Source organism: Psychrobacter sp. DWR1-2-3 (assembly GCF_049896465.1).
Classification (GTDB): Bacteria; Pseudomonadota; Gammaproteobacteria; order Pseudomonadales; family Moraxellaceae; genus Psychrobacter; species Psychrobacter maritimus.
Genome location: NZ_JAFCUJ010000005.1, coordinates 115,343 through 209,158, shown reverse-complemented (window position 1 = coordinate 209,158; position 93,816 = coordinate 115,343). Strand labels below are relative to the sequence as shown.

Below are 93,816 nucleotides of genomic sequence, written 5' to 3'. Positions count from 1 at the left end.
GAGGATTCAAAAGAGTTTAGGCTATAGATCGCCAAGACAGGTGTGGTTTGACTATTATCGTCAAGCTGCGTAATTAAAATCTCCCAAGTTTAACTGTACGGATTTGACGGCAGGGGTCAGTCAGGCATAACAACATCTTTCTCTGCTTGGCAAGCATTAGTTAAAAAAAGAAAGCTAAAACAAAAGAGAGTAGTAAAAGCTTGTTTAAACATAACCCAAAACCTGCCTTAGTCTTATCGATTAATAATGCAACATACCTACCCTTCTTCACCGTCAAACTGCCAAATAACCTCGCCCCAATTATTGTTAGGGTAATCAGGCATGATGTCGCCCTGTTTAAAGTAAGCTCTGCTATCTGCTTTAGCTAAGGTGAACCAGTAGCCTGATTTAGGGCAAGGCTGATTCGCTGGGCAACGCCCTTTGGCTTGACTAGTAATTTCAGGTTTAGCTGTGGGCTGGTTTTCGTAGTAGGGCGTCATATCTTCGCCAGCTTCCTGACGCTTGATAAACTCTTCGTAAGTTATTTTATAGGGATCAATAGATACAAACTTACTGGTATCAATACCTGTCTTCTCTAGTACAAGGGGTAGGGTGTAGTCGGGCTGATCTTGTTGAATGTTTAAGCCCATCTCTAATGCTTGGGTCTCTGATTGTAATCTTGCTAGCGGTAAATCCTTGTATTCTTCTGGATAGTATTGATCCCAACTATTTCTGTTTACGGAGTCTACCATCTGTTGCACTAACTCTTTTTCACTAAGAATATCTAAGTCCATCAAATAATATCGGTTGTTTGTGGCAGGGTCGGTTTGCCTGTTGTAACGTATATCCATAAAAACATCTGTACCATGGCGTAGTTGCCATGTATGTATATCATCTAGTTGCATCCATTCTTCAAAGGTGAGAGGGTAAGTAAAGTCTAAATTTAAATCGCTTGTATGATCCGCAATTGTAAAATCAAAGCTGTCTTGTTTAAAAAGACGTGGAGATCCAATACTATAATTAAAAACCCATCCTTTATTCTCAAGCTCATCAAATAAAGTCATAGTTTGATCGTAGGCTTTTTCGTCAGTAATATTATTACTTTCATCACGAAGAAAAAAAGATATGGAAAGAAACTCTAAAGAACGGTCATTATCTTTGAGGTTATCTAACCCCATAACCGTAACGACATTATTTAAAGTTATTTGCCCATTAGGATAAATAAAGGTGGTGGTTGCCATGTTAGAAGTAGGAAAGTTATAGCCTTGAAACGTAACTCCCATAGGCTGAGCATCGTTTTCTTGAAACGCTGTATATTCAGGATTGCTCTCATACAATGCTTTTGCAGTTGTATTTAAAACAATCTCTAACGGTTTATCAGGCATAGTGACCTCTGGTTCGGCTTGGCAAGAAGTAGCCGTTAAAATAATGGAGATATAAAAAATAAAATAAGTTAATTGTTTAAACATACTCATCTACTTATCTAATTAAAATTGACCCAACGGTCTGCCTTGTTGTACCAGCCTGCCATGGTTCGCAGCTGTGTCTCCATATAGGTAGTTTCAGTTTGCATCAAACCATGAAATTTTTTAGCAACCTGATTGATCCATGTCATACGACTGTCATAATCATAAACTACAGTACCCTCAGGCGCATGTGAGATATATCTTTCAGTGTTAGTAGAGCAATCACTAGTAAAAAACAAGGCAACATTAGGTGCAAGCCAACTAAACATTCCCATTGAATCGATTTCACGCCTGTTTCTCCAGCCTTCGTATATTAGAGGCTGTAAAATCTCACCTTGTTCATGTTCAGCTATAATTAATAAATTTTGGTATTGAGCTTTTAGTTTATTGTTTTTGAGACGAGCATTCTCGAACTTCTTAACTTCATCAAAGCCTTTTTTTATAAATTCGTTGCTTCTGAGATTATTAATTTTGGGTAAAGATTCTGCTGCCCAGTCTGCTTTATCAATAGCTGATTTTATTTCAGGAACGAGCGTACTTGTATTGCGCTTATCTATACAGTTGAAAAAAACTGTTGATCCAAATCTACTATAATAATGATGCCATCCTGCGATATCTTGGAACAGCCAAAAATTGCCTTGGCCAAACCAATCACTAGCAGTAACGACAATGCCATGCTTAGTTGATGTCAGTGTCCAATGCTCTAGCGTACAAGCTACAGTTTTGCTCGCAAAGGCCCCGAGCGCCATCCAATAAAAGCGACCTTTTTTACTTGAATTACCATTTTCTTCAGTTTCCAAATAAAACCTTGCATAAGTACCTGCTATTCGTCTTGCTCTTACACTATAACTATCTACAAAATTGTAAGAGTTTGCTGATACTTCCTCACTCAAGCGTTTTAGGCAGAACTGTTGAGAGACAGACCATAACTCTTCACAGGTACATGTCGTTGGCAAACAGCTATTTAAAGTTGTATTGGTTTTAGCCTTTGCTTTGGTTACCATAATTTTCCCTTATTTATTGTTTTTCTTATTAAACTTAGACCAAACTAGTTTTACCTTTAGTTCATCCTCTTTATCACCCGAGTCTACGCGAGGCGTCTTACCTTCAATATCTGATTTCGCTTTAATATTTATATTCTTGCCCGTTAATAAGTAGTCTAAATCAGGTAATGGATTACCCATGGGGTCAACCAACTGGACCTGCTCATCAAAGAATTCCTTTTCTAGCAGCTTATCAAAAGGTAGGCGCGATAAATAACTACTATCAACTCCGCCCCCAGCCTTACTATGCTTCCCAGCCTTCTCCGTAAACTGCTTTGCCGCTATCGTAATATTTGCGCCATCCAAAGTAATACTTGCACCACCAGCCGTCAGCGTAATCTTATTCGTTGCCACTATCTCAACCTCTTTGGTCGAGGAGGCGATATTCACCTCTTGTTTTGCCGTCGCTTCCAGTTTTCCTGTGTGCGCAGAAAGGGTGATATTTTCTTTCGCATTGGTCATGCTAAATTGACCATCGGCTACTATATTGAGTGACTCGCTGCTGACTTGGTTATGGCTATCGCCACTACTAGTTAGCATATCTTGCTGCGTGGTCATTATCATCTCGCCTATTGACCGGTGAATAAGTAGCTCATCACTGACATAGCCGGTATCAGCCGCACTATCAATCAGCGTGAATGGCGTTGTTTGATGGGTTTTGGTTTGCTGTTCCTCTGCAATAGTCTCAAGCTGGGTTTTAATCGACTTATGGTCATTCACTTGTCTGCCAAGTCCCGTTGCTAGCTGCGTTAAACGCTCCGCTAAGTGCTGACCGCCAAGACTAGTTTGGGTGAGGGTCGGGGTATGGTGTTGGTAATTATGTTGTCCTGTTTGCGCGTGGGTTTGTGGTTGCGTGGAGAGGACTAAGGCTCCACCTGATTTGATATTAACTTGGGCGTTAGTAGCCGCATTGATGCCTTGACGCTTGGCGGTGTCTGATGGATTGATAACCCCCATTTTTAGACTGGCAGATATCCCAGCACTGTCTACTTTTAGCTGAGAGTAAGCTTGCTCTGTACGATGGTCAGTCACCCATTCAGATAGGCCGTTACCCGTGTTGCGATAACCGCTTTCGACCGCTTGTTCATTGTCAGTGGCAAATAGACTTGGGCGCGTAGACGACAATAAGCTGCCAATATTAATTAAATGTTCACCATCACCGATAGACTGCATGAGGGTTTGGTCATCAGCCCTATGGGTGAAGTGACTGCCGTAATTAGCACCTGCTTGTGCCTCTAGTCGATTGATTGCTTGGGCGGGGCTATCTAATAAATAGCTTTTAGTCGGCGTCATATGATTACGGCTATCAATCTCATTTTGCATTTCAGTGATGCCCGTCATCGGTGGTAACGCGCGTCTACTATAGAGCTGACCGACCCACGGAGTATCAGCAGTGATTAATCTAAGTTGGGTTAGGTGAGTGCCAGCTTCTAAAGAAGAGGCGTGACGCTGATGATGGCGGCGGCTATTTGTTAATCCTGTCATATGTGCGAGGCTATTACGTGCTAAATGTACGATATGAGTGGTGCGGTAATGCTGATTCAGTGCGCTATGCTCGACTAATACAAAGGTGTCAGCGATATTTAAATCTGCAGCATGGGTGAGAGCATGATAGACGCTATACTGACTTCGATGGCTGTTTGCGATAATAGCCGACTCATCTATGGCCTCGGTATCCGTCACTGGAGCAAAGGCGGCAGGGCTGTCTAAAATCAGCGTATTGTCGTTGCCATTATTTTGCTTAAGATGGTTATCTTCAAAAAAGACGTCAGCCGTTTGAGTAGGGTGAGCAACCTTTGCGGCATTGAAGCATTGCATGATGACAGAATCAGGTTGTACCGTAACATGCTCACTGATTGCTAAGACAGGCGCATGAACACGATCATGTAGTACTTGCTGGTAACGCAGTGGGCCTATATTCTGACTGATGTTATCACTATCGCTTGTATACGCTGAAGTTATGATCAGCTTTGGTGGGCGGTGCTCAAAAGTTTGCTGATGACGCAGGTAAGCGGTTAAACCTTGACGCGAGAGCCGCTCACAAATATGTGTCCAATCACTTATTTGCCATTGGGTCATACGTGCAGGTGTCCAGCTTGCATCTTCATTACTAGTACTGTCATCGATGACTTCTATGTCTAGCGCCGCTGTGCGCTGTGCGACCATCGTTTGGACAGAAGTTTCAGTATCTATATGGCTGCTTAAATGTTGATGCAAACGATAAGTAATAGGCTGGGCGAGTAGGCGGTAATACCCATAGCTGCCATCATGATCCAATTGACAAATAGCGGTTAGATATAGATGGCGATAGCTGCTGCCATTCGGCGTATCAAAGCATAAGGTTAAAGGACTACCAATTAAAGCCGTGCAAGAAGAGAAGGGTAAATGATGACCTTCATGAATGTAGACCTGTAGTACATAAGTGTCGATACCATGCTGCTGATGCTGATAACCGCTATTAGGATTTAAGCGCTCAATGATAGCTGTCTCATACTCGGCATTGAGCAATTCATCTTGCCAAGTTTGATGAACAGTAATATCTTGTTTGGTACTGGCATAAGGAGCTTGGCTGCTGCTTTCACTGGCATAGAGCCTATCAAGATGCATGGGTAGCGCCGTATTGAGCAAACGTAGCATGGTTGTTGTCCCATTTTATTAAGCAATGTAAAGCAGTGCTATGAAGCGCATAAAGCGCATAAAGCGCCGGGTTTTATCATTCTGGATCAGTTATTACTGATAATGGTTACTAGTAAATAAAGGTTACTCAGCAAGGGTAAATTCGATACGCCGATTACGCGTGCGTCCTTCTTCATTATCATTGCTAGCAATAGGGTCTAGGTCTCCCTTGCCAGTCGTACTCAGGCGAGCAGCATCGATATTGCGACCGATGAGATACTGTTTAACCGCTTCTGCACGCTGATTCGATAGTGTTAAATTACCACCAGAATTACCGACATTGTCTGTATGTCCGGTGATAGTTACGGGTTTATCACCGACCCGCTGTAATACCCCTGCCATATCATCTAGGATACCAAGACCCATTGGGGTTAAGTTGGCACTTCCTGATTCAAACTCAACGATACGATTGCCTAGGGTCTCATCTATGAGCTGTTGTTCGCCTTGAGTGACAAACAGCTGATTTTCTAATTGATAAAGATCGGTCAAACGCGTATGAATACGGTTTTGGATAGCTTGTTTTTGTTCAAGGCTGCTGACCTTGCCATGTAGGCTAATAGTCGTACCATGAATGTCTATCCGACCTTGGCGTATATTGGCAATGTCGCTATCAATAATGGCAGTGGCTACTTGCTGCCAATTGGTCGGTATGTTGATATTTGAGCGCACCTCAATTTCATCTCTAACGGGTTTATCAGGGTACTGAGCCTTGAGCTTATCAAGAAGCTGCTGCTTATCTGAACTCGTGGCAACGACGCCTTTTATGACCACAGGCACATCTTGGTCGTTAGGTAGGGTATCTTGAGCAGCAAAGACCATCGCGCTCATAGATAAGGTAGTGATTGCTGCCAATAATAGGTTTTTTCTACTTCCTATTAGCCTAGAATTCTTGATTGAGAAACGAGTTAGCATGGCAGTACCCTTTTTTACTTCAATGTTTATCAGGTGTATAAATAGGAAAAATAGACAATAAGCTTTATTGTGCTAAAAATATTTGCTTAAATAATTGTCTGGTGTCATACAAATACAGATCGTCTTGCAATAATATTTTGTTGAATCGAGTCAAACCAATGTCCTCATCGATATAGCTTTGTGTCCAACCACTATCCCCAATCGAGACCCAGTCAGCAGGTAAGATGTTCTTATGCGTTAATAGTTGAGAAAGTAGCTGGCTATCTGGTTCGGTAAAGCTCAATAACAGCTGGTAATGCTCAGAGGTTCGATAAAGATAGGTATTAAGCTGTAATTGATGAGGCTGATAAAACCCATGAATCAGGTCATGCCAAAAGGTCGCCATATATATAGCAGGGGCTCTTTCAGCGGGCAGCGTCCAGCTTATAGATTTGTTTAGGCCATGAAAGCCTTTAGAATAAGTTGGTAAAAATAATAAACCAGTGGCAATGATTTGTTGTATTAAATGCGCTTTATCGATACCCATTAAGCCTGCGATATCTTGTAGGGTGGTCGTATTAATGAAGTTGTAATAGTGGGTACTGGCATTTTGATCGATAGCCAGTGAGCAATTATTTAAATCTTCTATTACTTTGGCAGTGTCAGTTTGAGACTTAGCGCTAATTAAGGCGTCATATACATCGTTCCATAAAGACAGAGATTTAATCGGCACATAATTCATCCAACTTTTAGGTTTATCGTGATACATCAGACCAAAGCCAATTAAGGGGTAGCGGCGTTGATTGCTATCGTGACTGGGTATCAATACACCTGTGACGATTTTATTAGCCGTAGTATCGATGTGACTGAAATATAGCGCTGTGTTTTCTTTTATAGCGCCATTTTTTAAAGGATTTGTTTCTAATGAATGCTCAGTTAATACATCTTTTGGCAATAAGGCTTTCGGTAATAAATATTCGGATGCCGTCAATGCTTGACTGACCCAAGTGTCTATATCATTGGTTTCGTTGATATGACTGCGCGCACGAATAAAGTCTCCACGTGCTGGTAGCTTGCCGAAATATACCAATGGTAATGATTCAGAAGTCATGGGTTTTGCTCCTGCGGCTCAGAGCTGGCATTAGCATCGCTAGCAGGAGTATTTAAATGAGACGCTTCATTGGCATCATCATTGCTTGTATTTGCAGAGGTAGCTACACCATTAGCCGCACGTTCATTAGCATTCGGATTTTGCGGTGTGGTGTTTGTGCGTGGCGAGCTACTCGAGGGTTGGTTTTGAGCGTTTGCATCACGCTCATTGGTATTACCACTATTGGATGCTGCCGTTGTAGGCTTTGCGGTACGTGTAACACCCAGACCAATCACTTCGTTAGGCAGTTTCATACCAGTAAAAGGATTGCTTGAGCGACCTTGACTGGCGGTGCTGCTATTGCCACTGATAATCCTAAAGCGTACGGAGATAGTGATACCATCACCTGACCATGCCATCTCAAAGATGTTGTCACCAAGCTCGGTGCGCCGCGCACTATTGATAAGACGCTCTACCCCAAAGCTGCCAGCCTCTTCAAAGACAGTATAGTCTTTGCCATCATAATCCTTGGCTCTAATACTGGCACCTGGCTGGCTACTAGGGTTTGGCCATACAAATGTCGTCCACGCTTGGGTGCCCATGCGATAACGCAGCTGCTGACCATCAACGACGATGGTATATTCTGTTAAGCCACTGACCGGCAATGGCATAATCTGAAAGGTGGTTTGATTCGAGGCCCCATTAGCACCTGCGGCGCCTGCCGTACCACTGCCATTACCACCAGTATAATTGACGAAGTAGCGACCAAAATCAGCCACAAACTTCGGACTGAGTCCCAAACCTGCGCCATTCCAAATTTTGCTAGAGATCTGATCACCGCGGCGAATGATAAAGGGCGACAAGGTTTCATTGACGAATTTTGCTACATAGCCATCCTCGCCAAAGAACTGCCCAATCTCAGCAGGCGTGGCTTCTAAATTGGCATTGGCAGTAAACGGATATTTATTGCCCAAATTGTCCAGAAAAGGCTTATATACCTGTGCTTGCCAAACTTTATTAATCTCATCTTTGGTAGGCTTTAAAAGCATATTAAATGAGCGCGTAAGGGACTCACTCAATAATGGGCGTACCAATTGCTTCATCTCAGAGTTGGCTTGACTGAGTATCTGTTCATCTAGTATCTGTAAAGACTTGGTAAGCTCTGAGCCTTCTGGGCTTAAAGTCTGTGAGGCAAACAACAATGCATCGGGACCAATATCATCACTACGAGCGATATTATTAAAGCGGGTTCTAATATGACCCAAGCTTGCCAAATAATTATCCAATAAAGACAGGTTTTGGTTGTCTTCTCTTGGCGTGACCAAATTGTGAATAGCGGAAAACTCTTGCGCAATCAAGCCTGAACTTGCGGGTATCACAGTAGCATTAGGGCTTGATTGGTTATTACCCATCATGGCTTCGGCCTGACGCAGCTCCGCTGGGCTTTGACGAAGAATAGTTTGCTTAAACCAAGTTACAAATGAGCGCCGAGATTGCGCGCCAACAGCTGAGGACGAGCTTGTAGATTTATTATCCCATTGGGTCTGGCGATCAACGGTTTCAAATAAAGTCTTTAAGGGAGATTCTGTAGCATTGGACAGCTGATTTAATAGTACCGCATGATCGTCAAAGCCTTTACTGTCACGGATATAGACTTGTGATAAAAACCGCTTCCATTCGCTGATATATTCTTGCTTATAGCGACTGACCAAATATTGGCGTATTTGTTCAGGACTACCGGTCAAGGTCAAGTCATTTTGGCTACTGGTTGCCAATACCCAATCGTCAGCTACCATTTTATTGGTCGCCGCTTTATCGATTTCATCACTGATAAAGGATTCCCATGCTTGCTTGGTAAAGGTGCCAGAAATCACATAGCTGCCTAATAATGCTTCGTTGCCTGTATTTTGAGTAATCTGTGCCACCGTCACTGCTGGAAAGCGTGCTGATGAGCGCATTTTTATCTCGGAATAAACACGCTCACGTGCAGGCTGGCCCTTACTGACTTTAGATAAATTCATACGGGTTTTATCAATCAATCCTAAGTCGTTTTGAATCAAAGGAAAGCTCGGGTCGTTAATATGAGCCAAGCTAAAACTGAGAATCCGCTCGGCTTGTCGAATCATTTTATCGCGTGGTATATCTGCGCGATTGGCTTCAAGCCAAGTACGCCAAAAGCGCGTCATCTGATCGCTCAAATGGCTGGTTTCTAAATGATCGTGATTGCTCAGCATCAAGTAGGCTTTGAGCGCATTGTAAGCATCTTCAACATCGGTAGGATCTGATTGGATATAGGTATCAGTATTGCCAGTTGCAGACTCACTTTCTTGCGCCTCTGGCTCTTTAACAGATAGTTGTGCCGTATTGGCATTGACCTCAGTGAGGAATTTTTCTATATTTTGTTTGGTAGGCGCTAAGACAATGATGCCAATACCGTTGTAGTATTCTGATAAAAGTTTTTCTTTGAGCTTGTCGCCTTGATATAAGCCAAAACTTAACGAGAGAGGGTGACCATTTTCGTACTCTTCAAGCTGCTCTATGCGACTTTGTAAAATACTGAGTGACTCCAGTTGTGACTGCAAATCACCGTTTGAATTTTTTTGGATTTGAGCAACTTGTTGTAAATCTGCTGCTACCCGTTCAGTCAGCTGTTTATTATTGGCATATGACCATGTCCATAGCCCAGCCGCCGCACAGAGCACCACGACCGATGCTAAGGTTGCAAGGGCGCGATGGCTACGTTTATCACGGTTCTTGTGCTGCTTAACCAAATGTTTGTCTTTTAAGATAACCTTAGAAAAAAGATCATTTAAAAAATAAGGCTTATCTGCGCTTGTTTGCTGAGAATTAAGGGGAACGGCCGGTGGCTGCAAATCAAAATTTTGTACCATTTGTAGCGTCATTTGACTGCTAACTTGGCCTTCTTGTAGCGCACTGGTGAAATAAAAACCACGCAATATCGGCTTAAATTGAAAAGGATTGTCTTCAAACAGAGCGTGCATGAGCGTTCTTATCATAGGACGCAATGACTGAAATTCCATCGGGAATGTCATCAAACTGGGTGAGACAGTACGCTGATGGCGTAACGACAGTTTGGTGGTGCTTAAGTCTTTTAGACCATTTACCAATACGCCAAAATGCTCTTCAAAAACATCTGTAATATTGATGTTATCGGGGTCTTCTGGATAAGGAATGGTCGCCCCCCATACTTGCCCGCGATCTTCTTGCTCATAATCATGAAAGAAATCACGAAATCCTGATACCAGATCCATCTTGGTAAATACCACATAAACAGGGGCATAAACTTCTAATTGTTCGGTCAAATCCTGCACACGACTTCGTAAGTTTTTAGCCAAATCCAGCGCATAGCTAGGCTCATTTTTAGTCAATTCTGCGATGCTAACGGCAATGATAATGCCATTAATAGGGGCCTTGGGGCGGTTCTTTTTCAGTAGGTTTAAGAATGACAGCCATTCTGAACGGTCGTCTTCATAAGCAGAATAACGCCCTGCGGTATCAAGTAGAATCCCTTCAGTAGAAAAAAACCAATCGCAATTACGCGTACCACCCACGCCTTTGACTGACAGCTTATTGGTTTGCTCCATAAATGGAAACTTTAACCCAGAGTGCAGCACTGCCGAGCTTTTACCAGCTGCTGGATTGCCGATGACCATATACCATGGCAGCTCATATAACGCTGCTTTACCGGTTTGATCACCGATTTTCGATTTACGAATGGTTTTAATGGCGTCTTGCATTTGCTGACGTAATGCTTGCACTTCTTGTGCATTTTCATCTTTAGCGATAGTGTCTTTATTATGCTCATCGCCATTGTCTTCTACTAAATTGGCCAGTTCTGCCGAGGCAAGTCTGCGTTTTTTCCAAAAATAGTAACCTAAGGTAGCAAGCAGAGCAGTAGTTACGGCAATACTAAGAATGACGATGAAGGTTTTAAGCGGCACATAATCGTAAAGTAAGACCAAAGCGACGATAACCCCTAAGATTAATAACACTCTCGGGTGGTAAATAAGATGGAAAAATCTTGCAAACATACTTGCTACCTAATGTAATCTTGAAATAATAGGGGATTATCGGGTCAGGGTAAACGGTGACTATGATGTCAGGCAACGAATAAAAATACGCCTAAGACGCTTCAGAAGAATTTTGTAGCCATAATATACAGTCATGCTTATGTTTGGTTATTAAGAACGATAAGCCGGACTCTTGTTCGTCTGAGTTAGCTTGGGAAACCAATAAAGATAAGCTTATGAATGTCTTTAACCATAGGTTTGATGGCATATAATGCCCTAAATGATGCTCGTTTACTAGTATGTCTTTCTCTACTAATGAGTCGATAAATGTCATAAATAAAGACAAGTCATAAGGCTGATTTAATGGATTAATGTCAGTTAAGATGTTTATATTGTTTTTAGAGGTTATGGCTTTGATGGTTGATGTATTAGCAATAGGCTCAAGATTTTGGCTTTCTATGGTTTTCATTTTACGTTTGTCAACGGGCGCTGTAGCCGACGTACCATTTAGTAATAAGTGCTTTATCTTTTGTAGATTTTTCGCGTAGTGCTGGCGAGTCTCGAGCTGTGAAGTATTAGACTGAGAAGAGTTGGAGTCAGTATTTACAGTATTATCTGTCTGACTAAGAGTATGGTTAGGAATCTTAGTCAATAAAAAATAGCTATCACTTTCTAAATTAAGAGCTTCATGAGCAGCTTTATTAGAAAAAAATAACAAGGTTCCCGCTTCGGTTGGTATCGTATTATCGAGCGCAGTTTCATATAGCGACGACTCCAACCATGCTTCATAAATTTGGCAGTCTACATTCATCAGTAAACAAGTTTTAGGGACAGCCGCTTTAGCGAGTGTAATAAGATGTTCATCGATAAAGTCGAGCGGCTGATAGGATTCATCGTCAGCAAAAATCATAGTGATCGCCAGTAACGATTCTGCTATACCATAATCGGCTAACTGCTGTTTGATAAAACGTAGCAGAAAATCAGTGTCAGCGAGGCTTGGTATACACAAATAAATAGACAGCTGAGATAGGGTTTGGGCAGGCAAGTCATTACGTGATTCTTCATCATTCGTTTCACTGCTGTTATTACTGTTATTAGCACCTGCGATATAATGCGGCTGCCAATCAGGATGAATAAGAATGGCTGAATTTGGCTCATCATCATCTTGTTCAAGATAAGCGAAATGTTGGGCGAGTAGCGAGAGGAAATCATTGCTCAGTAGCAGCTGCTCACTAACCAAGGCACACAAACGCAAGGTCAACTCATCTGAAGATTGCGGTCGCTCTTCCTCATCGTCGTAGGTATCTGATTCGTCATAACTGGCATAATTGTCGGCATCGGCATCGACTTCAAGCTCATGGCTGGCAAAATTACTGCTATCTTGATAATGATATAAAGGATATTGCTCAGTTATCACACTCTTTATAGGTTTGACTAGAATCGGTAAACCATCGAAGTCAGATAAGTCTTCACTTAAAACAGTAAGGTCGTCCTTATTGTCTATTATCTCAGACCAACTACTTCCCTCCGGCAGGCAAATACTAGCATTGATAAACAATTGATAGGATTCTATAGGCGCTGTCTCTACTTCTTTGTCAGTAATAAGCGGAATTTCAGTTTTTCTATTGTCCAAGTTTTTTCGATGTCGTCTGGTTATCAATATAAAACCAAACAAAGATAATGGAATAATGATAAACCAAAGCAATAGTCCAGGGGTAGTAAGCTGTAAGGTATTGTCTTTAAAATACATCCAAGTCATTAGTAAGTAAACAAGAAGCACAACACTATAAGTATATATTGCATAGCTTAATAGTTTTCTGGAATGCACTTGCGATACCTCTGGTCGAACAAATAGATGAGAGGCAGTTTATGATATTTCACTCACTATGGCTACTATATTTATCTACTTTGGTTTGTTTTTATTTTTGGCATATAGTTTCTAGTCAGTTTTTAAGCATATTATAAAATACTATAATTAAGTCTGGTTATTTTAGGAAAAACCATGTTTTTAGCTATATAATAGCGAGCAGTTTTGCTGGAAATAAGCAGTCAATAATGGATATTAGGTATGTTTTTCTGCTTATTGCGTGTTTTAAGAGTCTGATGTAGTGATGTATTTAATCTTATGATCTATCTGATAACCACGATATTTACGCTTATTTCTATTGTAGTGATAGTCATGCTATTTGATCGTCAGCTATATGGTCGTGTTTATCAAAAAGCTGATAACGCTTTTCAGTACTTATGGGTGCTAAAAACCAAATATTTTGTACTCAAGCCACAAATGATAACTAATATTAAACCTAAGATTGAGCGTAGATTTTTGAATATTAAATCATCGAACATAAAAGTCTCGAATGTCAGTACGGCGGTAATACCAACTTTATCCATCTTAGTCATCGTAGCAACGACAGTGCTTTGTTATTTCCTAGTGACGCATAATTCCCTTGAGGTTTATCGCACTCAAAGTGATGCACCAAACACCGCCAACGCACAAATCAATCAACTATTAATCGGGGAGCAGCTGCACCCACCGCCATCACCACCAGCAGAGCTGTTTGCTGAGCTCGAAGCGGAGATTGCCAGTTATCAAGCTACTCAAATGGAAGCAGGCTATTGGCCTGAAACGGCAAGTGATGCATCGTCAACGAGACCGCTTATGTTACCTGAGCCTGATCTATCGGATTTAAGTGTTCAAGATCATACTACTGGCTACTCAGGCGATATATTGGCCTCACATATCACAAACGGTCATATTAATATCAAGAATGCTGACCGTAATTGGAATAAAATGAATTCTGAATTCGTTCAGCGAATGTTGACTGTTTATAAGGTTATGAGTGAACAATATGGCTATGATATGGTGTTGTTAGAGGGGTATCGTAGTCCTGGTCGACAAGCAAAGTTATTGAAGCAAGGGTCGCACGTGACGAAGGCCGGCTCTTATAAGAGTTATCATCAGTTTGGTTTAGCAGGGGATAGTGCTTTTATTAGAAACGGTAAGATTGTCATTACCGAAAAAGATCCATGGGCGATGCAGGGCTATAAGTTATATGGTAAAGTGGCAAAATCGGCAGGGCTAGTATGGGGTGGTGACTGGCGCATGATGGATTTAGGGCATGTTGAGCTACGTAAACCTGGGGTGCTCGGTCGCCCTCAAATGGCTGAGATTTTAACCAGCCAATAATGGCTATCAATGATTATTATAATTTTATATATGGGCAATTGTATGGTAGATTTTTCATTGAAAGCAATATCTTTTTGTCTATTAAGTGTAGGGTTGGTTGGTTGCGGTAGTGATGGAATGAGTCAATTGAACCAAACATTACAACCTAATCAGCCAACTGCATTAGTAAACAATTATCAATCTGATAAGCAGCTTTATGAGGAAAGTATAAGTAAGAAAATTGTCGATGTTAATGCAAACATGAGCACTAATACTGATTTAGAAAAGCTTAAAGCTCAACTTGAGCAGCAGCAACAACAGCTCAGTGCGATGAATGCAGAACAGCAAGCGTTACAAACGCAGTTAAAACGTCAAACTATTAGCTTACAGATACTTCCGAGCGCCGATGCAAATGCGGGTCGTCAAAAGCAAGGCACCGCTAGTATTGCTCATATCGCCTTCTTAGAAGATGAGAGTCAGTTTTCAGAACTGCTAGAGATGGCGACTAAAGAGGTGAGTGTCATTCCCAGTCGTCAAACAGCGCTGAAGCTGAATGTTCCGCAGGAGGCGCGCTTTATTGCTATTAAAGTGGGGCTAAGATACACCAAGAAGCGCTCACAGCTATTGATTCCTATCAGTAGTATCGACTTTGAAAAGCCGTTAACCTTGAATGTAGGTGCATGTGATGTGAATATCAAAGAAGGCATCATCCCAGAATTGGCACCCATTTTTGCTATTAAACTTAAATATTATCAACAGCCACTGGTTGGTTGCGCGTAGGAGATGGTCTTGAGTAAAAACAGAGTATTATGGGGCGAAGGTTTATTTTTAAGACCTCAGCATTTTCAGATTCAAGACACTTATCATAACTCGCAGCGCGCGCTCAGTATGGTGCTCGTGCATCCTTACGCTTATGGTATCGCTGATGTGCAAATCGATAGCCAGCTTCTAGAAAGTAATATCTTAAGCTTTGAGAGCATCTATGCAGTCTTGCCCGATGGCACGATATATCAAGCACCGCGTACGGATGCGCTGCCTAAAGCGGTGAGGTTGGATAGCCAAGATAACGGCGATGAGGTGTATGTATTTTTAAGTCTAGAGATTGTTCAGGGTAGTGGCAGTAATATACAGACAGAGCATAGCGATAATCCCGCCCGTTATATAAGAGATAGTATCGAAGCCCATGATTTATATACTCAGGGTGCAGAAGCCGTTATTGATATTCTAAAGCTATCACCAAGCGTGCAATTGAGCCATACAGCGCAAGTACCGAGTCAAGATACGCTTTCTATCTTGATTGCTAAGCTGACGCGCAGTACGCAAGGTATCTATCAGTTAGATGAAGACTATATAGTGCCTAGCGTCCATATTATGAGCAATTCTGCGCTACTCAATCAGCTCTATCGCTTGATGACGATGATTAATACTAAGTCAAGCTCGCTCTATGATCACCATCGCCAGTCTAATAATGATTTGTTAGAATTTCGCTCATCGGATATCGCATCTTTTTGGTTATTACATACTTTAAATACGGCTTATTCACAATTGAGTCATTTATACAATAATGCGAAATTACACCCAGAACGGCTGTATGAAGCACTCCTAAATGTTGCCAGTCAATTGGCGACTTTCAGCTCATTATATAAGGTAGGCGACTTACCGCATTATCACCATAATAATATCAATGATTCGTTTACCAGTATCATTGGCATCATTCGTGAGCTCCTCAATACTGTTATTGCCAGTAATTTTATCTCCATTCCTTTACGTCAAATCAAACACTCATACTACATGGGCGACCTGAGCAGTGACAAAATCACGCGTAACTCGCAGCTATATTTATCTGTTAGCTCATCGCTACCAATGCATGAGTTGATAGATTTGGTGCCAAGACGCTTTAAAATTGCGACGCCAGATGCTGTGGAGAAACGAGTGCTATCTGCGCTACCGGGCTCGCCGATTTCACATGTCTCGCAAGTGCCAAGTGCTATTCCTGTCAGACCGGGCTTTAGTTATTTCACTATTGAGCCAGTAGGCGAGCTGTATGACGAGATGATTAGATCTGAATCCATCTGTATTTATGTACCAAATGGTTTTGATGATTTAAAAATTGAGTTGATGGCTATCGTACAGTAGTTTTTTTAGGTATTTTTAAATGGTTTTTTAAGTCGATTTCTTTAAATGATTTTTTTAAGCGGACTTTAAAAATAATATGTATTAGGAACAATCATGCTCGGGAATAATTCAATGGGTTCAGCACCTTCTTTGTTAGATTCAGGCGAAGTTGCCTCAAAAGTTCCAACCGCAGGACTTAATAGACGTATCAGCAGTCAGTCGCTGGTTGATACTATGTATGACGGTTTTTACTTGGTGTTTTTATTACGCAATCATTATTTCAGCACTGAACCTCGCCATTTTCGTCAAAAAATCTATGATTTTTTAGACAAGTTTGAGATGAACGCCCGTAAAAAAAGCTTTTTATCAGAAGACATCCATGAAGCAAAGTACGCGTATTGTGCGTTGATTGATGAAACCATCATGACGTCACAAGAGTCAGAATTTCAGACTCTAAAAGATGCATGGGAGCTAAATCCTCTGCAGTTAGATTTGTTTGGCTCACAAATCGCTGGTAATGAGTTTTTTGAGCGCTTAGATGGACTGCGCGAACAAGGAGAGCAGCGTTTAGCGGCATTAGAAGTTTATCACTATGCGATGTTGCTAGGATTTCAAGGAAAGTATCGCCTAGAGGCCCCTGAAAAGATTCGCTATCTTATCTCACGCTTGGGCGATGAAATCGAACATTTACGTGGTAATAAAAACGAATTTTCGCCGTTTTGGGCAATTCCTGATCAAATTAAGCATAAGCTCACCAGTGAAACGCCGCTTTGGGTGATTCTTGCAGTGATGGCAGTGTTATTAAGTGTGATATTTGCAACCATGTGGCACTTTACCAATAGCTTTGCAGATAACCAGTCGTCAGCATATAACCATGTTATTCAAGAAAATAAAGAGCAGGCCCATATCTCAATCTTCTTACCCTAAAGCTTGTCCTCATTTAGATGATTATTTAGATAACTATTGATTGATTTGAGGATGTGCCCTCATTATTAGCAATTGTTATCTTTAGATAATAAGTCACTTACAAAAACAACAGCCATAAAAAAACCCCCATCAAAGTGATGAGGGTCTTGGCAAATGCCATAATCGAATCAAAGATGACTCAAAAAATTTACTACTAAAATATGGCTCTCCAACCTGGGCTCGAACCAGGGACACACGGATTAACAGTCCGTTGCTCTACCAACTGAGCTATTGGAGAATAAGCGGTAAGTGTTTAATGGCTTACTGCGAGCTTAGAAAGTCTCTAACGAGTTCTTGCTAAGTGGGGCGTATTCTAGCAAAGATAAAAAATACGTCAAGCTTTTTTTGCATATTTAGCAAATATTGTTCTTTTACTTGCTAGATAAGCCCTTTTATAAGGGTTTTAGCTAAAAATTGTCAATTGAGATATCAATAAAATCTATATGCCTATAAATAAACTAACAAGCCAATACTGTGCTGAATCATTACCTTTTCATAAATAGTATCCTCTAATAGGCATTTATTTGCGATTTATCAGAGGCTGCTGTATAACGGACATTCAAAATAGATAGGTCTCTGATAACGGTAAGGAATATTATGTCGCAATACAATACCAGCTCCACGGCCAAAAGCGCCCCTTTAAACCATGAATTGTATATGTCGGTACTGATGACGCCAGATATGGCAAACTTTATAGGCAATGTGCATGGTGGTGATTTGCTCAAGATGCTCGATCAAGTCGCTTATGCTTGCGCCAGTCGCTATAGTGGTAGTTACGTTGTGACGCTATCGGTCGATCAAGTGATGTTCCGTGAGCCTATTTACGTCGGTGAGCTGGTTACCTTTGCGGCAAGTGTCAACTATGTCGGTAGAACCTCCATGGAAGTGGGTATTCGTGTGGAAGCAGAAGACGTGCGCGCCCGTACGATTCGCCATACCAATAGCTGCTATTTTACCATGGTGGCGATTGATGATAACGGTAAGCCAACGCCGGTCCCTGCGCTTGAGATTAAAAATGAGATGCAGCAATGTCGTTTTGATGCAGGCTTAGCGCGTAAAAACTTGCGTATGGAAGTCTCGCATCGTCCTAGCTGCGATATTAATAAGATGATTGGTGATAATTCAGATAGTAAGAGCTAAACTCTAATCACATGACGGACAAACCATGTCATCGAAAATGTATGATAGGCGGGTTTTCTTAGCATCGCTATATCGAGTAGGGTTCTCGTAAAATGGGAAACTCCCAAACCTTTAAAGCTATTAAGACCATCAATACTTAAACAAAGTCTCACGAAAACCTTACTGACCAAGGCTAGGTTTTTGGTTAAATTTAATGGTAAACAAAGCAGGTAAATAAACAGTTAAAACCATTCATATTTATGGTTCGACTGTTTTATTTGACTGCTTTAACCCATTAGATAGACCATTGACCGAGACTCACATGAGTTCAAAACCTACAAAGTCATCAGAATCCCATTCTACAGAGCAATCAATACCGCAAGCTGGTCGTGCGCGCGGTATTGATGGTGCGCTCCTTGAGGCTACAAGCACTTCCTCCTATTCTGCAACCAATGCTGATAAAAAAGAGGATGACAAAAAATCTTCCTCATTAATCACGGTACTGATTGCGGTTGGGGCAAATCTGATTATTGCGATTGCTAAAACTGTTGCCGCGTTTATGACTGGTTCAGCTTCTATGATAGCGGAGTCGGCGCATTCGTGGGCAGATGCAGGCAATGGCACGTTGCTGATTGTAGCCGAGAAAAAAGCGGTTAAGCCTGCTGATAGGAGTCATCCATTAGGCTATGGTAAAGAAGCGTATGTGTGGTCGATGATTGCTGCCTTTGGCGTTTTTATGGCAGGTTCTATTGTGTCCATTTATACCGGTATTACCGAATGGAACGCGCCCGAGACCGAAACCAACTATACCATCGGCTTTATTATCTTAGCAGTGGCTTTTGTGCTTGAAGGATTCTCGCTAACGCAAGCTTATTTGCAAAGTAAAAAGCATGGCGAGGCCATTAATGTTAGCGCCCTTGGTTATGTTGTTGATACCTCAAACCCAACGTTGCGCGGTGTCTTCTTTGAGGATTTAGCCGCGGTTATTGGCTTGGTGGTCGCGGCAGCGGCGATGGGGATGCATGCGTATACGGGACAGCCGTTTTGGGATGCGCTTGGGTCGATTGTGGTCGGTATCTTATTGGGTATGGTCGCCATCTTTTTAATCAATCGTAATCGCGACTTTTTGGTTGGTTATAAAGTCTCAGAAACAATGCATGACTACATATTAACTGAGCTATTAAATCATCCCGATATCGATAGCGTCTCTTATTTACACTTAGAATGGGTTGGACCCAAAAAAATATTTATGGTCGCCGCAGTAGACATCGCTGGTAACCAAAAAGAGCAACAAATCGCACAAAAATTTGAAGATATTGAAAATCAGTTCCGTGCCAAGCCGTTATTTCAAGAAGCTATCATAACGTTGTCAGTGCCGAATGCTGAGATTTTACGCTTACCAAATAGCTGATACTGTTTAAAGCGTTCATTTGCTCACTGAACATTAATAATTGAAAACTGATAGCCATAATATTTAAAAAATATAATACCGAAAACTATAATAATGAGAGCTTAATATGAAACGTTTTAATAACGCTACGATAAAAAAATCACGCCAGCGTACTACCATTATAAATCCGTTACTTAGCTTGGTTGTAGTAACGCTGATGTCAGCTCCTATCGTAAATGCCAATGCAGAATTGATTATCCATAGCGAGCCCAATACAGTTAATAAGGACGTCAATAAGATTGCCAATCAGCATAATAATAAACAAGCACCGACCGATGTATCTATCATTAAATTGATGCAAGTGATGCATATTGACGAGCAAATCCAATCTATCGTCAACGGCCAACAGGCGGCTATCGATGCCATCAATATGCAAACGCAAAATCAGGTCCAAAAGGGTAGCCAGCAGATAAATGATAAGTCGTTAAACAAGCGTCAACGTCAGCTACAAGAGCAAATCCAAAGTGTTTTAGGTCAATATGCGAAAATTATGAGTAATGGAATAGGCGATGCGACAGACGCGCAAACCTTGACCCAAGCTTATATCAGCGCAGCGAAGACTTACTATACGCAAGCGGAAGTTGATGCCCAAATTAAATTTTACGACACTGAAATGGGTCAAAGTATCCTTGCCAAGCAACCACAAATTACCGCTGCCTTTTTACAGCAATCATTGCCTGAAGATACCAGTGCAACCGAAGCACAACTAGGTGAGCTGTTGCCGCAAATGAAGCAAATAATTAAAGGTATTTTTTAAATCTGTTATTTTCAAATCTGAGTTAAACGTACCGCTTTTATATCAAATGACTGTATAAAACTAGCACACATAAAAAAGGTCACTCTCAAAGTGACCTTTTTATAACTTATTATAATATTTCATTTTTCTATAAAATGTTTATTTCTTTGGCGCGTTGGCACCGATAAACCAAGCATCTTTATCGACAATACGGCTAACTTCAGTCAATAAGTCGGCGGTATCTTCATCGCCCGCATCGCTAGCAACATCAATCCCTTCGCGCAATGAAGCGGCAATGGTTTTATAGCGGTTGGTAAGCTCGCGCACATGCTCATCCACTGCTGTAATATCAGTCGGGTAAGTCTCTAAAATAGAGTCCTCAACGACACGCTTAGAGATACCATTGGCTTTACCACCAAGGATAACAATGCGTTCAGCAACCGTATCATAAGCTTCTGTTAGGCGCTCATAAGTGTCATCTAATAGCTGATGCACCCCGATAAAGCCAGTACCTTGCAAGTTCCAATGGCACTGTTTGCTATCCATACTTAGGTCAATCAAATTTGCCAAATTGGCATTTAATAAATCGACCATTTTTTTAGCTGTTTTGTCATCGATACCACTTGCGTAACGTTCTCTCATGTTTTTCTCCATTGTATTATTTTACTGAATTTATATCGTTAGTGAATAAGCCGTTAATGAATAAATTGTTATTAATATTTTTCTAAATGGCTATTCATTAAATGCTGACTAGCCAATTCAATATTTACTAATCGTGTTGCTACTTATTTAATTCAGTATCGATGATAGCAGCTTTAATTCGCTATAGAACCCTTGCGCGTTAGGCTTTATTGAGTGGTCGTGTAATGAGTTTGTTAATCGTGAAAAGCTTTGTAAATTTAGCCGTCGCTCTGTGCGTTTTTTATAAATAAAGCATACTTATAGTGCAGGCAGTATTCTAGAAATACTCAGCCTAATGCTTCTGTCTTGGACGTTATTTGCTTATTTACACTGGGCTGACTTGACCTTTTACTTTGGCTTTTAGATAGCATTGCCGTTAGAGGATAAACCCAGATATTATCCTTTAAAAACTGTAGTTTAGACCCCATATTGTTATAAACCTAAGCTCTTATAACCTTTTATAACTATTATAACCTTTTATAAAAATCAGGAAGAAAACAATTATGCGAATGCCTGAACCGCGCTCGTCGCGTCAGTTAAACCAATTGGCCACTCAGCTCCAAGGTGAAGCTGAAATTAGTGGTGTCAATGCGTCTGGGACGCAAATATCGAGCCGCGCCTTTGAGATGGTCACCGAATTTGAGCCAGCAGGCGACCAACCGCAAGCGATTGAAAAGTTAGTCAAGGGTATTAATTCTGGCATGGATGAGCAGCTATTACTCGGTGTGACGGGTTCTGGTAAGACGTATACCATGGCAAAGGTCATCTCGGAATGCCAACGTCCAACCATTATTATGGCACACAATAAAACCCTTGCCGCTCAGCTTTATGGTGAGTTTAAAGCGTTCTTTCCGAACAATGCGGTCGAGTATTTTGTCAGCTATTATGACTATTATCAGCCAGAAGCTTATGTCGCCGCTAGTGATACCTTTATCGAAAAAGACAGCGCCATTAACGACCATATTGACCAAATGCGTCTGTCAGCCACGCGTGCTTTATTAGAGCGTCGTGATGCGATTATCGTCGCGTCGGTATCGTGCATCTATGGCTTGGGTGACCCGGAAAGTTATCTCAAAATGCTGCTGCATGTGGTGGTGGGCGATAAAATCGATCGTACTGCTACTATTAAGCGCTTGGTTGAAATGCAATATACGCGTAACGAGCTGGACTTTGGGCGTGGTACATATCGCTTGCGCGGTGAGCTGTTGGATATCTATCCTGCTGAGTCTGAGCAGCTGGCGGTACGTGTGCATTTGTTTGATGATGAAGTGGAGAAAATCACTTGGTTTGACCCTTTAACGGGCAAAACTGTGCGTAGCGTGCCGCGTATTACCATTTATCCAAAATCGCATTATGTGACCCCGCGTAATAAATTGGAAGCGGCCAGCCATACGATTCGCGCCGAGCTTGAGCCGCGTCTTGAGTATTTCCGTGAAAATAATAAGTTGGTTGAAGCGCAGCGTCTGAAAGAGCGTACCCAGTATGATCTTGAGATGATTCAGCAGCTTGGCTACTGTAACGGTATCGAAAACTACTCGCAGCATCTCTCTGGTCGTCCATCGGGGGAAGCGCCGCCGACGTTGTTTGATTATATTCCAGAAGATGCATTGTTGTTTCTCGATGAGTCGCATGTGACGGTATCGCAAATCGGTGCGATGTATAAAGGTGATAGGTCGCGTAAAGAAAATCTTGTCAATTACGGTTTCCGTTTACCAAGTGCGATGAACAACCGCCCGATGAAGTTTGAAGAGTGGGAACGTATTAAGCCCAAAACCATTTATGTCAGTGCCACGCCGGCACAATATGAGCTTGAGCATAGCGAGCAGGTGGTTGAGCAAGTCGTGCGTCCAACCGGTTTGATTGACCCTGAGATTGAGATTCGTCCGGTATTGACCCAAGTTGATGATGTGCTATCAGAGATTACCAAACGCCGCGAAAAAGACGAGCGCGTATTGATTACCACTTTGACCAAGCGTATGTCAGAAGATTTGACCAGTTATCTAAAAGAGTACGATGTCAAAGTCGCTTATTTGCACTCGGATATTGATACGGTTGAGCGTATGCAGATTATTCATGAGCTGCGTACTGGCGTGCATGATGTGCTGGTTGGTATTAACCTCTTGCGTGAAGGGCTTGATATGCCAGAGGTGTCGTTAGTGGCGATATTTGATGCGGATAAAGAAGGCTTTTTGCGTTCTGAGCGTGCGCTGATTCAGACTATCGGTCGTGCGGCGCGTCATATTAATGGCAAGGCCATTCTCTACGCTGATCGCATCACACCCAGTATGGAGCGTGCGATTGAAGAAACCGACCGTCGCCGCGAAAAACAAGTCGCCTTTAACCTTGAGCATAACATTACGCCAAAAGGTGCGCGCCGTAGTATCACCGATAAAATTGATACGGGCGAAGATCAGAATGCCAATGATAATCAGGTGATTCCTATCAAGAGCAATCTGCCTGATGTCGATATCAGTATTTTACGTAGCCCTGATTTGCTCGCCAAAGAAATTAAGCGTTTAGAGAAGCAAATGCAGCAAATGTCACGGGATTTAAAATTTGAAGAAGCGGCAAAAACGCGTGATAAAGTTTTGGAGTTAAAAGCGCATTTAATCTAACAGGTTCATTCCGACTGAATATAAACGTAGAGAAGGTGAGTTGCATAGGTTGCAGCTCACCTTTTTGTATTTAACACTTAAATCAAGAAGGCTTTTACCTGTATATATTGATAACTAATAATTTGCCGTTAGATAACTTGTAATTATACCAAATGCCACTTAAGATGATATTAAGCAGCTGCATGCGCTTTATTACTCACGGACGACTTAGGCGGACTATCTACCATGCATACCAGTACCCATAATAAAACCAATGAAAGTAAAACCAATGAAAGTAAAACCAATGAAAGTAAAACCAATGAAAGTAAAACCAATGAAAGTAAAACCAATGAAAGTAAAACCAATGAATTACTCAGATTAGACTTCAATGAAAACTCCTTAGGCATGTCAGACTCTGCCAAAGAAGCCATCCTCAATGCTTTAGGTGGTGCTGCTCGTTATCCCGATAAGCCGCGCGCTCAACTGCTGAGCAAAGTAGCCGAAATCAACGGCGTACCTGAAAAGCAGGTCTTATTGGGCAATGGTTCAATCGAGAGTATCAGGGCTGTCGTGCAAATGCTGTATGACAAAGCCTTGAAAACAGATAAAGGGTTTCAGCTAGTCATTCCAGACCCAACCTTTGGCTGTGCAGAGTTGTATGCACACTCTCTAGGCGTGCCAGTGGTCAAAGTACCATTAACTCGCGATAACTATGATTTAGATTTCGACAACCTACAAAAAGCTGCGGCTGAATTTGACGGTATGAGCCTGTTTTATCTGTGCAATCCTAATAATCCAACGGCCATCATTACCGCGACAGATACGCTCAAAGCTTGGATAAAAAATGCACCAAAAAACCACTATTTCTTATTGGATGAAGCCTACTTTGGGTATGTCACAGACCCAAGTTTTGAGAGCGGCGTTGAGTGGATAAAGCAAGGGCTATCAGATAACCTAATTGTCGTTCGTACCTTCTCAAAGCTATTTGGCCTTGCAGGTTTGCGCGTCGGCTACGCGATTGGACATCCGCAGATTATTGCAGAGATTGGGTCTTTAATGTCTACGGATAATATCAATGTATCAGGTGCGGTTGCTGCAATCGCAACGCTCGAAGATGAGGCGTTTTTGGCGCACAGTTTGCAAACCACCAATCAAGCAAGGCAAATGATGGAGACGGCGCTCGATGAGCTAGGACTGCGTTATTTGCCCTCGCAGACCAATTTTATGTTTTATGAAGTAAAGGGTGACGTGCAAACATACATAGATAGAATGAAAGAGCATGGCATCGCGGTCGGTCGTGAGTTTCCTTCTATCCCAGGTTTCAACCGTATTACTCTTGGGACACCCGAAGAGATGACGGTCGTTATTGACACGTTGCAATTGTTTCGGAAGCAAGGTTGGGTCTGAGTAAGCTAAATCGTATGTTTTAATTCACCAAAAAGGAAAGCGGCTTAGACGGCAGCTTTCCTTTTTTATTTTTCTAATTTTGTTTTTCTCTAATTTTGTTTTTTTCTAATGAATTTTATATCCTGTCGCTATAGTCGATTCACTCTAAAAAGAACATAGCGCTACTGGGATGCTGTCTTTAAATGTAGGTTGCGCAGCCTCTGGGAACGCAGCACGCAAGTAAAATTTATACCAGTAGCGCGTTTAAATTTATATAACAGTTTTATTTTCAACTGACTATAGTATGAGCAGCATTTTTTACCAACAGCAAACGCAGCTTTACATATCCGGTCTTAAAAAATAGCCCTACCTCTTATAGTCTAAGTAAACAAAGCATGACCTATTAGCCAATTGGCTAAAAGACCAGTAACTAAAAGCCAATTAACCAATAACTAAAGGCTGGTGAAAGTTAAAAAACTAGGTCTGCTAATGGATACTTCATCATAATTATAATTTTGTAAATGCTAGGGATATAGAAATGTTCGATATAAAAGCGTTGTTAAAGCGCGAGGTAGAAAAAAAGCTTATTGATGTAGATGATTATATATTTATGCCTGAGCGCATAGAGATGGCACTCGAAGGTGGTAAATTAAATTGTGTGTTAAATAGTGATGGTCGCGTTGATATTTTTTATACTAAGCAAGGGGTGACGGAAGTCAGTTCAGCGGCGCGTAAGCACCCTTATACGCCGTTTGAAAAGGAGTTAAGTCATGGGATATACGATGACATTATTCGTGATTTGGTTAAAGCGGTGAATAAAGTCCTAGACGGAAAATCCAAATACTTTCATCATAGAGTGTTGCCTATAAAGACGCCGCAACTGCCAACGTCAACCATTATTAAAGAGGATAGCGCCTTTTAATTTAGTGGCTGTTTAACGGCTATTTAGAATTATGGCTTTATAAATGGTAAGTAAAATATATTCAGTTAGGCTTTTATAAAAAGGGCGCGTTATATGCATATAACGCGCCCTTTTTATTGGGAATTTTCTTTATTAGGTGTTTTTTTAGTACACGCCCTTACTATGAGCCATTATTATTTTAAATGGCAGATCTATCTCGCTTCTATTTTAACCAGCGCTTAGCGAGGCTGTTTTTTTCATCGCCATAGAGGTGTCTTTACTGGCTAAAGCAGCCGTTTTAGTAATAGGGCGCGATTGACCCCCTTCAACTAAATGATTGCTACTTGCTTGGGTTACCAGCCCTTTGGCATAACGACAGCGGTCATCACGCTTTTTTAACGTCTCGGTATAATACCACTCGCATTGCAAAGCCTGCTCGTTGATGTCCAATAACATATAACCATGGTCGGTTTGGTTATTGAATTTTTGATGTGGATTTTCTTCTACTCCTGCGCCACTTTCTGGAAAGGCTAAAGAGGTCAGGGCAGGGCAGATAAATTCGACTGCAACGGAGCCTTTGCCAGTCGCTGGATTGTAGCTATTGGCATCAAAAGGATTTTGACAGACATCAAACGCAAATGAGGCATGATAGTCACCGGTTAAGACCACCGTATTATCGATGGCATTTTCTTCGATAAAGTCTAATAAACGCGTCCGCGCGCTGGCATAGCCATTCCAAATATCGCCAGAATTGGTCGCAGAAGAACCTTTAAAAGGCGCTAAAATGACTTGCTGTCCAAGGATTTGCCACGTTGCTTGCCGGCGTTTGCCCTCTAGCATCTTTAAATATAGCCAGTTTTCTTGCTCAAGCCCTAACAGTTGACGTTCAGGCTCATTACTGGCTGTCGCATCAAGTTTTTCACGGCCAAATATGCGCGTATCTAGCATATTTAAATCAAACAATTTGCCAAACTCAAAACGTCTATAGATGCGTAATTGGCTGTCCAGCTCGTTACTGCTGTCATCGCGAATGGGCATCCACTCATGATAGGCACGTACGGCGGACATTTTACGTTCTAAATAACTGCCTTTGCTATCGGTGTGGAAGCGGGCGCCACCCTTCCATGAATTATCTGCTATCTCATGGTCATCCCAAACAGCGATAAAGGGATGTTGGCGATGACATTCTTGTAAATCAATATCGGTACGGTAGCAAGCATAGCGACGGCGATAATCATCTAAACTAATGATTTCGTTTTTAGGAAACAGCGGGCGTTCTTCCATCAGTGACTGATCACGATAAAAGCCTTCGGGGTACTCATAGATATAATCGCCTAAATGTATAACGGCAGATATGTCGGCTTGCTTGGCGATATTGGCATAGCCGTTAAAGTAACCAAAGCCATAGTTCGAGCAGGAAACCACTGCCAAGCGCACGCGATCAACTTCACTCGCTGGCAGGTCTGGGTGCGGTATGGTACGTGTACGACCGATAGGGGAGAGATAGCCTAATGCTTCAAAGCCATAGTAATAAGTGGTATTGGGTTTGAGATTCTTAGGGTCAACTTTTACGGTAAAATCAGATGCGGCGCTGGCTTTTGCTCGCCCTTGAGCGACGATGTTTTTAAGCGCTGGGTCTGTTGCAATCGTATAAGCAACAGGGATACTAGAGGCCTCAATACTACCGTCGTTGGTAATCCGTGTCCACAGTATCACGCGATCATGTAGCGGGTCGCCACTGGCAATACCATGCACAAATGGCGCTGCCCCTTGATAGCCTAAGTCATCTAAATCATCAAGCTGATTTGGCGGCTTGACGTTATCGTCATCTGACGAACAAGCGCTCAGCTGCGTCAGTACCGTTCCGGCTACTGTTACCTGACCACCCAGTTTTATAAATGCACGTCTTTTCATGAGTCATCCTTGATATAAATTACAGATAAATTCCATTTATCCTTAATGATAGTAAATAATCTATATGAATAGGCTGGGTTAAGCAATCATTAACCCAGCCTATTTCGTTAAAATAAACGCTCGCAATCGGTAACTTTATCAGTTACTTATTTGACGATGCTGCCGTAGCAACTTTGCAGCGATTTTGCCACCACTCTAGCGACCAGCTGTGTGCGATAGCTGGCATCTATTGCAGCATTGCCGAGCTCGACGATAGTCACTTGCTGCGGTGCTTGCTCACTGACGCAGCCACAAACTCTCCCTTTTACTTCTTCCTCTTGGGCGTCAGTCATCGCGACACTCGCAATGCGCCATGCGTTTTGTTTTTCAATTTGGCTACGGCATTGATTGTCAATGGCGGCTTTAAAGACATTCATACCAATCTCGTTTGCCGTGCCAATTGCCGTACCGGCATTGGAATTGACATCGGTTGTGGCACAGCCAGCTAGCGCAAATGTGGCCAGCATCATGGTTGAAGTAAGTAATTTTTTCATAAATTTTCCTATAAGGTTGTTCAGTATTATTGGCGGTCGTATGCTCTAAGCGCTATTTTCAGTTGCTTATTGTATTGCTTAGCTATAGAGCGAATACAGCGTTTGCACTGTAGCATAATAGAGATGGATTTCGCCTTCAAAAAAATGAGTATGCAATAAAAAATATTGTCTAATTTAGGTGTCGTTATTCTGCTAAAGGGCGGTTATATAAGAGGCATTAACGAAGTAAATAAATGGCTAGCAGTAGGGTTATAAGAAAAGTGCTATTGATATATTTTTTAATAAAATATGATGTTAATAAAAATAGCTTGGCGCATTTTTATGAAGAGCAGCGCGGATAAAGGTTTACAACCCCGTCAAAATTTGTTTAAATCATTTATAATATGAAACTTAGTATCGCATAGCGAAACTATAGATATGGTTTCGGCTGTTGATATATAGTTAAAATACTTTGAAAACGGTACAGTGCTGCTGGGGTTAATTATGCGCAGTCTCTGTTAGCGTAGACACAGCACGCCAGTAAAATCTATACCAGCAGCACGTGACAAAAAACGTTCTTATTTATGGTTAACCATAGCTTTGGTACAAGGCGTAGCTTAGATTGTGATTTGTATTGTGATTTGCGATATATTGCTTAGCTCATTAAATATAGAGAACCATATCACTGGCTGTTTTTTGAACATAAGCACTCGCATCTATTAAAACATCGTAGCAATATATGACATGCCATGTTTTAATTGAGGAGGCCCTAGGTTATGGAACGCTTAACTCCTGTATTTATAGCGAAGGTCAGCGTCATAGACTGAGGTTGGTAGTCAACAAGAATGAGTTGCTACCACAATTTTGTATTTAAGAACCATGTATTTAAGAACCTTGTGTCCAAGAATCGTGTATTTAAGAACCTTGCATTCAAGTTTTTTTATAAACCCATTTTGCTTTATTTTATCAAGGAAGAAAATAATGAAGTCTATTTATAAGATGCCTCTATTAGCCGCTATGATTGCAGCCAGTATGACTCTGGTTGCTTGTTCAGACAAAGCGCCTGCTGATAATGCCGCTACTGACAGTGCTACTACTACCGACACTTCTACAGATACTGCCGCCACAGCAAGCGACAAGCTCGAAACCAAATTCGTCACCATTGCTACAGGGGGCGCCTCCGGTCCTTATAATATTATTGGAACGTCTTTAGCAGAGATTTATGCTAAAACCTTTGGTGTTAACGCAAAAACCCAAACGACAGGGGCGTCAGTAGAAAACGTCAATCTATTGACCCAAGGTAAAGTAGATATGGTGCTGGCGCTTAGTGATGTGGTCACTGATGCGGTAGAAGGCAAAAATGACTTTAAGGCAGCGCCTATCACCAATATCCAGCAAATTGCCGTGCTTTATCCTAACGTCATTCAAGTGGTTGCCTCAGAGAAGTCTGGTATTAAAAATATTGAAGATTTAAAAGGTAAGCGTATTGCAGTTGGCGATCAAGGCTCTGGTACAGAGGTCAATGCTCGCACCCTGTTAGAAGGTTTTGGTATCACTTATGATGATGTCAAAGTCGACTATTTAGGCTTTGCCGATGCAGCCGATGCGATGAAAGCGGGTAAAATTGAAGCGGCGTTTTTTAGTAGTGGCTTACCGAACTCTTCATTATTAGAGTTAGAGCAAGGCATCAAATTGCAGCTGGTCACCATCAATCAAGATAAGCTCAAAAAAATTATCGAAACCAAGCCTTACTTTAAGACTTTTGAGATTCCTGCCGGTACCTATGGTAATGCTGCTGCTATTCCAACCACAGCCGTCATGAATGCCTTATTGGTGCGTTCTGATATCTCTGAGGATGATGGCTATAAGTTGACCAAAGCGTTATTTGAAAACTTAGAGGGCTTGAAAAACGCTCACCAAGCGGCTAAAGATATCAGTTTAGAGACCGCTCAAGTCGGTATGGTAGCTCCTATTCATCCTGGTGCCAAAAAATACTATGATGAGCAAGCAGCCAAATAAACCTTTATGGTGGATAGCTGGCGCAGCAGCGATGGCTGCGTTGGTTTTATTGATAATATGGGCGATTTTTAGCCGCCAATCTGTCATTGAAATACGGGTAGCGGGCGTTACTGATAGCGATAGCTTGGTATGTTATTTTGTTGAGCCTGACTTTCAATTACGCTGGATTCATTCAGTAGAAAAACAGTGGTGGGAAGAGCAGTATCTTCGTGAAGCGGAGGGTTTACTACTAACCAATACCTATTTTCAAGCATTTGGTGCCGGTACGCCGTCTACCGAAAACGTTGCTCCTATCAAAAAGGATGGCTACGTCGGCTATCAAATCAACCAAAGGTTTCCCCATCTTAATTGGGTGGTATCAAGATTAACGCAAGGCGAAATTGATTATGCCGGTCAGCGTATTTTGATTCACCAATTGGTACCAGATTATTCAGAAGTAACTATTACGCCCAAGGCTTACAGTCTAATCGATAGATTTAATAAGGATTTTTGTCATGAACTCCCAAGTGATGGATCACAATAGCGGGACTCCTATTTATAACGATGATGCAAATTCTAACGATGATGTGAATGCTAATGAAAATGCGATATTGGCACAGCAGACAAATGCGCATGTAGAGACTGAAGATTACGACAACGTTGATCCTAGTGTGACGCAAGCGATATTAGAAAAATATGATCGCGAGTCTATCACGCGTCATATTACCCAAGGCCCAGTGAAGTATATTATCGCTGCCATCTGCATCTTATATTCCCTTTTTCATTTATATATTACCTTTAACCCCATGCCGTCACTATTGCAGCGCTCCGTGCATGTGGGCGTTGGCTTTGCGTTGATTTTTTTAATCTTTCCTGCCAGTAAAAAAAGCAGTCGTAAGCGGGTAGCATGGTATGACTGGATTTGGTTTCTGTTGTCTTTATCTGGCATGACCTATCTGATATACGAGTACCAAGATATTGTCACCAGTCGCGGCGGCATGGCAAATTCGGTCGATGTGATACTTTCTATTATCACCGTCATCTGCGTCCTTGAGGGCAGTCGGCGTATCACTGGTTGGATATTGCCCATACTGGCCTCTATATTTTTGCTATACCCCTTTGTCAGTCATCTGGACTTTATGCCTGATCGGCTACTCACTCGTCCTTATGATATGGGTGATATTTTTGGTCAATTATTCCTCAAAACGGAAGGACTATATTCGGTCGCAATCGGTGCCTCAGTCACCTTTATCTTTTTATTCATCCTCTTTGGTGCATTTCTAGCGCGTTCTGGCATGGGTCAACTATTTAATGATTTGGCATTGGCGCTGGCAGGCGATAAAAAAGGCGGCCCTGCTAAAGTGGCTGTCATCTCAAGCGGATTTATGGGCAGTATCAATGGTTCCGCCTTATCAAACGTAGTCAGTACCGGCGCGTTTACCATCCCCTTGATGAAAAAGGTTGGCTACCATAAGGATTTTGCGGGCGCTGTAGAGGCAAGTGCGTCGGTTGGTGGTCAGATATTACCGCCAATTATGGGCGCAAGTGCCTTTATTATGGCCGAGACCACAGGGCTACCGTATAGTACTATTGCTTTGGCAGCATTATTACCTGCTATCTTGTATTATCTAGGCGTTATCGCGCAGGTACATTTTCGTGCCGGTCGCCGAGACTTAAAAGGTATGGCAAAAGAAAGTTTGCCACAGGTAAAAGAGGTATTAAAAGCGCGCGGTCATATGCTGCTGCCGATTGTATTTCTAATTTATTTATTAATACAAAATGTGCCGGTAGGCTATGCCGCTGCCTATACCATTGGCTTTACGGTTGTCATCAGTATGCTACGTAAAGAAACACGCATGGGCTTTAAGGATATTTTGGGTGCGCTAGAAGACGGCGCCCGTCAGTCGCTAGCGGTGATGGCTGCTTGTGCGGTCGTAGGTATTATTATTGGGGTGGTCAGTTTGACTAGCTTTGGTACGGTGATGACTTCTTCGATTGTCACTTTAGGGGCAGGGTCGTTATTGCTCACCTTAATTTTGACCATGCTAGCGTCGATGGTGTTAGGAATGGGATTGCCATCGATTCCTGCATATATTATTACTGCAACGATGGCGGCGCCCGCATTAGCAGGGTTTGATGTGCCTATTTTAGCCGCGCATATGTTTGTGTTTTACTTTGGGGTGTTTGCCAATATTACCCCGCCGGTCTGTTTGGCAGCCTTTGCTGGGGCTGGTATTTCGGGCGGCGATCCGATGAAAACAGGCTACTTATCATTAAAGCTGGCGTTAGCAGGTTTTATCGTCCCGTTTATGTTTATTTATAATCCTGCGATGTTGATGATTGACCCGACAGGTCTTGCGGTCACGGCGAAAGAGTTCCCATTGCCACCGGTCATGGATATTGTGATTGCCGTTGTAACGTCGGTCGTTGGTGTGATTGGGCTTAGTGCGGCGTTAGAGGGTTATTTTAAAGGAAGTATGAATTCAATCACGCGTATCATTCTGGCCCTTGGTGCTTTACTGCTGATTTATCCTGGGCTTATCACAGGTTTGATAGGGGGTGTCATCATCCTTGGTATCGCGTTATTAAATATAAAAACCAGTAAGACGCCCGTGTTACCTCTAAACGTTTAACCTTATTTAAAGCGATAGTTTAGAAGCTAAAAAGGGCGAATAGTAACTATCTACTATTCGCCCTTTTTATGTTTTTTCGTCATCCTACTTTAATATGATGACAAATTTCACTTAACAGCCAAGTTTACCTTCTGCGGCCAAGGCTTTTTTGCTACGGATAGGCGCTGGGCAATCTTCGCCGTAGTATTGACGATCAGCAAAGTAGCTTGAGCGCACCATAGGACCTGCCCAAATGTTAAAGAAGCCAATCTTTTTGCCATAGTCCATATAACGCTGGAACTCATCTGGATGAACATAACGATCGACTGGTGCATGGTCTTTACTTGGTTGTAAGTACTGACCAACGGTAATCATATCAACGTTATGGGCTTTTAAATCATCAAGTAGCGCATAGATCTCTTCTTCAGTTTCACCAAGTCCAACCATAAAACCACATTTGGTGGCAATATCAGGACGGCGTTCTTTATACAGCTTAAGCAAATCGAGCGAATGCTGATAATCAGAGCCGGGACGGAAAGCTTTATATAAACGAGGCACGGTTTCGATATTATGATTAAAGACATCTGGCGCAGTTTCAGTCAATAAGTCCAAAGCGATATCCATACGACCACGGAAATCTGGCACGAGTATCTCAATCAAGCAATTTGGGCTTAAAGCGCGAGATTCATTCAATACTTCAACAAAATGGGCAGCACCGCCATCTTTTAAATCATCACGGTCAACCGAGGTAATCACCGCATATTTCAGACCTAAACCTTGAATGGTCTCAGCGGTATGGCGTGGCTCGTCTTTGTCTAACTCATTTGGGCGACCATGACCGACATCGCAAAACGGGCAGCGACGGGTACAGATATCGCCCATAATCATAAAGGTCGCCGTACCATCGGCAAAGCACTGCGGCAGGTTAGGGCAGGCGGCTTCTTCACAGACGGTATAAAGCTTTTGCTCACGCAGAGTTGCTTTAATACGCGCCACTTCCGCAGGTGAGGACATTTTAACCCGAATCCAATCTGGCTTTTTCTTCGCCTCGACGGTCGGAATCACTTTAATTGGGATGCGTGCTACCTTGTCGTAGCCACGTAGCTTTTCGCCTTGGATGGCTTTTTTCGGTTTTGCACGGGCAGCGGGGACGTGGGTTTGTACGGCGTTTGTCATAATCAAATGTTCTCTTAACCCTTGATAGAATAAGGGTTTATGGCATTATTAGAATGTTTTATGAATGCAGCTATTATAGCAGATAACGGGTCAATATTTTTTAGGCAATCTTGTTAAGACGATGACTAAAAGTCTGCTATTAATAATAAGACTCTGAAAAATAAGAAAGCTTACGTAAATAACAGGGTACTACGAAGCATACCTTTATCGTAGTTTTATTTATTGATATCAATGTCCATGTCATTTAGCACTTCTATGGCAGCGCGAAACGCTTCTTGGCTGGCAGGTGCGCCGCAATAAGGCAGGCTATGCATCAATACTTCTCGGATTTCAGCGACGCTAGCACCATTATTTATCGCCCCACGGATATGACCTTTTAGCTCTGCGGGACTTTTTTGCGCAATTAAAAACGCCATAGTAATCAATGAGCGGTATTTGCGCGGCAATACAGAGTCGTCTTGCCACGTGCTGCCCCAAGCATGTTCGATAATCCAGTCTTGCAACGGCTGGGTAAATGGCGTCGCTGAGTCAAGCGAGCGTTTAACATGCGCTGCGCCCATCACTTCAGTACGAACTTTTAAACCATTATCGTAATGAGCGTTATTGTCTTTTTCGCTATTTTTCATACTACTATTTTTTATACTACTATTGTCCATATTGCTATTATCCTTAATATTCACTCATGGCGTTTGTCTTAGAAAAAATATCTTATAAAGTCGTAGACGTTTAGATAATAAGAGTATAGCAGCCGTGCCATTTTTATTTAACCGCCAATGTAGAAGTCTATGCAGAAACTAATGCAGAAATGAATGCAGCAGTCTATGCAGAAACTAATGCAGAAATGAATGCAGAAATGAATGCAGCAGTCAATGCAGAAAAAGAGCAGGGCAAAAATGAGCGGTAAGGCGACAGGTTTGCTATTTAAGGGCGTCAATCATATTAGTTATGGCACTATTTTTATAATAAATGTCCAATATGGCCTTATTCTGCGCCTTTTCGCCGCACAGCCATTAACATTTTGAGCGTTTTGAGCTATGATTGCACGGATAATTATTCAATGCAGTACATCGATGTAGGCTGTCATCCTGACTACTCACGTGATGTACTGGTCACCAACCGACGAGGACGACTATTGTGTTAGAAGCTTATCGTAAACATGTCGCAGAACGTGCTGAGCTAGGAACTGTACCACTTCCACTAAATGAGAAGCAGGTAGCAGAATTGGTTGAGCTACTCAAAAACCCACCAGCGGGCGAAGATGCGTTCTTAATGGACTTGTTAGAAAACCGTATTCCTGCCGGTGTTGACCAAGCCGCTTATGTTAAAGCTGCATTTTTAGCCGCTATCGTTAAAGGCGAAGCGACTTCACCACTTATCAGCAAGAAAAAAGCCGTTGAAATCTTGGGCACTATGCAAGGTGGTTACAACGTTGCGCCATTAGTTGCAGCATTAGACGACAGCGAAGTCGCACAAGAAGCTGCTGATGCGTTGAAAAAGACATTACTGGTATTTGATGCATTCAATGACGTGACCGAAAAAGCTGAAGCTGGCAATGACATCGCAAAAGAAGTCGTGCAATCTTGGGCTGACGCTGAATGGTTCTTGAGCCGCCCTGAAGTACGAAAGAAAACCACTTATACAACGTTTAAAGTGACTGGCGAAACCAACACTGATGACTTGTCACCGGCGCAAGACGCGTGGAGCCGCCCAGATATTCCATTGCATTCATTAGCCATGCACAAAAACTCTCGCGACGGCATCTTTGCTGACGAAGAGGGCGTTGTTGGTCCAATGAAGCAAATCGAAGCTTTGAAAGAAAAAGGTCATCCACTTGCTTATGTCGGCGACGTGGTTGGTACGGGTTCTAGCCGTAAATCTGCAACCAACTCAGTCCTTTGGTTAATGGGCGATGATATCCCGAACGTACCAAACAAACGTGGTGGCGGTCTAGTATTGGGTAACAATATCGCTCCTATCTTCTTTAATACCATGGAAGATTCTGGCGCGTTACCAATTGAAAAAGTAGCGGTTGATAACCTAAACATGGGCGATGTGTTTGACATCTATCCGTATGAAGGCAAAATCACTAAGCATGATTCTGATGAAGTATTGTCAAGCTTTACGCTAAACTCGCCAACATTGCTTGACGAAGTTCGTGCAGGCGGCCGTATTCCATTGATCGTTGGTCGTGGTTTGACCAATCGTGCTCGTGAATATATGGGTCTTGGTCATTCAGACGTATTTGCTAAGCCAGAAGAGCCAGCTGATACCGGTAAAGGCTTTACCCTTGCACAAAAAATGGTCGGTAAAGCTTGTGGTCTACAAGGCGTGCGTCCAGGTATGTACTGTGAGCCAAAAATGACGACGGTCGGCTCGCAAGATACCACTGGTCCTATGACTCGTGATGAGCTAAAAGACTTAGCATGTTTGGGTTTCCAAGCCGACCTAGTGATGCAGTCATTCTGTCATACTGCTGCTTATCCAAAGCCAGTTGACGTTGAAACTCAGCATACACTACCTGACTTTATCATGAACCGTGGCGGCGTAAGCTTACGTCCTGGTGATGGTATCATTCACTCATGGTTGAACCGTATGCTACTTCCAGATACCGTTGGTACTGGTGGTGACTCGCATACTCGTTTCCCAATGGGTATCTCGTTCCCAGCCGGTTCTGGTTTGGTTGCATTCGCCGCGGCGACTGGTGTGATGCCACTTGATATGCCTGAGTCTGTTCGCGTACGCTTCGTTGGCGAACGTCAGCCTGGTATCACGCTACGTGACTTGGTCCATGCGATTCCTTATCAAGCCATCAAAGAAGGTTATTTGACCGTTGATAAGAAAGGTAAAATCAACGAGTTCAACGGTCGTATTCTTGAAATCGAAGGTTTAGAAGACCTAACTGCTGAGCAAGCGTTTGAGTTATCTGATGCATCAGCTGAGCGTAGTGCTGCTGGTTGTACCATCACTCTATCTGAAGCGTCTGTGACTGAGTACCTAAACTCAAACATCACCTTGCTTAAATGGATGATTTCAGAAGGCTATGGCGATGCGCGTACGATTAGCCGCCGTGTTGAGCAAATGCAAGAGTGGCTAGCAAACCCAAGCCTATTGCGTGCTGACGAAGATGCAGAATACGCCATCGACATGACCATCAATATGTCTGACATCAAAGAGCCGATTCTTTGCTGCCCGAATGATCCAGACGATGCTAAAACGCTAGCTGACGTCGCTGGTGATACCATTGATGAAGTATTCATTGGTTCATGTATGACCAACATCGGTCACTTCCGTGCAGCGGGTAAACTGCTACAAGACGTACCAGCAGGTAGCCTCAAGACTCGTCTATGGATTGCGCCACCAACGAAAATGGATGCGCGTCAATTGATGGAAGAAGGGTATTACAACATTTATGCACAAGCCGGCGCTCGTACTGAAATGCCAGGTTGTTCACTATGTATGGGTAACCAGGCACGTATCGCACCGAACTCTACGGCCGTTTCGACGTCAACTCGTAACTTCCCGAACCGTCTAGGTCAAGGTGCTGACGTTTACCTAGCGTCTGCAGAGCTTGCAGCAGTCGCAGCGGTACTTGGTAAACTGCCAACCAACGACGAATACCAGCAGTACGCTGGCATGCTTGATAGCATGGGCGAGGAAGTCTATCAGTACATGAACTTCGATCGTATGGATTCTTATACGGAAGAAGCCGACAAAATTAACGTTGCTCAGTTGACCTAATTTTGCTTAAAGCTTAAATTAAGTATTTTTAAGTTTTACAATTCTTATTTAAATAGAAACCCCGTATCGTGATGATGCGGGGTTTTTTAAATTTAAAATAAATCAATAACGGTTTGCAAACTTTTATTGAGTGCTTATAATCAAAGTGGCTGATTAAATTTTTTGGTTGGCGACTTTACCGTTAAGGTTGACGACAAATCCTAGGGAAAATAAAAATATGCTTGATAAAACGACGCCGCCACCTTTACCGAATTCTGCAATGGTTAATAATCATAGTGCTGAAGCAAACTTTGGCATCCTTGACTGGTTTAAAAAAGCTTTAAGAAATTATACCAATTTCTCTGGTCGTGCTCGACGTAAAGAATATTGGTACTTTGTATTGGTACAAATGGGTTTGATTATTGTAGCGATGATTTTAGATGCCATTATATTTAATTCAGAAACGGGGCTATTCTATATTGTTGTAGCGCTTGGTCTGTTTTTGCCGGGCTTAGCGGTGACTATTCGCAGGTTGCATGATACCAGCCGTTCAGGATGGTGGTTTTTGCTATCTATTTTGCCGTTGATAGGCTCTATTATATTACTGGTATTTTTAGCGAGCGATACCAAGCTTGAAACCAATCAATGGGGTCCACCAGCAAAATAAGCTGCGACTGGTTTCTCTCGTTATCTTATGTATAATATAAGGGCAGGCGGAAACCGTGGCTCTGTATGTGACTTATCTTTTTCTATCTCGGGACGGACCGATACTTTGATAGGCACTTTTTTTATATTCAAGTGCTTTGGAGTCTTGGTTGATTACTTTATCCCCACTCAAACGTCGTATCGTCTATGTGACTGTTTTTGAGCTTATTGCTATCATTGCTTCTACCTTTGTATTAATGAAACTCAGCGGCGGCGATGCGGCAGAGTCGTTACCCGTTGCTGTTATGGTGTCATTAGCCGCTGTTATCTGGAACTTTTTATACAATACGGCTTTTGAAGCGTGGGAGCGGCGCAAGCAGGTTAAAAAACGCACGTTGTTAATCCGCAGTGCTCATGCTTTAGGGTTTGAAGGCGGCTTGGTATTGATTTGCTTACCGCTATATATGATTTGGTATGACGTTGGTTTAATCAAAGCCTTTATGATGGAGGCGGCGTTACTGCTATTTTTCTTGGTTTATACCTTTGTTTTTACCTTGGGTTTTGACAAGATATTTACCTTACCGCTTCACTATAAGACCGCTTCTGCTTCTTCATAAGTAAAGGTATTAATATAGACTTGTCTTTATATTGTTTTACCCAAAAAAAGGCTACCTAATGGTAGCCTTTTTGCTGATACAGTAGAATTACTTTAAAATCGATACAGTGCGACTGGGATGAATTTTTCGTAGCCTCTGTGATAACAGCAAGCAAGGAAAATTTATACCAGTCGCACACAGCTATAATGTCTCGCTTTTATTTTGAACTGACTATAGTACAGAAGGTGGCGTTAGGATTTTTTATTTACCTTGATAAACGGGCTTACGTTTTTCCATAAAGGCGGTGATACCTTCGGCAAAGTCAGCGGTTTTTGCCATCATGGTTTGTTGATCAACTTCCATATCGAGCGCTTCATTTAAGCCAGAAAAAGCATGAACGTTAATCATATGCTTCATTGACGCCAAGGCTTTACCGGGCAGGTTGCTTAGGCGTGTTGCCAATGCCAATACGCTGGCATCAAGCTCGTCTTTGCTCACGACGTTATTCACTAAGTTTAGACGCGCGACATCGTCGCTAGTGAGTTTATCACCCAGCATCACAAGCTCAGTCGTTTTAGCCGCCCCAATCAACTGATTAAGCAAGTAAATGCCACCTGCATCTGGAATCAAACCGATATTGACAAAGGCTTGTACAAATTTGGCATTATCAGCGGCAATACGGAAATCACACGTTAATGCCAAGTTCATCCCAGCGCCAGCCACGGCACCTTCTAACTTGGCGATAATTGGCTTATGAATATTACGCAGTTTTAGGCTTACTTCTGCCACTTCTCTGAGCATAAAATCAAGCTTTGCCACGAGTGCCTCAGATTCCATGCCGTTTTCTAGCATCTCACCGATATGACCGCCACTAGAGAAGTTGTTATTTGACCCTTGCAGCACAATCACGCGGACGTCAGCATCTTGATCGGCTTGATCAAGCGCATCCATAATCGCGTTTTTTAATGGCGTGCTAAACGCATTTAGCGTCTTAGGGTCATTCATGGTAATGGTGGCAATATGGTTTTCGCTATGATATTCGACCAGAGGTTGTGACATAGTTGGTTTCCTTAATGAGAAATTTTAGATAAGCATTGCTGATAACAATGGACGTTATGATGGATATGGATATGGTGGTTAGGTGTAACAAGTCATGCAAGCTGATTACTATAGCAGCTTGCTATGATTATAAAAGCGGGTTTTGTGGGCGCTTAAGGCACGCTTAAAGAGGTTTAAATTTTATCTATTTCAATAAACATTTACATTATTGAATATACAACGCGTACTGTGCAAAAATAACGCTATGAACTCTCCGCTCGCTGCATTATGCTAAAAGGCAGTATTTTTAAGAATTTCTTTAACTAAACAAGCAATCAACAAGCAAAAAACAAGGAAGTGATTATGCCAATGATAAATGTGAATAACGTTGATATTTATTATGAAGACAGCGCGCCGGATGATAAGCAAAAGCCTGTGATGGTATTTGCCCATGGACTGCTATGGAATACGCGGATGTATGATAAGCAGGTGGAGTACTTTAAATCTGGCTGCCGCTGTATTGCATTTGATTTTCGTGGGCAAGGTCAGTCTGAGATTACCAAATCAGGCTATGATATGGAGACGCTGACCGAGGATACGCTAGCGTTATTGGATGCGCTAAATATTGAGAAATGCCATTTTTTAGGGTTATCCATGGGTGGTTTTGTCGCTCAGCGTATCGCGCTAAAACGTCCAGAGTTACTGTTATCGCTGACCTTACTTGAAACGTCAGCAGACCCTGAAGACCCAAAAAACGTGCCGCAGTATCGCAAATTGATGAAAGCTATCCGCTGGCTTGGGATGAAGCGGGTCAGTCAAAAAGTCATGCCTATTATGTTTGGCAATAGCTTTTTGAACGATAAGTCGCGTAAGGCTGATCGCAGAGAGTGGCTCGCGATGCTACAAAGTAATCGTAAAGGTGGGGTCGTTAAGGCGACCACAGGCGTCATTGAGCGCTCGGCCACTTATGATCGGCTAGGGGAAATTAGCACGCCGACACTGATTATCGTTGGTGATGAAGATACGGCAACGCCTTATGCAAAGGCGGAGCGGATGCATTTTGCGATTAAAGGCTCTAAGCTTGCGCTTATTAAAGGCGCTGGGCATACAGCGACGGTAGAAGAACCGGAGCAGGTTAATAAGGTGATTAATACCTTTTTAGCAAACTGTGTCTAACTTTGAGCGAGACTGGAACCAGTTTTGAATCAGACATAGCAATTAATAAAGTGTTTATACGAAAAAAAGCCGTTATCTTAAATAGGATAACGGCTTTTTTTATTGAAACTATTTAAGAAATTAACATTAAAATATTAATTTCAAAGCAGCAAGGTTAACGTCTTTATTTATAACCGTGCGGTATAGTCATTATTAATATCATCAAGGGTGCCAAAAACCTCAGCGCGATTGACGATTTCTGTTGCCCATGCACGGTGTGTGGCAGGCTCGAGCATGGTATCGTTATATTTAAATACCGCTTTTGCCTCGCTATGCAAGATTGCCTGCGCTTCATCCAAGGTGCTTAACGGTACGCAATACGCTTGCTGTACCAAAGCAATCTGGCTTGGGTGAATGACCGTTTTGCCGACCAGTCCCAAGTTCACATCACGCATCAGCTCTTTCATAAACAGTGTTGGCTGCTCTAAGTATTCAAATACTGGCGCGGTAAGATAAAAACCATGCGGTACAAAGCAGCCAAGCAGCTGATAGGCGAGCGTACCAATCGGGGTATCATAGACGATGCTGTTTTTAGGACGGCGTAAACGCAGCGCTGCAAATAAGTCATTACCACCGATACGCAGGGCAAAAACTGGCTGGCTAAAGGCTTCTTTAAAGCCAATCGCCAACTCTTGATTGTGATGTGGATTAAATAGCGCTGCCGTCTCAAGCGTCGGCATCAATAGCTGCTCAGTGCTTAAATTCTGACAGGCCATACGCCAATTAGACAAGCTATACATATCGACTTTGGGCAAAACAAAACCATCTACCAAATCAATATGGGCAAAATCTGCCAGCTGCTCTAACATCGCTGGATGACGCGGGCGCACGAAAACCAAAGGTCTGGTTGGCTGATCGGTGTGCGCTTTTGATTGAATGCCATCTTTTTTTGCTGGGTCATTGATACTATCGACATGCGCGGCCCATGTATGTAGCAGCGTTTGTAGACGCTCAAGTGCCAACTCAACATCGCTATGGCTGACCGCATCTTCTAAGCAGATAATAATACTGTTAATCGTCGGTAATTTGTCGCGCGTAATGACTTGCCAAATATCTTGCCGCGTCGCAGGCATATATAGGCTAGCACCCAGCTGATACGGGTGATGGGTATGCGGTTTGAGCATCGCATGACGCTCAGTAATCAGGTGGGCATAAGACTGATTGTTATTATAAAGATTAGACTCATTGTGGGGCATATCGGACATAGTTGGCATCGTAAATAGTGATAAGTGAATGGTTATAGCAAGAAATCATAGCGTAAGGACGTATGATAAAAACAGCGGTGCTGATGCGGTATTGATGCATTTCTTTCGCAAGGCATCAATACATCAAGGCATCAATACATTAATGAATCATGAGCGATCTGTTGCCCGCTGCTTAATCAGCGTAATCGCTTGATAGGGGAGTATTTTAGCACCTAATACCGTAATATTGATATCACGCTCGCTACATAAATGCCGCAATAACACCGTATCAGGGTGATCGGCGGTTGCCAACAAGATGCGCTCAGGATCACGGCGTAATATCGCCCGTGTCGCCTCTGCAATGGTCGGCTTAATACGGTTGCGATTGCTAATGTCATACTCTGCTGCCAGCGTATCAATTAAAGCAGCTGTCTGATAGCGTGGTTGCTCAAACGTTTGCAAGTATTGTGGAGACGTAGACAATGCACGCCGCGTGCTATCAATATGATCAACAAAGGCTAGGCTATGATCTACCGCAACCAAGTTATCATAAAAGACGCTACGATGTAGCCCCGATTGTGGCTCGGTATATAAACTGCGTGATATCAGCCCAGATACGGTACTGTTCAATAATCCCGATGGAATCAGCCAATCTTCCTCACTTGCCGCCAACCAAGCAACGCCTGCGGGGTCCGCAAGGGTTAATAGAGGAATAACATTCTCACCCTGATGGAAAATATTGGTAAAATTTGGATGATTAGGGTCACTAAAGACTTCTACACTACGAGCCAGCTCTTGATAAATTGCCCCTTTGCCCGTCCAGCCGTCGACAAATATGATTGTGCTGTCTGGATGAGCGTCCAATATCATCTGCAGCGCGACTGGATCAAGTCCTCGGTCGCGAATGATACTGATACCATAATGCACACTTGGCAACGCATAGCTGCTATCGGTATCTGACCTTTCATTGTCTAATAGGGCACGCTGCAACAATACGCCAACTGGTAAACCTGCGCGTACCAAGCTGACTAATATTAATGGACGTTCAGTACTTACCGTTTGCTGAAAAATATGATGTAGCGTATAAGCCAAGTTAGCAATATCAGTTGCAGTTCTCGTTGTACCTTGCGCTAATGCCTGCTGATACAATTGCTCATGCATGGCAGTTGGCGCATGCTCTAGTGTCAACATATCAGAATAATGGCGCTGACCGCTTTGGATGAGCGCTTCTTTTTGACTGACGGGTACATCGGCAACGGCGTTTTTATCAACGATATCAAGCAGCACAGTCACATCGCTGGCAAGATAGCTGCCTGAGCCATATTCCTGTATTTTTTGAATATTAGGGTTCGTTATAGGATGGGTCATAAGATAGTTTCTACTTACAAAAATGCATTCGATTATTGTTTTTAAAATGAGGACACGCCCTAGGAGAGGTTAAGCGTTTAGAATTACTGTGAGCTAAAGCGCTCATGTAGCTGACCATGATTGGGCATGCCGTACCAATCAAGTAGTTGCAAAAATGGTAAATCGGCCAAGCTATCACCAAAACCAAAGCTCGGACGCTGGTTGTCTAAATGCTGGTCTAATAAAAACTGCACCGCATGGCGTTTATGCACTGCGTGCGGTAATATCGCAAGATTGTTCGCATTGACATGCACATAAAAATCTTGCTCAAAATCACGTATTAACGTTGGTAACTTTTTAGCTAGCTCTACTAACGCTTGATGGTACTTTTGCCCATGCTTAATAGCCAGATAAATGGTCAGCTCTTCATTAACAGCGCCATTATTAAAGTGATCGATATGCGGTGTAAAAACCAGCTGACTGTTGTCATTTCTACTGTGATTGGCAAATAATTGGCTCAGCTGCTGCAATTTGCCCTGCAATGGTGCAAGTTCACTATGCATACGCTGTTGCCACTGAGCTTGTAGCGTGCCGTCTCTATCAAGAATAATCGCACCGTGGGTTAAGACCTGCCAGCTATCAAAAGGCAGCTTAACGCGTTTGATTTCACTGCGATCGCGTGCGGTGACCACTATCAGCTCTGTACTAAGCAGCAGCCAATTAAAGAATGCGGCTTGGCGCTGACTCATAAAACTTAGTGGCTTGCCTTGTTTATTAACGGTCGCGCACACTAGATTTTCAGGTTCAGACGTTGGCAAATCCCATGCATCAATTTTACGTTGGGTTTGAAAAAGCGTATCGTCCAAATCCATCAGCGCGTAGGGTTTGATAATATCGGGATTGGCTTGAAAAAATGGGATAGTCATAGGATTTGCCATAAAAGCGTGCGTAAGGGTTAAATGTGAAAATCAAAGCAGAATTTAAAGGGTAGTTTTAATAGGACAGCTTTTATAAGATAGCCTTTGTAAGCTAGCTTTCATAAAACAGCTTAAAGCGTCGGACTCACCACCAACACATTATCCAAACTTTGCCACATGTCATCGACGCTATCCGCTGATGTTTCCACACACAAAACAATTAAGTCCCAATCGTTAGGCTCAACATTATAAGCAAAGTTGGTCATACCAAGCCCGTAGTTGTCGCTAAAACTGAGCATAGTGGTAATCGCGCCACCAAGGGCAATCGGTGAGCGCGTTAACGCACTAAAATTAACGGTAGAGTTTTGAGTTTGCGTCTCAAGCCATTCAGCCAATAAAAACGGTAACCAAACAAACTCATTACTGCCCAATACTAAAATCCGCTTGGGCAACTGCTCTTTATCAAACTGTTCTTTCTCAGATTGGGCTTGCTTATTAAACACCTTGAATACGGTTTGAAACCTCAAAAGGTAATTATCAAAGCCATCGGTGCTGTCTAGGGTTGGGAAGCGTCCCCAGTTGCCAGTATCACCTAGCGTATGACTGCCAGCCTCAGTGGTATCGACCGATGGCATCGCAATCGGCTCAGGGTTGGGCGCATCCGTCCATGTCCAGGCACCAGATAACAAGTGATGACGTTGAAACTTGATATTAGGTAGGCGTTTAGCGATTTGATCAGACACAGCGTCATCCGAGTCAGCTGTATCCTGATGCTGATGTCGTTCCTGATTTAGGGACCAATCAACCAAAGTGGTCAGATGTACTTGCTCTAATTGATCAAGCCCTGCGTTACGTAAGGCTGTGACGACATTGACGCAAGTATTGCCCGTTGACGCTTCGTCATCCACCATAATCAAGGTTTTGCTCGCTAGTAGCTGCGCTTGAGTGACGTTATCTGCACTTTGATAAATCAGATGCTGGCTTGCGTGACTATGATCTTCGCTAAACGTGGTCAATAAAGAGTGACTGCTTTTGTCATGACTGTCATCATGTTGCGCATGACGCGTAGAATTTAATAATAAAGCTTGTGGATAGCGAGTTTGTAGCGCTTGATGTACCCCCGCAGATAAGCCAACGGCAGTTTCGGCCATACCGATGACCAAAATGGGTTCAGGCAAATCATCTGGTACTAGGTTTGCCAAATCAGTAAAAGCATGACGCATGGTGCTAGGCGCGACTGGAATATGGCGACCTAAGACTTTTGATACAAATAGAAATGCGCGTTTAGGATTAATGCGCTGCGCAAATCCAAGCAAGTCTTCTAATTGATAGTGATTGCTTTGTTCTATTTCATTTTTCTCAGTGGCTGAATTGGTTTGATAAGTCAGATCAAGAGTGCCGCGTGGTAAGTTAATGGTTGTGCTGTATTGCTTATTTAGCATTTATTTTCCTTTGGTCTTTCAATTTTTATATCGTTGTAATGATTACTTAACCCTGACATCCTACTAACCACAAAGCACCGCGACTTTGCTTACTCAATTGCGGTGTGGTCAACGCGGCAGCTGTCGTGCGTGACATGCCAGATGAGCCAGATAAATCATCCAAGCTGATTCCAGCGCTCGCGAGTAGGGCGGATAATAACTGAAATTTCACCGCATAGTTCATATTTTGTGCATGTTCGTGCACAAGGCTGGACGTCACCATGCCGATAACTTCGCCAGTCGGTAGTAATAAAGGGCTGCCACTAGAGCCGGGTTGAATGGGCGCGGTAAATTGCATATAGCGAATATCATCACCAAACCCTGTCAAACCTGAGATACAGCCTTGTGTCACTTGTAGTTGGCTGCTCAATCCAGATAATGGAAATCCTAAAGTCGTAATGGTTTCACCCAAATTATCAGTACAACGCTGTGCTAAGGGTAAATAACTTGGCAGCGGCTCGCTTACTTTAATAATGGCTGAATCACTACCGATATCGCTAAGCACCACTTGCGCCTCACGATCAGGCTGCCCTTGTTGTCGAATTCCAATCATCGCCGCCGACTCAATGACATGATAGCAAGTCAATAGATGATAAGGGTCAATAGCAAAAGCCGTCCCTGTCCAAGTTTCACCAGACTGAACGTGTCTTGGCGGGCGCGTATCGTTAGGATAACCCTGCTGCGCACGTTGAGCATCTTGGATAAGGGCGTGCGTATCTGGCGGACGCATATCGAGGCTAATTTGCACATGATGCTCTAGGCTTGCCAGCCCTTGCGTAGAGCTTTCACCAAGGGCGCGGCATTTAAATTGTCCATTGCGCCGATATATTTCTAATATGATTGCTGCTTTAACATGGCGCTCACTTGCGGTAAATTCATAATGAATATCGCCATTGTTTAGCGTTAAATTTACTTTGCTTAATTCGACAGCGGGTAAGTTGAGGCTTGGCTCATGATAAACATAAGCAATCAATTGTAAAAAGCTTACGCCTTGTTTATCAAACAATGCAGGCAAATCCAATTGCCATGCGCTTGGATTATCCTTGCTATTGAGCTGCGCCCACTCTTTTGGTTCATGCAGATAGGCAGGGCTACAAGCCGCTTTACGATGCTCATCTAAAGGCAGCCATAATAGCCCAAGCTGCTCGCCAAACTTTAGCTGATTTGTCATCGCAAAAGCGACCGAACAATTCGATTGGGCGATAACCGTATTTGCCCCTAACACTAACGTGGTTTGTGCTGTCATCGCCTGCCTCTTATTGAACATATTCGGTTGCCGTCGATTTTTACCGCCGATTTATTACTGCCGATTTTTTATTTCATTGTTTTTACTTACTCGCTAGCATTTTCTGCTTCAATCTTTACGCTAACCATAATTGAGCGTACTTGGCAGGGCATGATTTGCTGTGCAATATCTGCAAGCTTTGGCTTAGCGGTTAAGCCAAGCCAATTGCCAAATGCAACTTGGGTTAAATCTACACCGCTATGAGTGGTGTAACCGATACCACCAGAGGGGCGACTATTAATTTCAAGCACACGATGCTGACCGTCATCATCGGCCTTGGTTTGCACGCTGACGATACCATCACAGCCAAAGGCTTTAATCAGTGGAATAACCACATCCATGACCGCTTGCTCGTAGCCGATATGCTGGATTTTCCCCGTCTTATAACGGGTGATGGCAGCCAATACTTCACCATATTCGCAAACGACATCGATAGAGTATTCTTGCCCTGATAAATAAGGCATCAGTAACATAGGAATAGGGCGCTCGTGCACCATCAGACTGTTTGCATAGGCATTGATAAACTGCGTGGTATTGATTTTTTTCTCTTCGGTAAAGTATAAATGCTCAAAGCTATCGTATGGCTCGCTTGCTTCTTTGCCAGCCTCTTTATCCGCATCTTGAACTTTGCCTAAGCGCCAAAATCCTTGGGCAAAAATGCCCGTAACCGGTTTGACGCATAAAGGCTGATGACCGTACGTAGCAAGTAACGCCTCAAGCTCTGCGACATTATCAAAGCGCCATGCATCGGCAACGGGAATATCATGCTCATGACACTGCTGCATAAAGGCAAATTTATCATCTATCGCTTCTAACGCCGCCACACTCGTCGCGCCAGTCAATAAACGAATGCCAGCCGCGTCAAATGCCTCACGGTGGGCTTCGTAATCAATACCATTGCGTCCAGTGAGTAATACTTTCACGTTGTTTTTCTGAGCTTGCTCTAAGACAAACTGCCAACGCGGCATCAATGGCTCTAAAGGTTCGAGCATTGCTTGCTCATCGCTATCTGCAGCGCTTGCAGAAGGCTCAAGGTAAATGCTATCGGCAAACTCAAAAATCTCAGGTCTATTATGGCGATGTGACGCGATAATGTTAAATGGCGTCTCAGATTGGGCTTTTAATGTTTGCAGGCTGGCTAACATATCACGCTGGCTTGACTGACCTTCAGCTAACCAAACGGCAGATGGCGCGGCAGTCGACGTTGTATGAGGGCTTTCGTTAGCAGGGGTTTTCATAATTCTCTCAGCGTTATCATAAATTTTAGAGGGGAATAACTGGGACTGGCATTTAATAAGGTAATAACCCAAGGCGCGATACGGCGTTGGTTAACAGTATTGATTAACAGTGTTTATTAACAGTATGGGTTATAGCAGGGTCTATTATATACAAATGCTAAGCGTTATAAATGCTGCTGACAAAATAGCATTAAGGATTTGTAAAAATGTTTTTGTAGCGTTGTTAACGCCTTGTTGAACTGTGCCGTGCACTGTAAAAATCAGGCGCTATCCATGCTACTATATAGCGATAGCCAACCTCACCTATATAAACAAATAATAAATAACCTAAAGGATAAATGATGAGTCAACCTCAAAAACTGATTGCTGGCGCTAATGCACCGCTGCCAACGGATAATATCAGCATTCGTATTTTAAGCCAAAGCGCCATCGATTGCGCCGCTTATCGCCTGACGACTGAAGGCAAAGTACGCGGCGATGGCGACATGATATTTTATGGGCAGACGCGTAGCGATGATGGCAGCGTCAGTTTCCGTGGTCATGATAGCGATGGATTTTTTGATATTAACTTACCTGCGCAGCCTGCGAGTATTGAGAAGATAGCCCTTGCGTTTTCTAGTGCGCAAACGCTTGCGCAAGTCGGCGATGTGGATATTCAGGTTTTACAAGGCAGCCAAGTACTGATGACTTGTCAGTTAAGTGCTGCCGGACGTAATGAAAAAGCCATTATTTTAGCAGAGTGTTACCGCCGCCAAGGCAGTTGGAAATTCCGTTTTATCGCCCAAGGTTTTGAAGGTGGCTTAAAGCCTTTGTCTGAACATTTCGGTGTTGAAATTGCCGATGAAGCTCCAGCTCAAGACCAGTCACAAAATCAAGCGCAAAGCCCATCTCAATCTATCAATACGCAAAGACCTATCAATACGCAAAAAGCGGGTAGTGCGCCTCAAACAACGACGCCGCCGCCAATTCCTACAGCTTCTCAAAACCCGTCAATTAACTTAAGTAAAATCACCTTAACTAAAAACCAATCTAGCATCAATCTAAAAAAACGCGATGATTTTGGTAAAATTTCTGTCAATCTTAATTGGAATCAGCGCCCAGATAGCAGCACACAAGCCCCTAAAAAAGGCTTGCTAGGCGACCTGTTTAAGCAGCATAAAGCCGCTGGTATTGACCTTGATGTTGGGGCGATGATTCATCTAAAAAATGGCGAAAAAACGCTGATTCAGGCCTTGGGCAATCGCTTTGGTAATCTACAATCAGCGCCTTATGTATTGTTGCGTGCCGATGATAGAACCGGACAAGTCAGCGGCGGTGAGTGGCTCGATATCAATGGACAACAGTGGTCGCAGATTGAGGAAGTGTTTATCTTTGCTTTTATCTACGAAGGTGCACCAAATTGGGCGCAAACCGATGGCGTCGTAACCATTCATGTACCCGACCAGCCACCGATTGAAACTCGTTTGACAGAAGGGGCGGGTAATTTACCAATGTGTGCGATTGCGCGTTTGGTCAATCAGCAAGGCAGTATCAATGTTGAGCGTATTAACCAGTACTTTAAAGGCCATCAAGAGATGGATAAAGCCTTTAACTGGGGCTTTAGCTGGAAACGTGGTAGTAAGTAAGCGCTTTAATAGTATTATTTAATACAAAAAATCAGCCCGTCTATTATAAATAGACGGGCTGATTGCTTATAGATGATTCACAGTCTTAAGTTCGACTGCTTAACCTATTTACGCATGCGGTGTGATAGCAGGCATCAAATCATGGAAAGTACGACCAGAAGCAGTCTCGCCAATGGCGTGCATTTTCCACTCATTATTATGGCGATACACTTTTGCCATAATCATTGCCGTATGAGTACCTTGTGACGATAAGTTATAGCGCGCCACTTCAGTATTATTATTGGCATTAACGATACGGCAAAAGGCGTTTTCTACTGTCTCGAACGTCTGACCGGTAAAGCTATTTACGGTAAATACCAGTGATACTACGTTCGCTGGAACTTTTGATAAATCAACATTGATGACTTCATCATCACCATCGCCGTCACCAGTGCGGTTGTCACCAGTATGGACGATACTGCCATCTTTTGATTTTAGCTGACTGAACCAAATCGCATCGACCGCTTGTTTATTACTATCGAACATAATGCAAGAAGCATCCAAGTCAATAGAGTCGCCGCCCGTGCCGCCGCCGAACAATTTACCCAAGAAGCCGCCCTTTTTCTCTTGCGGTCCTTGAAAGACATCCCAACCTAAACCCAATTTTACTTGAGTAAGCTCACCACCAGCTTCTTTGCTGAGGGAGATTTTTTGACCCTTCTGTAAACTAACTGCCATGTGATTGTCCTTATAATAGTTATTTAAAAACGATAGTTATTGGAAAAGTGTTATAGAATATTGCCAAGTAAGCCGTTATTGCCACCACGACCACCTGAGCTAGTACCTAAGATGCTTTGTAGCCAGCCTTGATAGCTGTCACGATTGCGCGAGCAGATGATAACTTTGCCCGTTCCTGAGAAGTTTAAAACCATGCCTTCGCCACTGGTGACGGAGTTAATAATATTGCTCATGATGCCTTTTTTCTTGCTGGTCGATACCGAAAGCTTATAATCAAGGTTTGAATCCCAGCAGACCACATGGCCGTTATCAATGATGACGTCTTTGTCAGGCGTCACATCAATCTCAAATAGTGAGCCAAAACCTGACACCACTACCTGACCTTGACCTTGGGTTTGCATAACCATAAAGCCGCCAGTATCGCCAAATACCGCGCCGCCAAGGTTGCGCTGGATATTGGCTCTGATATCGACGCCAGTTTGTGCGGCAACGAACGCGCCATCGCTCAAAGTATATTGCTGAGCGCCGCAATCGATGATTTGCATATCACCATCTAGTGTGGGTGCCAGCAAACAATCACCTTCACCATTGACGGCTTCAATCTGCTGTTGAAAAAGTGACTCGTCGTTAGCAAAGCGGCGCATCAGTGATTGCATGAGCCCACCTTGTAGCTTACCTTTCAGCTCAAGGTTCGACTCCATCATCACCATGGCATTGGCTTCACAATAAATTGAATCGCCTTTTTTTAAGTTACAATGCAAAAAAGGTTCAATAGTGCCGATTAAGCTAAATGTTGCGGCCATGGTGTGCAAATCCTTATTCTGAAATTTTTAAATGCTTCGTTTTCTATAAAAATCATCGTTGTTAATTTAAGCCTGCCAATTACATTTAAAGCCATCAAATGCTTTAAACAGGCACACTTGATGGCTTATTAACTATCGCAATCAAATAATCGATTGCGATAGGGGGCTTAATAGCGGTCTTACAGTTATCGTATAAAACGATGACGTTATTTTAACGTTAAACGTTGACGCCGTAAGAGGCTGCTAATGGTCCAAGACCACCGCTAAAGCCTTGACCGACCGCGCGGAATTTCCAGTCACCGCTATGGCGATATAATTCACCAAAAATCATCGCTGTTTCAGTGCTACCATCTTCTGATAGGTCATAACGAGCGATTTCAGCTTCGCCGTTATCGTTTACCACACGGATGTAAGCATCACCAACTTGACCGAAGTTTTGGTTACGAGCTGTGCCTTCATAAATGATGGCGCAGATAGCGACTTTGCTGACGTCAGCTGGGATACTAGCTAGGTTGATTTTGATTTTTTCATCATCGCCGTCGCCTTCACCAGTACGGTTATCGCCGGTGTGCTCAACCGCGCCATTGTCTGACTTTAAGTTATTAAAGAAGATAAAATCTTGGTCGTTACGGACTTTGCCTGCTTCGTTGACCAAAAAGCCAATCGCATCTAAGTCAAATTCTTGACCGTCAGTGGCGCGTGGATCCCAGCCAAGACCGACAGTAATATTGGTTAAACCTGGCGCTTCTTTTGATAAGTTTACGTTGCCGCCTTTTGTTAAGCTAATAGCCATATAAATATCCTTTGGATTAATAATTAAGTGGATTTGGTTTTATAAAACAAACTAAAAATAGTGCAGTGATTACTCTCTTAGATAAAGTAACTATCTTAGCGAAAGTATCTTAGCGAAAGTATCTGAGCGCAAAAGGTCAATAAATCGACCTGTACGCCACGTCCTGCATATCATTACGGTTTACTATACTAAGCGTTTGCTGACTAAGCAAGGCGTATTTTGTGTGACTATATGACATTTATATGTTTGTTTAGAAAAAAAGGATTTTATAGCGATATCAGACCTATTTTGGCTATTTATCTTAATATGATTTATAATAGCGCGCTCAGGTTCCCTCTACCCTGACTTAAAAAAAGGACTCTTCTATGAGCAGTAGTACCCTTTCAACCACCCCGATTCAATCTATTCGCTATAGCCGTGCTTTATTTTGGCTTGTCAGTCTGCATATATTTATTATTGCTATCAGTAATTACTTGGTGCAAATACCTGTCGGACTATTTGGTTTTATTACCACATGGGGCGCCGTCACCTTCCCCTTCATCTTTCTGATTACGGATTTGACCGTACGCATATTTGGTCAAAATCTCGCTAGACGCATTATCTTTTTTGCTATGCTGCCAGCGCTGGTGATTTCTTATTATTTCTCAGTGGTGTTTTCAAATGGTCAGTTTGTTGGTCATGAGCATCTGCTAGATTTTAACCTGTTTGTCTTTCGCATTGTGGTGGCAAGCTTTAGCGCTTATGTCGTCGGACAGCTGTTAGATATCCAAGTGTTTAATAAATTACGCCAGCTTAAAACATGGTGGATTGCGCCCTTAGTATCGACGTTTATTGGTAATCTTGTCGATAGCTTTTGCTTTTTTGCCATCGCTTTTTATAAAAGCCCTGACTCCTTTATGGCGACGCACTGGGTTGAGATTGGCGCGATGGATTACTTGTTTAAAATAGTAATGGGCGTGCTTATTTTCTTACCTTTATATGGTGTGATATTGGCAAAGTTGCAGAAAGTGCTTGCAGGGAAGGAGAAATAAGAAAGCAATGAGCTATGTTGAGCGCACTGCTGATGATAGAGGTTGGTAAAGTGTGGGCCATGCATCAAGCGTGTAGACAGACTCAAATTTAATGCCAAAGATTTAGCTAACTATTCAGAAACATCTGCGCATTCAGAAACATCTAAGCATTCAAAAATATAGTATGTAAATACAGATAAAAAAACAGGTTATACCAATTACTTGATATAACCTGTCATTACTACGATTTTCTATCAAAGCGCTTTTTGCTTAATATGAAGTTAGCGTTGAAACTAAAATTCAAACTAAGTAATCGACTTTGCTTCGCGCTTACGATAATTGAGTGAGGCGACAAACGCCCAACCAATAAAGGTAATACCGATAAGGCCAGTGATAAGCTCTGGCACATGGAATTTCACCGATAATAACATAATGATGGCTAAAGCACCGATGGCATAATGCGCACCATGCTCAAGATAGACGAACTCATCAAGCGTGCCTTTGTCTACCAAGAAGATAGTCATCGAACGCACAAACATCGCACCAATAGCCAGACCAAGCATAATCACGATAACGTCATTGGTAATCGCAAATGCGCCAATCACACCATCAAAACTGAATGAAGCATCAAGGACTTCTAAGTATAAAAAGCCGATAATACCGCCCTTCATAATCGCGCTAGTTGCAGCACCAGTACTATTACCTTGAGCGTCTAGTTCTTCTTCAAGATCACCTTCAAGCATACCCGAGACCACTTGTACGCCAAGGTATACCAAGATACCCCATATGCCTGCAATCAATACCGCTGCTGACTGCTCAGGGTTAGCAAATGATACCGCAATCATCAACACGATAAGCGCCACAAACACGCTCATAGCATCGACTTTACCCAGTTTTGCCAAGCGGCTCTCGAGCCAATCAAACCAGTGCACTTCTTTATCATCAAAGATAAAGTTCAAGAACACCAATAGTAAGAAGATACCACCAAAGGCTGAGATTTCAGCATGGTGTGCCATTAGTCTTGCCGAGTATTCTTTAGGATCGTTCAATGCCAAATCTATAACTTGCATCATACCAAGATCAGCGGTAACCGCGACGATGACAATAGGGAATACCAAACGCATACCGAAGACGGCGATTAAAATACCGACGGTTAAGAAAATCTTTTTCCAAAATTCGTCCCAGCCTTTAAGGACTGAGGCGTTGACCACCGCATTATCAAATGATAATGAAATTTCCATGACGGCCAAAATAGCGGTAATAGATAAGGTGGTTATCATACCGCCTATACCGCCGTGTGAATATCCCCACCATGCCGCTACCGCTAGGGCAATAATAGTGAAGATAAAGTCTAAATAAAAATGTCTCATGACACATCCTGTCTGGTTGCATAAAGCTAAGGTCGGTCTATTATAGACACAAACCGCAAAAAAAGCGGTTATTGCTAACCACTTTTTTGCATAATTTTAAACGAAACATAAAGCATTACCAGTCTTTTAGCTATGAATAATTGTGACTATTTTGCAACCATATTTTACCGTCAAAATAGCGGCTTATAATTACTGTTGAAGTACCTGTTTACAGCACCTTCAAACAGTGGCTGTTTATAGTGGTTTCAAATATTGATTTTAAATATTGATTTTCAATAATCACTTTAAAATAGCCACTTTAAATAAATAGCTAGGACCTGCTTTAGGTCTTGGACGTGATCATTCTATAAAAGTCGATTTACGGTAAGAATAAAACATTAAGACCGTGTTAGATATCGACGCCATACTGCTGACACATGGCTTGCAAGCCACCTGAATAGCCTTGACCAACGGCGCGGAATTTCCACTCACCGTTATGACGATAGACCTCGCCAAATACCATCGCCGTTTCAACAGAGTAATCTTCTGCTAAATCAAAACGTACCACTTCCGTGCCTGTTTCTTCGTTCACAACACGGATAAAGGCGTTGGCTACTTGACCAAAGTTTTGGCTACGAGCGGCTGCATCATGAATAGTGACGGTAACGACGATTTTATCGACATCAGCAGGAACTTGGGTCAGGTTTACTTTAACGACTTCATCATCGCCGTCGCCTTCGCCAGTACGGTTGTCGCCGGTATGCTCAACCGCGCCATTGTCAGATTTTAGCTGGTTGTAAAAGATAAAGTCATGATCGCCGCGTACTTTACCCGCAGTGCTGAGTAAAAATACACTGGCATCCAAATCGAACTCAGCGCCAGACGTTGCGCGCTCATCCCAACCAAGACCGATAAGCAGCTTAGTTAAGTTTGGGTCAGTTTTGGTTAGCGATAAGTTACCGCCTTTATTAAGGGATAATGCCATGGAATTGTCCTTGTTATTAGAGTAGGGAAGGTTTAACTATTACAGCGTTAGGAATGAATGCTATAAAAGTCAAAGTCTATAAATATAAGCGATAGCGGGATTAAACTGTTCGTAAAACTATCGTTTAACGGTTGTCTAACTATTACTTAATGACGCTCTATCATAACAACAAAAAATGACCCAATCAAAGCCGATTGGGTCATTGTTATGTGTACGGTTATGCGTACGATAAGACTGACGATAAAGGACAGCGTTTACATGCAGTGCTTAAGCTTTACCGGCATCTAGAAACCTAAATTATAGGCTTTGACGATGGCGAATCTCAAAGCTCTGATGAATCGGCTTTTTAACATCAAAATCAAAACCAATGGTTTTTTGGGTGATATCAACAATATCATAGCGCTCAGTCAGCTGCTCATCGAGCTCAAAGCGGGTAAAGTTATTGGAGAAATACAACACGCCGTCTGAGGTCAAGCGGTTCATCGCGCGGTTGATAAGAGCAGAGTGGTCGCGCTGCACATCAAAGGTACCTTGGAACTTTTTCGAGTTCGAAAAGGTTGGCGGATCAATAAAGATAATATCAAATTGTTCCGTATTGTCTTTAATCCACTCAAAGATATCAGCGGCGACAAACTGATATTTGTTGCGGCTAACGTCAAGACCATTTAGGACGAAGTTTTGCTTGCCCCAATCGAGATAATTCTGTGATAAATCGACGCTGGTGACTTTTTTCGCGCCAGCCAAGGCCGCATGGACACTTGCCGTACAGGTATAAGCAAATAAGTTCAGTACGGATTTATTACGACTGTTGTCTTTGATACGGGCGCGCATATTACGGTGATCAATAAACAAACCCGTATCGAGATAATCGGTAAAGTTGACATAGAAGTACGCGCCATCTTCACGAGCGACATAGAACTTGCCACGCTTTTCAGTATTGCCTTGCTTGCTATATTGGTCATTACCAGACTGACGCGCCCGGGTTTTGATAAAGATTTGTTCACGGTTAATGCCAAAGACTTCACGAATACCCATTAACGCCAAATTAAAGCGTTTTTTCGCCGTCTCAGGTGGAATGGTTTTTGGTGGCGCGTATTCTTGCACGTGCACATAATCGCCATATAAATCGACCGCTACTTTGAAATCAGGCAAATCAGCGTTATAAACGCGTAAATTACTGACAGTGTCTTTTTTAGCCAGTTTCTTCAGTTTGGCAAGATTTTTTTGCAAGCGGTTGATGAAGTCTTGTCCTTCTTCCACTTCAATCTCACGCTTCTCAAAGCGGCTGACCAAATTACCCGTTTGCCCCGCAATCAAGGTGCCGTAGCGGAAATAAACCGTAATAGCACCGTTATGACAGCGTAAAGTTTTTGGCTCTTTAATCGGCAAGATATCCACTTGTTCGACATTGGCCGCCAAGATTCCAACCATAGGGTCGATATCAATACCGGCAAAACTGTCTTGTAAAATCAGCCCAAGCGCATGATATAACGGCTTAATCATCTCTTCATCACCCAAGCGCTCACCATACGGTGGGTTGGTAATGACTAAAGGATTGCTTAAGCGACCATCATCGACCAATGGTTTTAGGACGCTGCTGAGTTGGTCAAGAGCGCGAGTCTCAAGGTCAAGCAGTGGTAATAAGTCCTGCAAACCGGCAGCAATTAAGTTCTTTTCTGTCGCCAAAATCGCGCCGCTATCGGCATCAAAGCCCAAAATTAGCGGTAAAGTATCTGGCTGCTCGTTGGTAATGGCCAACGCATCACGGAAACGCGTCTGGGCATCATCAATCATCTGTTGCCACAGCGCATCGTCATGATGCTGCCACTCGTAAAAACCAAATTGATTGGCGGCTTTATCAATACCGACGGCATAATCGCAATGCATGAGAAGGGCTTCAATAATAAAGGTGCCAGAACCACACATTGGATCAATCAGAGCATTATATAAAGGGGCATTACCTTCTTCATTTTTCTTATGCCAGCCTGCGCTGTAAAGCAACGCTGCTGCTAAGTTCTCTTTTAATGGCGCTTCGGTCATCGCCACACGGTAGCCACGGCGATGCAAACTGGTGCCTGATAAATCTAAATACAGCTCAGCTTGCTTATCATTGACCGTTGCAAACACCGAAAAATCTGGGTTTTTACTATCGACGTTAGGACGGCTGTCATATACTTCGTTAAAGGTATCGGCAATCGCATCTTTGATACGCAGCATGGCAAATTGCTGACTGACGGCAACGCGTTTATCAACCGATAGACGAATGGCGAACGTTTGCTCTAGCTTAAATTGTTCCGTCCAATCGACCGATTTTGCCAAACCATAAAGCTGCTCTGCCACATCGTATTCAGTATTGATGTTTTTACGTTTAATCAGCATCAATACCCGTGACGCAACCCGCGACCACAAGCAAATGGTGTATAGGTCACGCAATGTACCAGTCACCGCTAAACGACCAGTACTCTTGATCTCGCTTGCAATACCAAAACTGGTCAGCTCAGTTTGTAGCGGTGCCTCAAGCCCATCGGCACAGGTAATAATAAGGTCAAGCGACAACTCTGCTGAAGCGGCTGGTGAGGAGTTGGGCGTGGTTGTTTCGGTCATACGGATACCTGTGGGCTAAATTGATAAATATTGATAAATAAGGTACATCATAAAATAAGATGTTTAACCGCCAATTTTACCATAATTACACCATGGATAGTTTAAAGCGGCATTGTTTAAAAGACTGTTTTTAAGAAACGGCTTTTTGTTTTTAAACTAAAATCATGGCGCATCATTGTTTTTTAATATCGTTAAGCAGCTAATGACACTGATTACTTACCGCCTTTTTTTAACGCGGCTGTTTCTGTGACCAATTGCGTAGGGGTCGCAACTGGCTTAGTAACGATAGGGTAAACCTGCTCTGTTGGCATCAGTAGGCGCATATGCGGATAAGGGGTTGAGATATCAGCGGCATCAAAGGCACGTTTGATATTCTCGCGTAAGACTTCTTTGATTTTAGGCATACGTGCAACAGCCGCAGGCTTGACCCAAAAACGCACGATAAAAAACACGCCATATTCGCCAATCTCATCAACAGTCGCTGAGGTTTCAGGGCGATTTAATACCACGTCGCTCTCAGACAATACCTGCAAAATCACCTCACGTGCCTTGTCGATATCATCTTCAAAAGCAATGCGCATACGAATATCAAAACGTATAAAGTTTTTCGAGGTTAAATTGATGACCACAGAAGAAGCGACATTTGAGTTGGGGATAATAACGGTGATATTGTCGCGGGTTAAGACATGGGTCGTGCGTAAAGCGATAACCACGACGCGCCCTTCATTGTCATTGATATTGACCCAGTCGCCAACTTGAAACGATTGCTCAAGCAAAATGGTAATACCAGCGATAAAGTTAGCCAGCGTTGATTGGGCGGCAAAGCCCACGGCAATACCGGCAATACCTAAACCTGCCACTAACGATACGATATCAAAGCCAAATTGCGCCATGACGCTGGCAAGTCCGAATACCAATAACAGTACGGACAAGATATTTTTGAGTAGCTGCTCGATAGAAGCGTTTAGGCCATAATGCTGCAAAACCTTATGGATAATTTGCCCAGATGACGTCCACAGCACATAATAAATACCCGCCCAAGTACTGGCTTTAGCAGTGGCTTTGACCGTATCTGGCTCAAAATTAAGCTGGCTCATAATGGCTATCAAACTGGTCACAATCCAGATATAGCGCAGTATTGAGCGAACAATTTTAGATCGGCGCTCATTTAAGCGGATTCTGGTTCTGCTTTTTTTGACAATGTAGATAGCAAGCCAATAGAAAAATCCCAATACCGCCAGCAGTATTAGGATTTTGATACCCGTACTCACCAATTCTACCGATTTAGCTGACCAGTCTAACGAGTCTTCATCTATAGTGCCACCGATAGCAAGGTATAGGCTAGTATGTAGGTCGCGAACAATCTCTTGAAAGAAGTCAGTAATACCAGCGATTGCCATTGTTTCATCCATGCAGGGTTTAGGTCTAAATAAAATGGGTATTAAAAAGTCTGATTGTAAATTAACTCAAATCGCTCAGGCAAATCAACTATGACCTCAACTGCTTTGAACGTTCATTTGAGCACTAACTTAAAGTGATATAAGTCAAAACGACAAAAGTACGAAGCATAATTTTATTAAAAAACATTGCCGCTTATCTCGTTAAAAGCAAATACTTAAAAATTGCCTTCTTGGGTATCATGCGATTGATAAGGTATTTTCATCATACGCTGAACATCACGTAATGCGGTACGCAAACCTTCTAATATCGTCGGATGATAAAACGGCGTATCAAGCATGTCTTTGATACTCAAATCGTTGGTAATTGCCATCGCCAATATATGTCCAATATATTCCGCATCAGGGCCGACCATGCTGGCGCCCAAGATTCTATCGGTCTTTTTGCAACCATAAATATGCAATAGACCGCAGTTAACACCCATCACGCGGCTACGCCCTTGATTGTCAAAGCTCACTTTGCCAATCACATGTTCAAGCTCTGAGTCTGCTTGGATTTCAGATAGCGACATACCGACGTTCATGATTTGTGGCGCGCAAAATACAATGGAAAATGGCGTGGCAGGCGGGCGAATATAGGCGTCTGTCTTATTGTCGCAAACAAGGCTGCCGGCGCTAAACCCTTCATCACTGGCTACATGTAATAAAGGAAGATTGGCATTGGCATCACCAACGATATAGACTTCTAAATCACCGATTTTACCAGTCTTTTTATCAAGCTGCTTTGGGCGATTTTTATCATCAAGCTCAACGCCTAGGTTTTCAACACCAAGCTCATCAATGTTATTGCGGCGACCTGTGGCAACCAGTACGTATTCGCCTTGCCACTGCTGCGTTTGACCGGCGCTATCTTCGTAGTCAATAAAGGCAACCGAGCCTTTATCGATTGAATTTTCCTGAATACCAACCTCGGTAATGTTGCTACCTAAATGCATGGTTAGTTCGCGATTTAAGCAATCGATGGCTTTATTATTAATGTCATCGTCTTTTAAACTGGCCACGCGTTTGACACGATTAAATAAAGTAACGTCGACGCCTAAGCGTTTAAAGGCTTGGGCAAGCTCTAAGCCGATGGCACCTGCACCAACCACCGCCAGTGATTTTGGTAAATCAGCCAGCTCAAAGACAGTGTCAGAGGTAATCATGGTATCGCCAAGCTTGTCCGCCCAACCCTCTGGGATAAAGGTTGAGCTACCAGTCGCGACAATGATTTTATCCGCTTCGATTAGCTCGTTATTAACCTCAATCAATCCCTGTTCATTGATATAAGCGCGACCCGCTATTTTCGTTTCTGCAGGCCAACTTTCTACTTGCTTCTCAACGTAGCTGGCAAAATGATCACGCTCAGCGCGAACCCGCGCCATGACTTGTTTGCCATCTATTCGTGCGCTGGCATGCACACCAAACTCGCCAGAATGATTGGCCTCATGTGCGCGGTCAGCAGCAGCAATAAGCAGTTTACTTGGCATACAACCGACCGCAATACAGGTGGTTGTCCAAAATCCATCATTAATAATTATGACGTCGTCTTTTAATTTGCGGGCTTGGTGAAAGGCATTTTGACCAGCAGTACCAGCGCCAATGACCGCAACCGATACCTTGCGTGTCACTTTTTTATGGCTATTGTCAGCAGTGTTATCAGGCTGTTTATTCATAATATTCTCAAAGGCGAATGTGATATTAGGTGATGAATTTGCACAAAAAATGATGAAAAAGGCTATTGAAAAATTAAGGCGCTAACGTATTCAATAAACGCTCAGTATAGCCAGCCGCGCGTAAATTACGCTGCGCATGAGTTAGCGTGCCATCTTTATCAAAGACAAAGGCTGAACGTACTAGACCTAAGCTGATTTTTCCATACATGTTTTTTTCTTTAATAACATCAAAGTACTGGCATAATTTTTCATCACTATCACTGATAAGTGCGATATTAAGATGGTGTTTAGCGATGAATTTTTCGTGAGATTCGACGCTATCACGCGAAACACCGATGATATCGTAACCCAATTTATCAAACTCATTGAGCTGAGCGGTAAACTCTGTCGCTTGCGTGGTGCAGCCTGGGGTATTGTCTTTGGGATAAAAGTATAAAATTAGGCCTTTATCAGTATGAGTAACCAGCTCTTTTAGGCTGATGTCGTCATGTATAAAGTTGCCATCTAGCTCGCGCACGATGGTGACTGGGAAATCAGGTAGGGCAATAGTCTCGGTGGTCGGCTTGGCCATGATAAAATCCTTATTAGTTTTGGTTATGCATATATTGTTGTTTATACATATATTATAGTGATTGCTCTTATTATAGGCAGATGCATCGCAATTTCATCGCAATAACTACTCAGTTTTACACTTCACTTATTCATTAGCAACAAAAAAGACTGGCAATGACCAGTCTTTTGTATTTTGCAGCAAATATTTTTTACGGGCTTTAAGCAGGTTTTTGTGGCTGCTTTAAATCCAAACCAACCGTGCATTGCTGCAGGTCTTTTTGCATTTTTTTCACGTAAGGTAAGCTTGATGGATCTTTTTTATCTTGTGCGTAGCTTTCAATTTCCCACATCTGACCGATGGTCATCTCGCTGCGGACACCGATGGTGCACTTGCATAATTTGGTCGCGGTATTTTTGTCAGCGACCTTATATTTGACCGCGCCATTAACACAAGTATTGATATTATTTTGCTTGATATTGGCAGCGTTTGCTTGTGGCAATGCAAACAGAGCAGCTAGGGCTAGGGGTAATACGGGTAACAACTTCATAAACATCCTCTATAGGTCGCGTCAATTTTTCAGATTTTATAGGCAAAAATCTTGGTCGTTTTATTTGGTTACTGGTCTAAGTATTGATTTTAGCACTGATTTTAATAATGGTTAGGACACTAATTTTGTCACTGATTTTATAACTTGCATGAGCAAATATATAGGCAATTCTTCATCTATATAGCGCTCATTACATTTAGCTAACTATCAGTACGGTTATCTTGTCATTGATATAGTCGCCCATACCATAGCAATTAAATTGCTTAAAATACAACGCCAGCGTGCTGTGTTAATGCAAGCAAATGTTGCGCAAATATTTAATGAGCTGCGCTATTAAGACAATCATACTCGCCTTTAAGGTAGCTATAAGCCTGTTTTTACAGTATTTATTCAGGCTGATAATGGGTAGGGTCAGTAACGCCAGCTTGGGCAAATCCTTGGCGGCGCAGCACACAGCTGTCGCAAACACCGCAAGCCAACCCATCGACATCTGCTTGATAACAAGAAATCGTCTGCCCATAATCAACCCCTAACGATAAACCAAGCTCGATGGTTTTGGCTTTAGATAACTGCTGCAGTGGTGTTTGAATCGATAAATGGTGACCGGTGACGCCAGCTTTGGTGGCAAGATTGGCCATGTGTTCAAAAGCAGCGATATATTCGGGACGGCAATCAGGGTAGCCTGAATAATCGACGGAGCTTACGCCAATGACGATATGGTTGGCATCGGTCACCTCAGCAACTGCCAAGGCGTAAGATAAAAATATGGTATTACGCGCAGGCACATAAGTGTTTGGGATAGCGTCGTTATCGATCTCACCACGTTTTTTACTGGGGAATTTATCGGTATCGCCATCAGGGACAATCATGCTGTGGTCAGTGAGTGATGAGCCGCCAAGCTGCGCGATATCGATATCAATAATGCGATGATTGACACCTGCGGTTTCAGCGATGGCTTTGGCGGCGACCAGCTCACTATTATGACGTTGACCGTAATTAAAACTGACCGCCGTCACAGAAGCATAGCGCGCCTTTGCCCAATACAAACAAGTCACGGAATCAAGCCCGCCTGATAGTAGCACCACGGCATTTTGGCTTTTATGCAGGGAAGTCAAGTTAGAATCGTCTTGTGAATGGGTAGAGAAGGTCTGCGCAGTAACATGAGTCATAGTGGTATCTATTATTAGTTTGAAAGTATTGGTTCAAAAATATGGATTTACGAAAGCCGTCTATTTTAACAAAAATAGCCCCGTTACAGAACCTTGAAGGTGTTATTAAAAGAGGGCTAAAGCGTGATTAAGTAGTGGCTAAAGGATGGTTCAGTCAGCACTGTATTTGTATTATCCATCAAACACTATTAATCAGACATAGGGCAATCAAACAGGCGATTAGGCATAAGTACTGTTGTAAAGTTAAATAACAGTCTTAAGTTGCCCTGATATTTAGCCTTATCAATTAACGTCATATTTTCAATCTGTTAGCAAAATTTGTTATAATCGCTGCTTTTAAAGCCCATGTGCTAAAAATATTGCTAACTGCTTTATAGCAAAATCAACCTTGTAAAGATATTGAGTAACTTATGACCGTAGCGACCTTGTTTACGCCACAAATCACCCCTCAGCCTGATGTTGCGCCTATCGATACTGATTCTACGGATGCTAGCTCTGCCGAGACTGGTTGGGATAGCTCTGCATTAGATACGGATGTCGCTGACGAATCTAACGAATCTGATGAAGTTGCGCATGACAATGATATGGCTGAGCAATTATCATCTAATCAGCTGCTACCGACTGAAACGGCACAATTTCGCAAACTACAAAAAAAGATACGCCGCCAAGTATCATGGGCGATTCGCGATTTTAACATGATTGAAGATGGCGACGTCATCATGGTTTGTGTGTCAGGCGGCAAAGACAGCTATACACTGCTAGATATCTTGTTGTTACTCAAGCGTATTGCCCCGATTAGCTTTGATATCGTCGCGGTCAATCTCGACCAAAAGCAGCCTGGTTATCCTGAAGATATTTTGCCCGCTTATCTGAATGAGCAGGGTATCGCGCATTATATTTTAGAAAAAGACACTTATAGTATCGTCAAAAGCGTGGTGCCAGAAGGTAAAACTTATTGCTCGGCCTGTTCACGTCTGCGCCGTGGCTCGCTATACGGCTTTGCCAAACAAATTGGCGCAACCAAAATCGCCCTTGGCCATCATCGCGACGATATGCTGGCGACGTTCTTTTTAAACTTATTTCACGGCGGCGCGCTTAAATCGATGCCACCGAAACTGCTCAGCGATGATAAGCAAAACTTGCTGATTCGCCCGCTTGCCTACGTTGAAGAAAAAGACATCATTGAATATGCCCGTTTAAAAGAATTTCCGATTATTCCGTGCAATCTATGCGGCAGCCAAACCAATCTACAACGGGCGATTATCAATGACATGCTACGCGAATGGGATGACGCCCATCCGCAGCGCTTAGCGTCTATTTTTAAAGCCATGCAAAATGTCGCACCGTCGCAATTAGCCGATCGTGAATTATTTGATTTTGAGACATTAAGCCTCGAGCGTGATGATAATGAGCGCTTATTTGAAGGCGATAATATCCAAGCAGGGCAGACCGATAGTCTGGCTGAGATTGGATTACCTGTAGCGCCAAAAACTCAAGTCTTTAATCCAAAATTTGCCAATAATCAGAACACGGACGCAGCAGATGAAACGGAAAAAAACAGCCGTATAACGCAGAAAATTCCAACGATTAATCCTGTCATTTAATGAGCTGATGGTTTAAAGCTATAGTCAAAATATCCTAAAAACGCTACGGTATTGCTGATATCAATTTTTTGTAGCCTCTGTCTGCGCAGGCACAGCAAGCAAGAAAAATTGATATCAGCAGCGCGTGATGTATCGATATTACTTTTCACTGACTATATGTTGCTTAAATAATCTTAAGTTAATTTGATAAAGTTAAATCCATAAAAGTTAGCCCCATAAAAAACCAGCCCTTAATAACTAAGGGCTGGTTTTTTTAATCTAAAATAGCTATTTAAATAACACTAGCTTTCGGCAAACACCGGTAGCGGATTAAAACTTACCTCTGAGCGTGGCAATTTTGCTACATCTTGCATACGCCAATCATCCTTACCATCATTACTAACTTGTAAGTAATATTTGGCTTTGACTGGGTCAATATTTACCTGAGCGCTATATTTGTTGCCTTCTTCATGTTTTAACACAACATCACGATCTTTTTTGATATCGGTGGCATGTGAGATAGATAACTCTAAGGTATCAGGATAAGTAACCGGCTCACCATTTGATAATTTACCAGACTGCAAGCTCTGCTCGGGATAATTGAGATAAAACACGATATCACCATTATCGGCAAACTGCATTTGACCGTGTAAGTCTAAATCATAGGTGAGCTTGTCGCGCGAGACGTCATGATAGAGGGTTTTACCATCCATATACCAATCGTCACGTACCACACTGTCACGTATTTGGTAAGAATAATAGACAAACCAGATGCAGGCAATAACGACTAACGCTGGCATGCCAATGACAAAAATAACCACCATATAGTTTTTGTACCATGGCTGGCTATCTTGATGCTTAAAGTTGGGGGCTGGACTAGACATAACATACCTATTAATCAGATATTCGTTTATAGCTGTCTGTCAGAGAGTTATAAACGGTATCAACGGATAAAATGATGGCTCAATACTGCCAGATTAATGACGAAATATTCACCCGCTAATCATTGACAGATATTCATCAACCAACAGCTAATAACTAACGGATGAAAGCTATAAAATATAAAAATATAGTAATTAAGCACGCAAAGACTTATTGTCCTTGCGTGGTAAAGATGTTTTGTTTGCTGACATTATACTGACCATTTTCGCTCTTCACATTTAAAGTAACTGGTGTTTGACCAAACTCAATCACATCAGGGTCACCATAAATACTCACTGGCATATCAAAGCTTTCACCAGCCTCTAACGGCACATCGTTAAAGCGTAGCTCTAAGCTCAAACCGTCTTGTGGCTCAAGGGTTATCTTATAAGTGTGAGGCTCTTGCGTTTTGTTGGTCAATTTAACGATATAGCTGTTCTCAATCATGCCTTGCTGATTCAATGACGACAACTGGTTGCGGTCACGGCGAATATCAATCTCTAGCGGTACGCGATCATTCAAGGCATAAATTACGCCGCCACAAAGCACGGTCAGTAAGGTTAAGTAGGCGAAGAAGCGCGGACGGAATATTCGGCTTGGCTCTTTCTCGACCAATTGACGCTCTGTTGTATAACGAATCAGCCCGCGTGGGTAGCCAACTTTATCCATTACATCATTACACGCATCGATACAGGCAGCGCATTGGATACAAGCTACTTGCAAACCATCACGAATATCAATACCCGTTGGGCAGACCTGCACACACATCTGACATTCGATACAGTCGCCTAAATCCTCAGGGTTGGTGCCTTTTTTGCGCGCGCCGCGAGGCTCACCGCGCTCATAATCGTAAGAAACGATTAACGTATCTTTATCGAACATCACGCTTTGGAAGCGACCATAAGGACAGATTTGCACACACATCTGCTCACGCATATAGCCTGCATTGACGTAGGTCGAGAAAGCAAAAATAAATATCGATACCCATATCCACGTTGACCAATCAGGGAAGGGGATAAACCCTATCATCTGCCAATTTTGATACAACGCCTCAGTACCTGACACATAACTGACAAAGGTTGTGGCGGTAATCATCGAAAACACAAACCAGATAAAATACACTAAAAAACGCTTAAACGCTTTCTGTGCGCTCATAGGCTCTTTATCGAACTTTATACGCTTGTTACGATCGCCAATCATCAGCTTTTCAACATATTGGAACATATGCGTCCAAATGGTCTGGGGACAGGCATAGCCACACCACACCCGTCCGGCGTAGACAGTCACCATAAATAGGGCAAAGGCAGCAATAAGCGCAAAAGCAGCAATAAAATAAAAATCTTGGGTTAAAAAGGTCATACCAAAAATATAATAATGCTGCGACGGCACATCAAACCAGATTGCTTGCCTACCGTTATAACGTAGCCACGGCAAAATCAGAAATAATGCCAAAAACGCATACATGCTAATGACACGGATGTTTTGATAAAATCCGGTGACAAATCTGGGATGCACACGTTTTTTATTGGCGTTAAGATCGACGACAGGGATTTTATTGGATTGTTGTGCTGACATAAACGTGCCTCTTTAAAAAAAGAATCAGTCTGCTGGCATGATGAACAAATACCCTGAATAACTGGGTATATGAATGTGCGATGTTATCAATGTCAGTAAGTAGCGAGACAGACTGAAAGTCAAAATATGCTGACTCGACTACCAAATGAGCGATTGTAAATAATGGGTTTAAATATGCTTAAATGGATGATTCAATAGTGTTTCTCATAGATAGCTATTTTAACATTCTCCCTACTATAAATGGGGCAATAATGCTAGAAAGCAACATTAATCTCATCATTATTGATAGCCAAATGCAGTAATAGCATCTACTCATGAGAAACAAATCATAAACAAGGGACAAATGACCAAGCCTGATTATTGCTAATGAGAGTATTAAGGTTTTTATTGAATTTACTCACTATAACCAACATTTAGCCCTCAGTGAATAACTAAAAAGGGAGAACTGCAATAACAGTCCTCCCTTTTTTAAACTTACTTATTTACGATATAGCGACTGACTAAATATGATTAGTTAGCGGCTGTCGTTTCTGCTGTAGCGGTTGCGGTTGTCTCTGCCTGAGGAGCAGAGGCAGAGACTGTTTTTGCTTTAGCAGGTTGAGCGCTTCTGTCTGATAGAGAATAAACATAAGCAGCAAGCAACATAATGCGCTCATTACCCAGTTTGGTTTCCCACTCAGGCATTACGCCTGCACGACCATAACGTACCGTTTCGCGAATAGTTTCACGATCGCCGCCGTATAGCCAGATTTTATCTGTCAAGTTTGGCGCGCCAGTAGAGGTCATACCTTTTGCGTCTGGACCATGACAAAGTACACAGTTGGTTGGCTCGTTGAAGATTGCCTCACCCTGAGTAACTTTGGCTTTATCCAACTCATAACCTGGTTGATTGCCAGATATTGATAGGACATATTCAGACACGGCACGAACACCGTCTTCACCGATTTGATCACGCCATGCGGTCATACCACCGACGCGGCCGTTATGTAGAGTCGTCAAGATATTTGCCGCCTCACCGCCATATAACCAGTCATTATCGGTAAGATTTGGATAGCCAGCCGCACCTTTGGCGTTAGAGCCATGACAAACTGCACAGTTCTGTAAGAACAAGCGACTACCAACCTTCAATGCATTCGGGTTTTCAGCCAGCTTTTCTACATAAGGTGCCAACTCGGCCACTTTCTCGTCGATTTGAGCCTGTAGCTCTGCTGGTGGCTTCTCACTATGACGCAGGGTTGCTTGCATCTCAGAAAGCGTTGCTAGGGTTTTTGTTGCACCGCTCGCATCGGCCTTGGCCAAAATGTTTTGCTCAAAGTTATCGGTAAATACTTTGTTATTACTTTCAAGTTCGCTGTTCAACTCGTTATGAGAAGTCCATGGTAAGGTTTTGCCATCCACTTCTACGGTTGTAATACCTTCCCACTTTGATGGAAAGATAGCAGGGAAAAATATCCAGTATGCAACGGCCCAAATGATTGAGCCAAAAAATATCACTAGCCACCATTTAGGGAGTGGCTTATCGTATTCCTGAATGCCATCGTAAGTGTGACCAGTGGTACCGTCTTCCTCTACTTCTGGCTTGTACTTCAAAACCATTAGCAAAACACCGAGGATACCCGCCCAACACATAATACTTAGTATGGTGATCCAAGAACTCCAAAAAAATGTCATCGTTTATCCTTATTGCGCTGCTCTTCAGACAAAGATTCGATATCTTCGTCATCAAGCGCAAGTTGTGCATCTTCTTCGAAGCGTTTTTTGTTTTTTGGCGAATACGCCCACCATGCAACGCCTACGAAGGCAATAAAGGCAGAAACGGTCGCAATTGTTTGTAATTCACCAATACCCATTAGCGCTGTCCTTCCATCGCGGTACCTAACTGCTGTAAGTAGGCAACCAAAGCATCAAGCTCAGTGGCACCAAGTACAGCATCGGGTGCGCCTTCGATATCTTCTTCAGTATAAGGCACACCGAAGCGATCGCGGAATAGACGCATTTTGGCTTGAACATTGCTACCATTAACTTCATTGGTTGCAAGCCAAGGGAAACCAGGCATTACTGACTCAGGTACTAAAGAACGTGGCGCAATCAGATGCTGTTTTTGCCAATCTTCAGAATAGCGTCCACCAACACGTGCAAGGTCAGGACCCGTACGTTTTGAACCCCATAAGAATGGATGGTCCCACGTTGATTCTGCAGCACGCGAATAAGGTCCATAACGCTCAACTTCAGCACGTAACGGACGAATCATTTGGGTATGACAGACGTGACAGCCTTCACGAATGTAGATGTCACGACCTTCAAACTCAAGTGCAGTCCATGGCTCCATAGCGGGAAGGGGAGCGTTCACCCCACCTTCTTCAGGACCCTTGTTATCATAAATCAGCGGTACGATTTCAACGAGCGTTGCAAAGCTAATGGCAATAACAATACCGATAACCAACAAGCCTGTATTTTTTTCAATAATTTCATGCGGTGTACCAGACATGATCGCTCCTTATACGTTAGCTGCCGAAGGTTTATCAACACTAGGTTCATGATCCGTTGGGTCAGCGATATCTACAGGCTTACCTTCTGGCATTTGCAGTGTTTTATAAACGTTATATGCCATGACAAACATACCCGATACATACAATAGGCCACCAAAAGCACGACCGATATATGGGAAATGTGAGAACTCAACCGTATCAACGAAGCTGTATACCAACGTACCGTCTGGGTTGGTCGCAAGCCACATCATGCCTTGGCCAATACCTGAAATCCACATAGAGACGATATAGAAGATAGTACCTGCTGTTGCCAACCAGAAATGCGTGGTGATTAAGCTGATTGAGTACATTTTTGGTTTGTTATAGATACGTGGTAACAGTACGTATAGCGAACCAATGGTAATCATACCAACCCAGCCAAGCGCACCTGAGTGTACGTGACCTACAGTCCAGTCAGTGTTATGAGATAAGGCGTTGACGGTCTTAATAGACATCATTGGACCTTCAAACGTCGACATCGCATAGAACGACAATGCCACAATCATAAAGCGAATGATCGGATCGGTACGTAACTTATCCCAACTACCTGATAGCGTTAGTACCCCGTTAATCATACCACCCCAAGATGGTGCAAATAGGATGATTGAGAATACCATTGCTAATGACTGCGTCCAATCTGGAAGCGCTGAATAATGCAAATGGTGACCACCAGCCCACATGTATGATGCAATCAACGCCCAAAAGTGAACGATAGACAAACGGTAAGAGTAAATAGGACGACCAATCTGTACTGGAACGAAGTAATACATCATCCCAAGGAAAGCGGCCGTTAAGTAGAAACCTACCGCATTATGCCCGTACCACCACTGCACCATCGCATCGGTTGCACCGCCAAATAACGAATAAGATTTAAACGCACTAACAGGGATAGCCATACTGTTTACGATATGCAGTAGAGCAATCGTAATAATAAAGGCCGCAAAGAACCAGTTAGCCACATAAATATGTGAGGTTTTACGTTTGATTAGCGTACCGAAGAAGACGATGGCGTAAGAAATCCACACCAAGGCAATCAAAATATCGATCGGCCACTCAAGCTCGGCGTATTCTTTGGTAGACGTTAACCCTAAAGGCAGGGTGATAACGGCGGCGACGATAACCGTCTGCCAACCCCAAAAGGTGAACCAGGCCAAATAAGGCGCAAATAGCCTCGTTTTACAGGTACGCTGGACAATATAGTAAGACGTTGCGAACAGGGCAGAGCCACCGAACGCAAAAATGACCGCATTGGTGTGGAGCGGTCTTAGGCGACTAAATGTCAACCATGGAATGTCAAAGTTGAGTGCTGGCCATGCTAACTGTGAAGCAATGAACACACCAATACTCATGCCGACGATGCCCCATATCACGGCCATTATCGTAAAGAATCTTACGACAGTGATTTCATATTCACGGTCAACTGGGGCGACTGCTGTGTTTTGTAAACTCATTGGATGATTCCTTTACAGCCCGAATTATCAACAGAATTAACTAACTCTCCGCGGCAGCTGTCTTATAAAAATTTATAAGCAGACAATGATTGCGGTACATGCTATTTTTTGACTACTCTTATCAGTCTTGCCATTATTAACTATCAACTTCGCTAGTTATCAGCTATCGCTGATGAGTAGAGGACGGCGATAAAAACGCACTGCGCTCACAGCTAGTCGATAGTAGGATTGTTAATAAACGGTCAGATTTGATAAGAAAACGTGCCTTCCTTGAGCATCAAACATCTATTGAGGCTGAGTATGTATCTTAATTATTACTGATAAAAACAGTATGAACGAAGATAGATACTGATATTCAACTGGCGCTAAAAAGCTTATGCACCATCAATGTATGCTAGCGGCGGCTGACGAAAAAACATGTTTAGGTAATGTTTAGTTAAAACTCCCGACTCTGTTTAAGGGTATTGTAACGCAAACCTAATCAAATATCATCAGAACTATGCGCCAAAATACAAACTCTTTGGTAAAAATATGCGCCAACAACTTAATATTGCAGCATTATGCTCCCATTTTATACCCAATTTCCCTACTATTCTAGGGGTGAAAAAACATAGTGCTAACGAAGCAAAACGCAAACTTATCAGAAAAATTTGTAACCATGACGACATTGAACCTTTAAGAGGCTATAAATAAGTTTTACTTATTATCAAGTCGCATCTTATAATGGCGCTGAACAGTATTGCTGACAGGACGTTTTTATGCTTCTGTTAACAATTATTTTAATCATTGAAATAGCGGTCAGACTTATGCCTTTAATGGCACAAGCTGTCCATACATAAGCTTTTTATACATGAATTTTTTATAAATGAGCTTTTCATAATAGGTATTAAGGATAATAATATGGCAGTTTTTTTGACAGACGAATGGTTTGAACAAGTTGAGCAAATGGGTCAAGAAGCCGGTGAACTAAATCTACCACCAGCATTGGCTAATATGATTGTAAACCTAAAAGTATCTGATACTGAGCAAGATATCGAAGCCAGTTTCGCGAATGGTTTATTACATCGCGGCTTAAATGACGCAGCGACGACCACTTTATTGCTTGATCGCAGCATCTTACAATCAATCATCACTGATTTTGATACCAATGAAATCATGGGAGCCTTTATGGGTGGTAAAATCCGTGTTGAAGGCGATATGTCACAATTGATGGCAGTACAAACGGCGCGTCCAAGTGCTGAGCAAAAAGAGCTTTATAGTCGTATTAAGTCAATGACTACCATGGCTTAATGGTTTGTCTTGAGTTTTTATAAAATATAACGTTTAACATAAAAAAGCCCTTAATTCATATTAAGGGCTTTTTTATTGACAAATTTAACAGTATAGGACTGTATTAAATTAGGTGGCTTTTGATTGTTGCGCGCTTGCTTGCGATTTTTGATTTTCTTTATAAATCGCTGCTTGTAACCAGATATTCGCCTGTACATAGTCATGAACTTGGATAGCAGCAGTGGTTGAAGTTTTAGGCGCACCAATACGGATTACAAACGGGTCAGCATCTTGCTCACGCAGTACCACCACATCAAATAAGATGATGGGCTTACCATTAAACAGCGTTTCTTGCTTACCAAGCACCTGACCTTGACACCAAGCTTCATCTTCTTGCCCTAAGGTATCACCAAACAGGTAAGCACACATATGACCGAGATTAATCTCAACTGGTGCCATTTGCTCTTTGGTTTCAGGCTGCCATGCTTTGATTTGCTCTTGTAAATCGTCAGGCATTTTTCCATCGTTGGCGGCGACAATGTCGTTAAAAGCGCGATGATAGCGAATGGCTTCTTGGTCTTCGACCATAATCACTTCGTCTTGTTCGCTAAGCTTAATCTCATGCGCCCAAGCACTAAAATTCACATAATACGCCATATCCTGCTGATATAAATGACGGTTGGCCGTATAAAGCTGGTCAAAAGCATAAATGATGCTGCCATCAGCGGTGCGTAAGCGTAATACCGCATCATGGGTATTGTCATTGACAATCATACGTTCGATTTTGCACGTCAGCCCATAAGGGCTATCGACACAAGGGTAGGCATTGATAAAGCATTCAGGCTTGCCATCTTTCATCGCCAGCACCTGATTGATATGACAAGGCTGGTCTTCAGATAGCAGCAAACAGCTGTCTTTGGCACTGACATTGCTGTTAAGCCCTTTCGGCATGGCCGCTTTTTCAATCATCTTTTGCAGCCATTCTGGCACGTCTTGACTCATGTCATCGGTCAAAATGCGCCAATGATCGGCGTGACCGGCAGACTGCTCATCAGATAGAGTGATTTTGGTGGGGGATTGGATATTTTTATATTGATAATTAATGGTCATGAATATACTCAAACTTAAGTCAGCCATGAGGTTTGGGTCTAAAACTGTGATTGCTGACCATTATCCAATATGTGAGCGGATTGGTTTATGATAACCAGCAATGTCGTCAGTAAAGAGGCAACAAACAACAATGAGGGGTTAATGACAATTGTCCTTAGCATACAATATATAGGTATAGACGCAACTAATAGCAAGCCCCTCATGAAAAATAATGTTAAAAGTTGAGTTTTTATTAAAAAATACTGGCAGTTTGCGCTAATGACTGGCACATATAAGTCAAATTGTGTCAAACTAGCTCCCTTTTGACAGCGGCATTTTGCTGGTCATAACCCCTGTTTTTGTGTTCGATTGATATGTTTTTGCGGTAACTGTCTTAGTAAATGTAATGCTACGAGGCGGTTGTTGCATCTGGTTTTATAACATAAATAAAGTCGCACGTGGATAAGATAAAGAGTTTGAATATGTTTCGTCCTTTAGCGTTATTTATCGGCTTACGGTACACCCGAGCAGAGCGTAGTAATGGTTTTATCTCCTTTATATCGCTGATTTCAATGATTGGTCTGACGCTTGGCGTGGCGGTATTGATTACCGTGCTATCGGTCATGAATGGTTTTGATCGGGAGCTAAAGACTCGTATTTTGGGTATGGTGCCACAAGCGACGGTGATCTCAACCGAGATTATCGGTGATTGGAAACAGGTGGCAGATAAGATCAAAGAAGATCCAGAAGTCGCTGCCGTTGCGCCTTTTATCCAGCTGCAAGGTATGCTGACCTCCAACGGTCAAGTGGCTGGGATTATGGTCACCGGCGTCGATCCTGAGTACGAGAAAAACGTCTCTATCATTAACGAGCATATGGTAGAAGGCAGTATTGATACCTTACAAAACGGTGAGTTCAGTATTGTGCTTGGTGAAGAGATGGTGCAATCTTTGGGGCTGCGCTTAGGCGATAAAGTGACGTTGGTGTTGCCAGAAGCGTCGCCATCACCAGCGGGTGTGATACCGCGCTTTAAGCGTTTTACGTTGACGGGTATTTTTACCATCAGCCCTGAAGTAGATAGCCTGATGGCGTTTATTCCGATGGGTGACGCGGCAAAATTACTGCGTCTACCAGAGGGCGCGCAGGGCATTCGTATGAAGCTTGACGATATCTTTAACGCACCGATGGCCGCCCAACGAGCTGCTGCCATTGCCCCTGAGCAGTTATATCCTAGCGATTGGACCCAAACGCACGGCAATCTGTTCGGTGCGATTCAAATGGAAAAAGCCATGGTTGGCTTGCTGTTATTCTTAATTATTTTAGTTGCGGCTTTTAATATTGTCTCAAGTTTGGTGATGCTAGTCACCGACAAAAAAGCCGATATCGCCATTCTAAAAACCTTTGGTGCTTCACCGCGTCTGATTACCCATGTCTTTATGGTACAGGGTGTGGTCATTGGTTTTATCGGTACGATTGCAGGCACGATACTCGGCGTTATCTTTGCCCTGACCGTCAGTGATATTTTGGGCTTTATTAATAATAGCTTTGGTTTGAATTTATTTGATGCTTACTTTGTGAACTATCTGCCATCGCAGCTGCGTTTGACCGATGTGGTGCTGATTACCAGTGCGTCATTTGTATTGAGCTTTTTGGCGACCATTTATCCAGCACGCCGAGCGGCTAAAATTCAGCCCGCGCAAACGCTACGTTATGAGTAATATATAGGCGTTAATGCCATGATAAATAAAATAAAGGAAGCGCTATGTCTGCGATTTTAAAAGCGACCAATATTAATAAAATTTACGATGAAGGGGCGGTGAGTACCCAAGTATTGACGGGCTTAGATTTGACCGTCAATGCTGGTGAACGCATTGCGATTGTCGGTACCAGTGGTTCAGGAAAAAGCACCTTGTTGCACTTGCTCGGCGGACTTGATACGCCAACCAGTGGTGAAGTCTGGCTACATGGGCAGCTGCTAAATACCATGAATGAGACTGAGCGCGGCGCGATGCGTAACAAGCACTTAGGGTTTATTTATCAGTTTCATCATCTATTGGCGGAATTTACTGCGGTTGAAAACGTCGCTATGCCGCTGCTGATGCGCCCAAAAATGTCGACTACTGAAGCGCGCCAACAAGCGATAGATATTTTAAACAGTGTTGGTCTTGAGCACCGTTTGGCGCACAGGCCAGGTGAGCTATCAGGCGGTGAGCGTCAACGTGTGGCGATTGCCCGCGCGCTGGTGACTAAGCCATCGCTTGTCTTGGCCGATGAGCCGACCGGTAACTTGGATTATGACAATGCTCAAAGTGTGTTTGGGCTGTTATCCGAGCTGCAAAGTACGATGCAAACGGCGCTGTTAATGGTGACGCATGACCGTAGTTTGGCAGCACTTGCTGACCGTCAGCTATTATTGCGTAATGGTCATTGGGAAGATTATTAAACCTTTAACCTTTCATTTTAAACAATGTACTAAATAATATTCTTAACCGTTTCTTCTAAAAGTTGCATGATTGCCGTTACTAAGCAGTAGCATGATAGGGTTAGAATTTTTATAAAAATAAGATAACAAATAGGCTGTATAGGGCAGCCTTATTCATTAAGTAAGGATGGATAGTATGAATAAAGACGATGACCCGATTGAAGCATTTGGCAGTATCGAAGAAGGTAATGAGCCCTTAAAGCCTTATATGGATCCAACGTTGTTCGACACCATTGATAAGCAGGCACAAATAGAGTTGCTAACGCCAGTTTTTGACTCGATTACTTTAGTGGGTGTCGATTACGACTTAAAGGCGCAAGATAGTGCGACTGGCAAGCGCTATACGCTGCTTAAAGATGAGAAGGTGATAGATGTCTTTGTGATGGATACCAATCTTACTGATAATATTCTCAATGCTATCGAAAAACATAAAGAGCAAGAAGGCGAATTATAACGCCGCCTAAAATTTGGGCAATGATTTTTATAAAATGCTGCTATTTTTATCGTATGACTGGTGCTGAATGAATCGTTATAAATGAGTAATAGCTGTTAGTGCTTAGGCGTTTCGTCAGAGGAGTTCTGCTGGCGTTTTTGCCAGCTGGTGACGGTCTTATAGCGCCAGATGGCTTTAAACGCCAAACCGCATACAATGCTGCTAACGATGGCTAAAATCGTGAGTCCTAAACAGAACGCCGTCAGAGATACCGTGCCTTTATAAGTAATAAAGGGATTAGCGCCATCTGACAATGCCCATAAGCTAAAATCAGCAATCATACTGCCGATAAGCCGCAAACTAATCATCGGTACGTCAAGGATTTTGGCACCGACATAGTAGCCAGCATAAAAGACCGGTAAGCTGGTCACTGGATTGGTAATCCAAGTCAGACCGAGCGCCATCGGGACATTGGCTCGAAAAATGAGCGCGCCGATTAATGCCAGTAACATTTGTCCTGGCAGCGGAAAAAACGCGCTAAGCACACCGATATAAACCGCTTTATTTAGACTATGGCGATTAAAATGCCACAAACGCGGGTCAGCAAGCTGCGGCGCAAACAGTTTTAATGTGCGACTGGCTAGGATTTTTTCAGGGGTAGGAAGTAGGTCTTTCAGACGTTTGTTTGGCACAGAATCGCCTTTACTCGTTATCTACAGCCCGCTCAATCATAATGATGGGCTGGTATGCAGTGATATTATTGATAAAAAATACAGGTAAGGATGTTATCAGAAAAGCAGGAAGATAATGTTGGATAATCACTATCGCAATATTTCTGCTCAGTATAGGGTAATAGCAGGATAAATGCCATCGCTTGACGGTTCGGTCTAACATTAAGGCTATCGTCAATCATCATTTATCATACAGCCTATACTTATCATACAGACTATCAAGCAAGGAGCGCTGGTGTACTGGTTAATTGGTAGCTTGATAATCATCGTTATGATAGGCGTTTTAGCCGTTGCTGATAGCATGCCGCTGCCTATTAGTCCGTTATTAGCAGACCTCAGTGCTACTGCGACATTGCCGCTATTATTAACGATACTTACTATTATTTTGTTAGTCGTCAGTCAATGTCGTATTTCATTTCCTCATTCCTTTAACGAAAAAACACCTCTTGCTCAAAACCCTTCTGTTAAAAATTCTACGAAAACCTCAGCGTATAGCTTGTCGTTACTTTCTAAGTGTGTCCGCTATTTATTATTAGCAGCGCTAGCACTGACGCTGATTAGTGGTAGTGGACTGCTCGCCTTGATAAGTCATCAACAGGCGCAAAGTAGCGCCATAAAACAACCTTTGCGTGTACAGGCGCTGGTTAGCATCGAAGGCATAAGTGATAGTGTTTATGATGTTGTAAGTGATAGTGGATATCGACAGGTTGCCACCATCAGTCAGATATCACCGTTATTGTCTGAATTGACAGCGCAGGATTTAGATAATCTTACCGCGGATTACGCTGCCAATTATAAAGAAGGGTTGAATAATAGCCTAAGCAAAGATAGCGAACATACAGCTAATTTAAACCATGATAATTCTGAAGATTTTGAAAGCTTTGAGAGAGCTGAATACCGCGTATTGTTAAACGCATATCCAAAAAAGCCCAAGCCTAAAAAACCTTCCAAAAAATATTCTACGAAACAAGCTAAAAACCCATTTAAGCAAACACAGATTATAGACTTAAATCATCTGCAGCCCGGTGATCAATTATTGATGACCTTAACGCTAGCGCCACTTGCTAACTCTGAGCAAGCGCTGAATAATCCAACCGGGTTTGATAGTTATCGGTGGTTACGGGGTCGGCATATCGATGGCGTTGCTAATATAATAGCGACCAGTACCTCGACTATTCCGTTTGATGACTCAGCAGCATCTAAAGCTGCTGAGTCTTATTTATACCGTTTGCGTAGCGTTATCGACCAAGGACGTTGGCAGCTGCGTCAACACTTTTATCAAGATTGGGCCGCACAAACTACCGCACAGCAGCAAGCAAAAGCGGTAACTTTAAGTTTGCTGACCGGTGATCGCAGCTTAATCAATCGCGATACCAAAGATTTATATCAGCTGGCAGGTATTTCACACTTACTGGCTATCTCAGGGACGCATGTTTTATTTTTAGCGATTGTGTTAGCGGGATTGGCTGTCGTACTGCTTAATCGTTTTTGTCCCTCTCTATATCGTCATATCCCGCGCTGGCAAGTGCGCTGGTGGGTTATGATTAGCGCGGCTTTTATTTATGCGTTGTTTACCGGGTTTGATGTTCCTGCTGCGCGTACCGCATGGATGTTATTAGCGATAGGTTTGATACGCTTAACACTCCTGCCGATTAGTACCATGCGTATATTATTGGCGCTGGCGGTATTGATGGCGTGGCTCGACCCATATGTATTGTGGCAGGCAGGTTATTGGCTGTCCTTTATAGCGGTGGCGTTGTTATTAAAGTACGAGGATAGCTCAGCACGGTCGATTCAAGCAGAACTTACCCAGCTAACGGCTTTTAGTCATGATGACAATACAAGCAAGCAGCTGCTTAAACGTATGTGGCTAGGCTTTAAAAGGCTGTTTAAGTTACAGTTTTGGCTATTTATCGCGCTATTACCCATTACCTTGTTATTATTCGGCAAGGCGTCATTGTTAGGACTTGTCGTCAATTTATTTGCCATTGTTTTGTTTGGCTGGGTGATTGTACCGCTGAATCTATTGGCAGGGCTCTGCTATCTTATCGTGCCCACGCTGGCAGATGCTATTTGGGCGCTGGTAATTGCCATTGTCGCTTATTTACACGAGCTGATTATGTGGCTGACGGCATTACCGATATTCTCAGGGGCATGGCTCTATACGCCAGTCAATATGGCTATTTTGCTGATGGTATTATTGGCAATGTTACCGTGGTTATTGCCGCGCGGGCTTATCAGTCGTTGGCTCGTGCTACCGCCGTTAACACTGCTAGTGATGACCGTATATGCCAATCAGCAGTCACTAACCACAATACCCACTCTTTATATTTTACCGACTGGCGACCAATATGTGAGTGCGGTTTTGCTGCAATACCCTGTGATAAATAATGAAAATGTGCATAAGGATAATAAGAAACGCGCAGCCGCTAGAAGGGTAAATAAGAAAAATGTCAGCTGGTTGTTTTTGGCCGACCATAGATCTGATAGTGTCCGTACGATGCCAAGCACGCTAACGGCTGATAAGTTTTCCGCGACCCTAGAGCAGCAATTACGTAGCTTATCCATTAAGCGCTTAGAGGGTATCGTGGTACAAAGTAGTAGCGCTACATTGACTGCTACACTGTCAACATCATCGACTAGCAAAAGTAAAACATTGAAGTCCAATAACTCTGAATTACTACCCATGACAGTAGCGCAACTAAGTCAACGTTTCCCGACGGCTCAATACTGGCAAGCAGGACGTAGTGAGCGCTGGCCTGAGCGTCAGCGCGCTTATCAAGTAGCCAGTCAATCTGGTCAAGATAAAACTTATGCAACCATCAGCGCCCAAGGTTGTGAGCAAGGTAAAATCTGGCAACTCATGAATGGTGATTTAACTTTACGAGCAATAACAGGCTGGAGCAAAATAAACGATGTTAGTGTGTGGGATTGTACGCTTGCGATTGATAGTCGACTGCCTATTCAAGTCATCAATTATAATGCTGCTGAGCCACTCAAGTCATTACCTAGCAAAGTACAAACGCTTCAGTCCGATATAGAGGCGCCAACCCCTCAAGCTAAAAATGCTCAATCACGTCTGGTTCTGAATGCCGATACCCATCCGCGCGTTTGGCAAATGTGGTCGTTATTATGTTCGATTGAGTATAATGATAAAAATAGCAATTTAAACAACACCTTAGACAATGCCGTAAATAGCACAACATGGCTTGGACACAGTACTTCGCATATCTCTACTGAGGTAATAAGCCAGCAACAAATCCATGAGATAATCACTTACGATAATAAGCCATTAGATGCCGCCTTAGCTTTTAATGCTGATACTAAGGATTCACCTTAAGCTTTACCTTAATAGTGCTATGCTTATAAAATGCCTCGCTTCTACTTATGAAATGCCTCACTGCTATAAGGTGTCGCCCTTATAATATCAAGCTATTTCACAGTTCTGCTATTGAACCATGAGTGAAATGGCATCATACTTAGTAGCTTATTTAACTTTTATGAAAGCGCTCCAAAATGCACTTATATAAGCAAATATACTTATTGCGGTTGTATTAAGTTTTTGCTCGATTAAGTTTTAAGACCCTCTCTTTTATTGTTTTACATTGTTTCTGACTTAGGAAGTTATATGCCCAACTGGCCACCAGACCCTAACAAACGTCCTAACAACTCGGCAAATCAGCCAACGCCGCTGCAGCAGTCAAATCAGCCGAGCGGACAAGAGTGGCGACTGATTGAAAATACGTTATTAGCCAGTGTGGTTGAGCAGCGCCGCGCCCGTCGCTGGAGTATTTTCTTTAAGCTATTGACCTTTGGTTATATATTATTGATATTTTTAACCCTCGGCCGTGGTTGCAGCACTAAAACACCTACCAGTCTCGATGGCATGGATACCAGTAAGCCGCATTTGGCGGTGGTTGAAATCCAAGGAACGATTAGTAGTGGTGATGTCGCCAATGCTTACGATGTTAATGAGGCCTTAACTCGCGCTTTTGAAAACAGTAATGCCAAGGCCGTGGCGCTTGACATCAACTCGCCCGGCGGCTCACCCGTACAGTCTGATGAAATCTGGCAGACGATGATGGATTTGCGTCAAGAATATCCTGACAAAAAACTCTACGCGGTGATTGGTGATATGGGTGCTTCGGGCGCTTATTATATCGCTTCAGCTGCGGATGAGATTTATGTCAATCCATCAAGCTTAGTCGGTTCGATTGGCGTGATTATGCCAAGCTATAATATCGAAGGCTTAATGGATAAATTTGGCGTTAAAGACCGCACCATTACCGCAGGCGAGTATAAAGACATCTTAAGCTTGTCACGTCCGCTCACTGATTATGAAGAGCAGCACGTCGAAAAAGTTTTGGACAATACTCATAAGCACTTTATCAATGCGGTCAAAGAAGGTCGCGGCGATCGTCTAAAGAATCCTGAGGAAAACAAACTGTTTTCAGGGCTGTTTTGGACCGGCGAGCAGTCGATTGAGCTTGGCTTAGCTGACAAAAAAGGCAGTATCTCAACTTTAGAGAAGAAACTGAAGCTTGATAACGTCGTTAATTATACGCCAACCGACCCATTTAGCTTGTTTATGGATCGCTTTGCCGTTAAGTTAGGCGCCGGTCTTGGTTCAAGTATCAAGCTTGACGTGTTACCACAAGAAGAGGGTCAAGCGCAGATGCGCTAAGCGCTTTATATTTTAGATTTAATGTGTATGATTGTTAAGGCTGAGTATATGATTATGCTCAGCCTTAATTGTATATAAATTTCGATTATTATAATAAACAGCTATTTAAATTACTGAGAGCTTGTCATGAGTGCCATTAATCCACAGACCTTTGCTTCACTACCCAAGTCTAAGATAACCCAAAAACCTGTCATTCATTTTGCCCATGCCAATGGTATGCCAAGCGCCGTTTATGCGCCGTTTTTTGCCCCGCTTGCTGAATTTTTTACCATTGAATATATCCCTATGCTGGGTAATACGCCCGATTATCCAGTAGATAACCATTGGCAAAGCCTGACCCAGCAGATTATTGATACCGTTAAACGCACGTGTGAGCAGCATGGGGTGAGTCAGTTAGTAGGCGTTGGGCATTCGCTTGGTGCCATGTGTACTATGCAGGCGTTATACCGTGCGCCGGAGATATTTGCGCAAGCGGTGCTGATGGATCCACCGTGGATTTATGGCAAAGTAAGCCTGCTGTGGCATTTGGCAAAAAACGCCGATAGATTACCGCTGATGAATAATCGCTTGATGGATAAGCTGTCGCCAGCGGGCGTGTCCAAGCATCGCCGTGATGTCTGGGATAGCCGCGAAGACGCTTATGATAAGCTGCGTCATAAAGGCTTTTTTAAAGATTTCGATGAGCGTAGTTTTCAAGGCTATATCGAGCATGGTTTACATGAGCGTGCGGACGGCAAAGTCACACTGGCAATCCCTAAAGCCAGTGAAGTTGAGGTGTTTCGTACCAATCCGTCATGGTATTGGCTGACCCCAAACCGTGCACCTAAACCGCCAGTGACGCTCATCATTGGTGAAGACAGTATCTTTCTTAAGCGCCGCTTCCCGCAGCAAATCAAATCACGCCTGAATATCGATTATGAAACCCACACTGGCGGACATATGTTCCCGCTTGAGCACCCAGAGTCGGTGGCGCGTCAAGTGCTTGAGCTTATCAAAAAGCAATTGCCAAAATAAACGATGGTTGTGAATCCTAGAGGTTAGGATAAATGTAATGTGAGCAGCTAGCACACTTTTTTGAGTGACGATTTATGCTAAAAAAAGCGACCACCGCATCTATTAAGACCACAGTGTCTAAACCTGCGCCGCTATTTTCACGCTTGGGTGCGTTGCTGTTGGTCATAGGCATGGTGGTGACATTTTTTATCAGTCAATTAATCGGCGTCTATATCGCGGGGAAACTGGTATTGCCGGCCACTAAAAATGCAACCATGGGTGATATTTTCTTTTTTGGTAGCAATGATGGCACGGTAGTAAGTCTTTCTATCATCATCGGCTGTATATTACTGGTGGCAATCAGCGTATTGTTGATTCGTGTGAGAGGCGGGAATGTAAAGCAGTATTTGGCGCTAAAGCCCTTCTCATGGACGGTAGGCATCGGCCTGTTAGGATTGCTGCTGATATTTATGATTGGCAGTCAGGCATTAACTTATCTGCTCGATAAATCGCCACTGGTCTTTGTCGACCCTTTATATCAGTCTGTCAGCTCTGTATGGCTATTGGTATTTGCGATGGTGATTGTCGCGCCAATTTATGAGGAGCTGATATTTCGTGGGCTGTTGTGGTCGGCTATCGCTGAGCAGTTTCCAGGCGCAACCTATGCAGAGCATCGCGGCGCAGTCGTCGCAAGTCTAGTGACCAGTGTAATATTTGCAGTGATTCACTTGCAATATGGCATTTATGAAATCAGCACCATTGTGGTATTGGCATTGATATTTTGCTACGCGCGTATTAAGTCAGGCTCGCTAGTGCTGCCGATGCTGCTACATATTATTAATAATGGCGCTGCGATGGCGCAGTATTTAGCGGAAGTTAGTTAAATGTTTATATATAAATGTCAAATAGCTAATTGATGAATACTTGCACCAATTAGCCATTGTTTTATGCTTATGTGATTGGGCGCTTATAATATTTTATGCGAGAAGGGTAGTTACTTGTCTTTAAGCATCTGGATTTAAGGCTAAGACTTCGGCAGCGGCTCGTTTAATATCATCAATCGTTAATTGCGGTTTGCCGCTTAATGCCTGTCGCCATTTGCGAGCGCCCATCAAACCTTGGAACAACCCTAAATAATGCCGCGTCATCGTTGGTAGTGCTTCACCTTTAGCGACTTGTTCTTCTAAATATGGATATAGTTTTGCTAAAATATCTGAGCGCTTAGGAATCGGCTCGCCCCATAAGCTATTAGCTTCTGCCAGCAAGTACGGGTTATGATAAAACGCCCGTCCAATCATCACCCCATCGATATACTGTAAATGGGCTTTGATATCAGCAACCGTTTCGATACCGCCGTTAATTTCGATATCAAGGGCAGGGAAGTCCTGCTTAAGCCGGTAAACATCATCATAACGTAATGGCGGTATTTCGCGATTTTGCTTCGGGCTCAAGCCCTGTAGCCACGCCGTACGGGCATGGACAATAAAGCGCGTACAACCTGCAGCCGCTACTTTTTCGACAAAATCCACCATAAACTCATAACTGTCAAAATCATCGATACCAATACGATGCTTGACGGTCACCGGAATATCGACCGCCGCCTGCATATGCTTAACCAAATCAGCAACCGTATGCGGCTCTGCCATTAGACAAGCACCAATCTTATTATGTTGGACGCGATCGGACGGACAACCGACGTTGATATTGACCTCATCATAGCCATGCTGCTGGGCAAATTGGGCACATTGGGTCATCTCGCTAATATCGGCGCCGCCCAGTTGTAGCACCAGCGGATGCTCAAGCGTATCAAAGCGCAAATGCCGTGCGCGATTGCCATGTATCAGCGCACCGGTGCTAATCATCTCGGTATAAAGATAAACGTGCGGATTAAACAGCCGTGCAAAGTAGCGATAATCTGTCGTTGTCCAATCAATCATTGGCGCAACAGAGAGTCGTTTGTTGGTCATATCAACCATTAGGGTTAAGCCTCGTTATTAAGCATGAATGCTTTTAAGTGCATTTTTATATATATTAAAAAAAATAGTCGATAAAGCGCCATGCCTGATAGAGGCAGGGCGCTTTTTATTACTAAGGGTATATTGGTTAAACGATGAAAAAATCAATGGTCAAGCAAAGTAGGGCTAAATGACATGGCTACTATGACATAAATACTTCTTAAATGACTTCATTGATTTTTCTAAACTCTGGCAAATTATAAAAATAAATGCCCATGATGATGCCAATAAAGCCGATAAATACGATGTATAGGGCGGGCGAGAAACTGATGTATAAAGTGGCGTAACCAAGCGCAAAAGGCACCAATACCCCAACAAGACCGTAAGATAGATTATAACAAAGTGCCATGCCAGTGAGTCGAACATTGGTCGGAAATAGTTGCACAATAATGGCGGGTATCATGCCAACGATACCAGCGCAAAAACCTAAAAGCGCATACATAATAAGAATATAGTCGCCACTGGCTTGCAGATGGTAAAAGAAAGCAAGCATCTGCACAATCAATAATACAGAGCCAATCGCCAATACTTTACCAAAATTTTGATGATTGGATATGATGCCATAAAACACACAGCCAAAAATCATAAACACAATGCCAAGACTGTGTGAGAATCCAAACAAGTCATTATCTAGGGTAAAGCGCAATTCAATTAAATCTGGTAATAACAGGACGATAACGGTCGTGATACTAGCGACAATGAGGGTCAGAACCAAGCCGATAAAGATAGAATGCTTACAATGTTTAAAAAGCAGGGTAAAGGGTTTGACCACATAATCACGTGGTTTTGATGCTTTCATAGCGATAAAAAACGGTGACTCATCTATCCAGCGCCATGCTAACAAAGGTAAAACGCTCAAAAATGCTGCGATAAAAAATGGTATACGCCAACCATAATCAGCCAATTGCGCAGTGGTCAGCGCATTGGTCAGCCAAAGAAAAAAGGCGTTGGAAAATAACACACCAACATAGAAACTTGCGGTCACATAGCCACAAGCGACTGATAAATATTGGCGCGGCACGTGTTCTGAGACAAAAACCCAAGCAAGCGGTACAAAAACGCCAAATGCCATCCCTTGTATCAAACGTAAGGCAATAAATAAGGCGGGCGCAATCAAGCCCCATTGTGCGTGCGTTGGTAAGCAGGCCATGGCCAATAAGCTTACAGCAGTCACCAATATGCTGATTAATAAGAGCGGTTTTCGACCTTTAATATCACCAAAGCGGCCAAAGATGATGCCGCCGAATGGACGTGCCAAATACCCAATCGCAAAAAGCCCAAGCCCTTGCATACTGGCAACCGTAGAGTCAGCATTAGCAGGTAAAAAGGTAGCAGCGATGATATTTGCAAGATATAAATAAATCAAAAAATCAAAAAACGCGACCGCGCTGCTAAAGCAAATAAACAGTACGGCATTTCTATCTTTAGAGGACATCAGAGCATATTGAGAACGAGAAGGCATAATATATCACGCATCCACATAGGGAAGAGTTTGTTAAGGCAGTCACCATCTAGATAACCGGCCATAATAAAAAACGACAAATCATATAACTGGCTAATGATTTGCCGAAAAGATAGGGTCTTGCACTAAAAAATACTTCAGCATTAAATTATCGGCTTAAGATATCTCGCTCAAGTTACTATCGCTATAGACAATTTGTAAATAAGCGCTTACAAACAAAACTGATTGATTCAAGCTAAAATTAATTCAAGCTAAAGCTAAATGAGCTGACAGTTATAATAACCAATCAATCGGTAACCATGACATGATGGTCAGCCACACATGGTCACTGATATCAACGCGTGGCTCTGAATCGTAAATGACCTTTTTGCCATCTTCTACGGTATGCCACTGCAAATTGCCGTTTTCTAATAACTTGACTTCATAAGCTTGGCTTAATAGGTCATCGCTGAGCGCACCATGTAACTGCTTTGCAAGCTCATCATCATTGATAATCACGCCCATTTCGGTATTGATATTCGCGGAGCGCGGGTCGACATTATATGAGCCGATAAATACTTGATAGTCATCAACGGCAAAGGTTTTTGCATGCAAGCTGGTTGACGATTGACTGCGCGCTTTCCAAAGCTTGTTTTCGCGTTTTTCTTCAGAAGCGGTAGATTTTAGCTCGTAGATTTTTACCCCTGCACGCAGCAGGTTAGGACGCCATTGACTGTAGCCAGAATGCACGGCGGTCACATCGGTGGCATCAAAAGAGTTGGTTAAAATCTTGATGTCGATGCCCGCTTCGGCCAAAGCAACCAGCGTATTGACACCGTCTTTGGTCGGTACAAAATAAGATGAGATAATAGTCAGGCGTTTGGTCGGGCTGCCCAATAAAGTGCGCAGCTGATGCACCAAATTGGTATCGGCTGGGACAGTTTTGGTGAGTTTACCAACATCATCACTTAAAAACTGCATGTCCGTCCAGCGAAAGGGCACGCGCTTATTGATTAAATCGGTATCAATAGACGAATCTTCGATAGCAGCTTTATAGACATCTAAGCTACTTTTGCTGTTATTTTTCTCATCAACTCTTAACTTATCCAAGCCCTCTAAAAAATCCGTGGTTTCGCCTTTATCAAGGGTCGCTAGGGTTTGAATATCAAATGAGATCGGTGCCGACCAGTAGCTTGCAAAGCTATTGTCAATATCAGCAACAACTTTACCTATCAGTAAAACGTCTAAATCCGCAAACTGGCTGTTTTTATCGTTACTTAAGTATTCATCACCGATATTACGCCCACCAATAATGGTGATTTGCTTATCAAAAATCATGCTTTTATTGTGCATGCGTCGATTGATTCGCGGTAAACCGGTGACAAAGTTTAAAGTTTGAAATTTACGGTACATTAATGGATTAATAATACGTACCGCGATATTTGGGTGACTGGCAAAACGTAATAAATGCTGATCGAATTTGGCATTATTATTAAAATCATCGAGCAACAAGCGTACAATAACCCCGCGTTCGGCGGCATCCCATAAGTCTTTGAGCATCAGCTGTCCGGCTTGGTCATCGTGCCAAATATAGTATTGCGCATCGATATTGCGGGTGGCCATACTGGTCAAAATACTGCGTGAGGCAAACGCATTGGCACCGGTCACAATCGGATGGTAGCCAGATAAATCAGGGTGAATCTCACTTTGTTCACTAATCGCCGCCACCAAATCCGTATTGTCGATTTTTGGATTGGTATTTGGGCTATTTTCTTGGCTGCTATCTTGATTATTACTGCTTTGATTATTACTGCTTTGATTATTACTGCTTTGATTATTACTGCTTTGATTACTACTATTTTGATTACTACTATTTTGATTACTACTATTTTGATTATTATCGCTATCGCTTTCAATATTATCGTCTTCTGGCTCATCATTTTGCTGATATAGAGCGTCAACACGCGCTGATAAAGCTTGGCTTTCAGGCAAATGTGGCTGCTTTGGCAAAGTTTGGCAGCCACTAAGACTTAAGGTGAGTCCCAGTGTTAGACTCAGCGATAAGTTGCTTGGTTCTATACTAAACATCGACATAAATGAGATACCTTAATGAGCCTGAATGTAATGACATACTGGTGAATAATGGATTTAACTTTACTTGCTTTTTTACCGATGATAGCACTGATTATGAAGCGGATCATAATATCGCTCAAGGCAATATTCAAAGCGCGGCTAAGCTTAGCAGCTGTTGTCATCTGTGCCTATTATAAATACGTTATTTTTGTTAGATACGGCACGTTATTTGGTCATGATAACCACATCGTCCAGTCATCGTCTGCGCTTGCATCTTATCCTTATAAATGCATCGGTGTTTTTAGTATTAAGTCGTTAATAGTTAATTCTAAATATTTAATAATAATTTCTGAACACTAAGTGCTAAAACCTAATGTTAAGTGCTAAACCTATAGTATTCAAAAATAATATTTAGCAGGCCTTTGAAACCAGCTGTTTGGAATAAGTTGCCATGCTATGATAACGCGAACAAATGCTGTTTATAATCAAAATAAGCCGTATGTTTAATAATAACCAGTGCAATGGAAAATTTATGAGCCAGTCGCAAGTGCATGATGATAAAAATTTGAATAAAGTAGACCCTAACTGGCGCAGTGACGCGCTCAATCTAGAACTCGATTATGGTATGCAAACGATTGCGGTACGGGCAGGGCAGCATCGTACCGACGAAGGTGAGCACTCAGAAGCTATTTTTACCACCAGCTCTTATGTTTATGAGTCGGCAGCAGATGCAGCAGCCCATTTTAATGGTGACAAGACGGGCAACGTTTATTCACGCCATACCAATCCTAGCGTGCGTACCTTTGAGCGTCGTTTAGCCGCGCTTGAAAATGGCGAGCGTGCGGTGGCGACCGCCTCAGGTATGGGCGCGATTTTGACCATGTGTTTAGCCTACCTAAAATCAGGCGATCATTTGCTCGCTGCCAATCAATTATTTGGCTCATCGATTGGTTTATTTAATAACTATATGGCAAAGTTTGGCGTTGAAGTCAGCTATGTCGATTGCTTCGATAATGACGCGTGGGCAAAAGCTGTACAGCCAAATACCAAAGTTATTTATTGCGAAAGCCCCAGCAATCCGTTGGCGCAAATCTGCGATATCGGCTATTTAAGTCAGCTATGTAAAGCCAATGATATCTTATTGGTCGTTGATAACTGCTTTGCGACGCCAGCATTGCAACGCCCGTTAGATTTGGGCGCTGATGTGGTCATTCACTCTGCGACCAAATATCTAGACGGTCAAGGTCGGGTATTGGGCGGCGCTTTAGTCGGTAGTGATAAGCTGATGCAAGAAGCATTTACCGTGGTGCGCTCAGGCGGTATCAGCATGAGCCCATTTAACGCATGGGTCTTTACCAAGGGGCTTGAAACGCTTAAATTGCGTATGCAAGCGCATTGCCAAAATGCCAATCAAGTGGCAGAATTTTTGGTCAATCATCCCAACGTCAGTACCGTGCATTTTTCAGGTTTGAGTAATCATCCCGCTCATGAGTTGGCGACGCGTCAACATCATATGAAAGGGGGTTATGGTGCTATTATGGGCTTTGAAGTTAAGCCGTCGGCTGGCGCTGATTCAAGCAAAAGGGATTCAAAAGCCGCTGCTTGGCATGTGATTGATTCAACACAAATGGTCTCTATCACCAATAACTTAGGCGATGCTAAAACGACAATTACTCATCCGGCGACTACTACCCATTTTCGCCTAACGCCTGAGGCAAGAGCAGAGGCAGGTGTTAATGATAGTCTCATCCGTTTATCTGTAGGTTTAGAAGATGTGGAAGATATCATCAAAGATTTGGCGCGTGGTTTAGACAGTTTGTAAAGATAAAGGTATAATCGCGGTTAACATCAAGTTTACGTGATTAATGACGATTCATTATTATACGCATTAAGACAAAATACAAAGAGGCAACTATGAATATTCAAGCATTGATGCAACAAGCACAAACGATGCAAAAGAAAGTCGAAGCAAACGTTGAAAACGCTAAGAAAGAATTGGCCAATAAAGAAGTTCAAGCCGAAGCGGGCAGCGGTCTGGTAAAAGTTACTATGACAGGTCGTCACGTGGTCAAGCGTTTGACTATAGATCCAAGCTTATTGGAAGATGAGCCTGATATGATTGAAGACTTAATCGCAGCTGCGATCAATGATGCCGTCCGTCAAGCAGATGAGTTATATGAAGAAACCATGGCTGGCGCGACCTCAGGTATGGGTTTACCACCAGGTATGCAAGGCATGTTCTAAATAGCTGGATTTTAAGCGCTAAGCTTTTAAAGACGAAACTTTTAAAGACTAATTTTTTAAAAAAAAGCCGTTAAATATTAAGCTTTTAAGCGCGAAAAACTGCTGATTGAACACAAAAATGGGGTTGTTATCGACACGATACGACCCCATTTTTATAGCTACGATTTATAAATTAAGTTAAATAAAGGAAGTTACTTTGCTGACAGCCAAATTTGATCAGCTGGTCAAACAGCTGCGTATTTTGCCGGGCGTGGGGCAAAAAAGTGCCCAACGTATGGCGCTACATCTGCTTACCAAAAAACGCCCCCAAGGCATGGCGCTCGCGCAAGCGCTTGATGAGGCGATGCGCGATATCGTCGAATGCCAGCGCTGCCATAGCTTTAGTGATGAGGCTGTTTGTCCATTATGCCAAGATCCAAGGCGTGATAATGGCTTATTATGCGTGGTCGAAACCGCCGCCGATGTGATGGCTATCGAGCAAACCGCAGGCTATCGTGGGCGCTATTTTGTTTTAGGCGGTCATTTATCGCCAATAGACGGCATCAGTGCCGATGATTTAAATATCGATCAGCTGGTCTGGCGGGTTAAGCAAGAGCCTGTTGAAGAGCTGATATTGGCAACTGGTACTACCGTTGAGGGTCAAACGACGGCGCACTTTATCAGTGAGGCGGTCAGTCGTCATGTCAACAAGGTCACTCGCTTGGCACAAGGTGTACCGATGGGCGGCGAGCTTGAGTATCTAGATAGTATGACCCTTGGACAAGCCATGCAAAATCGCTCTTTCTTATAGTATGCTGTATGGCAATTTCATAAATTCTCTATAAAAGCCAAGTCTTGTCCATTTTATTTGATGGAATTGTTATAATTGTTTTCTTATCCACTTTTATTAAGACGCAGTTTAGCGTTTTATTTCCTCCTATTTATGCAGGTATCTGCCCGTGTCCAACCATGCTTCAACTGTTTCAACTGCTGCTATCCAACCAAATCTCTCAGACAATACTGCTGCTACTGATGATGAGCCCTCAAAACCATCAGTCAATAATGAGGTAGCGCCCGCAGATTTGCCGCCCGAGCCAGATATTGATGCACTGCTAGATATCGCCGATGAAGCTGCGGTCACTTGGGTACGTCAGCAAGATGGTTTAAAGGAAGTTATCGATGCCTTGGCAACTTGCGGGCGGGTAGCGTTAGATACCGAGTTTATCAAGCGCGATACCTATTATCCGCGCTTGGCACTGGTGCAGTTAAATGTGGGTGACCATATTTATTTGTTAGATGCCCCGCAACTGCAATTGGCTGAGCTGTGGCAAGCGCTGATGAAAGTGGATGTGGCGATTTGGCATGCCTGCGGCGAGGATTTGGGGATTTTTTATCTACTGTCTGGTTGTCCGCCATTGACCAATATCTTTGATACGCAAATTGCCCTGTCTTATTTAACCGGTCAATTGCAAATGGGCTATCAGCAGGCGCTTGATGATCAGCTAGATATGCATATTGATAAAGAACAAAGCCAATCCGACTGGTTACAGCGTCCGCTATCAGATGAGCAAGAGCAATATGCGATTGATGACGTACGCTTTTTGCCAGCGCTTTATTTAAGTCTTGAGTACGAGCTGAAAAAGCAAGGTCTGTTTGAATATGTATGGGCGGACTGCCAGCTCTATGCCAGTGATTTGTATGACGCGCAGCATGTTGAAGACGAGGCGATGTATCTCACGATGGCAGATTATCGTTATACCTCTGAGCAAATGGCGATACTACAAGCAGTGGCAACGTGGCGCGAAGAGCTGGCACGGGCGACCAATCAACCGCGTACCTTTGTCATAAAAAAACAAGCGGTACGTGAGATTATCACGGAAAAGCCAAACAACA

At 42.9% G+C, this 93,816-nt stretch carries 73 protein-coding genes and 1 tRNA gene (1 of these 74 running past the window's edge); 32 read left to right on the top strand and 42 right to left on the bottom strand.

Features of this window, described 5'->3' with window-relative positions; genetic code table 11:
• Positions 1 to 257: 257 nt before the first annotated feature.
• The 7 genes from ACP7AA_RS10395 to ACP7AA_RS10365 form a co-directional block, all read right to left on the bottom strand.
• Positions 258 to 1,448, bottom strand: coding sequence for a hypothetical protein (locus ACP7AA_RS10395; RefSeq protein WP_426223523.1), 1,191 nt, complete (start codon positions 1,446 to 1,448; stop codon positions 258 to 260).
• A 14-nt stretch (positions 1,449 to 1,462) separates the two neighbouring features.
• Positions 1,463 to 2,449 (bottom strand): DUF2515 family protein, encoded by a 987-nt coding sequence (locus tag ACP7AA_RS10390; RefSeq protein WP_298906418.1) that lies wholly within the window; start codon positions 2,447 to 2,449, stop codon positions 1,463 to 1,465.
• Between the two features lie 9 nt (positions 2,450 to 2,458).
• Positions 2,459 to 5,125, bottom strand: a complete 2,667-nt coding sequence (locus tag ACP7AA_RS10385) for a DUF2345 domain-containing protein (RefSeq protein ID WP_426223522.1) — start codon at positions 5,123 to 5,125, stop codon at positions 2,459 to 2,461.
• A gap of 123 nt (positions 5,126 to 5,248) precedes the next feature.
• The gene (locus ACP7AA_RS10380) at positions 5,249 to 6,076 is read right to left on the bottom strand and encodes an OmpA family protein (protein ID WP_426223521.1); all 828 of its coding nucleotides are present in this window, start codon (positions 6,074 to 6,076) and stop codon (positions 5,249 to 5,251) included.
• A 64-nt stretch (positions 6,077 to 6,140) separates the two neighbouring features.
• Positions 6,141 to 7,166 (bottom strand): TagF domain-containing protein, encoded by a 1,026-nt coding sequence (locus ACP7AA_RS10375; protein ID WP_426223520.1) that lies wholly within the window; start codon positions 7,164 to 7,166, stop codon positions 6,141 to 6,143.
• Positions 7,163 to 11,197, bottom strand: a complete 4,035-nt coding sequence (gene tssM / locus ACP7AA_RS10370; protein ID WP_426223519.1) for a type VI secretion system membrane subunit TssM — start codon at positions 11,195 to 11,197, stop codon at positions 7,163 to 7,165. The genes ACP7AA_RS10375 and tssM overlap by 4 nt, the downstream gene beginning before the upstream one ends.
• Positions 11,198 to 11,288: 91 nt before the next feature.
• Positions 11,289 to 12,809 (bottom strand): hypothetical protein, encoded by a 1,521-nt coding sequence (locus ACP7AA_RS10365; protein WP_426223518.1) that lies wholly within the window; start codon positions 12,807 to 12,809, stop codon positions 11,289 to 11,291.
• A 492-nt stretch (positions 12,810 to 13,301) separates the two neighbouring features.
• Here ACP7AA_RS10365 and ACP7AA_RS10360 point away from each other — a divergent pair, with 492 nt between their 5' ends.
• The 4 genes from ACP7AA_RS10360 (at position 13,302) to icmH (ending at position 17,384) form a co-directional block, all read left to right on the top strand.
• Positions 13,302 to 14,363: a M15 family metallopeptidase gene (locus ACP7AA_RS10360; protein ID WP_426223517.1), complete on the top strand. Its 1,062-nt coding sequence runs from the start codon at positions 13,302 to 13,304 to the stop codon at positions 14,361 to 14,363.
• Positions 14,364 to 14,480: 117 nt separating this feature from the next.
• Entirely contained in the window at positions 14,481 to 15,122 is a 642-nt protein-coding gene (locus tag ACP7AA_RS10355; RefSeq protein ID WP_426223516.1) for a hypothetical protein, read from the top strand.
• A gap of 9 nt (positions 15,123 to 15,131) precedes the next feature.
• On the top strand, positions 15,132 to 16,478 hold the full coding sequence (gene tssK, locus ACP7AA_RS10350; RefSeq protein WP_426223515.1) for a type VI secretion system baseplate subunit TssK: 1,347 nt from the start codon (positions 15,132 to 15,134) through the stop codon (positions 16,476 to 16,478).
• Between the two features lie 93 nt (positions 16,479 to 16,571).
• Complete coding sequence (gene icmH, locus ACP7AA_RS10345; RefSeq protein WP_426223514.1) at positions 16,572 to 17,384, top strand: type IVB secretion system protein IcmH/DotU; 813 nt, start codon at positions 16,572 to 16,574, stop codon at positions 17,382 to 17,384.
• Between the two features lie 201 nt (positions 17,385 to 17,585).
• Here the strand turns inward: icmH and ACP7AA_RS10340 are convergent.
• Positions 17,586 to 17,661, bottom strand: a tRNA-Asn gene (locus ACP7AA_RS10340).
• Positions 17,662 to 18,020: 359 nt separating this feature from the next.
• On the opposite strand from ACP7AA_RS10340, the gene ACP7AA_RS10335 reads away from it, so the two are divergent.
• The 3 genes from ACP7AA_RS10335 (at position 18,021) to ACP7AA_RS10325 (ending at position 20,749) form a co-directional block, all read left to right on the top strand.
• Positions 18,021 to 18,563, top strand: a complete 543-nt coding sequence (locus tag ACP7AA_RS10335) for an acyl-CoA thioesterase (RefSeq protein WP_201562794.1) — start codon at positions 18,021 to 18,023, stop codon at positions 18,561 to 18,563.
• 301 nt (positions 18,564 to 18,864) lie between these two features.
• Positions 18,865 to 19,953: a cation diffusion facilitator family transporter gene (locus ACP7AA_RS10330; RefSeq protein WP_426223513.1), complete on the top strand. Its 1,089-nt coding sequence runs from the start codon at positions 18,865 to 18,867 to the stop codon at positions 19,951 to 19,953.
• A gap of 106 nt (positions 19,954 to 20,059) precedes the next feature.
• Complete coding sequence (locus tag ACP7AA_RS10325; RefSeq protein ID WP_426223512.1) at positions 20,060 to 20,749, top strand: DUF2059 domain-containing protein; 690 nt, start codon at positions 20,060 to 20,062, stop codon at positions 20,747 to 20,749.
• A 138-nt stretch (positions 20,750 to 20,887) separates the two neighbouring features.
• Here the strand turns inward: ACP7AA_RS10325 and dps are convergent, their stop codons facing one another.
• On the bottom strand, positions 20,888 to 21,370 hold the full coding sequence (gene dps / locus ACP7AA_RS10320; RefSeq protein ID WP_193031191.1) for a DNA starvation/stationary phase protection protein Dps: 483 nt from the start codon (positions 21,368 to 21,370) through the stop codon (positions 20,888 to 20,890).
• Positions 21,371 to 21,912: 542 nt separating this feature from the next.
• Between dps and uvrB the strand changes: the two genes are divergently transcribed.
• The 3 genes from uvrB (at position 21,913) to ACP7AA_RS10305 (ending at position 26,311) form a co-directional block, all read left to right on the top strand.
• Positions 21,913 to 24,024 carry an excinuclease ABC subunit UvrB gene (gene uvrB / locus ACP7AA_RS10315; protein WP_201562790.1) on the top strand — a complete coding sequence of 704 codons (2,112 nt, stop codon included), beginning with the start codon at positions 21,913 to 21,915 and terminating at the stop codon, positions 24,022 to 24,024.
• Between the two features lie 225 nt (positions 24,025 to 24,249).
• Positions 24,250 to 25,410 (top strand): pyridoxal phosphate-dependent aminotransferase, encoded by a 1,161-nt coding sequence (locus ACP7AA_RS10310; protein ID WP_426223511.1) that lies wholly within the window; start codon positions 24,250 to 24,252, stop codon positions 25,408 to 25,410.
• Between the two features lie 517 nt (positions 25,411 to 25,927).
• Positions 25,928 to 26,311, top strand: coding sequence for a hypothetical protein (locus ACP7AA_RS10305; RefSeq protein ID WP_426223510.1), 384 nt, complete (start codon positions 25,928 to 25,930; stop codon positions 26,309 to 26,311).
• Positions 26,312 to 26,518: 207 nt separating this feature from the next.
• Here the strand turns inward: ACP7AA_RS10305 and ACP7AA_RS10300 are convergent, their stop codons facing one another.
• Entirely contained in the window at positions 26,519 to 28,204 is a 1,686-nt protein-coding gene (locus tag ACP7AA_RS10300; RefSeq protein ID WP_426223509.1) for an alkaline phosphatase D family protein, read from the bottom strand.
• A gap of 146 nt (positions 28,205 to 28,350) precedes the next feature.
• A complete protein-coding gene (locus ACP7AA_RS10295; protein ID WP_201563005.1) occupies positions 28,351 to 28,737 on the bottom strand; it encodes a hypothetical protein in 387 nt (128 codons plus the stop codon).
• 960 nt (positions 28,738 to 29,697) lie between these two features.
• Here ACP7AA_RS10295 and ACP7AA_RS10290 point away from each other — a divergent pair.
• From ACP7AA_RS10290 to ACP7AA_RS10280, 3 genes are read left to right on the top strand one after another with little or no spacing between them, the layout of a single operon-like run.
• Entirely contained in the window at positions 29,698 to 30,735 is a 1,038-nt protein-coding gene (locus tag ACP7AA_RS10290; RefSeq protein ID WP_426223508.1) for a TAXI family TRAP transporter solute-binding subunit, read from the top strand.
• Positions 30,716 to 31,258, top strand: a complete 543-nt coding sequence (locus ACP7AA_RS10285; protein WP_426223507.1) for a DUF1850 domain-containing protein — start codon at positions 30,716 to 30,718, stop codon at positions 31,256 to 31,258. The genes ACP7AA_RS10290 and ACP7AA_RS10285 overlap by 20 nt, the downstream gene beginning before the upstream one ends.
• Positions 31,230 to 33,347: a TRAP transporter permease gene (locus ACP7AA_RS10280; protein ID WP_426223506.1), complete on the top strand. Its 2,118-nt coding sequence runs from the start codon at positions 31,230 to 31,232 to the stop codon at positions 33,345 to 33,347. The genes ACP7AA_RS10285 and ACP7AA_RS10280 overlap by 29 nt, the downstream gene beginning before the upstream one ends.
• A gap of 111 nt (positions 33,348 to 33,458) precedes the next feature.
• Here the strand turns inward: ACP7AA_RS10280 and lipA are convergent, their stop codons facing one another.
• Together lipA and ACP7AA_RS10270 are read right to left on the bottom strand one after the other, a co-directional pair.
• A complete protein-coding gene (lipA, locus tag ACP7AA_RS10275; protein ID WP_201618789.1) occupies positions 33,459 to 34,502 on the bottom strand; it encodes a lipoyl synthase in 1,044 nt (347 codons plus the stop codon).
• Positions 34,503 to 34,717: 215 nt separating this feature from the next.
• On the bottom strand, positions 34,718 to 35,128 hold the full coding sequence (locus ACP7AA_RS10270; RefSeq protein ID WP_201563056.1) for a carboxymuconolactone decarboxylase family protein: 411 nt from the start codon (positions 35,126 to 35,128) through the stop codon (positions 34,718 to 34,720).
• A gap of 508 nt (positions 35,129 to 35,636) precedes the next feature.
• Between ACP7AA_RS10270 and acnB the strand changes: the two genes are divergently transcribed.
• The 3 genes from acnB to ACP7AA_RS10255 all read left to right on the top strand — a co-directional run bounded on the left by acnB (position 35,637) and on the right by ACP7AA_RS10255 (position 39,481).
• Complete coding sequence (acnB, locus tag ACP7AA_RS10265) at positions 35,637 to 38,240, top strand: bifunctional aconitate hydratase 2/2-methylisocitrate dehydratase (RefSeq protein WP_426223505.1); 2,604 nt, start codon at positions 35,637 to 35,639, stop codon at positions 38,238 to 38,240.
• Positions 38,241 to 38,457: 217 nt separating this feature from the next.
• Positions 38,458 to 38,886 (top strand): DUF805 domain-containing protein, encoded by a 429-nt coding sequence (locus tag ACP7AA_RS10260; RefSeq protein WP_201563017.1) that lies wholly within the window; start codon positions 38,458 to 38,460, stop codon positions 38,884 to 38,886.
• Between the two features lie 148 nt (positions 38,887 to 39,034).
• The gene (locus ACP7AA_RS10255) at positions 39,035 to 39,481 is read left to right on the top strand and encodes a PACE efflux transporter (RefSeq protein ID WP_426223504.1); all 447 of its coding nucleotides are present in this window, start codon (positions 39,035 to 39,037) and stop codon (positions 39,479 to 39,481) included.
• 240 nt (positions 39,482 to 39,721) lie between these two features.
• Here ACP7AA_RS10255 and ACP7AA_RS10250 read toward each other — a convergent pair whose 3' ends face one another.
• The gene (locus ACP7AA_RS10250) at positions 39,722 to 40,519 is read right to left on the bottom strand and encodes an enoyl-CoA hydratase/isomerase family protein (protein ID WP_426223503.1); all 798 of its coding nucleotides are present in this window, start codon (positions 40,517 to 40,519) and stop codon (positions 39,722 to 39,724) included.
• A gap of 342 nt (positions 40,520 to 40,861) precedes the next feature.
• Here ACP7AA_RS10250 and ACP7AA_RS10245 point away from each other — a divergent pair, with 342 nt between their 5' ends.
• On the top strand, positions 40,862 to 41,674 hold the full coding sequence (locus ACP7AA_RS10245) for an alpha/beta fold hydrolase (protein WP_426223502.1): 813 nt from the start codon (positions 40,862 to 40,864) through the stop codon (positions 41,672 to 41,674).
• A 167-nt stretch (positions 41,675 to 41,841) separates the two neighbouring features.
• On the opposite strand, the gene ACP7AA_RS10240 is transcribed toward ACP7AA_RS10245, so the two are convergent.
• From ACP7AA_RS10240 to ACP7AA_RS10215, 6 genes are all read right to left on the bottom strand, one after another.
• Complete coding sequence (locus tag ACP7AA_RS10240; protein WP_201618784.1) at positions 41,842 to 42,918, bottom strand: HpcH/HpaI aldolase/citrate lyase family protein; 1,077 nt, start codon at positions 42,916 to 42,918, stop codon at positions 41,842 to 41,844.
• A gap of 147 nt (positions 42,919 to 43,065) precedes the next feature.
• Positions 43,066 to 44,265, bottom strand: coding sequence for a cysteine protease StiP domain-containing protein (locus ACP7AA_RS10235; protein ID WP_426223501.1), 1,200 nt, complete (start codon positions 44,263 to 44,265; stop codon positions 43,066 to 43,068).
• An 83-nt stretch (positions 44,266 to 44,348) separates the two neighbouring features.
• Positions 44,349 to 45,170: an HAD hydrolase family protein gene (locus tag ACP7AA_RS10230; protein WP_426223500.1), complete on the bottom strand. Its 822-nt coding sequence runs from the start codon at positions 45,168 to 45,170 to the stop codon at positions 44,349 to 44,351.
• Positions 45,171 to 45,292: 122 nt separating this feature from the next.
• Positions 45,293 to 46,603, bottom strand: coding sequence for a phosphoribosyltransferase domain-containing protein (locus ACP7AA_RS10225; protein ID WP_426223499.1), 1,311 nt, complete (start codon positions 46,601 to 46,603; stop codon positions 45,293 to 45,295).
• 46 nt (positions 46,604 to 46,649) lie between these two features.
• Positions 46,650 to 47,888: a trypsin-like peptidase domain-containing protein gene (locus ACP7AA_RS10220; protein ID WP_426223498.1), complete on the bottom strand. Its 1,239-nt coding sequence runs from the start codon at positions 47,886 to 47,888 to the stop codon at positions 46,650 to 46,652.
• An 86-nt stretch (positions 47,889 to 47,974) separates the two neighbouring features.
• Positions 47,975 to 49,165, bottom strand: a complete 1,191-nt coding sequence (locus ACP7AA_RS10215) for an ATP-grasp domain-containing protein (protein WP_426223497.1) — start codon at positions 49,163 to 49,165, stop codon at positions 47,975 to 47,977.
• Positions 49,166 to 49,506: 341 nt separating this feature from the next.
• Between ACP7AA_RS10215 and ACP7AA_RS10210 the strand changes: the two genes are divergently transcribed.
• Positions 49,507 to 50,790 carry a TerD family protein gene (locus tag ACP7AA_RS10210; protein WP_426223496.1) on the top strand — a complete coding sequence of 428 codons (1,284 nt, stop codon included), beginning with the start codon at positions 49,507 to 49,509 and terminating at the stop codon, positions 50,788 to 50,790.
• A gap of 108 nt (positions 50,791 to 50,898) precedes the next feature.
• On the opposite strand, the gene ACP7AA_RS10205 is transcribed toward ACP7AA_RS10210, so the two are convergent.
• The 3 genes from ACP7AA_RS10205 to ACP7AA_RS10195 all read right to left on the bottom strand — a co-directional run bounded on the left by ACP7AA_RS10205 (position 50,899) and on the right by ACP7AA_RS10195 (position 53,103).
• Entirely contained in the window at positions 50,899 to 51,507 is a 609-nt protein-coding gene (locus ACP7AA_RS10205) for a TerD family protein (protein ID WP_426223495.1), read from the bottom strand.
• A 50-nt stretch (positions 51,508 to 51,557) separates the two neighbouring features.
• On the bottom strand, positions 51,558 to 52,310 hold the full coding sequence (locus ACP7AA_RS10200; protein ID WP_426223494.1) for a TIGR00266 family protein: 753 nt from the start codon (positions 52,308 to 52,310) through the stop codon (positions 51,558 to 51,560).
• A gap of 217 nt (positions 52,311 to 52,527) precedes the next feature.
• The gene (locus tag ACP7AA_RS10195) at positions 52,528 to 53,103 is read right to left on the bottom strand and encodes a TerD family protein (protein ID WP_201565719.1); all 576 of its coding nucleotides are present in this window, start codon (positions 53,101 to 53,103) and stop codon (positions 52,528 to 52,530) included.
• Between the two features lie 365 nt (positions 53,104 to 53,468).
• Here ACP7AA_RS10195 and ACP7AA_RS10190 point away from each other — a divergent pair, with 365 nt between their 5' ends.
• Positions 53,469 to 54,134, top strand: coding sequence for a 7-cyano-7-deazaguanine/7-aminomethyl-7-deazaguanine transporter (locus ACP7AA_RS10190; RefSeq protein WP_426223493.1), 666 nt, complete (start codon positions 53,469 to 53,471; stop codon positions 54,132 to 54,134).
• Between the two features lie 284 nt (positions 54,135 to 54,418).
• Here the strand turns inward: ACP7AA_RS10190 and ACP7AA_RS10185 are convergent, their stop codons facing one another.
• The 8 genes from ACP7AA_RS10185 to queC all read right to left on the bottom strand — a co-directional run bounded on the left by ACP7AA_RS10185 (position 54,419) and on the right by queC (position 64,369).
• Entirely contained in the window at positions 54,419 to 55,483 is a 1,065-nt protein-coding gene (locus ACP7AA_RS10185; protein ID WP_201565715.1) for a DUF475 domain-containing protein, read from the bottom strand.
• Positions 55,484 to 55,871: 388 nt separating this feature from the next.
• Positions 55,872 to 56,447: a TerD family protein gene (locus ACP7AA_RS10180; protein ID WP_025650997.1), complete on the bottom strand. Its 576-nt coding sequence runs from the start codon at positions 56,445 to 56,447 to the stop codon at positions 55,872 to 55,874.
• Positions 56,448 to 56,744: 297 nt separating this feature from the next.
• The gene (rlmKL, locus tag ACP7AA_RS10175) at positions 56,745 to 59,051 is read right to left on the bottom strand and encodes a bifunctional 23S rRNA (guanine(2069)-N(7))-methyltransferase RlmK/23S rRNA (guanine(2445)-N(2))-methyltransferase RlmL (protein WP_426223492.1); all 2,307 of its coding nucleotides are present in this window, start codon (positions 59,049 to 59,051) and stop codon (positions 56,745 to 56,747) included.
• A 212-nt stretch (positions 59,052 to 59,263) separates the two neighbouring features.
• Positions 59,264 to 60,451 carry a mechanosensitive ion channel family protein gene (locus ACP7AA_RS10170; RefSeq protein WP_227692326.1) on the bottom strand — a complete coding sequence of 396 codons (1,188 nt, stop codon included), beginning with the start codon at positions 60,449 to 60,451 and terminating at the stop codon, positions 59,264 to 59,266.
• A gap of 215 nt (positions 60,452 to 60,666) precedes the next feature.
• Positions 60,667 to 62,163: a dihydrolipoyl dehydrogenase gene (locus tag ACP7AA_RS10165; protein ID WP_426223491.1), complete on the bottom strand. Its 1,497-nt coding sequence runs from the start codon at positions 62,161 to 62,163 to the stop codon at positions 60,667 to 60,669.
• Positions 62,164 to 62,236: 73 nt separating this feature from the next.
• The gene (locus ACP7AA_RS10160; protein ID WP_201565701.1) at positions 62,237 to 62,734 is read right to left on the bottom strand and encodes a peroxiredoxin; all 498 of its coding nucleotides are present in this window, start codon (positions 62,732 to 62,734) and stop codon (positions 62,237 to 62,239) included.
• 199 nt (positions 62,735 to 62,933) lie between these two features.
• Positions 62,934 to 63,263 carry a hypothetical protein gene (locus ACP7AA_RS10155; protein WP_201618771.1) on the bottom strand — a complete coding sequence of 110 codons (330 nt, stop codon included), beginning with the start codon at positions 63,261 to 63,263 and terminating at the stop codon, positions 62,934 to 62,936.
• A gap of 386 nt (positions 63,264 to 63,649) precedes the next feature.
• Positions 63,650 to 64,369, bottom strand: a complete 720-nt coding sequence (gene queC, locus ACP7AA_RS10150) for a 7-cyano-7-deazaguanine synthase QueC (protein ID WP_426223529.1) — start codon at positions 64,367 to 64,369, stop codon at positions 63,650 to 63,652.
• A 647-nt stretch (positions 64,370 to 65,016) separates the two neighbouring features.
• On the opposite strand from queC, the gene ttcA reads away from it, so the two are divergent.
• On the top strand, positions 65,017 to 66,036 hold the full coding sequence (ttcA, locus tag ACP7AA_RS10145; RefSeq protein ID WP_426223528.1) for a tRNA 2-thiocytidine(32) synthetase TtcA: 1,020 nt from the start codon (positions 65,017 to 65,019) through the stop codon (positions 66,034 to 66,036).
• Between the two features lie 281 nt (positions 66,037 to 66,317).
• Here ttcA and ACP7AA_RS10140 read toward each other — a convergent pair whose 3' ends face one another.
• The 6 genes from ACP7AA_RS10140 to ccoN form a co-directional block, all read right to left on the bottom strand.
• Positions 66,318 to 66,899 (bottom strand): FixH family protein, encoded by a 582-nt coding sequence (locus ACP7AA_RS10140; protein WP_201565695.1) that lies wholly within the window; start codon positions 66,897 to 66,899, stop codon positions 66,318 to 66,320.
• Between the two features lie 208 nt (positions 66,900 to 67,107).
• Positions 67,108 to 68,511, bottom strand: a complete 1,404-nt coding sequence (gene ccoG / locus ACP7AA_RS10135) for a cytochrome c oxidase accessory protein CcoG (protein WP_426223490.1) — start codon at positions 68,509 to 68,511, stop codon at positions 67,108 to 67,110.
• Between the two features lie 510 nt (positions 68,512 to 69,021).
• Positions 69,022 to 70,182 (bottom strand): cytochrome-c oxidase, cbb3-type subunit III, encoded by a 1,161-nt coding sequence (gene ccoP, locus ACP7AA_RS10130; protein ID WP_426223489.1) that lies wholly within the window; start codon positions 70,180 to 70,182, stop codon positions 69,022 to 69,024.
• Positions 70,179 to 70,361 carry a cbb3-type cytochrome oxidase subunit 3 gene (locus ACP7AA_RS10125; RefSeq protein ID WP_191690612.1) on the bottom strand — a complete coding sequence of 61 codons (183 nt, stop codon included), beginning with the start codon at positions 70,359 to 70,361 and terminating at the stop codon, positions 70,179 to 70,181. Before ACP7AA_RS10125 ends, ccoP begins: the two co-directional genes overlap by 4 nt.
• Positions 70,361 to 70,999 (bottom strand): cytochrome-c oxidase, cbb3-type subunit II, encoded by a 639-nt coding sequence (ccoO, locus tag ACP7AA_RS10120; RefSeq protein ID WP_183618776.1) that lies wholly within the window; start codon positions 70,997 to 70,999, stop codon positions 70,361 to 70,363. The genes ACP7AA_RS10125 and ccoO overlap by 1 nt, the downstream gene beginning before the upstream one ends.
• Positions 71,000 to 71,008: 9 nt before the next feature.
• A complete protein-coding gene (gene ccoN, locus ACP7AA_RS10115) occupies positions 71,009 to 72,490 on the bottom strand; it encodes a cytochrome-c oxidase, cbb3-type subunit I (protein WP_281490098.1) in 1,482 nt (493 codons plus the stop codon).
• 900 nt (positions 72,491 to 73,390) lie between these two features.
• Between ccoN and ACP7AA_RS10110 the strand changes: the two genes are divergently transcribed.
• Positions 73,391 to 73,780 carry an SCP-2 sterol transfer family protein gene (locus ACP7AA_RS10110; RefSeq protein ID WP_201618767.1) on the top strand — a complete coding sequence of 130 codons (390 nt, stop codon included), beginning with the start codon at positions 73,391 to 73,393 and terminating at the stop codon, positions 73,778 to 73,780.
• Between the two features lie 108 nt (positions 73,781 to 73,888).
• On the opposite strand, the gene ACP7AA_RS10105 is transcribed toward ACP7AA_RS10110, so the two are convergent.
• A complete protein-coding gene (locus ACP7AA_RS10105) occupies positions 73,889 to 74,869 on the bottom strand; it encodes a hypothetical protein (RefSeq protein WP_426223488.1) in 981 nt (326 codons plus the stop codon).
• A 461-nt stretch (positions 74,870 to 75,330) separates the two neighbouring features.
• Between ACP7AA_RS10105 and ACP7AA_RS10100 the strand changes: the two genes are divergently transcribed.
• From ACP7AA_RS10100 to ACP7AA_RS10090, 3 genes are all read left to right on the top strand, one after another.
• Positions 75,331 to 76,566 carry a lipoprotein-releasing ABC transporter permease subunit gene (locus ACP7AA_RS10100; RefSeq protein WP_201565679.1) on the top strand — a complete coding sequence of 412 codons (1,236 nt, stop codon included), beginning with the start codon at positions 75,331 to 75,333 and terminating at the stop codon, positions 76,564 to 76,566.
• Between the two features lie 44 nt (positions 76,567 to 76,610).
• The gene (lolD, locus tag ACP7AA_RS10095; RefSeq protein ID WP_201565678.1) at positions 76,611 to 77,291 is read left to right on the top strand and encodes a lipoprotein-releasing ABC transporter ATP-binding protein LolD; all 681 of its coding nucleotides are present in this window, start codon (positions 76,611 to 76,613) and stop codon (positions 77,289 to 77,291) included.
• Between the two features lie 175 nt (positions 77,292 to 77,466).
• On the top strand, positions 77,467 to 77,784 hold the full coding sequence (locus tag ACP7AA_RS10090) for a hypothetical protein (protein WP_426223487.1): 318 nt from the start codon (positions 77,467 to 77,469) through the stop codon (positions 77,782 to 77,784).
• A gap of 95 nt (positions 77,785 to 77,879) precedes the next feature.
• Here ACP7AA_RS10090 and ACP7AA_RS10085 read toward each other — a convergent pair whose 3' ends face one another.
• Positions 77,880 to 78,455 (bottom strand): DUF2062 domain-containing protein, encoded by a 576-nt coding sequence (locus ACP7AA_RS10085; RefSeq protein ID WP_281490095.1) that lies wholly within the window; start codon positions 78,453 to 78,455, stop codon positions 77,880 to 77,882.
• 274 nt (positions 78,456 to 78,729) lie between these two features.
• Here ACP7AA_RS10085 and ACP7AA_RS10080 point away from each other — a divergent pair, with 274 nt between their 5' ends.
• The 4 genes from ACP7AA_RS10080 to ACP7AA_RS10065 all read left to right on the top strand — a co-directional run bounded on the left by ACP7AA_RS10080 (position 78,730) and on the right by ACP7AA_RS10065 (position 85,055).
• Complete coding sequence (locus tag ACP7AA_RS10080) at positions 78,730 to 81,834, top strand: ComEC/Rec2 family competence protein (RefSeq protein ID WP_426223486.1); 3,105 nt, start codon at positions 78,730 to 78,732, stop codon at positions 81,832 to 81,834.
• 288 nt (positions 81,835 to 82,122) lie between these two features.
• Positions 82,123 to 83,178, top strand: a complete 1,056-nt coding sequence (sppA, locus tag ACP7AA_RS10075) for a signal peptide peptidase SppA (RefSeq protein ID WP_426223485.1) — start codon at positions 82,123 to 82,125, stop codon at positions 83,176 to 83,178.
• 126 nt (positions 83,179 to 83,304) lie between these two features.
• Positions 83,305 to 84,192: an alpha/beta fold hydrolase gene (locus ACP7AA_RS10070; RefSeq protein ID WP_426223484.1), complete on the top strand. Its 888-nt coding sequence runs from the start codon at positions 83,305 to 83,307 to the stop codon at positions 84,190 to 84,192.
• 74 nt (positions 84,193 to 84,266) lie between these two features.
• Complete coding sequence (locus ACP7AA_RS10065) at positions 84,267 to 85,055, top strand: CPBP family intramembrane glutamic endopeptidase (RefSeq protein ID WP_426223483.1); 789 nt, start codon at positions 84,267 to 84,269, stop codon at positions 85,053 to 85,055.
• A gap of 120 nt (positions 85,056 to 85,175) precedes the next feature.
• Here ACP7AA_RS10065 and dusA read toward each other — a convergent pair whose 3' ends face one another.
• The 3 genes from dusA to ACP7AA_RS10050 form a co-directional block, all read right to left on the bottom strand.
• Complete coding sequence (gene dusA, locus ACP7AA_RS10060; RefSeq protein ID WP_426223482.1) at positions 85,176 to 86,147, bottom strand: tRNA dihydrouridine(20/20a) synthase DusA; 972 nt, start codon at positions 86,145 to 86,147, stop codon at positions 85,176 to 85,178.
• 199 nt (positions 86,148 to 86,346) lie between these two features.
• A complete protein-coding gene (locus ACP7AA_RS10055; protein ID WP_426223481.1) occupies positions 86,347 to 87,648 on the bottom strand; it encodes an MFS transporter in 1,302 nt (433 codons plus the stop codon).
• A gap of 273 nt (positions 87,649 to 87,921) precedes the next feature.
• Positions 87,922 to 89,721 carry a phospholipase D family protein gene (locus ACP7AA_RS10050; RefSeq protein ID WP_426223480.1) on the bottom strand — a complete coding sequence of 600 codons (1,800 nt, stop codon included), beginning with the start codon at positions 89,719 to 89,721 and terminating at the stop codon, positions 87,922 to 87,924.
• Positions 89,722 to 90,232: 511 nt separating this feature from the next.
• On the opposite strand from ACP7AA_RS10050, the gene ACP7AA_RS10045 reads away from it, so the two are divergent.
• The 4 genes from ACP7AA_RS10045 to ACP7AA_RS10030 form a co-directional block, all read left to right on the top strand.
• Positions 90,233 to 91,522, top strand: a complete 1,290-nt coding sequence (locus tag ACP7AA_RS10045; RefSeq protein ID WP_426223479.1) for an O-succinylhomoserine sulfhydrylase — start codon at positions 90,233 to 90,235, stop codon at positions 91,520 to 91,522.
• Positions 91,523 to 91,614: 92 nt separating this feature from the next.
• Entirely contained in the window at positions 91,615 to 91,944 is a 330-nt protein-coding gene (locus ACP7AA_RS10040) for a YbaB/EbfC family nucleoid-associated protein (RefSeq protein WP_025651278.1), read from the top strand.
• Between the two features lie 196 nt (positions 91,945 to 92,140).
• Positions 92,141 to 92,734, top strand: coding sequence for a recombination mediator RecR (gene recR, locus ACP7AA_RS10035; protein ID WP_296175599.1), 594 nt, complete (start codon positions 92,141 to 92,143; stop codon positions 92,732 to 92,734).
• 148 nt (positions 92,735 to 92,882) lie between these two features.
• Positions 92,883 to 93,816, top strand: partial view of a ribonuclease D gene (locus ACP7AA_RS10030; protein WP_426223478.1) — the 5' portion only. It continues 398 nt past the right edge of the window; the window shows 934 of its 1,332 coding nt (coding positions 1-934); it begins with the start codon at positions 92,883 to 92,885; its stop codon lies beyond the right edge, outside the window.

Excerpts from the sequence above, each read along its gene's own strand:
- ccoO (WP_183618776.1), bottom strand. The coding sequence starts at position 70,999 with ATGTCTGGTACACCGCATGAAATTATTGAAAAAAATACAGGCTTGTTG.
- ACP7AA_RS10300 (WP_426223509.1), bottom strand. The coding sequence starts at position 28,204 with ATGAAAAGACGTGCATTTATAAAACTGGGTGGTCAGGTAACAGTAGCC.
- ACP7AA_RS10100 (WP_201565679.1), top strand. The coding sequence starts at position 75,331 with ATGTTTCGTCCTTTAGCGTTATTTATCGGCTTACGGTACACCCGAGCA.
- ACP7AA_RS10290 (WP_426223508.1), top strand. The coding sequence starts at position 29,698 with ATGAAGTCTATTTATAAGATGCCTCTATTAGCCGCTATGATTGCAGCC.
- ACP7AA_RS10185 (WP_201565715.1), bottom strand. The coding sequence starts at position 55,483 with ATGAGACATTTTTATTTAGACTTTATCTTCACTATTATTGCCCTAGCG.
- ACP7AA_RS10055 (WP_426223481.1), bottom strand. The coding sequence starts at position 87,648 with ATGCCTTCTCGTTCTCAATATGCTCTGATGTCCTCTAAAGATAGAAAT.
- ACP7AA_RS10230 (WP_426223500.1), bottom strand. The coding sequence starts at position 45,170 with ATGACTATCCCATTTTTTCAAGCCAATCCCGATATTATCAAACCCTAC.
- ACP7AA_RS10360 (WP_426223517.1), top strand. The coding sequence starts at position 13,302 with ATGATCTATCTGATAACCACGATATTTACGCTTATTTCTATTGTAGTG.
- ACP7AA_RS10250 (WP_426223503.1), bottom strand. The coding sequence starts at position 40,519 with ATGTCACAACCTCTGGTCGAATATCATAGCGAAAACCATATTGCCACC.
- ccoN (WP_281490098.1), bottom strand. The coding sequence starts at position 72,490 with ATGAGTTTACAAAACACAGCAGTCGCCCCAGTTGACCGTGAATATGAA.
- lolD (WP_201565678.1), top strand. The coding sequence starts at position 76,611 with ATGTCTGCGATTTTAAAAGCGACCAATATTAATAAAATTTACGATGAA.
- ttcA (WP_426223528.1), top strand. The coding sequence starts at position 65,017 with ATGGCTGAGCAATTATCATCTAATCAGCTGCTACCGACTGAAACGGCA.
- ACP7AA_RS10330 (WP_426223513.1), top strand. The coding sequence starts at position 18,865 with ATGAGTTCAAAACCTACAAAGTCATCAGAATCCCATTCTACAGAGCAA.
- ACP7AA_RS10225 (WP_426223499.1), bottom strand. The coding sequence starts at position 46,603 with ATGCTAAATAAGCAATACAGCACAACCATTAACTTACCACGCGGCACT.
- ACP7AA_RS10215 (WP_426223497.1), bottom strand. The coding sequence starts at position 49,165 with ATGAAAACCCCTGCTAACGAAAGCCCTCATACAACGTCGACTGCCGCG.
- ACP7AA_RS10245 (WP_426223502.1), top strand. The coding sequence starts at position 40,862 with ATGCCAATGATAAATGTGAATAACGTTGATATTTATTATGAAGACAGC.
- ACP7AA_RS10375 (WP_426223520.1), bottom strand. The coding sequence starts at position 7,166 with ATGACTTCTGAATCATTACCATTGGTATATTTCGGCAAGCTACCAGCA.
- uvrB (WP_201562790.1), top strand. The coding sequence starts at position 21,913 with ATGCGAATGCCTGAACCGCGCTCGTCGCGTCAGTTAAACCAATTGGCC.
- ACP7AA_RS10325 (WP_426223512.1), top strand. The coding sequence starts at position 20,060 with ATGAAACGTTTTAATAACGCTACGATAAAAAAATCACGCCAGCGTACT.
- ACP7AA_RS10155 (WP_201618771.1), bottom strand. The coding sequence starts at position 63,263 with ATGAAGTTGTTACCCGTATTACCCCTAGCCCTAGCTGCTCTGTTTGCA.
- ACP7AA_RS10180 (WP_025650997.1), bottom strand. The coding sequence starts at position 56,447 with ATGGCATTATCCCTTAATAAAGGCGGTAACTTATCGCTAACCAAAACT.
- ACP7AA_RS10040 (WP_025651278.1), top strand. The coding sequence starts at position 91,615 with ATGAATATTCAAGCATTGATGCAACAAGCACAAACGATGCAAAAGAAA.
- ACP7AA_RS10125 (WP_191690612.1), bottom strand. The coding sequence starts at position 70,361 with ATGGGTATTGGTGAATTACAAACAATTGCGACCGTTTCTGCCTTTATT.
- ACP7AA_RS10065 (WP_426223483.1), top strand. The coding sequence starts at position 84,267 with ATGCTAAAAAAAGCGACCACCGCATCTATTAAGACCACAGTGTCTAAA.
- ACP7AA_RS10390 (WP_298906418.1), bottom strand. The coding sequence starts at position 2,449 with ATGGTAACCAAAGCAAAGGCTAAAACCAATACAACTTTAAATAGCTGT.
- sppA (WP_426223485.1), top strand. The coding sequence starts at position 82,123 with ATGCCCAACTGGCCACCAGACCCTAACAAACGTCCTAACAACTCGGCA.
- lipA (WP_201618789.1), bottom strand. The coding sequence starts at position 34,502 with ATGACAAACGCCGTACAAACCCACGTCCCCGCTGCCCGTGCAAAACCG.
- ACP7AA_RS10190 (WP_426223493.1), top strand. The coding sequence starts at position 53,469 with ATGAGCAGTAGTACCCTTTCAACCACCCCGATTCAATCTATTCGCTAT.
- ACP7AA_RS10210 (WP_426223496.1), top strand. The coding sequence starts at position 49,507 with ATGAGTCAACCTCAAAAACTGATTGCTGGCGCTAATGCACCGCTGCCA.
- ACP7AA_RS10045 (WP_426223479.1), top strand. The coding sequence starts at position 90,233 with ATGAGCCAGTCGCAAGTGCATGATGATAAAAATTTGAATAAAGTAGAC.
- ACP7AA_RS10260 (WP_201563017.1), top strand. The coding sequence starts at position 38,458 with ATGCTTGATAAAACGACGCCGCCACCTTTACCGAATTCTGCAATGGTT.
- tssM (WP_426223519.1), bottom strand. The coding sequence starts at position 11,197 with ATGTTTGCAAGATTTTTCCATCTTATTTACCACCCGAGAGTGTTATTA.
- dps (WP_193031191.1), bottom strand. The coding sequence starts at position 21,370 with ATGAGAGAACGTTACGCAAGTGGTATCGATGACAAAACAGCTAAAAAA.
- ACP7AA_RS10295 (WP_201563005.1), bottom strand. The coding sequence starts at position 28,737 with ATGAAAAAATTACTTACTTCAACCATGATGCTGGCCACATTTGCGCTA.
- rlmKL (WP_426223492.1), bottom strand. The coding sequence starts at position 59,051 with ATGACCGAAACAACCACGCCCAACTCCTCACCAGCCGCTTCAGCAGAG.
- ACP7AA_RS10355 (WP_426223516.1), top strand. The coding sequence starts at position 14,481 with ATGAGTCAATTGAACCAAACATTACAACCTAATCAGCCAACTGCATTA.
- ACP7AA_RS10395 (WP_426223523.1), bottom strand. The coding sequence starts at position 1,448 with ATGTTTAAACAATTAACTTATTTTATTTTTTATATCTCCATTATTTTA.
- ccoG (WP_426223490.1), bottom strand. The coding sequence starts at position 68,511 with ATGTCAGCACAACAATCCAATAAAATCCCTGTCGTCGATCTTAACGCC.
- ACP7AA_RS10305 (WP_426223510.1), top strand. The coding sequence starts at position 25,928 with ATGTTCGATATAAAAGCGTTGTTAAAGCGCGAGGTAGAAAAAAAGCTT.
- ACP7AA_RS10200 (WP_426223494.1), bottom strand. The coding sequence starts at position 52,310 with ATGGCCGCAACATTTAGCTTAATCGGCACTATTGAACCTTTTTTGCAT.
- ACP7AA_RS10195 (WP_201565719.1), bottom strand. The coding sequence starts at position 53,103 with ATGGCTATTAGCTTAACAAAAGGCGGCAACGTAAACTTATCAAAAGAA.
- ACP7AA_RS10280 (WP_426223506.1), top strand. The coding sequence starts at position 31,230 with ATGAACTCCCAAGTGATGGATCACAATAGCGGGACTCCTATTTATAAC.
- ACP7AA_RS10385 (WP_426223522.1), bottom strand. The coding sequence starts at position 5,125 with ATGCTACGTTTGCTCAATACGGCGCTACCCATGCATCTTGATAGGCTC.
- ACP7AA_RS10240 (WP_201618784.1), bottom strand. The coding sequence starts at position 42,918 with ATGTCCGATATGCCCCACAATGAGTCTAATCTTTATAATAACAATCAG.
- ACP7AA_RS10235 (WP_426223501.1), bottom strand. The coding sequence starts at position 44,265 with ATGACCCATCCTATAACGAACCCTAATATTCAAAAAATACAGGAATAT.
- dusA (WP_426223482.1), bottom strand. The coding sequence starts at position 86,147 with ATGGTTGATATGACCAACAAACGACTCTCTGTTGCGCCAATGATTGAT.
- ACP7AA_RS10220 (WP_426223498.1), bottom strand. The coding sequence starts at position 47,888 with ATGACAGCACAAACCACGTTAGTGTTAGGGGCAAATACGGTTATCGCC.
- ACP7AA_RS10270 (WP_201563056.1), bottom strand. The coding sequence starts at position 35,128 with ATGAAAAATAGCGAAAAAGACAATAACGCTCATTACGATAATGGTTTA.
- ccoP (WP_426223489.1), bottom strand. The coding sequence starts at position 70,182 with ATGACATTTTTTTGGAGTTCTTGGATCACCATACTAAGTATTATGTGT.
- ACP7AA_RS10070 (WP_426223484.1), top strand. The coding sequence starts at position 83,305 with ATGAGTGCCATTAATCCACAGACCTTTGCTTCACTACCCAAGTCTAAG.
- ACP7AA_RS10165 (WP_426223491.1), bottom strand. The coding sequence starts at position 62,163 with ATGAATAAACAGCCTGATAACACTGCTGACAATAGCCATAAAAAAGTG.
- ACP7AA_RS10170 (WP_227692326.1), bottom strand. The coding sequence starts at position 60,451 with ATGGCAATCGCTGGTATTACTGACTTCTTTCAAGAGATTGTTCGCGAC.
- ACP7AA_RS10285 (WP_426223507.1), top strand. The coding sequence starts at position 30,716 with ATGAGCAAGCAGCCAAATAAACCTTTATGGTGGATAGCTGGCGCAGCA.
- ACP7AA_RS10160 (WP_201565701.1), bottom strand. The coding sequence starts at position 62,734 with ATGGCCAAGCCGACCACCGAGACTATTGCCCTACCTGATTTCCCAGTC.
- ACP7AA_RS10335 (WP_201562794.1), top strand. The coding sequence starts at position 18,021 with ATGTCGCAATACAATACCAGCTCCACGGCCAAAAGCGCCCCTTTAAAC.
- ACP7AA_RS10110 (WP_201618767.1), top strand. The coding sequence starts at position 73,391 with ATGGCAGTTTTTTTGACAGACGAATGGTTTGAACAAGTTGAGCAAATG.
- ACP7AA_RS10380 (WP_426223521.1), bottom strand. The coding sequence starts at position 6,076 with ATGCTAACTCGTTTCTCAATCAAGAATTCTAGGCTAATAGGAAGTAGA.
- ACP7AA_RS10140 (WP_201565695.1), bottom strand. The coding sequence starts at position 66,899 with ATGTCTAGTCCAGCCCCCAACTTTAAGCATCAAGATAGCCAGCCATGG.
- ACP7AA_RS10310 (WP_426223511.1), top strand. The coding sequence starts at position 24,250 with ATGCATACCAGTACCCATAATAAAACCAATGAAAGTAAAACCAATGAA.
- ACP7AA_RS10105 (WP_426223488.1), bottom strand. The coding sequence starts at position 74,869 with ATGACCATTAATTATCAATATAAAAATATCCAATCCCCCACCAAAATC.
- icmH (WP_426223514.1), top strand. The coding sequence starts at position 16,572 with ATGCTCGGGAATAATTCAATGGGTTCAGCACCTTCTTTGTTAGATTCA.
- ACP7AA_RS10090 (WP_426223487.1), top strand. The coding sequence starts at position 77,467 with ATGAATAAAGACGATGACCCGATTGAAGCATTTGGCAGTATCGAAGAA.
- ACP7AA_RS10205 (WP_426223495.1), bottom strand. The coding sequence starts at position 51,507 with ATGGCAGTTAGTTTACAGAAGGGTCAAAAAATCTCCCTCAGCAAAGAA.
- ACP7AA_RS10050 (WP_426223480.1), bottom strand. The coding sequence starts at position 89,721 with ATGTCGATGTTTAGTATAGAACCAAGCAACTTATCGCTGAGTCTAACA.